97 protein-coding genes, 2 tRNA genes and 1 pseudogene are annotated in these 109,909 nt (G+C 32.2%); 44 read left to right on the top strand and 56 right to left on the bottom strand.

What is annotated here, in order from left to right; translation table 11 throughout:
* Positions 1-70: 70 nt before the first annotated feature.
* The gene (locus HMPREF3265_RS04785) at positions 71-1,216 is read right to left on the bottom strand and encodes a globin domain-containing protein (RefSeq protein WP_070441244.1); all 1,146 of its coding nucleotides are present in this window, start codon (positions 1,214-1,216) and stop codon (positions 71-73) included.
* Positions 1,217-1,478: 262 nt separating this feature from the next.
* On the opposite strand from HMPREF3265_RS04785, the gene HMPREF3265_RS04780 reads away from it, so the two are divergent.
* From HMPREF3265_RS04780 to rihC, 6 genes are all read left to right on the top strand, one after another.
* Positions 1,479-1,796 (top strand): DUF5011 domain-containing protein, encoded by a 318-nt coding sequence (locus tag HMPREF3265_RS04780; protein ID WP_011276172.1) that lies wholly within the window; start codon positions 1,479-1,481, stop codon positions 1,794-1,796.
* A gap of 295 nt (positions 1,797-2,091) precedes the next feature.
* Positions 2,092-3,216, top strand: a complete 1,125-nt coding sequence (qoxA, locus tag HMPREF3265_RS04775) for a cytochrome aa3 quinol oxidase subunit II (RefSeq protein WP_070441247.1) — start codon at positions 2,092-2,094, stop codon at positions 3,214-3,216.
* Positions 3,216-5,204 carry a cytochrome aa3 quinol oxidase subunit I gene (qoxB, locus tag HMPREF3265_RS04770; protein WP_070441250.1) on the top strand — a complete coding sequence of 663 codons (1,989 nt, stop codon included), beginning with the start codon at positions 3,216-3,218 and terminating at the stop codon, positions 5,202-5,204. Before qoxA ends, qoxB begins: the two co-directional genes overlap by 1 nt.
* Positions 5,194-5,799 (top strand): cytochrome aa3 quinol oxidase subunit III, encoded by a 606-nt coding sequence (gene qoxC, locus HMPREF3265_RS04765; RefSeq protein ID WP_037535537.1) that lies wholly within the window; start codon positions 5,194-5,196, stop codon positions 5,797-5,799. Before qoxB ends, qoxC begins: the two co-directional genes overlap by 11 nt.
* Positions 5,796-6,086 (top strand): cytochrome aa3 quinol oxidase subunit IV, encoded by a 291-nt coding sequence (gene qoxD, locus HMPREF3265_RS04760; RefSeq protein ID WP_011276176.1) that lies wholly within the window; start codon positions 5,796-5,798, stop codon positions 6,084-6,086. The genes qoxC and qoxD overlap by 4 nt, the downstream gene beginning before the upstream one ends.
* 142 nt (positions 6,087-6,228) lie before the next feature.
* Entirely contained in the window at positions 6,229-7,128 is a 900-nt protein-coding gene (gene rihC, locus HMPREF3265_RS04755) for a ribonucleoside hydrolase RihC (RefSeq protein WP_070441252.1), read from the top strand.
* A 63-nt stretch (positions 7,129-7,191) separates the two neighbouring features.
* On the opposite strand, the gene HMPREF3265_RS04750 is transcribed toward rihC, so the two are convergent.
* Complete coding sequence (locus HMPREF3265_RS04750) at positions 7,192-8,367, bottom strand: serine hydrolase domain-containing protein (protein WP_070441255.1); 1,176 nt, start codon at positions 8,365-8,367, stop codon at positions 7,192-7,194.
* 452 nt (positions 8,368-8,819) lie between these two features.
* On the opposite strand from HMPREF3265_RS04750, the gene HMPREF3265_RS04745 reads away from it, so the two are divergent.
* The 4 genes from HMPREF3265_RS04745 (at position 8,820) to HMPREF3265_RS04730 (ending at position 15,463) form a co-directional block, all read left to right on the top strand.
* On the top strand, positions 8,820-10,076 hold the full coding sequence (locus HMPREF3265_RS04745; RefSeq protein WP_070441258.1) for an LCP family protein: 1,257 nt from the start codon (positions 8,820-8,822) through the stop codon (positions 10,074-10,076).
* 18 nt (positions 10,077-10,094) lie between these two features.
* Positions 10,095-10,565, top strand: coding sequence for a DUF2538 family protein (locus tag HMPREF3265_RS04740; RefSeq protein ID WP_070441261.1), 471 nt, complete (start codon positions 10,095-10,097; stop codon positions 10,563-10,565).
* Between the two features lie 140 nt (positions 10,566-10,705).
* Positions 10,706-11,128: a GNAT family N-acetyltransferase gene (locus HMPREF3265_RS04735; RefSeq protein ID WP_070441264.1), complete on the top strand. Its 423-nt coding sequence runs from the start codon at positions 10,706-10,708 to the stop codon at positions 11,126-11,128.
* Positions 11,129-11,380: 252 nt separating this feature from the next.
* Positions 11,381-15,463 carry a glucosaminidase domain-containing protein gene (locus tag HMPREF3265_RS04730; protein ID WP_070441267.1) on the top strand — a complete coding sequence of 1,361 codons (4,083 nt, stop codon included), beginning with the start codon at positions 11,381-11,383 and terminating at the stop codon, positions 15,461-15,463.
* 284 nt (positions 15,464-15,747) lie between these two features.
* Here HMPREF3265_RS04730 and HMPREF3265_RS04725 read toward each other — a convergent pair whose 3' ends face one another.
* Both HMPREF3265_RS04725 and HMPREF3265_RS04720 read right to left on the bottom strand, forming a co-directional pair.
* Positions 15,748-16,167 (bottom strand): MarR family transcriptional regulator, encoded by a 420-nt coding sequence (locus HMPREF3265_RS04725; RefSeq protein WP_037535525.1) that lies wholly within the window; start codon positions 16,165-16,167, stop codon positions 15,748-15,750.
* 180 nt (positions 16,168-16,347) lie between these two features.
* Positions 16,348-16,786: pseudogene (locus HMPREF3265_RS04720) on the bottom strand (TspO/MBR family protein).
* A gap of 240 nt (positions 16,787-17,026) precedes the next feature.
* Between HMPREF3265_RS04720 and HMPREF3265_RS04715 the strand changes: the two are divergent.
* Positions 17,027-18,034, top strand: coding sequence for an acyltransferase family protein (locus HMPREF3265_RS04715; protein WP_070441270.1), 1,008 nt, complete (start codon positions 17,027-17,029; stop codon positions 18,032-18,034).
* Between the two features lie 126 nt (positions 18,035-18,160).
* Positions 18,161-19,324: an aminotransferase class I/II-fold pyridoxal phosphate-dependent enzyme gene (locus HMPREF3265_RS04710; RefSeq protein WP_070441273.1), complete on the top strand. Its 1,164-nt coding sequence runs from the start codon at positions 18,161-18,163 to the stop codon at positions 19,322-19,324.
* 102 nt (positions 19,325-19,426) lie between these two features.
* Here the strand turns inward: HMPREF3265_RS04710 and menB are convergent, their stop codons facing one another.
* Genes menB through HMPREF3265_RS04690 form a run of 4 tightly spaced genes read right to left on the bottom strand, consistent with a single transcriptional unit; the run spans position 19,427 to position 24,055 of the window.
* Entirely contained in the window at positions 19,427-20,245 is an 819-nt protein-coding gene (gene menB, locus HMPREF3265_RS04705; RefSeq protein WP_011276187.1) for a 1,4-dihydroxy-2-naphthoyl-CoA synthase, read from the bottom strand.
* Positions 20,238-21,041 carry a 2-succinyl-6-hydroxy-2,4-cyclohexadiene-1-carboxylate synthase gene (gene menH / locus HMPREF3265_RS04700; RefSeq protein ID WP_070441276.1) on the bottom strand — a complete coding sequence of 268 codons (804 nt, stop codon included), beginning with the start codon at positions 21,039-21,041 and terminating at the stop codon, positions 20,238-20,240. Before menH ends, menB begins: the two co-directional genes overlap by 8 nt.
* Positions 21,028-22,698 (bottom strand): 2-succinyl-5-enolpyruvyl-6-hydroxy-3-cyclohexene-1-carboxylic-acid synthase, encoded by a 1,671-nt coding sequence (gene menD / locus HMPREF3265_RS04695; RefSeq protein WP_070441279.1) that lies wholly within the window; start codon positions 22,696-22,698, stop codon positions 21,028-21,030. Before menD ends, menH begins: the two co-directional genes overlap by 14 nt.
* Positions 22,688-24,055: an isochorismate synthase gene (locus HMPREF3265_RS04690; protein WP_070441282.1), complete on the bottom strand. Its 1,368-nt coding sequence runs from the start codon at positions 24,053-24,055 to the stop codon at positions 22,688-22,690. Before HMPREF3265_RS04690 ends, menD begins: the two co-directional genes overlap by 11 nt.
* A 177-nt stretch (positions 24,056-24,232) precedes the next feature.
* On the opposite strand from HMPREF3265_RS04690, the gene HMPREF3265_RS04685 reads away from it, so the two are divergent.
* Entirely contained in the window at positions 24,233-25,171 is a 939-nt protein-coding gene (locus HMPREF3265_RS04685; RefSeq protein WP_070441284.1) for a 1,4-dihydroxy-2-naphthoate polyprenyltransferase, read from the top strand.
* A 99-nt stretch (positions 25,172-25,270) separates the two neighbouring features.
* On the opposite strand, the gene HMPREF3265_RS04680 is transcribed toward HMPREF3265_RS04685, so the two are convergent.
* Complete coding sequence (locus HMPREF3265_RS04680) at positions 25,271-25,825, bottom strand: GNAT family N-acetyltransferase (protein ID WP_070441287.1); 555 nt, start codon at positions 25,823-25,825, stop codon at positions 25,271-25,273.
* Positions 25,826-26,010: 185 nt separating this feature from the next.
* Between HMPREF3265_RS04680 and HMPREF3265_RS04675 the strand changes: the two genes are divergently transcribed.
* Together HMPREF3265_RS04675 and HMPREF3265_RS12845 are read left to right on the top strand one after the other, a co-directional pair.
* The gene (locus HMPREF3265_RS04675) at positions 26,011-26,241 is read left to right on the top strand and encodes an NINE protein (protein WP_070441290.1); all 231 of its coding nucleotides are present in this window, start codon (positions 26,011-26,013) and stop codon (positions 26,239-26,241) included.
* Between the two features lie 79 nt (positions 26,242-26,320).
* A complete protein-coding gene (locus tag HMPREF3265_RS12845; RefSeq protein ID WP_011276194.1) occupies positions 26,321-26,422 on the top strand; it encodes an SAR1012 family small protein in 102 nt (33 codons plus the stop codon).
* A gap of 76 nt (positions 26,423-26,498) precedes the next feature.
* Here HMPREF3265_RS12845 and HMPREF3265_RS04670 read toward each other — a convergent pair whose 3' ends face one another.
* On the bottom strand, positions 26,499-26,717 hold the full coding sequence (locus HMPREF3265_RS04670) for an IDEAL domain-containing protein (protein WP_070441293.1): 219 nt from the start codon (positions 26,715-26,717) through the stop codon (positions 26,499-26,501).
* Positions 26,718-26,931: 214 nt separating this feature from the next.
* Here HMPREF3265_RS04670 and HMPREF3265_RS04665 point away from each other — a divergent pair, with 214 nt between their 5' ends.
* The 4 genes from HMPREF3265_RS04665 (at position 26,932) to HMPREF3265_RS04650 (ending at position 28,646) form a co-directional block, all read left to right on the top strand.
* The gene (locus tag HMPREF3265_RS04665) at positions 26,932-27,516 is read left to right on the top strand and encodes a competence protein ComK (RefSeq protein ID WP_011276196.1); all 585 of its coding nucleotides are present in this window, start codon (positions 26,932-26,934) and stop codon (positions 27,514-27,516) included.
* Between the two features lie 151 nt (positions 27,517-27,667).
* Positions 27,668-27,742, top strand: a tRNA-Asn gene (locus HMPREF3265_RS04660).
* A gap of 3 nt (positions 27,743-27,745) precedes the next feature.
* Positions 27,746-27,834 (top strand) — tRNA-Ser (locus tag HMPREF3265_RS04655).
* A gap of 260 nt (positions 27,835-28,094) precedes the next feature.
* Entirely contained in the window at positions 28,095-28,646 is a 552-nt protein-coding gene (locus HMPREF3265_RS04650; RefSeq protein WP_070441296.1) for an Ltp family lipoprotein, read from the top strand.
* 46 nt (positions 28,647-28,692) lie between these two features.
* Here the strand turns inward: HMPREF3265_RS04650 and HMPREF3265_RS04645 are convergent, their stop codons facing one another.
* Positions 28,693-29,682 (bottom strand): lipoate--protein ligase, encoded by a 990-nt coding sequence (locus HMPREF3265_RS04645; protein WP_070441299.1) that lies wholly within the window; start codon positions 29,680-29,682, stop codon positions 28,693-28,695.
* 200 nt (positions 29,683-29,882) lie between these two features.
* On the opposite strand from HMPREF3265_RS04645, the gene HMPREF3265_RS04640 reads away from it, so the two are divergent.
* Together HMPREF3265_RS04640 and HMPREF3265_RS04635 are read left to right on the top strand one after the other, a co-directional pair.
* Positions 29,883-30,059, top strand: coding sequence for a YkvS family protein (locus HMPREF3265_RS04640; protein ID WP_070441302.1), 177 nt, complete (start codon positions 29,883-29,885; stop codon positions 30,057-30,059).
* 16 nt (positions 30,060-30,075) lie between these two features.
* Entirely contained in the window at positions 30,076-30,678 is a 603-nt protein-coding gene (locus HMPREF3265_RS04635; protein WP_011276203.1) for a CPBP family glutamic-type intramembrane protease, read from the top strand.
* 83 nt (positions 30,679-30,761) lie between these two features.
* Here HMPREF3265_RS04635 and HMPREF3265_RS04630 read toward each other — a convergent pair whose 3' ends face one another.
* From HMPREF3265_RS04630 to HMPREF3265_RS04600, 7 genes are all read right to left on the bottom strand, one after another.
* Entirely contained in the window at positions 30,762-32,273 is a 1,512-nt protein-coding gene (locus HMPREF3265_RS04630; RefSeq protein ID WP_070441306.1) for a bifunctional metallophosphatase/5'-nucleotidase, read from the bottom strand.
* 113 nt (positions 32,274-32,386) lie between these two features.
* Positions 32,387-33,745: a TrkH family potassium uptake protein gene (locus HMPREF3265_RS04625; protein WP_070441309.1), complete on the bottom strand. Its 1,359-nt coding sequence runs from the start codon at positions 33,743-33,745 to the stop codon at positions 32,387-32,389.
* 18 nt (positions 33,746-33,763) lie between these two features.
* A complete protein-coding gene (locus HMPREF3265_RS04620; RefSeq protein WP_070441312.1) occupies positions 33,764-35,680 on the bottom strand; it encodes a S1C family serine protease in 1,917 nt (638 codons plus the stop codon).
* A gap of 249 nt (positions 35,681-35,929) precedes the next feature.
* Positions 35,930-36,727, bottom strand: a complete 798-nt coding sequence (locus tag HMPREF3265_RS04615) for a TerC family protein (RefSeq protein WP_070441315.1) — start codon at positions 36,725-36,727, stop codon at positions 35,930-35,932.
* A gap of 298 nt (positions 36,728-37,025) precedes the next feature.
* Complete coding sequence (locus HMPREF3265_RS04610) at positions 37,026-38,588, bottom strand: peptide chain release factor 3 (RefSeq protein WP_070441318.1); 1,563 nt, start codon at positions 38,586-38,588, stop codon at positions 37,026-37,028.
* 3 nt (positions 38,589-38,591) lie between these two features.
* A complete protein-coding gene (locus HMPREF3265_RS04605; protein ID WP_070441321.1) occupies positions 38,592-38,843 on the bottom strand; it encodes a YueH family protein in 252 nt (83 codons plus the stop codon).
* On the bottom strand, positions 38,833-40,317 hold the full coding sequence (locus HMPREF3265_RS04600; protein WP_070441324.1) for a UDP-N-acetylmuramoyl-L-alanyl-D-glutamate--L-lysine ligase: 1,485 nt from the start codon (positions 40,315-40,317) through the stop codon (positions 38,833-38,835). Before HMPREF3265_RS04600 ends, HMPREF3265_RS04605 begins: the two co-directional genes overlap by 11 nt.
* A 415-nt stretch (positions 40,318-40,732) precedes the next feature.
* On the opposite strand from HMPREF3265_RS04600, the gene HMPREF3265_RS04595 reads away from it, so the two are divergent.
* Positions 40,733-41,908 (top strand): diglucosyl diacylglycerol synthase, encoded by a 1,176-nt coding sequence (locus HMPREF3265_RS04595; protein ID WP_070441428.1) that lies wholly within the window; start codon positions 40,733-40,735, stop codon positions 41,906-41,908.
* On the top strand, positions 41,886-43,082 hold the full coding sequence (ltaA, locus tag HMPREF3265_RS04590) for a lipoteichoic acid biosynthesis MFS flippase LtaA (protein ID WP_070441327.1): 1,197 nt from the start codon (positions 41,886-41,888) through the stop codon (positions 43,080-43,082). Before HMPREF3265_RS04595 ends, ltaA begins: the two co-directional genes overlap by 23 nt.
* Before the next feature lie 88 nt (positions 43,083-43,170).
* Here the strand turns inward: ltaA and HMPREF3265_RS04585 are convergent, their stop codons facing one another.
* Both HMPREF3265_RS04585 and HMPREF3265_RS04580 read right to left on the bottom strand, forming a co-directional pair.
* On the bottom strand, positions 43,171-43,680 hold the full coding sequence (locus HMPREF3265_RS04585; protein ID WP_070485481.1) for a YjcG family protein: 510 nt from the start codon (positions 43,678-43,680) through the stop codon (positions 43,171-43,173).
* 179 nt (positions 43,681-43,859) lie between these two features.
* Complete coding sequence (locus tag HMPREF3265_RS04580) at positions 43,860-44,624, bottom strand: esterase family protein (RefSeq protein WP_070441338.1); 765 nt, start codon at positions 44,622-44,624, stop codon at positions 43,860-43,862.
* Between the two features lie 287 nt (positions 44,625-44,911).
* Here HMPREF3265_RS04580 and cozEa point away from each other — a divergent pair, with 287 nt between their 5' ends.
* The gene (gene cozEa / locus HMPREF3265_RS04575; RefSeq protein WP_070441342.1) at positions 44,912-45,997 is read left to right on the top strand and encodes a lipoteichoic acid biosynthesis protein CozEa; all 1,086 of its coding nucleotides are present in this window, start codon (positions 44,912-44,914) and stop codon (positions 45,995-45,997) included.
* A 121-nt stretch (positions 45,998-46,118) separates the two neighbouring features.
* On the opposite strand, the gene fabI is transcribed toward cozEa, so the two are convergent.
* The 7 genes from fabI to HMPREF3265_RS04540 form a co-directional block, all read right to left on the bottom strand.
* On the bottom strand, positions 46,119-46,889 hold the full coding sequence (gene fabI, locus HMPREF3265_RS04570; protein WP_037535483.1) for an enoyl-ACP reductase FabI: 771 nt from the start codon (positions 46,887-46,889) through the stop codon (positions 46,119-46,121).
* A 366-nt stretch (positions 46,890-47,255) separates the two neighbouring features.
* On the bottom strand, positions 47,256-49,100 hold the full coding sequence (locus HMPREF3265_RS04565) for a monovalent cation:proton antiporter family protein (RefSeq protein ID WP_070441345.1): 1,845 nt from the start codon (positions 49,098-49,100) through the stop codon (positions 47,256-47,258).
* 9 nt (positions 49,101-49,109) lie between these two features.
* Entirely contained in the window at positions 49,110-50,498 is a 1,389-nt protein-coding gene (mgtE, locus tag HMPREF3265_RS04560; RefSeq protein ID WP_370739553.1) for a magnesium transporter, read from the bottom strand.
* Between the two features lie 18 nt (positions 50,499-50,516).
* Complete coding sequence (locus HMPREF3265_RS04555) at positions 50,517-51,380, bottom strand: RluA family pseudouridine synthase (protein ID WP_070441348.1); 864 nt, start codon at positions 51,378-51,380, stop codon at positions 50,517-50,519.
* Complete coding sequence (locus HMPREF3265_RS04550; RefSeq protein WP_070441351.1) at positions 51,377-52,186, bottom strand: NAD kinase; 810 nt, start codon at positions 52,184-52,186, stop codon at positions 51,377-51,379. Before HMPREF3265_RS04550 ends, HMPREF3265_RS04555 begins: the two co-directional genes overlap by 4 nt.
* 12 nt (positions 52,187-52,198) lie before the next feature.
* Entirely contained in the window at positions 52,199-52,828 is a 630-nt protein-coding gene (locus tag HMPREF3265_RS04545) for a GTP diphosphokinase (RefSeq protein ID WP_011276222.1), read from the bottom strand.
* A gap of 16 nt (positions 52,829-52,844) precedes the next feature.
* Complete coding sequence (locus tag HMPREF3265_RS04540) at positions 52,845-53,192, bottom strand: UPF0738 family protein (RefSeq protein ID WP_011276223.1); 348 nt, start codon at positions 53,190-53,192, stop codon at positions 52,845-52,847.
* Between the two features lie 240 nt (positions 53,193-53,432).
* On the opposite strand from HMPREF3265_RS04540, the gene HMPREF3265_RS04535 reads away from it, so the two are divergent.
* The 3 genes from HMPREF3265_RS04535 (at position 53,433) to yjbH (ending at position 55,288) form a co-directional block, all read left to right on the top strand.
* Positions 53,433-54,014: a CYTH domain-containing protein gene (locus HMPREF3265_RS04535; protein ID WP_070441353.1), complete on the top strand. Its 582-nt coding sequence runs from the start codon at positions 53,433-53,435 to the stop codon at positions 54,012-54,014.
* A gap of 87 nt (positions 54,015-54,101) precedes the next feature.
* On the top strand, positions 54,102-54,467 hold the full coding sequence (locus HMPREF3265_RS04530; RefSeq protein ID WP_070441354.1) for a truncated hemoglobin YjbI: 366 nt from the start codon (positions 54,102-54,104) through the stop codon (positions 54,465-54,467).
* Positions 54,468-54,490: 23 nt separating this feature from the next.
* Positions 54,491-55,288, top strand: a complete 798-nt coding sequence (yjbH, locus tag HMPREF3265_RS04525; RefSeq protein ID WP_070485478.1) for a protease adaptor protein YjbH — start codon at positions 54,491-54,493, stop codon at positions 55,286-55,288.
* A 408-nt stretch (positions 55,289-55,696) separates the two neighbouring features.
* On the opposite strand, the gene pepF is transcribed toward yjbH, so the two are convergent.
* From pepF to spxA, 4 genes are all read right to left on the bottom strand, one after another.
* A complete protein-coding gene (pepF, locus tag HMPREF3265_RS04520; protein WP_070441359.1) occupies positions 55,697-57,505 on the bottom strand; it encodes an oligoendopeptidase F in 1,809 nt (602 codons plus the stop codon).
* Between the two features lie 64 nt (positions 57,506-57,569).
* Positions 57,570-58,529 (bottom strand): competence protein CoiA, encoded by a 960-nt coding sequence (locus HMPREF3265_RS04515; RefSeq protein WP_070441362.1) that lies wholly within the window; start codon positions 58,527-58,529, stop codon positions 57,570-57,572.
* Between the two features lie 100 nt (positions 58,530-58,629).
* Complete coding sequence (gene mecA, locus HMPREF3265_RS04510) at positions 58,630-59,352, bottom strand: adaptor protein MecA (protein ID WP_070441365.1); 723 nt, start codon at positions 59,350-59,352, stop codon at positions 58,630-58,632.
* Between the two features lie 199 nt (positions 59,353-59,551).
* Positions 59,552-59,947 carry a transcriptional regulator SpxA gene (gene spxA, locus HMPREF3265_RS04505; protein ID WP_011276230.1) on the bottom strand — a complete coding sequence of 132 codons (396 nt, stop codon included), beginning with the start codon at positions 59,945-59,947 and terminating at the stop codon, positions 59,552-59,554.
* Between the two features lie 288 nt (positions 59,948-60,235).
* On the opposite strand from spxA, the gene trpS reads away from it, so the two are divergent.
* The gene (trpS, locus tag HMPREF3265_RS04500; RefSeq protein WP_070441368.1) at positions 60,236-61,225 is read left to right on the top strand and encodes a tryptophan--tRNA ligase; all 990 of its coding nucleotides are present in this window, start codon (positions 60,236-60,238) and stop codon (positions 61,223-61,225) included.
* Positions 61,226-61,275: 50 nt separating this feature from the next.
* On the opposite strand, the gene HMPREF3265_RS04495 is transcribed toward trpS, so the two are convergent.
* From HMPREF3265_RS04495 to opp3b, 5 genes are read right to left on the bottom strand one after another with little or no spacing between them, the layout of a single operon-like run.
* Positions 61,276-62,934: a peptide ABC transporter substrate-binding protein gene (locus tag HMPREF3265_RS04495; protein WP_070441371.1), complete on the bottom strand. Its 1,659-nt coding sequence runs from the start codon at positions 62,932-62,934 to the stop codon at positions 61,276-61,278.
* A 27-nt stretch (positions 62,935-62,961) separates the two neighbouring features.
* The gene (locus HMPREF3265_RS04490; protein ID WP_070441375.1) at positions 62,962-63,906 is read right to left on the bottom strand and encodes an ABC transporter ATP-binding protein; all 945 of its coding nucleotides are present in this window, start codon (positions 63,904-63,906) and stop codon (positions 62,962-62,964) included.
* The gene (locus tag HMPREF3265_RS04485) at positions 63,899-64,978 is read right to left on the bottom strand and encodes an ABC transporter ATP-binding protein (protein WP_070441378.1); all 1,080 of its coding nucleotides are present in this window, start codon (positions 64,976-64,978) and stop codon (positions 63,899-63,901) included. The genes HMPREF3265_RS04490 and HMPREF3265_RS04485 overlap by 8 nt, the downstream gene beginning before the upstream one ends.
* Before the next feature lie 17 nt (positions 64,979-64,995).
* Positions 64,996-66,063 (bottom strand): oligopeptide ABC transporter permease, encoded by a 1,068-nt coding sequence (opp3C, locus tag HMPREF3265_RS04480; protein WP_070441382.1) that lies wholly within the window; start codon positions 66,061-66,063, stop codon positions 64,996-64,998.
* Positions 66,063-66,989 carry an oligopeptide ABC transporter permease gene (gene opp3b, locus HMPREF3265_RS04475; protein ID WP_037549066.1) on the bottom strand — a complete coding sequence of 309 codons (927 nt, stop codon included), beginning with the start codon at positions 66,987-66,989 and terminating at the stop codon, positions 66,063-66,065. Before opp3b ends, opp3C begins: the two co-directional genes overlap by 1 nt.
* Before the next feature lie 247 nt (positions 66,990-67,236).
* Here opp3b and HMPREF3265_RS04470 point away from each other — a divergent pair, with 247 nt between their 5' ends.
* Positions 67,237-67,614, top strand: coding sequence for a DUF3899 domain-containing protein (locus HMPREF3265_RS04470; protein WP_053024304.1), 378 nt, complete (start codon positions 67,237-67,239; stop codon positions 67,612-67,614).
* 74 nt (positions 67,615-67,688) lie between these two features.
* Here the strand turns inward: HMPREF3265_RS04470 and fabF are convergent, their stop codons facing one another.
* Entirely contained in the window at positions 67,689-68,933 is a 1,245-nt protein-coding gene (gene fabF, locus HMPREF3265_RS04465; protein WP_070441385.1) for a beta-ketoacyl-ACP synthase II, read from the bottom strand.
* Positions 68,934-68,946: 13 nt separating this feature from the next.
* A complete protein-coding gene (locus tag HMPREF3265_RS04460; RefSeq protein WP_037538680.1) occupies positions 68,947-69,888 on the bottom strand; it encodes a beta-ketoacyl-ACP synthase III in 942 nt (313 codons plus the stop codon).
* A 191-nt stretch (positions 69,889-70,079) separates the two neighbouring features.
* On the opposite strand from HMPREF3265_RS04460, the gene HMPREF3265_RS04455 reads away from it, so the two are divergent.
* Positions 70,080-70,274, top strand: coding sequence for a YjzD family protein (locus HMPREF3265_RS04455; RefSeq protein ID WP_037549058.1), 195 nt, complete (start codon positions 70,080-70,082; stop codon positions 70,272-70,274).
* 299 nt (positions 70,275-70,573) lie between these two features.
* On the opposite strand, the gene clpB is transcribed toward HMPREF3265_RS04455, so the two are convergent.
* The 3 genes from clpB to HMPREF3265_RS04440 all read right to left on the bottom strand — a co-directional run bounded on the left by clpB (position 70,574) and on the right by HMPREF3265_RS04440 (position 76,059).
* A complete protein-coding gene (gene clpB, locus HMPREF3265_RS04450; protein ID WP_070441386.1) occupies positions 70,574-73,183 on the bottom strand; it encodes an ATP-dependent chaperone ClpB in 2,610 nt (869 codons plus the stop codon).
* 294 nt (positions 73,184-73,477) lie between these two features.
* On the bottom strand, positions 73,478-75,304 hold the full coding sequence (locus tag HMPREF3265_RS04445) for an acyltransferase family protein (protein ID WP_070441389.1): 1,827 nt from the start codon (positions 75,302-75,304) through the stop codon (positions 73,478-73,480).
* A 446-nt stretch (positions 75,305-75,750) separates the two neighbouring features.
* Positions 75,751-76,059, bottom strand: a complete 309-nt coding sequence (locus HMPREF3265_RS04440; RefSeq protein ID WP_011276244.1) for a metal-sulfur cluster assembly factor — start codon at positions 76,057-76,059, stop codon at positions 75,751-75,753.
* Positions 76,060-76,259: 200 nt separating this feature from the next.
* On the opposite strand from HMPREF3265_RS04440, the gene HMPREF3265_RS04435 reads away from it, so the two are divergent.
* A complete protein-coding gene (locus HMPREF3265_RS04435) occupies positions 76,260-77,084 on the top strand; it encodes a Cof-type HAD-IIB family hydrolase (RefSeq protein WP_070441391.1) in 825 nt (274 codons plus the stop codon).
* 81 nt (positions 77,085-77,165) lie between these two features.
* Complete coding sequence (locus tag HMPREF3265_RS04430) at positions 77,166-78,488, top strand: CoA-disulfide reductase (protein WP_070441394.1); 1,323 nt, start codon at positions 77,166-77,168, stop codon at positions 78,486-78,488.
* 73 nt (positions 78,489-78,561) lie between these two features.
* On the opposite strand, the gene HMPREF3265_RS04425 is transcribed toward HMPREF3265_RS04430, so the two are convergent.
* From HMPREF3265_RS04425 to HMPREF3265_RS04390, 8 genes are all read right to left on the bottom strand, one after another.
* On the bottom strand, positions 78,562-78,963 hold the full coding sequence (locus HMPREF3265_RS04425; RefSeq protein ID WP_070441397.1) for a YisL family protein: 402 nt from the start codon (positions 78,961-78,963) through the stop codon (positions 78,562-78,564).
* 368 nt (positions 78,964-79,331) lie between these two features.
* Positions 79,332-80,234, bottom strand: a complete 903-nt coding sequence (locus HMPREF3265_RS04420) for a fumarylacetoacetate hydrolase family protein (protein ID WP_070441400.1) — start codon at positions 80,232-80,234, stop codon at positions 79,332-79,334.
* Between the two features lie 125 nt (positions 80,235-80,359).
* Positions 80,360-84,037: a helicase-exonuclease AddAB subunit AddA gene (gene addA, locus HMPREF3265_RS04415; protein ID WP_070441403.1), complete on the bottom strand. Its 3,678-nt coding sequence runs from the start codon at positions 84,035-84,037 to the stop codon at positions 80,360-80,362.
* Positions 84,030-87,518 (bottom strand): helicase-exonuclease AddAB subunit AddB, encoded by a 3,489-nt coding sequence (gene addB / locus HMPREF3265_RS04410; RefSeq protein WP_070441406.1) that lies wholly within the window; start codon positions 87,516-87,518, stop codon positions 84,030-84,032. Before addB ends, addA begins: the two co-directional genes overlap by 8 nt.
* A gap of 162 nt (positions 87,519-87,680) precedes the next feature.
* A complete protein-coding gene (gene lepB / locus HMPREF3265_RS04405) occupies positions 87,681-88,253 on the bottom strand; it encodes a signal peptidase I (protein WP_011276252.1) in 573 nt (190 codons plus the stop codon).
* Between the two features lie 30 nt (positions 88,254-88,283).
* On the bottom strand, positions 88,284-88,793 hold the full coding sequence (lepB, locus tag HMPREF3265_RS04400; protein WP_070441409.1) for a signal peptidase I: 510 nt from the start codon (positions 88,791-88,793) through the stop codon (positions 88,284-88,286).
* 4 nt (positions 88,794-88,797) lie between these two features.
* Positions 88,798-89,370 (bottom strand): TVP38/TMEM64 family protein, encoded by a 573-nt coding sequence (locus tag HMPREF3265_RS04395; protein ID WP_016931167.1) that lies wholly within the window; start codon positions 89,368-89,370, stop codon positions 88,798-88,800.
* A gap of 229 nt (positions 89,371-89,599) precedes the next feature.
* Positions 89,600-90,931 (bottom strand): glucose-6-phosphate isomerase, encoded by a 1,332-nt coding sequence (locus HMPREF3265_RS04390; protein WP_011276255.1) that lies wholly within the window; start codon positions 90,929-90,931, stop codon positions 89,600-89,602.
* A 333-nt stretch (positions 90,932-91,264) separates the two neighbouring features.
* Between HMPREF3265_RS04390 and HMPREF3265_RS04385 the strand changes: the two genes are divergently transcribed.
* The 3 genes from HMPREF3265_RS04385 to HMPREF3265_RS04375 all read left to right on the top strand — a co-directional run bounded on the left by HMPREF3265_RS04385 (position 91,265) and on the right by HMPREF3265_RS04375 (position 94,992).
* Complete coding sequence (locus HMPREF3265_RS04385; protein WP_033079774.1) at positions 91,265-92,467, top strand: argininosuccinate synthase; 1,203 nt, start codon at positions 91,265-91,267, stop codon at positions 92,465-92,467.
* Complete coding sequence (argH, locus tag HMPREF3265_RS04380) at positions 92,460-93,842, top strand: argininosuccinate lyase (RefSeq protein WP_011276257.1); 1,383 nt, start codon at positions 92,460-92,462, stop codon at positions 93,840-93,842. The genes HMPREF3265_RS04385 and argH overlap by 8 nt, the downstream gene beginning before the upstream one ends.
* A 187-nt stretch (positions 93,843-94,029) precedes the next feature.
* Complete coding sequence (locus HMPREF3265_RS04375; RefSeq protein ID WP_011276258.1) at positions 94,030-94,992, top strand: glycerophosphodiester phosphodiesterase; 963 nt, start codon at positions 94,030-94,032, stop codon at positions 94,990-94,992.
* A 151-nt stretch (positions 94,993-95,143) separates the two neighbouring features.
* Here the strand turns inward: HMPREF3265_RS04375 and HMPREF3265_RS04370 are convergent, their stop codons facing one another.
* From HMPREF3265_RS04370 to HMPREF3265_RS04350, 5 genes are all read right to left on the bottom strand, one after another.
* Positions 95,144-96,388 carry a Glu/Leu/Phe/Val family dehydrogenase gene (locus HMPREF3265_RS04370; protein ID WP_037570617.1) on the bottom strand — a complete coding sequence of 415 codons (1,245 nt, stop codon included), beginning with the start codon at positions 96,386-96,388 and terminating at the stop codon, positions 95,144-95,146.
* A gap of 107 nt (positions 96,389-96,495) precedes the next feature.
* Positions 96,496-97,686, bottom strand: a complete 1,191-nt coding sequence (locus HMPREF3265_RS04365; RefSeq protein WP_037570620.1) for an ornithine--oxo-acid transaminase — start codon at positions 97,684-97,686, stop codon at positions 96,496-96,498.
* Between the two features lie 411 nt (positions 97,687-98,097).
* Complete coding sequence (locus HMPREF3265_RS04360) at positions 98,098-99,225, bottom strand: NADH-dependent flavin oxidoreductase (RefSeq protein ID WP_011276261.1); 1,128 nt, start codon at positions 99,223-99,225, stop codon at positions 98,098-98,100.
* Between the two features lie 175 nt (positions 99,226-99,400).
* Complete coding sequence (gene ygs, locus HMPREF3265_RS04355; RefSeq protein ID WP_011276262.1) at positions 99,401-99,781, bottom strand: S1 domain-containing post-transcriptional regulator Ygs; 381 nt, start codon at positions 99,779-99,781, stop codon at positions 99,401-99,403.
* A gap of 246 nt (positions 99,782-100,027) precedes the next feature.
* Positions 100,028-100,624: a peptidylprolyl isomerase gene (locus HMPREF3265_RS04350; RefSeq protein ID WP_011276264.1), complete on the bottom strand. Its 597-nt coding sequence runs from the start codon at positions 100,622-100,624 to the stop codon at positions 100,028-100,030.
* A gap of 68 nt (positions 100,625-100,692) precedes the next feature.
* On the opposite strand from HMPREF3265_RS04350, the gene HMPREF3265_RS04345 reads away from it, so the two are divergent.
* From HMPREF3265_RS04345 to HMPREF3265_RS04305, 9 genes are all read left to right on the top strand, one after another.
* On the top strand, positions 100,693-101,073 hold the full coding sequence (locus HMPREF3265_RS04345) for a kinase-associated lipoprotein B (RefSeq protein WP_011276265.1): 381 nt from the start codon (positions 100,693-100,695) through the stop codon (positions 101,071-101,073).
* A 133-nt stretch (positions 101,074-101,206) separates the two neighbouring features.
* Positions 101,207-103,618 carry a Na+/H+ antiporter subunit A gene (locus HMPREF3265_RS04340; RefSeq protein WP_033079934.1) on the top strand — a complete coding sequence of 804 codons (2,412 nt, stop codon included), beginning with the start codon at positions 101,207-101,209 and terminating at the stop codon, positions 103,616-103,618.
* A complete protein-coding gene (locus tag HMPREF3265_RS04335; RefSeq protein WP_016931159.1) occupies positions 103,599-104,027 on the top strand; it encodes a Na(+)/H(+) antiporter subunit B in 429 nt (142 codons plus the stop codon). Before HMPREF3265_RS04340 ends, HMPREF3265_RS04335 begins: the two co-directional genes overlap by 20 nt.
* Positions 104,027-104,368, top strand: coding sequence for a Na+/H+ antiporter Mnh1 subunit C (gene mnhC1, locus HMPREF3265_RS04330; protein WP_011276268.1), 342 nt, complete (start codon positions 104,027-104,029; stop codon positions 104,366-104,368). Before HMPREF3265_RS04335 ends, mnhC1 begins: the two co-directional genes overlap by 1 nt.
* A complete protein-coding gene (locus HMPREF3265_RS04325) occupies positions 104,361-105,860 on the top strand; it encodes a Na+/H+ antiporter subunit D (protein ID WP_016931158.1) in 1,500 nt (499 codons plus the stop codon). The genes mnhC1 and HMPREF3265_RS04325 overlap by 8 nt, the downstream gene beginning before the upstream one ends.
* The gene (locus HMPREF3265_RS04320; protein WP_037559134.1) at positions 105,860-106,339 is read left to right on the top strand and encodes a Na+/H+ antiporter subunit E; all 480 of its coding nucleotides are present in this window, start codon (positions 105,860-105,862) and stop codon (positions 106,337-106,339) included. The genes HMPREF3265_RS04325 and HMPREF3265_RS04320 overlap by 1 nt, the downstream gene beginning before the upstream one ends.
* The gene (locus HMPREF3265_RS04315) at positions 106,339-106,629 is read left to right on the top strand and encodes a Na(+)/H(+) antiporter subunit F1 (protein WP_011276271.1); all 291 of its coding nucleotides are present in this window, start codon (positions 106,339-106,341) and stop codon (positions 106,627-106,629) included. The genes HMPREF3265_RS04320 and HMPREF3265_RS04315 overlap by 1 nt, the downstream gene beginning before the upstream one ends.
* Positions 106,607-106,963, top strand: a complete 357-nt coding sequence (locus HMPREF3265_RS04310) for a Na+/H+ antiporter subunit G1 (RefSeq protein WP_011276272.1) — start codon at positions 106,607-106,609, stop codon at positions 106,961-106,963. The genes HMPREF3265_RS04315 and HMPREF3265_RS04310 overlap by 23 nt, the downstream gene beginning before the upstream one ends.
* Positions 106,964-107,150: 187 nt before the next feature.
* On the top strand, positions 107,151-108,317 hold the full coding sequence (locus HMPREF3265_RS04305; RefSeq protein ID WP_048667951.1) for an NAD(P)-binding domain-containing protein: 1,167 nt from the start codon (positions 107,151-107,153) through the stop codon (positions 108,315-108,317).
* A 203-nt stretch (positions 108,318-108,520) separates the two neighbouring features.
* Here the strand turns inward: HMPREF3265_RS04305 and HMPREF3265_RS04300 are convergent, their stop codons facing one another.
* Positions 108,521-108,898 (bottom strand): PaaI family thioesterase, encoded by a 378-nt coding sequence (locus tag HMPREF3265_RS04300; protein WP_037559148.1) that lies wholly within the window; start codon positions 108,896-108,898, stop codon positions 108,521-108,523.
* 22 nt (positions 108,899-108,920) lie between these two features.
* Positions 108,921-109,909, bottom strand: a 989-nt coding sequence (locus tag HMPREF3265_RS04295; RefSeq protein WP_070834684.1) for a Na+/H+ antiporter NhaC family protein, incomplete at its 5' end; no start/stop codon positions are given.

Here is a 109,909-nt window from a genome sequence, read left to right as displayed (position 1 = left end):
ACTCATCAGTCCGATTTGACGTAGAGCCATAATTTATACAAAATCTTATTAATAAATATCTATTTCAATATTAAACTGCAACACTTAATTTTGGTACAAATGTTTCATAATGAATATGACTTTGATCAACATCTAATGCTTTTAATACTTCAATAACAGATTGAATAAATTTAGCACCACCACAAACGTAAACCTCTGTATTTTCACTTATATATTTTTCTAAGTATTCTTTAGTTAAATACCCATTTTTTTCACGATCATAAAGTTCATATTTTGCTTTGTCTGATTTTTGACTAATATTTTCTAAATATGAAGTGAATGGTGTATCGTTGACATCTCCAGTTACTTGAATAAATTGAGCATTACTATCTTTAACAACCACTTCATTAAACATTGAAACTAATGGTGTAACACCGATACCCGCACCAATAAATAATTGAGGCTTTTCAGGATTTGCAACCGCAAATGGACCTACAGGTGCTGATAAATTAATTTTGTCTCCTTCTTTTAATTCATCATGCAATATAGTTGAAACTTCACCTTCATGGTCAGTTGTCACATCACGTTTAACAGCAAATGTTAAACGCTCGTTTTCTCCAGATACAATTGAATAATGTCTTTTTGCGCGATATGGCATTTTTTCACTACTTACATCCACAGTGATGTATTCACCAGGTGTAAATTGACTTAAATCATAGTCAGTAGATTTAACTGTGAAAGCTTTGATATCTGAAGATAATTGTTCGATTTTTTCAATTTCAAAAGGTTGGAAACCTTCCCAAAGCATACTAGCATAGATATCTTTTTCAACTTGAATAAACACATCTGCGATTTCTTGATAAGCTTTCTTCCAAGTTTGTATGATTGGATGATCATCTTCTAGTCCTACTACTGCCTTTATTGCTTCTATTAAATTTTCTCCAACAATGTCATAACCTGCTGGCGGAACTTCTAATGCACAATGTTTATAAGCGATTTCTTTAACTACAGGCATGATGTTGCCTAAATTATCAATATTAACAGCTGCCGCTAAAACACTTTGCGCTAATGCAGTTGATTGAAATCCTTTTTGTTGGTTCGTTTGGTTAAACATATTTTTTAATTCTGGATGTTGATTGAACATTCTATTGTAAAAATATGAGGTTATTTCAGTGCCTTTCTCTTGTAATACTGGTACCGTTTCTTTGATAATGCCTTTTTCTTTTTCATTTAACATGAAAGTCACTCCCATTTAGTTAAATATTTCAAACCTTTCCAAATTCATTCTATTCCAATTTGCAAAATTTTTAAATCAATTGTAATTAAATTCACAAATTGTTCATTTTACATAATCTTAATATATATTTTTCCTCTTATTATTTAAATTCTTAAAATAATACGATATATTAGGACTATAGTATGATGTTTATTTTCAGAATATATTGTATAGTTTAATTAAATTAGTCAATGACTTTATTTTTTTAACGGAGGTTAACTTAATGAATAAACTAATCCAGTCACTTTCAGCGCTAGGCGTCTCCGCAACTCTAGTTACCCCCAACTTAAGTGCAGAAGCAACAACTAATCACTCCCCTGAGCTTAGAGGTGTGAATGATATCGTAATCGAAAAAGGCCAAAATTATAATCTACTAAATGGAATTAGTGCTTATGATAAAGAAGATGGTGATTTAACACATAAGATCACTGTAGATGGTCATGTTGATACTTCTAAAGTAGGCAAATATAAAGTGAAATATAATGTCATTGATTCAGATGGTGCAGAAGAAACTTCAACTCGATACATAGAAGTTAAATAATATGACAAATTTTTGAGATGAGATGAATAATCTCATCTTTTTTTGTGTCAAAAACACTTGAAAACATTGAAAATGATAACATTTCTCAACTATATGCGTATATCACTTAAATTTGTCATTTTTCACATAATAGACACATAATTTTAACAAATCTTACATTCCCCGTCATTCCTATTGTTTCTAGTTGTTTCCTATATATAATTATAATTTTTTTCGGATAAGTACTTGTAAATATTGCGTAATAAACTAAAATTAATGATAAGCCCTACATTTGTAGTATTAGGAGGTCAAAAAAGTGTCAAAATTTAAGTCTTTACTTCTAATGTTCGGCACGCTAATTTTACTTAGTGGTTGTTCGAATGTTGAAGTATTTAATGCAAAAGGGCCAGTAGCAAGTAGTCAGAAGTTCTTGATTATCTATTCAATCATCTTCATGCTTGTTATTGTTGCTGTTGTACTTACTATGTTCGCTATTTTTATTTTCAAGTATAGCTACAATAAAAACAGCGAAACTGGTAAGATGCACCACAATTCTTTAATTGAAACAATTTGGTTTGTGGTACCTATCATTATCGTAATTGCTTTATCTATTCCAACAGTTAAAACTTTATACGATTATGAGAAACCACCAGAAAGTAAGGAAGATCCAGTGGTTGTATACGCAGTAAGTGCTGGATATAAATGGTTCTTCGCTTATCCAGAACAAAAAGTTGAAACGGTTAATACTTTAACTATTCCTAAAAACCGTCCTGTAGTATTCAAATTACAATCTATGGATACGATGACAAGTTTCTGGATTCCTCAACTAGGTGGTCAAAAATATGCCATGACTGGCATGACAATGGATTGGACTTTACAAGCTGATCAAACAGGTACTTTCAGAGGTCGTAACTCAAACTTCAATGGTGAAGGTTTCTCTCGCCAAACGTTTAAAGTACACTCTGTAGACCAAAGTGAATTCGATTCTTGGGTTAAAGATGCTAAGAGCAAGAAAACACTTAGCCAAGATGAGTTTGATAAACAACTCTTACCAAGTACACCTAATAAAGAATTGACATTCAGTGGTACGCATATGGCATTCGTTGACCCTGCAGCTGATCCAGAGTACATCTTCTACGCTTACAAACGTTACAATTATGTTCAAAAAGATCCTAACTTTGTAGCTGAGAAAGACTTGTACAAAGATGTTACTGATAAACCACAAAAACCAGCTCGTAAGGTTCAAATCACTAACGCTAACTATAAGCGTCATGGTATGAAACCTATGATTCTTGGTAACAATGATCCTTATGATAATGAATTCAAGAAAGAAGAAGATCATAACTCTAAGGAAATGGAAAAAATCAGTAAAAGTGCAAAAGACGAAAATGCGTCTAAATTTGGTAGCAAAGCAGACAATGATCATGGAGGTGGACATTAATGAATTTTCCATGGGATCAATTGCTCGTTAAAGGTAACTGGATGATTACAATGGCACAAATTGGTGCGCCATTCCTAGTTATTGGTTTAATCGCAGTAATTACTTACTTCAAGTTATGGAAATATCTTTACAAAGAATGGTTCACATCCGTAGACCATAAAAAAATCGGTTTAATGTACTTAATTTGTGCCGTACTTATGTTCGTTCGTGGTGGTATTGATGCATTACTATTACGTACTCAATTAACAATTCCAGATAATACTTTCTTGGAATCAAATCACTATAATGAAATCTTCAGTACGCACGGCGTTATCATGATTATCTTTATGGCTATGCCATTCGTATTTGGTTTATGGAACTTAGTCGTTCCACTACAAGTTGGGGCTCGTGATGTGGCGTTCCCAGTTATGAATAACATTAGTTTCTGGTTATTCTTCGTTGGTATGATATTATTCAACCTTTCATTCATTATTGGTGGTTCACCAGCGGCTGGTTGGACAAACTACGCACCATTAGCTGGTGAATTTAGTCCAGGCCCAGGTGTTAACTATTACCTAGTCGCAATTCAAATTTCAGGTATTGGTACTTTAATGACTGGTATTAACTTCTTCGTAACAATACTTAGATGTAAAACACCAACAATGAAATTCATGCAAATGCCTATGTTTACTGTAACAACATTTATTACGACTTTAATCGTAATTCTTGCGTTCCCAGTATTCACAGTTGTACTTGCATTAATGACTACTGACCGTGTATTTGGAACTGCATTCTTTACAGTTGCCGATGGCGGTATGCCAATGTTATGGGCAAACTTCTTCTGGGTATGGGGGCACCCTGAGGTTTATATCGTTATCTTGCCTGCATTTGGTATTTATTCAGAAATTATTCCAACATTTGCTCGTAAACGTTTATTCGGACACCAAAGTATGGTGTGGGCAACTGCTGGTATCGCATTCTTAAGTTTCTTAGTTTGGGTTCACCATTTCTTCACAATGGGTAATGGTGCTTTAATCAACTCATTCTTCTCAATTTCAACAATGTTAATCGGTGTACCAACCGGGGTTAAATTATTTAACTGGTTATTAACATTATATAAAGGACGTATTACGTTCGAGTCACCTATGCTATTCTCATTAGCCTTCATCCCTAACTTCTTATTAGGTGGGGTTACAGGTGTAATGTTAGCGATGGCATCAGCTGACTATCAATACCATAATACTTATTTCTTAGTAGCTCACTTCCACTATACATTGGTTACTGGTGTTGTATTTGCCTGCCTAGCTGGTTTAATCTTCTGGTATCCTAAGATGATGGGTTACAAATTAAACGAAAAACTAAATGCATGGTGTTTCTGGTTATTCATGATTGGATTTAACGTATGTTTCTTACCACAATTCATTCTTGGATTAGACGGAATGCCTCGTCGTTTATACACTTATATGCCTTCTGATGGTTGGTGGTTATTAAACCTAATCTCTACTATTGGTGCATTATTAATGGCTGTTGGTTTCCTATTCTTAGTAGTAAGCATTGTATACAGTCATATCAAAGCTCCACGTGAAGCTACTGGAGATAACTGGGATGGTCTTGGACGTACTTTAGAGTGGTCTACTGCTTCTGCAATTCCACCTAAATACAACTTTGCTATCACTCCAGATTGGAATGACTATGATACATTTGTTGATATGAAAGAACATGGTCGTCATTATTTAGATAACCATAATTATAAAGACATTCATATGCCAAACAATACACATACAGGTGTAATTATGGGTATATTCATGTTATTAGGTGGTTTCTTCTTAATCTTCGAAACTGTAATCCCTGCTGCAATCTGCTTAGTAGGTATTCTTGGTTCATTAGTTTACCAAAGTTTCGTACAAGATCATGGTTATCATATCCCTGCTTCTGAAGTTGCTGAAAATGAAGCTCGTTTAAGAGAAGCTCGTATTAAAGAAAGGGAGGCTGTAGGTCATGAGTCATGATACAAATACTGTTGATTCACGTACGCACGAAGGTCAATTAAATAAACTTGGCTTCTGGATTTTCCTTACAGCCGAATTCTCATTATTCGGTACTTTGTTCGCAACGTTATTAACGTTGCAACATGGTGGCGATTATGCTGGCAAAATGACAACAGAATTATTCGAGTTACCGCTTGTATTAATTATGACGTTTGCCTTATTAATTAGTTCTTACACATGTGGTATTTCAATTTATTACATGCGTAAAGAAAAACAAAACTTAATGATGTTCTGGATGATTCTTACTGTCCTTTTAGGTCTAGTGTTCGTTGGATTCGAAATTTACGAATTTGCTCACTATGTTTCTGAAGGTGTAACACCACAAATTGGATCTTATTGGTCTAGTTTCTTCATCCTATTAGGTACACACGGTGCTCACGTATCATTAGGTATTGGTTGGATCATTTGTTTATTAATTCAAGTGGCTACACGTGGTCTTAATAAATTTAATGCTCCTAAATTATTCATTGTAAGTTTATACTGGCACTTCTTAGATGTTGTTTGGATCTTCATCTTCACTGCCGTATATATGATAGGGATGGTGTATAGCGGATGAATACAATCGTAAAACATACAGTCGGCTTTATTGCCTCAATCGTCTTGACGTTATTAGCAGTTTTCGTAACTCTATACACAAACATGACATTCCATGCTAAAACAACAATCATCTTTGGCTTTGCATTTATTCAAGCTGCAGTTCAATTATTAATGTTCATGCACTTAACTGAAGGTAAAGATGGTCAAGTACAATCGTTCAAAGTTATCTTTGCGATTATCATCACATTAGTGACTGTTATTGGTACGTATTGGGTTATGCAAGGTGGACATTCTCACCACTTATAATTTAATATTTATCTCACACAAAGAACCTGTTATGAAACTCGTCAAAGTTTCAAACAGGTTCTTTCTTTATGCTTTCATTTCATACCTGATTTAAGTTATCTTTAATTTAAATCATTTATTGTGAAGGAGATGCATTTGAATAATGACTTTACCTATAATCATAGATACTGATCCAGGAATTGATGATGCTGCTGCATTGAGTGTTGCCCTATTACATCCATTCTTCGATGTAAAAATGATTTCCACAGTCAATGGAAATGTCAATATAGAAAAAACGACTGCTAATGCTCTGAAATTGAAAGCTTTCTTCAATAGTGACGTACCTGTTCACAGAGGTTCTGCAAAACCGTTAATTAATAAAGCAATAGATGCAAGCCAAGTTCATGGTGAAAGTGGTATGGATGGATACGACTTCCCATCTATATCAAATGACCAATTAGCTTCTACTAACTCAATAACTGCAATGAAGGAGATACTTTTACATTCAAACACCCCTATTACGCTTATAGCGTTAGGTCCACTTACGAATATTGCTCTATTGATAAGTACGTTTCCTGAAGTTAAAGATCATATTAAAGAAATTGTCTTAATGGGAGGAAGTTCAGGACGAGGTAATGTAACGCCACTTGCAGAGTTTAATATCTATAGTGATCCTGAAGCAGCGCATATTGTATTTGAGAGTAACCTTCCCATCACTATGATTGGACTTGATTTAGCACGACAATCGCTGTTAACTCATGACTATTTAGCGTCATTTGAACATATGAGTAGAACAAGTTCAATGCTCTATCAAATCTTTCAACATTATAGAGAGAAAGACTTCGCTAAAGGGTTAAAATTATATGATGTCTTCACAGTATTATATTTACTTGATCCTGAAAGCTATGAAACGATACTAGCTAGTGTACGAATTGAATTACATGGCACATTGACCAAGGGAGCTACAGTTGTTGATTACGACTCCCCCTATCCAAATTGTAAAATTGTTACTTCAAGTCTAAATAAGAACTACTGCTCAATATTTAAAGACACAATTAAATAATTCATTTTAATTAAAAAAAGCTATAACAAAATGCATCTTTATTACATTTCGTTATAGCTCTCTTTATTTGGTTTCATAAATATTTTGACCAAGTAATTGATAATAAATATGAGAAATAATTGACTCATTTGACACTTTAGAATAATCAACTTTATTCGTAGCCAGTACAATAATATAATCTTCATTAAAATATACCGTAAATATTTGACCGAAAAACACACCATTAATTCGATTGACTTGAGGAGTCGAATAGAATCCATATCTATAAGATTCTGGATATTTAGTGCTCCCAATTTCTTGAAGTAATGATGTTGTAACTGCTTGATTGAAAATATTATTTTGCTGTAAATCATTAACTAATCTAGCCATATCATGTGTAGACATAAATAAATTTCCTGCACCATAATATTGACCTAATACATTCGGATTCATCGTTTTTAGTTTATTATTTTTTACTTTGTATCCAGTGGCCATATCCTTTTTATAAGGCTTTTCATTAAAGAAAGCACTATGCTCTAAATGATAGGGTTCTGCTAGTAATTTATAATAATTTTCCACATAAGAATGATGTGTTACTGCTTCTATAACTTGCGCAAGAACTAGATAGTTAGCATCGTTATATAAATGCTTATGATAATATTTACTATTAATCCCTCTTCTTTGAATATCATGAACTGCCCCATCTAAACTCTTTGTATTAGGATTAGCATTAAATTTATATAAACCACTTCTATGTAACATTAAATCTTTCAATGTAATTGTTTTATTTGTCTTAAACCACGGCAAATACTTAGTAACAGGGTCATTAATATTAATTTTGTTTGATAATTCTAAGTGCTTGAGTACTAAGCCAGTAGTGAATTTTTGAGCTGATCCAATTAAATACATCGTATTTGCATTGCTTTTTTTCTTACTGCTAATATTTTGATAACCATACCCTTTATCAAGCATTAATTTTCCATCTTTTAAAACTGTAATTGATCCATTGAAATGAACATTTTTTAAATACGTATTAATTTGTTCAATATTATCATCTTTTGCTTGAACCGTTTTGAGCTTATCAACTGTTTTATAGTTTTTATCACGATGTTCTATATAAGCCTTGTTATCATTAACATTGTTATATTCACTGTCCTTAATACTATAGTTAGTAATTTTAATGACGAATAATATAATGAGAAGTATTAAAACAATTAATACTAAAATAAAAGCTATAATTTTTAATTTGTTATTTTTCATGGAGTCCCTCTTACGTCTAATATAGAAGTATATCTAAATTAAAACCTATTCTATCTAAATCATTTTTTATTCGTTTAATATTTTATATTATATAACACAACACCATTGAATTCATCTTTCTTTAATCATACAGTTATAATTTTTTATTACATCGTACTTTAGTATGATAAAGTATTATCTAATATTGCTTAACCATCTTTTGTAAATTCTATTTTAATAATGTAAATTTTGTATTAAACTTAAAGTTGTAATTCTCTCCAAAAAGTAATACAATTTAAGGCTATGAGAGTATACATTATATATAATTACACCATCCTTACAACTTTGAATACAAGCAAAAAATATAAATTTATTTTTGATTTTATACTTCATGTTAAATAAAAATGTAACAATTTTTATTTTTCAAATCATAAAATCTCTTATAAAAGATAATATGTATAGGAGCAAATGCTATGAACCGATTTTTAAAATATTTTATGATGCTACTTACACTAGTACTAATCGTTGTTCCTGTAATTTTTATCATCAATTTGTATAAAACTTCTGAAAGTGCAATGCAAGCCTCATATGATAAATCTGATTCGAAGCGTCAATCAAACATACGTGAAGGAAAAGTAAACCCTTCTAAAGATGCAGTTTCAATCTTATTTTTAGGAATTGATGATAATGAAGGTCGTCGTAAAAATGGCCAAACTACAGAACATTCAAGAACGGATTCTATGATTCTTTCTACCTTCAGTCCTGAAAAGCGTCAAATACGATTACTTAGTATCCCACGTGATACGATTAGTTATATACCAAAAGTTGGTTATTACGACAAGATAACTCACGCACATGCATACGGAGGACCTGTAGCTGCTATGGATTCTGTCGAGGCGACATTAAACGTTCCTGTTGATTATTATGTACGAGTAAATATGGATGCCTTCGTTGAGGCAGTTGATGAACTTGGTGGTATTTATTATGACGTTCCTTACGACTTAAATGAGCCTAATACAGACGATAGCGGTAGAATTAAAATTAAAAAAGGCTATCAAAAACTTAATGGTGATGAAGCGCTAGCCGTTGCAAGAACACGACATCACGATTCTGATTTAAAACGTGGCGAAAGACAAATGGATTTAATTAAATTATTATTCCAAAAAGCTAAGAGCCTTGATTCATATGATAAATTAGATGATTTAGTACAAATAGTTGGGAAAAATGCGAAACATAATTTAACTTCTTCTGAAATCAAATCTCTAGCATCTATGTACTTATCTGATGACATTGAATTTAAAAAGTCTCAACTCAAGGGTAAAGATGATTACTTACAAAATATTTACTATTATAATCCGAGCGTTAGTAGTATTATGAAATATTCAAATATATTGCGTTCTGATTTAGGACTATCTAAAATAACAAATAAGGATGAATTCTTAGATCAACGCGTTATTAAACATTACGGTACACTTGTACCACTTACACCTCTTGATCAGTCTTTATTGAAAAATAATCAAAAAGATTCATCTTCTTCTGATGATAACATCGATGATTCAACAAATTCAGATAACAATAATAATATACAATCATCTGAAGAAAATAGTTCAAACTCAAATGAAGGTATTGACCAAAGTAGTCAAGGTAGTACTCAAAATGATAACTACAATCAGACAAATAGTTCTGATTCATTCAATAACAATCAAGATCAAATGAATCAAATTTACTAATTGAGAGGAGTACAAACTATGTCACGTAAAACATATGAAAAAGCTGCTAACATTAATGGTATGTTTAATGTTTTAGAGCAACAAATTATTCATAGCAAAGACATGGCATTATTTAGAAGTGAATTCTTTTACGTTAATCATGAACATCGTGAAAATTTTGAAGCATTATTAGTCTACTATGGTGAAAATTCTGTTAATCCAATTGTAAGTGGTGCGTGCTACATTCTTGCTTTACCAGAAATCTTCAATAAAGTAGATGTTTTTGAATCGGATTTACCGTTCTCATGGGTTTATGATGAAAATGGTATTACTGAGACAATGCAAAGTATTAGCGTTCCTCTTCAATATCTTATTGCGGCAGCATTAGAAGTTACTGATGTAACATTATTCAAGCCTTCAGGTTTTACAATGGGCATGAATAATTGGAATATTGCTCAAATGAGAATATTTTGGCAGTACAGTGCGATTGTTCGCCAAGAAGCCTTATAATAAAACAATTTCCACTCCTTTTTACAAATTTGTTGTAAAAAGGAGTTTTTTATATCTTTAAATCATATAGAATAACTTTATACTTTTATAAATTTAATTTTTGTAACTTTTAATAATTACATATATATGGGGGAATTAAGATGTTTGAAATAGTAAAAAACAAAGATATGTTATCAGAATGTTTTTTTATTAGAAGAGAAGTATTTGTGAAAGAACAAGGTGTTCCCTTGGAAAATGAATTAGATTCATTTGAGGAAGAATCTACACATATTATTGGCTACGACAAAAATCATGTACCTTTTGCATGTGCGAGATTTAGACCTTATAACAACGCAGCAAAAGTAGAAAGAGTTGCTATTTTAAAACCTTATAGAAAAGATGGGTATGGCAAAACAATGATGCACGCTATTGAACGTTTTGCAAAAGATAAGGGATACAATCAATTAGTTTTAAATGCTCAAGTACAAGCTCAAGGCTTTTATGAGAAACTAGATTATATTCAAACGGGCCCAGTTTTTATTGAGGAAAATATCGATCATATAAAAATGTATAAGAATATTTAAACTATTTATATTCTAAATTCATAGAGTACTTGTAATTAATTAAATAGACTATCTCATTTTTTTAATAGTAGCTTAAACTAATGTATTTTAAATTATCTGTGCTTCGTAATGTATTCCTTAGTAAAATCATAATTTGTTTACTATATGTAAGAAAGTATTAAAGTTAGTTTACAAATAAGTTAAATCTAATCATAGCCTTAATTTAAATACTATAATGAATTTGTAATATTAATAATAACGAGGAGTAACAAAATGACCAAAAAGTTTAATTTAAAATTTCCTTCGATGATTGCGATCACATTATTTGGTGCTGCATTTACTTCACAACATGCACATGCAGCTGAAGTGAATCAAAATTCGAATAATACAAATAATGTTATTGATGATCAACAGAATATAGAAAATGCTGAGCAAGCTAAAAAAGAAGTAACTAATTCAGCTCAAAGTGTATCAGGGGTACAAACGTATCAAAATCCTTCTGATGTTAAAGCATCTGTTGCTACAGAAAGCAAAACGTATGATGCTAAATTAGATAATTTAACTACAACAAAACAGACTTCACAAGATCAACAAAGTACGCAAAATCAAAGTACTGCTAACACAAACGCTACTAATTCAAATAGTGAGCTAGCTAAGGTTAAAGATAGCAAGCAAGAAGTTTCATCTTCAAATAAATCTGATCAAAATACTAATATCAATAACACACAAAGTAATACTGATGCTAATAAGAAAACATTGCAAGCTTCTAAAAACACTTTACCATCATCTCAAGTTCAGTCAAATGATGATACATCTGTTAATATTAATCAAAACACTACACAATATGTTAATAATCAAATTGATGAAAGTAGTTCTAACTCACAACAAGAGAATAGTTTAACTTCATCAAATAAAAATCAATTGAATTCATCATCTGTTACTCCATCACAATCTAATCAAGTGACTCAGTCTAACAACCAAATAGAGTCTAAGCAAAGCAGTGATAAGAAAGTTAGTACTTATAGTAATAATGATAATAATGCAACTCAAGTAAACGTAGATCAAGCTAAAACATCACAAGAAGCTAATACTAAGAATGCATCAGCATCAAAAACAACTCAAACATCTACATCTAACAGTACTCAATCAGGTTATTCTGAATTTAGATCTGTTGGTGGCAAAGGTGGTCCAGCAACTTCAGTAAAAACAGTTAAACGTTATGCAGCTAAAGCAACTACATCATCTTTACCGAAATATAAACCACAAGTAAGTTCATCAATCAACAATTATATTCGTTCGAATAACTTACAAGCATCTAAAATCGAAGAAAATTATTCATCTTATTTCCCTAAATATGGATATCGTAATGGTGTAGGTAAACCTGAAGGTATTGTAGTTCATGAAACGGCTAATGATAACTCAACTATTGATGGTGAAATTAATTACATGAAAAACAATTACAACTCAGCTTTCGTTCATGCATTTGTAGACGGTAACCGTATTATAGAAACTGCCCCTACTGACTACTTATCATGGGGTGCGGGTCCAAATGCTAATGGTCGTTTTATAAATGTTGAAATTGTTCATACACATGACTATGCTTCATTCGCTAAATCAATGAATAACTATGCAGATTATGCTGCAACACAATTACAATATTATGGATTAACACCTAATAGTGCTGAAAATGATGGTCAAGGTACAGTTTGGACTCACTATGCAATTAGTCGATTCCTAGGTGGTACAGACCATTCTGACCCACACGCTTACCTACAAAGCCATAATTATACTTATAATGAATTATACGATTTAATTAATGAAAAATATTTAATTAAAACAGGCCAAGTAGCACCTTGGGGTACTACTTCAAGTAGTAGCTCATCTAATACCAATAAAGGTGGTTCAAGTAATAATGGTTCCACTACTACATCACCAAAATTAACTGTTAAGTCAAATAGTGGCTTAGCTCAAATTAAAACTGATAATAGTGGTGTTTACACAACAGTTTATGATGATAAAGGTAAAGCTACCAACCAAGTTCATAACACTTTATCTGTAACTAAATCTGCCACACTTGGTAAAGATAAGTATTATCTATTATCTGACTACAATAGTGGTAAAGTGTACGGTTGGGTTAAGCAAGGAGAAACCGTTTATAATACAGTAAAATCTCCTGTAAAAATAAACCAATCATATAATATAAAATCAGGTGCTACGCTATATACAGTGCCATGGGGTAACTATAATCAAGTAGCTGGAACTGTTTTAAAATCTAATACAGCACCATTTAAAGCAACAAAGTCTCAACAAGTTGGCACAGCCACTTATTTATATGGCTCTTTAAATGGTAAAAATGGATGGGTTAGCAAAGCATTTCTATCTAATATAACTAAACCATCTTCTGAAAGTAAAACACCTACTGTAGATAATACTTTAAAAGTATCGAATCTTAAGAATACATTAGGTCAGGTTTCTACTAAGAATAAAGGAACGTATACAACTGTTTATGATAAAAATGTGAAAGCTAACGCAACTATTGGTGGAAAAACGTACAACATAACTAAGAAAGCTACGTTGAACAATAAAGATTATTACTTAATTTCTGATTATAATGGTAATACTTCACGTGGTTGGGTACCTGTTTCAGAAATTTCTGTTAAAACTACAACACCTAACAAAACTAATGCCACTTATTACGATATTAATGGAAATGCAAATATTTACGACACACCTTGGGGAACAGCTAAACAAGTTAAAGCTACAGTACCTTCAAGTGGTAAACAGTTAAAATCAATTGATAACCTTAAAGTTGGTAACGAAACGTACTTACACGGTGTAATCAACAATGTTTGGGGTTGGATTAAATCAACTGATGTTAAACAAACACCTAAAGTAAATGCTAAATTTGCTGTAAACACTAAAGCTACTAAACCATCTACTGCATCAACTCAAACTGTGTCAAAAGTAGCTCAAGTTAATGCGAACAACAGCGGTGCACGTGCAACTGTTTATGATAAAACAGGTAAAAATGCAACTAAGTATGCTAATCGTACTTTCAACGTTTCTAAAGAAAAAACAATTGATGGTAATACTTATGTGTTACTTCAAAATACTACGACAAATACACCTTTAGGTTGGTTCAATGTCAAAGACTTGAAAGTTCAAAACTCTAGTTCTGAACAAAAAACATCAGGTACTTATAAAATTAACAACAAAAATAATGGTCTATACTCAATTGCGTGGGGTACAAACCAACAACGTTTAGATAATAAAGATTTAGCTAATAAATCAATTAAAGTATCTAAATCAGTTGTTATTGGAAACACAACTTATCTATACGGTACTGTTAACGGTAAAACTGGTTGGATTGCTAAGAATGACTTAACTTCATCAAATACTTCATCAGATAATGGTGAAAAATATCAATATGAATTTATTATCAACACAACTAATGGTTATTACTATGATGACCCTAGTACAGCTAAAGCAACTTCATTAAAAGCTTTTAATGAACAAATTTTCCAAGTAACAATTCGTAAAGTCGTTAATGGTAAAACTTGGTATTATGGTAAATTAAGTAATGGCAAATATGTATGGATTAAAGATACTGATTTGAAAAAAGAATTAGTTAAATATTCAAAATCATATAGAACATTAAATCAAGCTGTATCACTTCAACAAAATGCGTACGGGGCTCCACCACAAGTTCAAAGAAATGGTTATGGTTGGTCAAACGCAACTTATAGTGAAATTAAAAACGCTATGAACACAGAAAAATTAGCTAAAGATGATACGCTTAAATACCAATTCTTACGCTTAGATCGCCCGCAAAATCTTTCTGTAGCAAGTTTGAATCAATTACTTAAAGGTAAAGGTGTTCTTGAAAATCAAGGTCAAGCATTCAGTCAAGCTGCTGCTACTTCAGGTATCAATGAAATTTACTTAATTGCACATGCATTAATTGAAACTGGTAATGGTCAATCTCAATTAGCTAAAGGTGCAAACATCGTAAATAACTATGTTACTACTAATAGTGCTACAAAATATCATAATGTATTTGGTATAGCCGCTTTTGATGCTAATCCACTATATAAAGGTATTAATTATGCTAAGCAAGCTGGTTGGAATTCAGTATCTAAAGCGATTATTGGTGGTGCTAAATTTATAGGTAAAGACTATATTAAAGCAGGCCAAAATACGCTATATAAAATGCGTTGGAATCCAGACCACCCTGCTACACACCAATATGCAACTGATATTAATTGGGCTAATTCTAACGCTCAATATTTAAAACAACTTTATAATGAAATTAAAGCTGTTGGTAAATATTTTGATATCTCAAGCTATAGCAAATAAATAACTATATTTACTAATAAAATGAATGAGACATAAAATTCTCATTTGAATAACCAAGATTCTAGGACATTAAGTTCTTGGACAAATTAAAAAGACAATTTCTATTGATACACTATAGAAATTGTCTTTTTATAATTATTTTATTATATATATGTTGCTAGTTCGTACAATTTTAAATATTCAATTAAAAATTATATTCTTGTGCCCATTTAACTGTACTAAAAAAGCCCTATCGCTATAATGATCATTTGGCTAAATTCATTAAGACAATAGGACTCATTTATTTAAATATATATGTGACGACTATTTAGCTTATCTAATAGTTGATTTAAACTTTGTATTTCTTCCTTACTTAGACACTGACAACGCGCTTCTATTAACTCACATCTTGCCGTATTGATTTGTTGAATCAAATTACGAGCTTCTTCTGTTAGGCATAAGTCTTTGCAACGTAAATCTTCATGAGACTGTTGACTAGTTATATATCCTTTTTGCACTAATTTCTTAATCCATCTAGATACAATGGATTGCTCTCTACTAATCTTCATCGTTAAATCATATTGCGACAATCGATCATAACTATATAAAATTCTCAATAGTTCTAATTGATCATTTGTAATATCTGTACGCTGTCCAAAACGTCTATTAACCAAATTAAGGTCATTATTAGTTAGTGTAATAAGTTTTTCTAGTTGATTATACATTGTTGTTCTACTCCACATTTATAATTGATAATACTATTATACTATGATTTTTTTATATGTCATGTACTTTCAATATTTTGTCACAATACAATTCTAAATAATTCAATTTTAATTTCATTAAGTTTTAAAGCATCTCGCTGAATATATATTTAAACTATGAATCATTGATATATTCCATTGCTATTTATAGTTTGGATTGTCCTTATTAAGGTAATAATTACCTGCATTTAAATAACTTGCAAATGCAGACCAAAGTACATATGGAATCTGTAATAATCCAGTCACTCGATGTATTTTAAACATTGATACTGCATTAGCAACTACTGAGATAAACAACATGATACTTTCAATTAATGCAATACCTCTTACTTTCTTTTTAAAATAAAGTATCGACCACAAATAGTTTAAAGTTAACTGCGTATAATGTGTCACTTTAATTCGAGTTGTCTTTTTTTATTTTTAGTAGTGATTAAATAAGAAACGCCCATTAATAAATATAATATTGGCCATACAATCGGAAATGTTTTTGTAGGTGGAGAAAATGGTGGTTTTCTAAAATTTTGTAGTCCTGTTGTGATTCCTTTGCTATGATTCGACCGATGATACTCCCACCTACCATTGGATGTATCAGCTTAATGATGTCTTTTAACGTGTTAATATTAATCCACTCCTTTAATGTGATAACTTGCTCTTCCTATTATGCAAATACTATTCATATTTAAATCTATTTTTTTAAAATCAAATAGAATTTACATACAAATAATAGTTATTACCCAACATTTCATCCTAAATTGTTGCATTTCAATGTTAATATATACTAAATTAAATACAGTTATTAATTAAAAAAGGAGACAATCGTATGTCGATGGATACAAAAAGAGATTACTTTTTCGATAACGCGCGCGCCATCCTTATCTTTTTAGTCGTATTCGGTCATATGATTCAACCTTATACTTCTGAAAGTAAATACTTATCTGCATTATATTTGTTAATTTATAGTTTCCATATGCCATCGTTTTTATTTATCTCTGGATACTTTGCGAAACATTTAGATAAACCACATTACCTAGAGAATGTAGCTAAAAAGTTAATTGCACCTTACGCTATATTTTATGCATTCTTTTCTATCTATTATTTTGTAACTGGTAAAAGTGATGCAATTCAAATGGACCCTTTTAATCCTGTATTTGCTTTGTGGTTCTTACTTACATTATTTTGTTTCCATGTCATCCTTGTCATAGTACGTCGCTATAAAGCATATTATGTATTACCTGTCGCTTTGATTATTTCAATACTTGCAGGTTTTTCTGATGATATCAATGGTTATATGAGTATTTCAAGAACAATCGTATTTTTCCCGATTTTTTATGTTGGTTATTTAACAACGCGAGCTCATACTCAATTATTGAGAAATAAAAAATTAAGGCTAATTTCAATCATTGTACTTATTATATTTTTCATCGTCTACTATATACACCCAATCAATTCAGATTGGCTTTTAGGTAGTAGTCCCTATACTTCACTTGAAAATAATAATGAAAATGTGTACAGCCCATTGAAAAGACTATTGCTATACTTCGTTATCTTTGTAGCTATGTTCTCATTCCTCAATTTAATGAGTAATCATAAACGTGTTTATACTTATATAGGAAATCGCACAATGTACGTCTATTTATTACATGGTTTAGTTATAGGTATAGTTAGAGGATTGGAAATATATCCTTTTAAAGATCATATATCAGTATTCACTTACGGTTATTTAATTCTCATTTCAGTATTAATTGTATATTTACTATCGACGAACCTTGTTTGTAAATGGACGAATCCTTTGATTAATTTAAAGAAACCTTCTTCTTTTAGAGGATAATGAAAAGTTAAATACAAAAGGACTTACCAAATTATGGTGACTAAAAAATATGTTATTATAAGATTATTCTAAAATTTTGTAGTAACATTTAAAGTTACTATAATTTGGTTTTTTGAGGTGTAAAAAATGAAACTATCTTTAAATACGAATTCCAAATTTTTAAGAGCACCAAGTATACGTCAGTTCTCTAATCGTATGAAGCACATTGATGATTGTGTGAATTTAACGATTGGTCAACCCGACTTTCCTATGCCAGATATGGTAAAAGAGGCATACATCAATGCGATTAAAGAAGATAAAACTAGTTACTCACACAATAAGGGATTGCCGGAAACTCGACAGGCAATAAGTAATTATTTCAAAAATAAGTACGGTTTTTATTATAGTGAAGAGGAAATCATTATTACGAATGGTGCGAGTGAAGCACTTGACACGTCATTGCGAAGTATTATCGAACCTGGAGATGAGATATTAATTCCAGGACCTATTTATGCAGGCTACATTCCTTTAGTTGAAACATTAGGTGGTAAGCCTATTTATATAGATACTACAAATACAGAATTTAAAATCACTCCAGAATTAATTGCGCAACATTACACTGATAAAACAAAAGCAATTTTGCTTAATTATCCTACGAATCCAACTGGTGTGATATTAGAACGTGATGAAGTAAAAGACATTGTAAATTATTTGAAACAAAAAGAAATTTTTATTATTAGCGATGAAATTTATGCAGAAAATACTTTCAAAGGTAATCATGTCTCATTTGCAGAATTTGAGAAAATTCGTGATCAACTATTACTTATTGGTGGGTTAAGTAAGTCTCACTCCGCTACCGGTATTCGTATAGGCTTCTTACTAGGTCCTGAGTACCTAATTGAAAAGTTAACATTTATGCATGCATATAATTGTATATGTGCAAATGTACCGTCACAAATCGCATGTATTGCTGCACTTAATGAAGGATTAGATGCGCCTCAATATATGAACCGAGCTTATATAGAGCGTCGTAACTATTTAGTAAGTAAATTAAAAGAATTGGGTTTCGAATTGGATGCTCAACCAGAAGGCGCTTTTTATATATTCCCAAGTATTCGTAACTATACTTCTGATGATTTCGATTTCTGCGTCAAAGTGCTTGAAGAAGCACACGTAGCAATGGTTCCCGGATCATCATTCACCGATATGGGTAAAGGTTATATTCGTATCTCTTATGCATATGACATGGATGTTTTAAAAGAGGGTATGCGTCGATTAGAAAGATTCTTAAAAGCAAATTACAGTATATAACTTTAATTAAAAAAGGACACTTAAAATAGTGGTTAACTGTCAATCAGTTTATCACTATATAAGTGTCCTAAAATTATACTTTTTTATATTACCGTTACTGATTTATGGGAATTTAGGAAATTGATCAAAGTCTGGATCACGTTTTTCTTTAAACGCGTCACGACCTTCTTTAGCTTCATCAGTAGTGTAGTAAAGTAATGTAGCATCTCCAGCCATTTGTTGTAATCCAGCCAAGCCATCAGTATCCGCATTCATAGCAGCTTTTAAGAAACGTAAAGCTGTTGGAGAGTGTTTCATAATTTCTTTACACCATTGAACTGTTTCATCTTCGATTTGATCTAATGGTACCACTGTATTAACTAAGCCCATGTCTAAAGCTTCTTGTGCATTATATTGACGACATAAGTACCAAATTTCACGTGCTTTTTTATGACCAACGATTCTTGCTAAGTAACCAGAACCATAACCAGCATCGAATGAACCTACTTTAGGACCTGTTTGTCCGAAAATAGCATTATCAGCAGCGATTGTTAGGTCACATACTACGTTTAATACGTTACCACCACCGATGGCATAACCTCTAACCATTGCGATAACTGGTTTAGGAATGACACGGATTAAACGTTGTAAATCTAATACATTTAAACGTGGGATTTGGTCTTCGCCTACATAGCCACCATGTCCACGTTTCTTTTGGTCACCGCCAGAACAAAATGCTTTGTCACCTTCACCCGTTAAGATGATTACAGAAATGTTTTGATCATCACGTGCACGACTAAATGCATCAATCATCTCAGCTACTGTTTTAGGTGTAAATGCATTTCTTACCTCAGGTCTATTAATCGTTACTTTAGCAATTCCTTCGTAGAATTCATATTTTATTTCATCATATTCTCTAAGTGTTTCCCACTGTCTAGTCATTTTGCTCCTCCTTTAAAAAACCTAATACTATTGTATCAAATTCCGCTTTATCTTCCACATGAATTGTATGACCTACATTTGAAAAAGTATGGATTTGACTGTATTTCATATCCTTATTCATAGCTTGTCCAGTTTTCACAAATTTTTGGTCTAATTCACCAGTTAAAATAAAGCAAGGTATTTGAATATTACCAATTTGTTCCCATAAATTAGGCATTTGACCAGTGCCATAATCACGCAAAGCTTTTGCTAATTTATGTGGATCTTGGGATAATCGCATTTCTCTTATAGCCGACTTTTTATCTTTATCTAGTTCATATTGCGTATAAAATAATGGTAATTTTTCCCAATCATTAACGAATACCTCTAACCCAGCAATATCTAATACTTTTGCTCTTGCTGCATCTATTTGTTGACGCTCATGTCGATTATTTTCATCTTTAATTCCTGGAGAACTACTTTCAATTATCAATTTTGACAAAGAGCATTTCCCGTACAACGCATAATACAATGCCACTCTGCCACCCATTGAATATCCGAGTAAAGTAATATCATAAGATTTGTATATATCTAATAACTCATCTAATTGTGTCGTAATGTATGGAAAGTCCCAAGTTACATCAATTGGTGATTGATCTTGTCCATGCCCTGGTAAATCGATTGTAAGAACATTAGCCTCTTGTGAAAAATATTGAACATCATCATTAAACGTACGACTATCACTAATAAAGCCATGTAAAAGTACTAATAACTGATTTGAATTATTTTGTGATTGATAGAAGTTATAGTGTAACATTTAGAATACCACTCAATTTCTTATATAGAATTTGATGTTGTGACATATTGTCATCTCGATTTGTTACCATTTCGTAAATATGTGAATTCATATGTGATAGCTTTTCTTGAGTGAAATCTGCCACATTATTAAATCGTTTGAATGTAAAATCATAAAGCAAGGCTGTATACTCAAAATTCAATCCAGTCGGCGTTCCAAACAAACGTTCAAAATATGCTTCAGCAGATGCTTTTTGTGGAAGATATGAGAATATACCGCCACCATCATTATTAAGTAAAACAATATTTAAATTAATATTATTAATTTTAGCCATTAAAAGACCATTCATGTCATGGTAGAATGCTAAATCGCCGATTATCAAAGTGATTTTCTTGTGTACAGCCATTCCAATAGCAGTTGATACAACTCCATCGATACCATTTGCACCGCGATTAGCATATACTTCAACTTCACTATTATAAAGTAGATTATCGACATCACGAACTGGCATACTGTTACTTACAAAAATAGCATCGTCTTTAGTTAATTTATCAATTAATATTTTTACAAATGCCGCTTCATCTGTTGCATTTGTCATATGTTTATCGATTGTATTTCTAGCCTGTGATTCAAGTGTTCGCCACATGTCTATCCAGTCTTTTCGATCGACAGCTGTTTCTTCGATAAGATTTCTAAAGAAATCATTTGCAGATATTTCATATGAAATACTCGGTGGCGTTGGAAATACATCTATCTTGTCATTATTCTGCACTAAAATTTGATATGCATTTGTGCGCTTAAGCCATTGATTTAATTTTTTTGAGATAACAGGTTTACCAACTCTTATTACGAAATCAACATCTAAGTCGAGACCTGCACGATAGTATAAATCATATGTCGTAATCACATTTGGATGATTATACTTACGTAATTGACTTAATGGATCTGCAAGTATAGGTATGTCATGCACGGTCGCATAAGTAAGTATTTGATCGATAGCTTGATGTTGCATATCACCAACTATTATTAACCCTTTTTTCTCTTTTAATATATGTCTGATGTCTTGAACATTAATATTTTTTTGATAATGCGGCAGCTTTTTAGAATAAGATGTTAGCCACTCTTGTCTTTCTAAGTTAGGTGTTAATGGTTCTCTAAATGGTAAATTAAAATGAATAGGACCTCTATGTGGACCATATAGATACTGACTTGCAATTTGCATTTGATAATAAATTGCGTCTAGCACGTAATCAGTACCATCTGCTACAGGCATATCAAATTGAAAATTAACATAATTTGCGAACATATTAACTTGATTAATTGCTTGTGGTGCCCCCACACTTCTTAATTCATGTGGACGATCACTTGTTAATACAATTAAAGGTATACGACTGATTTGGCTCTCTGCAATTGCTGGTGTATAATTTGCCGCCGCAGTGCCAGAGGTACATAAAATAGCTACAGGGCGTTCGCTACCTTTTATTAAGCCTAAAGCAAAAAACGCTGCACTACGTTCATCAGGATGTATCCATGTCTTAATATTAGGATGTGCTTCAAAAGCAATGGCCAATGGCGTTGATCTTGAGCCGGGACTAATTACAACTTCACGTACGCCATAGGCATATAACTCCGAAGCAAATGTATATACTTGTTTTGTTAGTGCGTCATTATGATTCATTCTTATCCACTACTCCTAAAGCATTCATCATCGGTGAAAATTTAACTGCAGTTTCAGCTAACTCACTATCAGGGTCAGAATCTTTTACGATACCACACCCTGCAAATAACGTGGTTTGATTTTGTTTTATTAACATTGAGCGTATTGCTACAATAAATTCACAATCATCATTCATGTCGATATAACCAACTGGTGCGCCATATAAGCCTCGTGTTCCAAATTCATTTTCTTCAATAAATTTAAGTGCTTCATTTTTAGGGTAGCCACCTAAAGCTGGTGTAGGATGCATTTCATCAATTAATCCTATAAAGGAATTGTTTTTTAACTGACCTTGAATTTGAGTATATAAATGATATAGATGGTCGTTTTTTAAAATATTAGGTGAATGATTATATTCAATATTATCAACATAAGGCGTTATGTCATCTAGAATACTTTTAACTACAAAATCATGTTCACCTAAATTCTTTTTATCTTTTAGAAATGCTTGTATATTTCTTTCATCTTCGTCTATGTCGTTAGATCGCTTAATTGTACCAGCTACAGCTTTTGTAGATAGAACACCGTCTTCTACTTTTAAAAGTTGTTCTGGCGTTTGTGAAAAGAATACAGATTGATTGGATTCTAAAATGAATAAATAGCTGTTTCTTTCACTTTGTAATGCTCGATTAAGCACATAAGGTATATTAATTGGTTTATCAAATTTAATCATACGACGTCTTGCAAGAACGATTTTTTTAGTTTCATCAAGCTGAGCAATCGCATCCCTAACGAGTTCTTTCCACTCATCAACATAGATATCTTCCATTCGTAAGATATTCCCCATTGTTTCAACAGGTTCAGCTTTAGCAATTTGAGTTTCTTCAAAGTAATTTACTACTTCTTTAAACTGTTCAATATCAAATTGGGCTCTTTCAACTGTATATGTCAGATAAGTAGTTTGTCCGATATTTGATATTAAAACTTGAGGTATCACAAAATGATTAATGCCAAATTCACGCCATTCATCATCAGATTTATGGCTAGAAAATTGAAATCCACCAATGACTTTCAAATGATGCTTTTCTATATCCGGGTGTACCAATTCAATATCTTTTTTAAATTTTTCCCACTCACGAAAGATCGATTGCTTATTATCAAAGTTATTTTTGAATCTTTGAACAGCATGATAGCCGAAAAATGAAGACGTATTATCATTTAAGCGAAAATAAAAGCGATCTCCTGCCTGAGATTCTGTTAAATTGAATAATTCATCAGGTGTAAGTTCTCTATCAATTTTCACTTCAACAGATACCCAGCTTTTGTTACTTTCATATATTGACTCAATAATGTCATCTTCCTTTATATTCGCAGCCATTCATTTCACTTCTTTCATTATCTATTTTTTCTCATTACAATATTGTATCATTTTTAACTATTTATGGTGGCATAATTGCTTAATCTTCTAGAGAAATATTTTACCTTGATTGACCTTTATTTACTATTCCTTTAAAATACATATGTTAAAAAAATACAATAAGAGGTAGATTAAATTATGGCAAATCAATATCAACAATATTCTACTGTTAGAAAATATTGGCATTTGATGCGACCTCATACTTTAACTGCTGCTGTTGTACCAGTTTTAGTTGGTACTTCAACTGCAAAACTTTTTTTATTAGGTAGTCAAGATAACATCAAATTCATGTTATTTATTGCAATGTTAATCGCTTGTTTACTTATCCAAGCTGCAACAAACATGTTTAATGAATACTATGACTTTAAAAAAGGTTTAGATGATCACACTTCCGTTGGTATCGGTGGTGCTATCGTAAGAAATGGTATGAGTCCAAAACTTGTCATGAATCTAGCAATTGCTTTTTATATCGTTGCTGCATTGCTTGGTATCTTTTTAGCAGCGAATAGTTCATTTTGGATCATTCCAGTAGGAATCGTCTGTATGGCAATTGGCTATTTATATACAGGTGGTCCAATGCCAATTTCTTGGACGCCTTTTGGTGAACTGTTTTCTGGTTTATTCATGGGTATGATTATTATTTTATTAGCGTTCTTCATACAAACTGGCAATATCAATAGCTTTGTGGTTTGGATTAGTATTCCAATAGTAATTACAATTGGTCTAATTAACATGGCTAATAATATACGCGACAGAGTCAAAGACCAAGCGAGTGGACGTAAAACTCTACCTATTTTATTAGGTAAACGCGCCTCAATTACATTTATGACAGTTATGTATATCATTGCATACGTTTTCGTTGTCTATACTGCATTATTTGTAGATGGTGGTTCACTATTTTATCTACTTGTCTTGTTATCATTCCCTATGCCAGTTAAAGCCATTCGTCGTTTCAAAAAGAATGATACACCTGCAAGTATGATGCCTGCTATGGCTGCAACTGGAAAAACAAACACAATTTTTGGTGTATTATACGCTTTAGGTATTTATATTAGTGCCCTATTAGGTGGCATTTAATATATCCTCAGATAAATTTAAAATATTTCATTGTAAGATGATACGGAGTGAGTCAATGAAACTAATTATAGTTTCTGTCTCCTCCGTTTTATTTTTTGCCTATGATGAATAGACCATATGTAAATATTGATGGCCATACAACTCTATATCCTCAGTCCATTTAAAACCTAAACGTTCGTATAATTTCTTAGCTCTTGGATTATCGTAGTCACAACTTAAGCTCCACTTTCTATCCGGGTATGTAGATATTAGATAATTAAATAATTTAGTTGCAATACCCTGTCCTCTATATTCCGAGAATGTTGCAACAGCCTCAATGTACCATTCATCATCTTTAGATTCTTTCAAAGGTAATGGCGTACCTATTGCTTTTATGTCCTCTTCCAACGGCAATTTATTCCATGCTGCTTCTAACTCTAATTCTTTATCACCCTTATATGCTATGATGCATCCTGCAACATGATTGTCTTGCTCATATACCCAAATGTTATTATAATTCGTTCTATAATTAATATTGACTATACTTTCTTCAATTGCATGAATAACACGTTCTTTAGTGATTTCTTGTACAATATCTAGTTCCATATCATGCCAAATGATATAACATAATTCCGCTATTTGCTTACTGTCGCTCGGACGTGCTTTTCTGATCAATTTACCATTCTCCTCTCCATAAATTTGTTAACTTTATTATATAAAATTTACAAATATTAATAAATTAATTGCAGCAAATTAAAACATTTTAATTGTAATTATAATCATTTTTTTCAATCACCTCAGTAATATTTGATTTAATTTTTGAAATGCTTAAAATATGAGATTAAGGAGGTAACATAGTTATGAGAGTTAATAAAACATTATATGTATTATGTTCTTTATTTTTGGGTGGTGTCGGCATTCATAAATTTTACGCAGACAAAGTGTGGCAAGGCGTGCTTCATTTAGTGTTCTTTTGGACTACTATTCCAACCATTATTTCAATTATCCATGGTATTATCATAATCTTTACAACTAAAGCTGATGAAAATGGCTATATATTTATACCAAATAACCGCCATCCAAAAATTTAATCAGTAATTTTAGAAATTATCTTTAATAATGTGTAGAACGGGTAAACTCAAATAAACATAAAAAAAGGAGTAAGCTAGTATGAATATTATCAAACGCGTACTTAGAATTGTTATAACAGGATATTTAGTAAAATGGATTCGTAATAAAATTGAGGGAAAATCAAACGGTGGTCAAAAATAAAATATAAAAAGGTCTATTCGCTAACTTTGATTTAAGTAGTGAATAGACCTTTTATAATGAGTTACAGGATCCTAATTTACTCATTGAGAAATGCCTCCAGATTTTTATATTCATTAGTAAAGTTAATAAAATCTTCCTGGTTCTTATTAATCAACGCATCATCAATCAATTTCATTAACTGTTTCTTTCGTCCTTGACGAAGCGCCTCTTCAATGACTAGCTCAACGCCTAAATCATTAACTGTCGTTACAAAATCTTCTAGTGTCGTATTTTTGACATTCGTTTTGTGATTCATTGTAATCACTGCCTTTCTTTTTTTGTATAAGGATAGTATACAAGCTTATATTTTTTAAATCAATAGAATATTCTGACTTTTCGCAAAAAATAAGTGTAATTTTATATGTAATGATTACCTTGACAACATATAAAAATTTTATATAATAAATTTATATTATTAATCGTTGAGTTTTTAGCGCTTAATAATGATATAAATTTAAGGAGGTTAAGAGATGACAAATATTTCTCAAAGCCAAAATACTGTATATATTATTCGAAAAGGAGATATGATAATCAAACCCGTCATTGATGATTATGAGCAAACAAAAGGATCTGAAATATGGAAATATGATTCTACAATAGTTTCAAGCCCATTCAAAACTCAAAAAATCGTCGAACGCTCATGTAAATTTTATGGTAATAGCTATATTAGTAAGAAATCCGAAACACAACGAATTGCCGGCATTACTAGTAAACCACCTATTTTATTGACTCCTCTCTTCCCCACTTATTTTTTCCCTACGCATTCAGACCGTTTAGAAGAAAACATGTGGATTAATATGCATTATGTACATGAAATTAAGCCTCTTAAAAATCGAAAATGTAAAATTATTTTTGCAAATCATCAAACATTAACACTTAATGTTTCCTACCACAGTATTTGGCACCAATACTCTAACTGCATTTTTTATTATTACATGGTCGATAAACAATCTCGTATGAAGTCAAACAATCCAGAAATGCCAATTGATTATGAAAAAACGACTTTAAATATTTTCGAAGCACTTTCACATTATTCACTATTACAAGATAAATAGTTTTACGTTTAATTTTAAATCATACGGGACTTTTATATTAATATAGTGTAAATGTTCCGTATATTTTTAAATATAATCCCTTGCAAATTTTAAGTTTATTGATATAATAATATTTGTGCTCATAGAGATACATTATATAAATACATATTATTCCGCAGTAGCTCAGTGGTAGAGCTATCGGCTGTTAACCGATCGGTCGTAGGTTCGAATCCTACCTGCGGAGCCATATGGAAACGTACTCAAGTTGGCTGAAGAGGCGCCCCTGCTAAGGGTGTAGGTCGCGAGAGCGGCGCGAGGGTTCGAATCCCTCCGTTTCCGTCATTTTAAACCCTCCATTTATTGGAGGGTTTTTTACATTTCTATTTTCCACTCATAAAATCTAATTTACTCCTTTTGCATTTTCAAATAAATTATCTATTAAATTATTAATTTACTCTTTAGCATTAATTTAATGTTAAAACTTACATTAATTTAAAATATTAAAACTTTAAAATTTAAAAATATTTCGTTCCATATGTCTAATTTATATAATATACTTATTTGTATAAAATATAAATTTTAAAGGAGAATGTTAAATAATGGCTGATCGACATTTTGAGAGCAATGAAGCGCAAAGACAATGGCAACAATTTCAAGATTACCAACAGCATAAGTCCAATAAGAAAAAAGGATGGTTATGGGGATGTGGTGGTTGTGGTGGTTGCCTAGTTTTATTAATCCTTATCATAATAGGAATATCAGCTTGTACTGCTTCTTTTAGTAATTCTAATAATAGTCTTAATTCTAATAATACTGAGCAACAAAGTTCAAATGATTCTGATGCTACTAGAGAACAAAAATCGGCTCTTAATAAAGCTAAGACATATTCTGATGTTATGCACATGTCTAAACAAGGTATTTATGATCAATTAACATCTGATGCAGGAGAAAAATTCCCAGAAGATGCTGCTCAATATGCAATTGATAATCTTAAAGTTGATTATAAGAAAAATGCTTTAGAAAAAGCTAAGGATTATGCAAATCAACAAGATATGTCTAATGATGCAATTTATGATCAACTCACTTCTAGCTACGGTGAAAAGTTCACGCAAGAAGAAGCGCAATATGCTATAGATCATTTAAATAAATAAAAATATAGCGGCTATAGGTTAAATCCTATATAGCCGCTTAGTTATATTAATAAGACATCAATTTTAAAATATCTTCTTTTTCAATAGCGCCGAAATAATGATAGAAATCAAACTCTTCCATTGCTTCTTTAATGTGATTGTAATCATGCAACACACCTACAAGTGCGTTCTCCAACTCTGTTACATCACCTTCACCAAAGAAATCTCCGAATATTCTAGCATGTTCAATTTTGCCTTTTTTAACATCAAATTTGACTTGTACAAATCCTTTTTCAAATTTTTCATCGCGTTCAAAATTATACTTAGGATTTCGACCGTAGTTCCATTCCCAGGTACGGTATTTCTCATTACTTAATGCTTCTATATTCTTCCAATCTTCGTCTGTTAACTTATATTCTTCAACTTCATGTTCACCAAAAATTGTTTTTAGAATGATTTGTTTAAAGTCATCAATTGAAATCGATTCTTCTAAAAATTCATCGATATTTGCTACACGCTTACGCACTGACTTAACACCTTTAGATTGAATTTTTTTAGGATTAACTTTCAATGCATTTTGTACTTCTCCCAAGTCACTATTTAACATTAATGTACCGTGACTAAACATTCTATCTTTAACTTTAACCATGGCATTCCCTGAAATTTTAGCTTGCCCTACTTGAATATCATTACGACCAGTCATTTCAGCATCTACACCCATTGATTGAAGTGCTTGTACAATTGGCTCTGTAAACTTTTTAAAATTATGGAAGCTATTACCGTCATCATCTGTAATAAAACTAAAATTTAGATTTCCTTGGTCATGATATACAGCGCCACCACCTGAAATACGGCGTACAACATGTATGTTATTTTCATCTACATATTGTTTATTAACCTCTTCTATAGTATTTTGATTTTTTCCGACAATGATAGACGGTCCATTTACATAAAATAGAAAGTAACTGTCATCCGAAGGTAAATGTTTTAACACGTACTCTTCCATGGCAAGGTTAATTGTAGGATCAATAATATTATTATTGCTTACAAATTTCATCTATATCTCTCCTTTGACTCTCTCGTATATGCCCTTAGTTTAGTTATGCCTTATATTTAGTTATTTTGCCAATTATTTACTCAAATTTGACATTATTTTCATAATTAAAATATTATTTGCCATTTTTAGCATATATTTGTTTATTATTATGCAAATTTTTAGTACAATATAGCCTAGTTATGAATTTAGGAGGACTCCGTATGACTGTTGCAGAAGTAGGAAATATCGTAGAATTTTATGACGGTTTAAGAGGCCGTGTTGAGAAAATTAATGACAATTCAGTTATTGTAGACTTAACAATTATGGATAACTTCAATGAATTAGACTTACCAGAAAAAACAGTTATTAATCATAGACGATATACTATCGTTGAATAAGAAGGTATACATTAAAATGAAAAATATATCGAAAGCTTTAATTTGGTTTATAGCAAGTTTCATTGTATTCCATTTGATTTTATTTGTTATGTGGGGAGAGCATCAAGAATACTGGTATCTATACACTGGTATTATGTTAATTGCAGGCATTAGTTATGTATTTTACCAAAGGGACATAGAATCTAAAAGACTTTTAACTTCTATCGGAGTTGGTATCGCTACAGGTATCGTCTTGGTTATAATACAATTAATTTTTTCATTACTTTCACCACAAATAACATATGCAGAACTTATTAAAGAATTATCAAGAACAGGTGTTTATTTCAAATGGCAAATGTTAGTGACGTTAATTTTTGTAATTCCTTGTCATGAGTTATACATGAGAACTGTTTTGCAAAAAGAACTGACTCAATTTAAATTGCCTACTTGGTTAATCATCTTGATTACTGCATTATGTTCTAGTTCTTTATTTATTTATTTAGATAAATGGTGGATAGTAGCATTTATTTTTGTAGCTCAATTAGTATTATCATTGAGTTATCAATATACGCGTCGCATCGTAACTACCTCTTTAGGACAAATTGTGGCAATTATACTATTATTAATATTTCATGGATAAAAAACTTTTCTTAGTTTTAACTAAGAAAAGTTTTTTTGAAGTAAGTTACAATTTAAATACGTTTACTTATATGAGTACTATTTTTAATACGTTACTGAAAAATTAGAGTCCAACTTTAAATAATAATTAGGTTGATTTAGCTTTTCAGCGATAAGTGAACTCATCGGTCGATCATATGTGGAATGAAGTATTGATTCATCTTCCAAGTATTGACGATAATTTCTATAACAATAATCTGTCATTGTAACTCTATACTTTTCATCTAACTCAATATTTTTTATATTAACTCTATCAAAACGAGGCGCTAACATATCTACCTCATAATCAAATCCTTGCCACAATGTACATAATGTTTCATCAATAATAGTCATACTTAATTGATCTTGCTCAAATTGAATATAAGAATAAGTATATTCAAGCATCTTTTTAATTTGATGGCCTCTAAGTGTTATATCTATTGCTTTATCAGGATGTGGATAAGCATTATAGACACCCTCATTAGTCACTATACCTTTTAATCCCTTTTCGCCATTTTTAGGCACGTTAATACAAGTAATATTATTCTCATAGGCTAAATGTAGACTATCATGTAATAATTGTATAAATGGGTGTGGACTACTTAGTAAGTCTTCCAAGCCATTAACTTGTAAATCGACTTTATTCTCTGAAACAATATCCTTTGACCAATGTTCTAAGGCTTTACGATCATAATACGTTGTCTCAAGTAATTCCTGATCTTCTGGATACTCACTTAAATTAATTACTGTAGATTCAATATCTTCTTTTTCGAACGAGTTCGTACGTTTTTTAAATTTAATTTTGACGTGTACTAACTCTTGAGCATCTTGTCCTGCTTGAACATACACTGTTTCAAAATCATTACCTATAATCGTTTGATGCTGGTGCGCTGTTATCATTAAATCGATCACACCTATTTCCTTCATTATTTTTTCCGCTTCATGAGAACCTTTTCTATGTCTTGTATTCGTTTGATTTATTTTATATAGTCCTCCATGATAGATTACAATTAAGAAGTCAGGATGTTCACTTTCATGTATATATCTAATCCAGCGTTTAGCAGATAATAGTGCTTTTTCAATACTAACCTCTTTCTCCATTTCAGCGAATTCGTTTTTCATTAATCCATCTGCAGTTAAACCTACAATTGCGATTCGAACATTATCGTATTCTTTAATTATATAAGGTGTTGAGAAGTATGGTTCCTTTGTTAATGCAAATTCTATATTCGCAGATAACCATTGAAACCTTGATAGTGATACTGCTTTAGTCAAAAATGATAATCCAAATTTAAAATCATCCGGACTTATACCACTAGCATCATACTGCATAGCATTCATTAATTTAATCATAGGATGACGTTTATAGGGTGCGACAATAGCATAATAATGCGCAGCCAATGAGCCAGCTACACTTCCCCCACTATCTAATAAAATGACTTTATCATTGTTTTCTCTAATATTTTTAACATAGGTACCAGCACGATATATATTTGATCCAAAATCTCCATTCATAAAATGACTATGCATATCGGATGTTGCCAAGATATCTATATTTATATGTTCATTTTTCTCCAATTTACACACCCCTTATTTAAAGCTAGTTTAACATTTATTAATCTGTAGTTGCTATTTATTTCTAATCAAAAAAGCATTCTCAGAATTAATAATTTCTGTGAATGCTAATCTATTTAACCAATTTGAACACGTTCTTTAGGATAATGGTATTTATCCGGTTCTTTACGTCCAGCTATCATAATAATAAATGAAATTAAACCAACACGACCTATAAACATTAATATCATTAGTATTACTTTAGTAAGTCCACTAATATTGTCTGTAACACCTAAAGATAGACCACATGTTCCAAAGGCTGACATGACTTCAAAGAATACTTGTAGAAATGTTAAATTTGTTTTTTCAGTAGCGAGAATAACAATCATACTTACGAATGTTAGAATTGACGCCATAGTAAATACGGCGAATGAACGTTGAATATCAACTACATGTATTTCTCTATTGAATACTTTTATAGCTGTTTTTTCAGCATTATTATTAAAATTAATTACAAAGAGAATTAGTATCGCAAATGTAGTTGTACGTATACCACCACCAACTGAACTTGGAGATGAACCAATAAACATGAGGATACTCATAATTACATTCGTTGCATCACTAAAGTTTGTTACATCAATGGTTTGTAATCCAGCACTACGTGTTGTTGCAGATTGAAATAATGAATAAAATAAGGATTGATGCCAACTTAATCCTTTAAAAGCATGGTGATGTTCTAATGCTAATATGGCTACAACACCAAAAACAAATAAAAATAGATATGTGCATGTAGTTATTTTGGTAAATAGTGAAAATCTAAAATGACTGACTCTATTCCTTACATATGCTCTGATTTCAAGTAATACAGGAAATCCTATTGATCCTAATACGATTAGAAACATGACAATCGTTTGAACAAAATAATCCTTAGCGTAAGGTATTAATGATTGCCCTGTGATATCTAGTCCACCGTTAGTTGTAGCAGAGACAGACACAAATAAACCTTGCATGAGTGCATTTTTTAAATCTGGATTATCTCTATAGAAATAAAAAGCTAATAACAATGCACCTATAAATTCTATTGTTAATATCGTTTTGATGATTTCTAATATCAGCTTAACGGTTCCACTCATTGTATCTTTATTATTATCTAACATAATTAATTGGCGTTCGCGGATACCTATATGTTTCCCTAACACAACCCATAATACTGTACCAATCGCCATGACGCCAATACCGCCTATATTAAGTATGATTAATATAATAATTTGGCCAAATGTTGAATATGTATCTACTATGTTAACGGGAGATAGTCCAGTAACACTAATTCCTGATACAGCAACGAATAGCGTATCGATTGGGCTAACATCAACACCATGTTTATGCACAAATGGGAGGTTTAATAATAAAAAAGCGACAACTATGGCTATCAAATAATATAAAACTATCCCCTGTTGAGGGCTAGATTTTTTAAATAACTTACTGAAAATAGACACTCATTTGTCACCTCAACATTATTTCAATTTTATTTTTATATCTTGAGATTTTCCTTCTCTATAAATTTCAGCCGACAATGTTTTTAAGTCTTGTCTATGATTAAAAATTATTTGTCTATACTGTAAATTATTTTGAATTGATTTACTATCTAATTCTACAACTACATCACCAATTTTTAAACCTGATTTTTTACCTAAACCATTTTCTTTTAACATTTCTACTACGATTCCGTTTTGAACATCTTCGGGCACTTTTAATAAATTTCTTTCATAAGGTAATAAATCTGAAACATTTTTAATTCCAATACCAGTATTAGGATATTGAATTTCACCATTTTTCTCTAATTCCTCAGCAATTTCTCGTGCATCATCAATTGGAATTGCAAAGCCCATGCCTTCAATATTAGGCATATTTATTTTTAACGATACTAACCCTACTAATTCTCCAACTCTATTGACGACAGCACCTCCTGAATTACCTGGGTTAACTGAAGCATCAATTTGAAATGTATTAACCAATTCATCATTCTTATTATCTTTATCGAAGTCGACAGGTACTGCCCTATTTAATCCAGAAACAATACCTTTCGTCACTGTATTTTTAAAATCATTTCCAAGTGGATTACCAACAACTAGGATGGATTCACCTAGCTTTAAATGTTTTGAATGACCTATTTTAATTGGCTGCACGTTTTTATTTTTTATCGTTGCTTTAAGCACTGCAATATCTGACCACATATCTCTCCCAACAACTGTAGCAGTAGCTGTTTTATCATCATCATATGTAATGTTTACTCTTTTATTACTTCCAACTATATGTGTATTGGTTAAAATAAAAAAAGTATCGTCTACAGCTTTGTAGACGACACCTGAACCAACTTCATTATTTGAGTTTGTATTTGTTTTATCAATTGTTTGTGTTGTTATGTTCTTAGGTGTGTCATTCTCAATTGGTACCACTGATTTAACAGCTGTTTCTGCATTCTTCATTGTTGTTGTGTATTTCGTATCATTGTTACTACTTTGTTCAATACTACTATTTTGATTAATCGTTGAGATAATTGCACTAATTAGTATAACAATTAATATGATTGCAACTACTATGACTATTTTAAGCCAATGCAATTTTAAAAAGTCTTTTACTTTGTCCATCGTATCATTGCTCTTAGGCTTATCTTCTGAGTGTTCATTTTCTTCTGACTTATTAGAATGAGCTAAATTTTGACTAGACGCACTCTTTATGTCTTGATTATCTTCAACTTCATTGCTTTTATCTTTAGTATGTGAATTTAATTCTTGGTTAGAAGTTTCATTAGAACTTGCTTTTTGTTCTTTTTGTTCAATTTTTCGACTTTCATTTATTTCTAAAACGTCTTTCGATGATGCTTTAGTCTCTTTTTGTTTTTTAGTTTGTTCACTTTTATCAAGATGATTAACTTCACTTTTATTAATATTAACTTGTTGTTTTCCTTTATTCTTTTCAACTCTACTATATTTGGGTTCTATTTCAGCATGTTTGGAAGGAGTAAAATTATTGTCTTCTTTCTCTTGTTTTTCCACTTCGTCAGTAGGTTTAGTTACCTTATCATTATTTTCTTTATGTTCATTTTTTAGTTGTTGCTCTTCAGGTAGTGTTAAATGATGCGTGTTAGTATCATTTAATTCTTGATCAGATTCATTATCAGATCGTAATTTAGCTAGATGTTGTTGCTGGTGAATTTCTTCTTGTGTTAATTTCTCAATTCTTGCTTTTCGCATGTTATCTTTAACACGTTCTTCATTAACTTTTGCTTGTTCTTGCTCTTTTTTGGCAAGTCTCTCACGTTGTTCTCTCTCACGTTCTAATCGTTCTTCGCGTTCTTCATTATGGAAATACTCATGTCGTTTTCGACGATACTGTTCACGTGGTATTACGTGTTTTTTATCATTATCCAAAGGTGTCCACTCCTATCGACTAACTCACAATCTATCATGCTAACGTTAAATTATGTTTTGTGGTTGTGGCTTTATTTAATTTATTCATTAACTAAAGTTTAATATCAATATCGCCAATTAGCAATGAATTGAAGGTTCAAAATTGAATTTTTCTTATCAAATCACTAAATTGCACAATTTATAATAATAAAGCCTTTTAAACTTGATGATACACATCAAATCTAAAAGGCTCGAATCAATTATTTAATACTATTTATTGGCTTTCTTCTTGTTGCTACGTACTGACGTTAACCAACCGATTACGACTAAAAGAATCATAACTGTCCAGAAGATAGCTTGCCATAATGTACTATGAGGGAAATGTTCAGGTAAAATACCTATATCTTCATGAGCAAGTACTATAACAACTAATTTAATACCTACCCAACCTACAATTGCGAAGGCAGCTCCTTCTAATCCAGGATATTTATTTAGTAAGTCAACAAACCATGTAGCGGCAAAACGCATTAGAATAACACCGATCATTCCGCCAATAAACATTACTGAGAATTGACCTAGGTCCATGCCACCAAAATGAATGCCAACTTCAGGTAATGTTACAGCAATTGCCATCGCTGCTAACATTGAGTCAATTGCAAAAGCTATATCTGCAAATTCAACTTTTAAAACAGTGCCCCAAAATTGCATAGGTCCGACTTTTTTCTCTACGCCAGACTCGTCAAAATGATGGTCGTCACCCTCAGGTTGATCTTCATGTTTTTTGTGGAAGAATTGCCAGAGATTTCTTATTGACATAAAAATTAAATACGCGGCACCAAGTGCTTGGATAAACCAGAAATTTGCGATAATACTAATTAAGAATAAGGCAAGAAAACGGAATACAAATGCACCTAGCAAACCATAAAATAACGCTTTTTTACGTTGTTCAGGTGGTAAATGTTTTACCATAACAGCCATTACAACCGCATTATCAGCTGCTAATAGCCCTTCTAAAAATACAAGAACGAGAATTACCCATAGGTAAGGTAAAATTAAACTCGGATCCATAGTGGACAGCTCCTTTTTGTTTTAATACAAATAAAGAGACCTATGCTAAATAATAGCAAAGGTCTCACTTAGCAAATAAATGCCCACTTTACCGGAAGATAATACTTCGTAATGACGATAAAACGCTAACCATCAAGTAGTTAATGGTCTTCAAGTTACTCCCCTCTGACAGATTGTCATAGGTATTCATTTGTTAAGTGTATTATACACTATACTTAATATAAATAAACAATTAACGTTTAACAAATTGTCTATTTAAAGAGATATTTTTAAATACCCATTATTTTCAATCATAATCTTATAAAAGACTATACAATTTAATTTCTGAGAATTTTTCTTCGAACCAGCGTGTTGCAAATTCATTTTCGAATAAAAAGACGAAATTATCATATCTATCTTTCACTAATATTGAACGAGACGTGTTCATTTTATCTTGAATATCATCTTCGTTTTCAATCCAACGCGCAATTTTTCTACCAACAGGTTCCATAACAACATCAACGTTATATTCGTTTTTTATTCGATGTTCAAACACTTCAAATTGTAATTGACCAACGGCACCTAAAATAATTTGATTAGTGTGAAGCGTTTTATAATATTGGATTGCTCCCTCTTGAACAAGCTGTTCAATTCCTTTATGGAAATGTTTTTGCTTCATTACGTTTTTAGCTGAAACTTTCATAAATATTTCCGGTGTGAATTGAGGTAAATCTTGGAAACTATATTTTTGCTTGCCACCAACTAAAGTATCTCCAATTTGATAATTACCTGTATCATATAAACCAATGATATCTCCAGCTACTGCATGGTTAACAGTTTCTTTATCGTCAGCCATAAATGATGTTGAACGCGTAATTTTTTGTTTTTTGCTCGTACGTTGTAATGTTACATCCATACCACGTTCGAATGCACCGCTAACAACACGCATAAATGCAATTCTATCACGATGTTTAGGGTCCATATTAGCTTGAATTTTGAAAATAAATCCAGAAAATTCATCATCAAATGGGCTTACTTCAATTTCTTCATTTGTCTGACGTGCATTAGGCATCGGTGCATGATCAACATATGCATTCAAGAAGTTTTGAACACCGAAGTTAGCTAATGCAGAACCAAAGAATACAGGTGTTAATTCACCATTTAATAGCGCATCATTATCAAACTCTTCACCCGCTTCTTCTACAAGCATAAATTCTTCGATAGCTTGAGCAAATGCACTGTCATTACGAATAGCATGCTCTTCTTGTAGTTCATAATCATCATCTAAGTGTAAAACATTTTCTTCATCTCTAAATGGCTCTATAGATTTAGACTCACGATCGATAATACCAAAGAAATTTTGACCCATACCAATTGGCCAGTTCATAGGGTAAGTATCAATGTTTAATGTTTCTTCAATCTCATCTAATAATTCAAATGGCTCTTTACCTACGCGGTCCAATTTATTAATGAATGTAAAAATTGGAATTCCTCTCATTTTACAAACTTTAAATAGCTTTAAAGTTTGAGGTTCAATACCTTTAGCACAGTCAATAACCATCACTGCACTATCTACTGCCATTAAAGTACGATAAGTATCTTCTGAGAAATCTTCGTGTCCTGGTGTATCTAATATATTAATTTTGTAATCATCATAGTCAAATTGCATCACTGAACTCGTTACTGAAATACCACGTTCTTGCTCCACTTTCATCCAGTCACTAGTTGCAAATTTACCTGTTTTTTTACCTTTAACTGTACCCGCTTCTCTAATTGCACCACTAAAATATAATAACTTCTCAGTCAGTGTCGTTTTACCAGCATCCGGGTGAGATATTATGGCAAACGTTTTTCTTGATTCAACTTCTTCTTTTAAACTCATCTATTAATCTCCTTTAAAATCATTCACAATCCAGTTTGTTAAATTCGAAGCAATTTTGTTTGCTTCATTTTCCTCGATAAAAGCAAATAATTGCATTACCAATTCTTCCTTAACCTCATTACTGTCCATATTCAAATCAAGTTCTATTGACCAAAATATATCTGGAATAGCCAACATGATTTGATTTTTATCTTCAATTATATAAAAGTAAACATTAACAATTTCGTCATTTATAGATAATTGTTTAATTTTCACTTGGGCCACCGCCAAATTTTTTGTATGCCGCTTCAAGTCCAATTAAATCATCTCTATGTGGCACTTTAATATGTCCAGGCATGATTTGATATGGTTCTCTTCCTTTAGAAGCTAATACTACTGTATCGCCCGGTACAGCTATATCAATGGCATGTTTGATCCCTTCAGCTCTGTCATCAAATTCAACATAACGATCATGAGTTGCGCCTTTTGCTAGTTCAGCAGTCAACATTTTTGGATCATCATTAGCAGGATTATCTGGCGTAAATATTACGTAATCTGCTCTACAAGCTACTGCGCCCATTTCAGGTGTTTTAGTTAAGTCACGTTCTCCAGCCATTCCAATTAAAAAGATTAATTTTTGTTTCACGAAGGGTTTTACTGCATCTATAAGTTTATTCATTCCGTCAGCAGTATGCGCATAGTCAATAATTAAATCAATTGGTAGCGAAGGATCTAGAACTTCCAAACGCCCTTCAACTGGCTCTAAATTCTCAACTACTCTGACGATATCTTCCATAGATATTCCTTTACTCCAGACGGCAATCATGGCAGCCATAATATTTGAAATATTAAATTTACCTACATATGGTGTTTTAACACTGTATGTACCTATAGGCGTATCGAAATCAAATTGAACACCTTGTAAAGATTCTTGAATATTTTTAGCCATAAATTGAGCGTCATGGTCTATTCCATATGTAAATATTTCATATGGTGTAACTGATGCTAAATATTTGGAGAAATCATCATCATTATTTAAAACAGCATATTTCTCTTTCGATAAGTCTTCTCCCAGTTGACTAAATAACAATGATTTAGCATGTCCATAGGCTTCCATTGTGCCATGAAAATCTAAATGGTCTTGAGTTAAATTTGAGAATATCGCAACATCAAATTCTACACCTCTTAATCGCCCTAGTGATAAACCGTGACTAGATACTTCCATAGTCATAGCTTCCGCATTTTCATCAACCGCTTGCTTAATCTTTTTAGTTAAAGACACTGTTTCTGGTGTTGTATTGGCACCTTTAGTTTTATGTTCATTTATTTGGAAACCATTTGTTCCTAAATATGCGCTTCCTTTACCTAAACCTCTATAAATAAGATGAATCATAGTAGCAATTGAAGTTTTGCCATTAGTGCCTGTTACACCTATTGTAGTTAATTGATGGCTAGGATAATCATATAAAATATGTGCTAACAGGCTAGCAACTCTTAATGTATCTGGTACGATAACCTGCGTCACGTCACCGTTAATGTCTTGTTGATGGTTAACCACAATGACTTTTGCACCTTGATCAACAACATTTTGACAAAATTTATGGCTATCAACTGTATAGCCTTTTGATGCGACGAATATACTCCCTTCACTAGCGGTACGTGAATCTGTAGTGATATCAGTAACATTTATATCTAAAGTACCTATTACTTGTTTAACTCGTATTTTTTCGAACAACTCATTCGCATTCAAAATGTATCGCTCCTTTTTTTACAATAATTTTATTATACACGTTTTGAAGTTGTTGATAAATTTATAATCATTAAAATATTGATTAGATTTAATACGAACTTGATATGTTTTACACCTCAAACTAAAGATTTCATTAATATAATTGAAGGAATTATTAATTAATAGTTAATTATTTTAAAATTTCCTATATATATCACTTTAATTCAATACTTTTAAATCTATTAATGCTAGGATAGTTATATAAAGATGATGTTAAATTCCTTAATATGCTATAATGCACTATAAATGAATTTTATACTTTCAATAAAGGGTATATATATTATGATAACTATGTACGTATGTTTATTGCTACTATAGTTAAATCAGAATGCGTTATTGCGTGTTTTAAATTTAAATTAATGGAGGGTGACTATTAATGGTTACTCAAAATAAAAAGATATTGATTATTACCGGCTCATTTGGAAATGGACATTTACAAGTGACACAAAGTGTTGTTAATCAACTCAATGAAATGAACTTGTCTCATCTATCAGTTATTGAGCATGATTTGTTTATGGAAGCACACCCAATCTTAACTTCTATTTGCAAAAAATGGTATATCAATAGCTTTAAGTATTTTAGAAATATGTATAAAAACTTTTATTATAGTCGCCCTGATGAATTAGATAAATGTTTTTATAAATATTATGGATTAAATAAATTAATCAATCTACTACTTAAAGAAAAACCAGACTTAATCTTATTGACATTCCCTACTCCAGTAATGTCAGTGCTAACAGAGCAATTTAACATAAATATTCCAATCGCAACTGTTATGACAGATTACCGTCTACAAAAAAACTGGATAACGCCTAACTCTCATAGATATTATGTAGCTACTGACGATACCAAACGTGATTTCGTAAATGTTGGTATCCCTGCTTCTGATATAAAAGTGACTGGAATACCTATTTCCGATAAATTTGAATCTGACATCGATAAAGTTGCTTGGTTGAAGAAACATAATTTAAATCCTGATAAACCAACTATTCTGATGTCTGCCGGGGCATTTGGTGTATCAAAAGGATTTGACTATATGATTGATAACATCCTTCAGAAAAGTCCACAATCACAAATCGTAATGGTTTGTGGTCGTAGCAAAGGGTTAAAACGTACTTTAGAAATACAATTTAAATCATATGACAATGTCCTTATTCTAGGATATACAAAACATATGAATGAATGGATGGCATCAAGTCAACTTATGATTACAAAACCAGGTGGCATAACGATTTCCGAAGGTTTAACACGTAGTTTACCAATGATCTTCTTGAATCCGGCTCCAGGTCAAGAGCTTGAAAATGCATTATATTTCCAAGATAAATCATATGGCAAAATCGCGAATACACCTGAAGAAGCTATAGATATTGTTTCTGATTTAACAAATCACGAGTACCGCTTACAAGCTATGACTAATAAAATGACTGAAGAAAAGGTTAACCATTCAACTTATAGACTATGTACCGATTTATTAAATATCTTAGACAGTTCATCACAACAACAAGAAATATATGGAAAGGTTCCTTTATATGCCAGATTCTTCGTTAAGTAATAAAGGAATTAGTAAGAACTTCAAGATAATGCTCGTTATTTTGTTCTTAATGGAGTTTGCACGGGGAATGTATGTATTAAGTTACGTTAATTATTTACCAACCGTTACCTCTATTGCTGTTGCAGTGACTTCAGCGGCATTATCAATTCACTTTATATCCGATGCGGCAACGAATTTTGTCATCGGATTTCTTTTGAAAAAATTTGGTACTAAGCTAGTATTAACCTTAGGTTTTTTATTAGCTTTTATTAGTTTATTCTTAGTCATTTGGTTCCCAACTAATCCAATAGTTATCATTTTGAGTGCTATCATGTTGGGTATTGCTGTTAGTCCTATATGGGTTATCATGTTATCTAATGTAGAGGAAGCACAACGTGGTAAACAAATGGGCTATGTTTACTTTGCTTGGTTATTAGGATTACTCGTAGGATGGGCATTTATGAATGTTCTAGTTAAATTACATCCTACTCGATTTGCATTTATGATGTCACTTGTTGTAGTCATTGCATGGGTATTGTATTATTTTGTTGATATTAAATTAACAAATTACAATACTAAACCTGTTAGTGAACAATTAGGACAAATCGTTAATGTTATGAAACGTCACTTAGTGTTATTCCCTGGTATTTTATTACAAGGTGCTTCTATTTCAGCATTGCTACCTATACTACCTACATATGCTACAAAGGTAGTAGGCGTAAGTACTATTGAGTACACCATTGCCATCGCTATAGGTGGCGCCGGTTGTGCCTTTGCAATGTTATTTTTATCTAAGATTATTGATAAAAATAGTAACGGCTTTATGTATGCAGTTATTTTTACAGGTTTTATACTATTCACAGCGTTTATCTTTGGTTTATCTTTAGTAACAAATATCCTTATCGTTTGGATTGTAGCGATATTTATAGGTTTAATGTATGGGATATTATTGCCTGCATGGAATACATTTATGGCAGGGCAAATTGAACCCGCTGAACAAGAAGAAACTTGGGGCGTATTTAATAGTGTTCAAGGATTTGGTTCTATGATAGGTCCTTTATTTGGAGGCTTAATCGCTCAGTTTTCTAATGGTTTAAATAATACATTTTATTTTTCTGCAACAATCTTTTTAGTATTAGCGATATTCTACGGTGTTTATTTTGTAAAGTATCAAGGCAAAGCAAATCGTTTCTAATAAAAAGTAGATAAAATACTAAAAATCTAGTTAATGTACATCATACATTGTACATTAGCTAGATTTTTATTTTACATATTATTTAATTTTACGCTAACTTGAAAGAATCAATCACTTTCCATTTATCCTCTTCTTCGTCATAGCGTAATAATGATAGTTCTTCAATTTTTTCTTTAAGGTCTACCCCTACTAATTCTACTTGACCAAATATATCCTCGAATTCTTGGCTTGTTAAACCTTGAGCAATCGTAAAGTGTGGCACGAATGGATGCTCAGCTTCACCATGAAAATCTTCAGTATTAAATAAATTGAAAAGTTGTTCTAATTCATCAGTTTTAGCAACTTTAAAATAAATTACATTGTTAGTTGGTTTAAAGCTTGAAGCTTTTGTAGCATGAACATCTACAGATCCAAAACCTTCTAATCTTTTTTTAACTACTTCTTTTACTGAATCTAATTCATCATCATTGATTTCAAAGTGTGATTTGATCGTAATATGAGGCATGATACGTGCATACTCAGTATCATAACGTTTACGATAACCATTCACTTCATCTTGAAATGATTTTGACGGAATTAATGCTAATCCTATATTCATTGAAATTCCTCCTTTGTTTAACATATTACTATTATAGCAAAATTCTATATATTACGTTATTAGTTAGCAGAATTTTTTGAAAATGTTTACATTATCTAAACATTTTATTTCGTAGTATTGTACATTTAATTATCTCAATTAAATCTTAGCATTGATGATACAATTAAAAATACAAGTAATTAAACTTCATTTGACTCTTGTGTAATTACTTCATCGCTTAAATAATATTTAAGTATGTCTGATAATAGCGGTTTCCAAGATTTCCAGTTATGTCCACCCTCAAATTCTAAATAATGATATGTGAGCTCTTTGTCTTTAATGACTGTTGCTAAATCTCTATTTGGTGTTAAAAAGTTTGCACGTTCTCCAGTTGTTGGCAAAGCAAAATCTTCTTCTTCTAAACCAATAGCGTGCCAAATAGACAATTCACTATATTGTATACACTTATTAAATTTATCTATTACAGTTTCATCTGAATGCGGGCTAAGCATTGCTACTTGACTGAAAATAGTTGGGTAAGTCAATGCGGTTAAAAGTGCTATACTACCAGCAAGACTATCTCCTATTAAAATTCTGGCATTACCTACTTTATAAGTTGGAAACGTCTTATCAATAAATGGCAGCAATTCTTTACCAATAGCTTGTACGGTTTTATGACTTCTAGTACCCTGTGGATGAAATTCTTCTCTACGTTTATCAACATCTTCATAATGAAATCCAACTATAATGGCTCGTTGAATTTCATCTTCTCTTCTCAACCGTTCATATTCACGTTGAAATCTTCCAAATCTTAAAAAATCTAGCCCGTCAAAACATATAATGACTTGATACTTAAATAATTCAGAGTAATCTTCAGGCAAATATACTGATAATGTAACATCTCTTTCTAAGATATTACTATGTAATATATATTTATTAATTTTGCCTGATTTGAAATTCGACATAATATTGACGCCCCCTAAATAGAATATACTTATTGTATCAAGATAATGATGACTTTTAAATCTCTGATAAAAATCTAATGTTTCATACTCACGAAATTTGGTAATTTATACATAGTTATAACACTTTTTTCAAAATGTAGCTCTATATTTATTAATTACAATATTAAATATGAACTTCATTAATCTCAGTGTATCTCTCTAGAAGTCAAAATTTCCCTTTTTAACGCGTCTTAATTGATATATACTAATTAAATAATGATCAAATGAAAATAGGAGGACGTAAGCTTATGCTTAACAAAGTTTGGTTCCGAACAGGAATTGCCCTAGTTATCTTGTTCGTGCTAATTAAATTGTTTATGGAAGTACAAAGTGTTTTTGCACCTATTGTAACCATTATCGGTTCTGTATTTCTTCCATTTATGATTAGCGGATTTTTATTCTATATCTGCTTACCTTTCCAAAGTATTCTTGAAAAGTGGGGTTTCCCGCGTTGGGCAAGTATCACTACAATTTTTATTGGTTTAATTGCTATTATTGCTATCGTAGTCGCATTTATAGCACCAATTATTATCTCTAACGTGAATAGTTTAATCAAAGCAACACCATCACTGCAAAAAGAAGCTGAACAAATTGTTAACTTCTCACTTACGCAAATGGATAAACTTCCAAGCGATGTAACAGATAGAATTAATTCTGCTGTAAAATCAATTGGTGATAGTATGACTGGAATTTTGGCTAATTCATTTACATACTTAACGTCATTTATTTCAACTGTCTTCTTACTTATCATGGTACCGTTCTTCTTAATTTACATGTTAAAAGATCATGAAAAATTTATTCCTGCTCTTGCTAAATTTTTCAAGGGAGAACGTAAAGTATTTGTAGTCGACTTAATGAAAGATTTAAACTTCACATTAAAATCATACATTCAAGGACAAGTGACTGTAAGTGTTATTTTAGGTGTCATTTTATATATTGGTTATACCATTATTGGTTTACCATATACACCTTTATTAGTACTATTTGCTGGTGTAGCTAACCTAATACCTTTCTTAGGACCATGGTTATCATTTGCACCTGCAGCTGTGCTCGGTATCATAGATAGTCCTACTACATTTATTTGGGTTTGTGTTGTTACATTAATCGCTCAACAACTTGAGGGTAATGTGATTACACCAAATGTTATGGGTAAATCTTTAAGTATTCACCCACTTACAATAATTGTTGTTATTTTAGCCGCAGGAGATTTAGGTGGTTTCACACTTATTTTAATTGCCGTACCACTCTATGCAGTACTTAAGACTATTGCGAGCAATGTCTTTAAATATCGTCAACGCATTATTGATAAAGCTAATAGCGACGTTAAAGACTAGATTAATATAAATTTAAAAAACGTTTCAGGAGTGAACTTGAATTTACAATGCATTCAAGTTCACTTCTTTTTGTAAACAAAAAAACTTGGTGCTATACACACCAAGTAATTGAATTAATTTATTATTTTATTGCGTGGAAACCACTATCTACATGGATATTCTCACCAGTTACGCCACTTGAGAAATCACTCAATAAGTAAGCAGCTGTTTTACCTACTTCTTCTTGATCCACGTTTCGTCTTAATGGTGCACGTTCTTCAATTTCTTTAAGGATTGTGTTGAAACCACCAACACCTTTAGCACTTAATGTACGAATTGGACCAGCAGAAATAGCATTTACTCGAATGTTGTCCGGGCCTAAATCATAAGCTAAATATTTAACATTAGCTTCTAAACTTGCTTTAGCTACACCCATTACATTATAGTTTTGAACGGCAAATTCACCACCAAGGTATGTTGTTGCAACAATACTACCACCGTTTGGCATTATTTTCTTCGCTTCGTGCGCAACAATTGTTAATGAATATGAACTGATATCTTGCGCAAGTAAGAAACCTTCACGTGATGTTTCAGAGAAACGTCCACGTAAGTCTTCAATATTTGCAAATGCGATAGAGTGATAAACGCCATCAATATTGCCTACTTCTTCGCCAATTTTAGCGAAACCATTTACTACATCTTCATCTTTTTGAACATCGATTTGATATAATTTTGGATCTTCTTGGTTTAATTGTTCTAATAATTTTTCTAATTCTTTGCGGCTACGGTCTTTACGATATGTGAAAACAAGTTTAGCCCCTAATTGATCTAATACCTTTGCAACACCAAATCCGATACTACGTTTATTAGCAATACCCATAATTACGAAGGTTTTATTTTCAAGATTAATCATTCGAAATAACTCCTTAATCATCGTTTTTTATATCTTAATCTCACTGTACAAACAATGTAGACTAATCTAACGTTATCATTTTACCATTTTTGCTTCATAATGATAAAGCAATATTATTACCTGGTCATACATGAGAGCTTGGTCCATAAATAATATAATGATGCTATTTTTCAAATTCGCAGAAGCTGACTGAACTGAGAGAGCCAAAAAATTGCGTATTCTCAGTTATAGTCATCCTTTCGAGCGGTGCCCTAGCAAGAAAGATTTTTATAAAGAAATTCTACAAGATAAACAAGTTGGGGTGGGACCATGAATTTAAAAAGAATTCTGTCCCACCCCTGACGCCTGTTATTGATTTTTTCTAAATCAATAATAAAATTCTAGATCTGATTTTAATTCATCTACGTATTCTTTTGAACCCGTTACGATAAGTCTATCTTTGTATCTAAGTTGTGTATCACCATGAGGCACGATTGATTCATTATTACGAATAATTCGAACGAAGATAATATCTCCACCAAATGGGAAATTACGTAGTTGAATATTTTCATATTGATGATTTAACATTTCAATTTCATACAATGATGTTTCAACATTGCTTAAAATGTTTAACATATTTGGTGTTTCAATTAAGCCTTGTAGGAAGATTTTATTACTAATGAAATTACTGAATACTTCAATACCTTCACCTTTCATTTCTTCATCTTCGTTACTATTTTCAAGTCGACAAATTACGCGTTTAACATCATGTGCTTTGGCTAATTTTGCCACATCACGGTTAAGACTATCATCATTAGCAGAACAAACTACGATGTCTTGATTGAATAGCCCTAATCTTTCTAGGAGTTGTTCTTCATAATTCGCTATTTCTACAACAGTTATATGGTCAGATAAATTACGCTTATCTCCTAAATCTTTGCGATAATATAATGTCACATTATATAAGTGTGGTGACAAGTTTTGCACAATTGGAATCGTCAATTGATTCTTGCCAATTAATGCAATATCAATTTTACGATTAGCCTCATCCGGAATTGGAAACACTTTCTTGAAAATAATCGGTACAAACACACACGTGATGATTGCACTTAAAATCAAAATGCCTGACATTTCAGATGATATTGTATTTAATTGCTCTGCAATTTTAGCAGATGCTATAACTAATGATAATGTTGAAGTAAGTAAAAATGCTGATGCTATCGTTGTCTTATTATCAAACCAACGTCTAATAAAGAAAACTGGAATTAATTTTGAAATAATAAAAGCTAGAATGAGCACTGGAATAATTAATAATAATGATGGTTCTTTAATTAATGACGGAATATTTAAATCAACTCCAACCATAATAAAGAAGATTGGTATAAAGAACCCGTATCCAAATGAATCGAGTGTATGCGCTAATTCTTCATCTGGTTTCAGTAAGGATACAACCACACCAGCTAAGAATGCGCCTAGTATATATTCAGCACCTACACCCTCTGCAAGTGCAACTAATAGAATAATTAATGCAAAGATTGCTCTTATACCTATTTGTGTAGTACCACCAATTAAGCGATGTAAAAATTTCATACGCTTAAATACAACGCCTAGTATATAGAAAATAGCAGTAAATACAAGTAAAATTGCTGAAAGCCAAACTGAACCATTACCACTACCATTGATACCACCGTAAATAGTTAACAGTACCATCGTTACTAGGTCAGCCAATACGGCTACTAATAATATAAATTGACCGATAGTTGTACGCATTATATTCATTTCTTTTAAAGTAGGCACTACGACACCTAGTGATATCGTTGATATGATAATTATCATTAATAACACATCATTTACGAGTCCTAACCATTTGAACGCGTAAGCTAATATTACTGATATAATCATAATAAATGCGAATACGGTTAGCGCTAAATTAAGATGGCTTGGTACATCTTTTTCATGTTTGTTCGTACCTTGTCGATTTCTCTTATCTTTTTTAAAAGTGCTAAAGTCAATCTCTAAACCACTTAAAAACATTAAAAAGATAAAGCCCAACGTTGATAATATATTAAGCATACTATCTTTATGTACTAGATTTAAGAAAGACTGTCCAATAATAATACCCATGATGATTTCGGCTACAACCACTGGTAAAAAATTGATGTTCAGTCTATTTATAATAATTGGTGTAAAAAATGCTGCTAGAACTACAATGACTAGTGAAAAGAACTCCATTTTGTCCCCCTATGTTAAATATGACATGAATGTTGTTGCTAAACCAAAGTAAATTAACATACTTACAATATCATTAATTGTTGTAATAAATGGTCCGCTGGCTACGGCTGGATCAATATTCAGTTTATTCATAAATAACGGAATCATAGAACCAACTAACGTACCAACCGTCATTGCAATAGTAAGACTGCCTCCAACTATTAGTGCTAAAAATGGTTGTCTATATATAACAACGATGATAATAAATAAAACAGTGGCACAAACTAATCCTGAAAGCAAGCCACTTCCCGCTTCTCTCAATGCAACCTTAAATTTACTTTGTTCATCAATTTCCCCAGTAGAGATATTACGTACAGACACCGCAAGTGATTGTGTACCAGAATTTCCGGACATACCACTAATAATAGGTATAAATGCAGCTAATAATGCAACTTGTGATAATGTTGCCTCAAAACCACCTAATATAGTAGCGGTAATCATTCCTAAAAATGTAAGAATGATAAGCCACGGTAATCGTTTAGTAGCAGTCTTCACAACAGAATCATTTGTTGAGTCAATATCAGATACCCCAGCTAAACGAGAGTAGTCTTCACTTGCCTCTTCATCCATAACATCTAGAATATCATCAATTGTAATAATACCAAGTAAATGTTGTTGATAATCTATTACTGGCATTGCAATAAAGTCATAGTCTCTCATCTTTTGAGCTACATCTTCTTGGTCATCTGCTACATTAACGCTAATCACACGCCCACTCATTATATCCTCTATATATGCATCATTTTCAGCTACAATTAAATCTCTTAAAGATAATACTCCAACTAATTGTCCATCGGTATTAATGGCAAAAATAACATAAATCGTTTCGGCATCTGGTGCTTGTTCTTTTACTAACATTAATGCTTCTTTAACTGGAGTATTGGCATCTAATGAGATATATTCCGTCGTCATGATACCGCCAGCTGTATCTTCTTCATAATGTAATAGATGCTTAATTTCATTAGCATCGTCACGGTTCATTAACGTTAGCAAACTAGCTACTTTCGGTTTCGAAAGTTCATTTAATATATCTACAGCATTATCCGAAGACATCTCTTCTAAAACTTTACTAGCATAATGTGCATTCATCGTATCAAAAAGGTCTTCATATGCTTCATCATCTATTTCTAATTGTTCAAAGAATTCCCCTACTTCTTGAGGTGATAAAAATTCAAATATCTTTTGTCTATTTTCATTCGTAGTGTCTTCAAAATATTCACTTTGTTCATATTCGTGCATTGCTAGAAATTCTTCTCTAAAACGATCAATATCGTCTTGTTTTAATAGATCATCTAACAAATTTTGGTTATACACTTCGTCAGTATTATAGTCATTATTTTCTGTTTCTAATGACAACATCAACACCTCCAAATCTTATTATAATTCTGCAAAAATGTTTTGTAGCCATTTATAATCTATTTCTATCTCAATTTCTCTATTATAAATTGGATGTATGAATGTCACTTTATAGCATTGTAAAGATTGCGTATGAATTTCAGGATGACTTCCTTCATATAAATCATCACCAACAAGAGGATGTCCTATATAATTAAAATGAACGCGTATTTGATGCGTTCTTCCAGTATGTAATTTAATTTCACATAAGCTCGCTTCAGGTTTGGCCATTACTGTTTCATATGAAGTCTTTGCGTATTTTCCTGAAGCATCAACTTTCCTAGTAATAATACTCTGGCTATCTCTAGCAATCGGTTCTTCTATAACACCATTCAATAGCATTTGACCATAACATACACACATATACCTTTTATCTATTGCACTCGTCGTCATTAAATGATGGATATGCCCATGCTTAGTAAATATTACAATCCCTCTAGTGTTACGGTCTAAACGTGTAACAATATGCGGTACGATCAATGTATCGATTAACTGACCAACATTTAAATAATAAAGTACACGTTCTATCAAACTATCGTGCGGATGTTCTCTTGACGGAGTGCTATTTAAATAGTTTGGTTTTGACACAATAATTAAATAATCATCTTCATACAATATTTCAATTGGATTACGTGATGGAATCAAATATGAGCTAGGTGTTTCATCAGGTAACGCAATAGTTAACTCATCACCTGGCATCATCATTTTTCTGACAGTTGCATGACTGTTATTAATAATTAAAGCGCCATTATGTTTAATGGCGCTAATTGTCTTTTTAGAATATTGATGACGCTGCAAAAAAGACTTAAGCATTTCATTATGCTGTATCACGTATTCAAATTTCATCGTCCATCTTCACTTTCAATGAATGAATCATGTACTCTTTTCCAAAATGGGAAAGGTCTAAATCTAGCAAAACGCACTTTCTCATTAGCCACTCTAAACTGAATACCATTGACATTTTTATGTTTTAAACTAACATGATCAATTGTTGTTAAAATGGTATCATGATTAACAGGTGTAATTAAACATGTATGATGCTTTGGCAAAACAAGTGGTGAACCCACTGTTCTAAATACTCTATTATTGATAGAGGCTATTTCTGCAATCTGCATAGCTTCAAGTGAGGGATGTATTAGTGCTCCACCTAATGCCTTATTATAAGCAGTTGAACCTGAAGGAGTTGATATACATAAACCGTCACCTCTAAAACGTTCAAATTGCTTACCACGAATGCCCACATCAACTACAAGTGTTGAACCATTTTCCGTTTTCATTGTTGCTTCATTTAAAGCTAAATAACGTGTTTCATAACCATTATCATTGTATCTGACAATAATTTCTAATAATGGATATTCAATGACTTGAAATTCAGAGTTATTAATTTCAATAATTAATTTCTCAACTTCATGAGGTAACCAATCAGCATAAAAACCTAAATGTCCTGTATGTACACCTACAAATGCCACTTGAGAAAGCATGTGGCTGTATTGATGAAAGGCTTGTAATAAAGTTCCATCTCCACCTACAGAAATAACAATTTCTGGATTAACGGAATCTTCTACCATGTGGAAATCTTTCATATGATTTATCATTTTATGCTTTAAAGCATTGGATTTTGAATCACCTTTAGACAAGATAGTATAACGCATCCCCACACCTCATTAGTCATGTTTTTTTGCACGTTTTTGAGAATAATATTTCTGTGCTTCTTGAATTTCATCTTTAATCTCAGACATCTCTTCATCTAGAAGATATGCCGCTTCAGCTGCACGCTCAAGACGATGCTGAATTTCCGCTGGATAATCCCCGTCATATTTATATCTTAATGTATGCTCAATTGTAGCCCAGAAATTCATTGCTAATGTTCGTATTTGTATTTCCGCTAAAATGGCTTTCTGACCGTTTAATGTTTCAATTGGATATTCAATAATCACATGATATGAACGATAACCACTTTGTTTTGTGTTATTGATGTAGTCACGTTCCTCAATCACTTTGAAATCTTGTCGTTGTCTAAGCATATTAACAACCACATCGATATCGTCCACAAATTGACACATCATTCTAAGACCAGCAATGTCGTACATCTCTTCACGTAGTCTATCAAATGGTATCCCCCTTTTATTCGCCTTATCAATAATACTCGTAATTGGTTTTACTCGACCAGTAACGAATTCAATGGGTGAAGCATCTTCTCCAACTTCATATTGCTTACGCAAACCTTTTAATTTTACCTTTAATTCATCAACGGCTTGTTTATATGGTGTTAAAAATTGATCCCATTGATTCATATTGTTTCACTCCGCTTCACTTTAGGTCAAAAGTTTCTTCAACAGCTGAAACAAACTCCTTACCATAGTTATTATTTCCTTCAACATTCTCAAGTATGTAATCTAATTCCTCTTGAAAATGTTCTAAAACCAAGTCATCGTTTACTATTAGTTTCTTGCCTCTATTCTCATGCAACATGGACCATGTTTCTTGAACGAAAATCAAGTAATCATATGATTGTCCGTCATCTAATAAGTAGGCAAATCCGTAATTATCACTATCAACAAGCATTTGTCCTACTTCTACTAATCCATCAGTTGGATCTTCTGAGTAGCAATAAATGCCATCATCTTTAATTTTAATTTCATTTACATAAATACGCATGCTTGTTCCTCCTTATTATTCTTTATTAGTTTAACATAATTTAACTGTATAACACACGTTTGAAATGCACTTCTTACTCGTCTATACACTATTGAACGAAACTCATTATGTTGTGACAAATCAATTTATAAACTATACTTATGTACTCAGATTTACTCTTTTATTCATATATAATTACTTTAAATATTTATATAACTCAGTCATAATGAACTAAAATAAATGGATTTAGAGGTGCAAATTATGGCGACAAATAATGAAATAGAATTCAAACAATTACTAAGTAAAGATGTGTACGATAAATTTAAATATACTTTTTTTGAACATAAAGAACCTTTTATTCAAATAAACTACTATATTGATACTCCTAACTTCATATTGCGAGATCATAAATCTGCATTACGAATCCGAGTTAAAAACGACACATATGAAATGACCTTAAAAGTGCCAGCCGACGTAGGTTTGATGGAATATAATCATATGGTCAAATATATACCTGAAACAGGTGATATAATATCCAATAACTCACTACCAGAAGATATACGAGAAATTGTCGAATCATATGGTATTAATGACAATGAATTAACTATATTAGGCGCATTAAGAACAGCTCGTTTAGAAACGAACTATAAAAATGAATTGTTAGTATTAGATCGAAGTGATTATTTCGACAAAGTTGATTATGAGTTAGAATTTGAAGTTACTGACTATAACAATGGTTTGAAAAAATTTCATAGTTTATTAGAAGAATTTAATCTTAAGCACACCGTACCTAACAATAAAGTTCAACGTTTCTTTGACTATAAGAATCAAATTGACAAGTAGCAGTACGTCGCTGTAAAAAGTCAAATTACTTTTAAATGTAAAAATTCATGTTATATTAGTAATATATTAACGGAAATTGGTGATATTATGTCTAAAACGCCATACGATATTATAGGTGAAACAGCACTTTATAATATGATTGATCATTTCTATGCTCTAGTTGAGAAAGATGACAGAATCAATCATTTGTTCCCTGGGGATTTTGCCGAAACGAGTAGAAAACAAAAGCAATTTCTCACTCAATTTCTAGGTGGACCGAACCTATATACTAAAGAACATGGGCATCCGATGTTAAAAAAAAGACATATGGAATTTAAAATTACAACTTATGAGAGAGATGCATGGTTAGAAAATATGCATACTGCAATAACCGAAGCACAGTTTCCAGCTGGTGTTGGAGACTATTTATATGAACGTTTACGTCTAACCGCAAACCACATGGTAAATTCCTAAATATAATTGAAGGTGAGTAAAACATGGCTGAAGAACTAAAAATTGTAGACAATAGAAGTCGTGAAGATGCTAATCTGTCACCTGTAAATAAAATTGAAATTTATTCATTTTTTGATCCATTTAATACAGATTGCTTTAAATTATCAGCGATTATTTCTAAATTAAGAATTGAATATAATCAATATATACGTATCAGACATATTCTAAACCCTTCATTGAAAGTACTTACTAAGTGCCAAGCACAAAGTACATCTGATTTTGATAATATCGCCTTAGCTTATAAAGCGGCTGAATTACAAGGTCGTTTAAGAGCGGAACGTTTCATCCATTTAATGCAAAATGAAATTATTCCTAAGAAGGATATTATTACGGAAGAAATGATTTGTGACTGCATCATTAATGCAGGTTTAGATTACAATGAATTCAAAGAAGATTTACAAAAAAGCAAATTAACTGAAAGTTTAAAAATAGATTTACACATTGCTCGAGAAATGGAAATTGAGCAAGCACCTTCACTCGTATTTTTCAGTGAAGATGTTCATGAGGAAGGCCTGAAAGTAGAAGGATTATATCCATATCACATTTACACATATATTATTAATGAATTAATGGGTACGCCAATTGAAAAAAATCTTCCACCTAAAATTGCGCATTATATTCAAAAGAAACAACTCGTTACTATGGAAGAACTATTGACCATATATGAGTGGCCTGAAAAGTTAATGACAAAAGAACTTAAGAAATTGGCGTTACAACAAAAAGTAGAAAAACTTCAATATCCTGAAGGAGATTTTTGGCAATCAAAAATGCCTAGAATATAGGGTAACTAACAATAGCCATTCAATGATGATTATATTCATGCATTGGATGGCTTATTTTTGTGTACCCATCAATTTAAGGTTGAACGACTCTGTTTCTATTATTGTTATATAAATCAATTGCAATGTATAGTAATGGCGTCGAAGTACAATGATAAAATTTATCTACAATGGGGAATTAATTGATAGTGGTAGTTATAAAAAAAAGAGCATAAAAAAACGCCGTGTCTGATTACACGACGCTAAACAAAGGGGATGGGAGAAATTTTTCACTTCAAACAAAGGGGTAGTTTGTTATGTGATTAATTTCATGTTCATAATATAACACGCTAATATAGGTATTTCAATATTAAAGATCCCTTATTTCAAAATTGTCACAAACTTGACATATTGTAAACGGATACAGTCATTCTAAGCTTTCATAAGTTTTTCAAAAGCATCTAATTTTTGTTCAAAGACCTCACAAGCTTGCTCAATAGGTTCTGGTGAAGTCATATCCACACCGGCATTTTTCAGAATCTCAATTGGATAATTAGAACTTCCTTTTTTCAAGAATTCATTAATATATCTTTCAACTGCAGGTTTACCCTCAGTTAAAATTTGATGACTTAAACTTTGTGCTGCACTATATCCGGTAGCATATTGATATACATAGTAATTCATATAGAAATGAGGAATTCTTGACCATTCTTTGCTAATATTGTCATCTGTTTCAACAACATCACCAAAGTATTGTTTATTCAATTTAGCATATTCATCATTCATACGTGTTGCAGTTAATGGTTCGCCTGCTTCTTCAATTTGATGAATTTTATGTTCGAATTCTGCGAACATAGTCTGACGGAATAAAGTCGCTCTGAATCTTTCAAGTTCCTGATTTAATAATAATAAACGACGTTCATCGTCTAAATGTTTATCCATATAATCACTTAGTAATGCTTCATTACAAGTTGATGCAACTTCAGCAACAAAGATTGAATAATCACTAGAATTAGATGGTTGATGTTTACGACTGAAATAACTATGTGCTGAATGACCAAATTCGTGAATTAGCGTATATAAATCAGATACAGTATCTGACCAATTTAATAAAATGAATGGGTTAGTTAAATGTGCACCAGATGAGTAACCGCCTGATCGTTTGCCTTTATTTTCATAAACGTCGACCCATCGATTATTCAAACCTTCTTTTACTACATCAAGGTACTCTTCACCCATAGGTTCTAACGCTTTTAACATCCATTCTTTTGCTTCTTCATAAGGTATTTCGAATTTAACGTCCTTAACCATTGGCGTATATAAATCGTACATTTTCAGCTCATCAACGTCTAATAATTCTTTTCTTAGTTTCGTGTATCTGTGCAATAACGGTAAATATTTATGCACAGTTTTTACTAAATTATCATAAACTTCTTCTGGTATATGATTATTACTTAACGCACGCTCACGAGCTGTTTTATAGTTATGTGTTCGAGCATTAAAGACATTCTTCTTAACTTCCCCTGCTAATGTTGAACCTAGAGTATTATTATAAGCACCGTAAGCTTTATATAAATTATTATATGCTGATTGACGTAACTCGCGATCATCAGATTCTAAATATTTGATAAAAGTTCCTTGTGTTAATGGATGTTTTTCACCATCTTTATCTACTGCATCTTCAAATTCTAAATCTGCATTACTAAACATACCGTACACATTACTTGGTGTAGATAGGGCATCTTGAGCCTCAGTAAGTAATTTCTCTTGCTCGGCATCTAAAATGTGTGGTCGTTTTTCATTGATAAGTTTTAAATCAAATTCATAACGTTTTAAGTTGTCGTTAGTTTCGATAAATGATTGAAGTTTATCTTCATCAATTTGAAGAATTTCTGGTACTAAGAAACTCCATGCTGAACTAATTTTAATTATAAGTTGATGTGCGCGTGACTCGAATCCTGTATATTTATCGTTTGAAGTATCTTGGTCTTGTTTTAAATGTGCATAGACATATACTTTCTCTAGTTTAGTACCAATTTCATCTTCTAATGCAAGCGCATCATATAATGTATCAGCACTATCTGCTAAGTGCCCTTTAAATTGCTCTTCTTTACCTAGATAACCTTCAACCTCTTTTAATGCTTCTTCAAAAGCTTCATCACTTTTAAAAATCGTTGTTAAATCCCACGTATCATTTGGATATTTACGTTCTTGCTCTTCTCTTGTTAATTGTTGACTCATATAGTAAACCTCCTATAATAACTAATGTTATAATTTTCTCATTATTCCCTATAAATTGCACGTTTTAACTATATTTAATGTAATGATTAATGAGTTCTGAGACAACACAATCCATAGAAATAGTGTTAAGGTACATCTGTCTAAATTTAAGAAAGGCTTTTAAACGCTGATGTACATCACACTCTTGTTCATTAAATAATTTTAATTGTAATTGCCACTGAACTGGATGATTCTCAATATAGAGTTGATAAGGGAATATGTAGCCGAAGTTATGATAAATAGCCTCATCTGTTAATCTTAACTGGTACATTGCGCTTAACGATGGTTCAAGGACAGAATTTTTCCTTCTACATTGATTCAAGTAATAATGTATTTCAGATTTAGTTAGCTTGAAAATGTGTTGATATGGCGTAGGCATTATACTAATCTGATTCACTAATTCATTGATTTTAATTACTGTTTGTTTTGCGATAAATTGTCTGCCACCAATATGCTGAATTTGACTATATAAAACAACACACTTGTTTTTTTGATTCCATACATATAAACACCTGTTAATTGGATGAATAAAATGTGCTTGAAATGAATTGAGATATAGCCTTCCCATATGATATCGACAATCTTGAATTAACCAAATGACTTCCATATTCAGCTGTTTAAATCCCTTTGTTCGTTCTATGATCTCTTCAATACCTATTCTAGAAAATTGAATTTCAATTACATATTTTGAATTCACTAGTATGTCTGGGTATTGTTGAATAGTTGGACAATAAGGTTCAATTTGAACGTGATAATGTAGTTGTGATAACATCTTCGCAATAAAACACTTTACAAAGTAATGTTGTTCGGATTCTTGTTTTGCACAATAACATACGCTATCAACCTTATGCGCGAAATGCGGGATTTTTTTTGTGCCACATTTGTATAGTAGTTGTGAGCTACAATGCGGACAAAAATAGCTGTTTTGTTTCTTTGCACGATGTGCATATACTTGCTCGCCTTGTTGATTTATAGCAATTAACATAAATTTCACTCACCTCATAAGAATAAACGTATGAAATGGTGATTTTACTTTTCAACAAAAAAAAACGAAGCAATATTCATTGCCTCGGTAAAAACTTTCATTATTCAACTGTGTCTGGGAAATAACGTCTCACTTGAGCAGTTACATTATGACTCATAATAATCTTAGCATAATCATTTAAGTATACTTCAGTTTTATCTGTTGGATATGCAAACTCTAACATCTGACTATAACTATCGTTAATCGTTTCTTGACTGACTGATTCATCAAAGTGAATAGCATAGTAATATTTATTGTCATTCATATATAATAAATCTTCAAATTCATCAGTTGATAAATTATGGTGATATGCATAACTAATAACTTGCTCTAAATCATCAAATTTAACGATAACTGTTCTTATGTTCGGACGTTGTTTCGTTTGTTTTTGTTCAGATTTATGAGAGTGCTTTTGTTGTTGTGCTCTTTGTTCGAATAAATCTTCAATGCTCTCTTCATTTTCTAATGTGTTTGCAAGTAATTCGTTAACTTGTTCTTCAAATTGCTCGTTTGCATCTTCATCAGACATATTCGTAGCTTCTTCATTTTTAGATTTAGAAATCGTAACTTCCACACCTTTTTCAAAGGCATGTACTTGTATCCAAAGAGGTCCTTCAACTACGAAGTCTTCTTCTTCATTGATTTCATCCATCATTGACCAGAAGAATTCTTCGCCTCTCTTACGGTTAGTCCATAAATCTTCTCGACTGAATCCTCTAGCTTCAATATCACTATAAGTTATAAATAATTTGACTGTTGTATCATCAACGCGTTCTATTCTCATATCATCTCACTCCTTACAGTCGATGAATAGTAACCATATTGTATTAGAGCGTGGTGGAAATTACAATTTATTTGTTTGATTAAATTTAACTATTTTACAATCGTTATATATACTAACATATTCCCTTTTTTAGTTACAAAAAAACAGCACTAAAATAGTGCTGTTTCATATTATTATAATCTTCAATTAAATTTTAAAATTAATCAACAAGACGTTGCGCTTCTTGTAATTGGAAAGTACGAACCTTTCTAGGTAAGAAACGTCTGATTTCATCTTCGTTATAGCCAACCTGTAAACGTTTTTCATCTAGAATAATTGGACGACGTAATAGTCCTGGATTATCTTGAATAATCGCATAAAGATCTTGTAGTGGTAAAGAATCAATGTCAACGTTTAATTTTTGGTATGTTTTAGAACGAGTAGAAATAATTTCGTCAGTACCGTCTTCAGTCATTTTTAAAATTTGTTTGATTTCATCAATTGTTAAATGTTCAGAAAAAATGTTACGCTCCGTATATGGAATGTCATGTTCTTGTAACCATGCTTTCGCTTTACGGCAAGATGTGCAACTTGGTGAAGTAAATAATGTTACCATACATCTCACTCTCCTATTGAATGAATATTATTCATTATTTTTGAATTTATTGATTAAGAAATGATAATTTATTTAGTCCTCTTAACCTTACAATATTAGTATAACCAACTAACATTAAAATTAAATGAGAAAACCCTAATTTTTCTGAGAAATCTCAAATTTTCTAAAAACCTAAATTTAAAAGCTTAGAATTAACGTATAACTACATACTAACATAACTTACATTTTAAAGAAATACTGTTATAATTTAAATAATATGAATTAAAACTAAGAAAGTAGGCATCTAATATGGAGACATTATTTTCAGGAATTCAACCTAGTGGAATACCCACAATTGGTAATTATATTGGGGCATTAAAACAATTTGCTGATGTTCAAAATGATTATGATTGTTATTTTTGCATCGTCGACCAACATGCAATTACTGTGCCACAAGATAAAATCAAATTACGTAAACAAATCCGTCAACTTGCGGCTATTTATTTAGCATCTGGCATAAACCCAGAAAAAGCTACCTTATTTATACAATCTGAAGTACCAGCACACGTGCAAGCAGGTTGGATGCTCACAACAATTTCAAGTGTTGGAGAACTTGAACGTATGACTCAATATAAAGATAAAGCTCAAAAACGTACTGATGGTATTCCAGCAGGTTTACTAACTTACCCACCATTAATGGCTGCAGATATTGTGATATACAATACTAATATTGTTCCAGTTGGTGAAGACCAAAAGCAACATATGGAATTAACACGTAACTTAGTCGAACGTTTTAATAGTCGTTATAATGACATTTTGGTTAAACCAGAAATTCGTATGCCTAAAGTAGGTGGTCGCGTCATGAGTTTACAAGACCCAACGAAGAAAATGAGTAAAAGTGATGATAATCATAAAAACTTTATTTCATTACTAGACGAGCCTAATGTGGCAGCAAAGAAAATTAAAAGTGCTGTAACAGATTCAGATGGAATTATTAAATTTGATCGTGATAACAAACCAGGTATTTCAAATTTATTAACAATTTACTCTAGCTTAACAAATGAATCTATTAAAGATTTAGAAGCTAAGTACGAAAATGAAGGATACGGTAAGTTCAAAACAGACTTATCAGAAATCGTCAAAGATTTCTTAATTAACTTCCAAGAAAAATATAATGAATTTTACAATTCAGATAAACTAGATGAAATCCTAGATCATGGTCGCGATAAAGCTCAAAAAGCGTCATTCAAAACATTGAAAAAAATGGAACGTGCCATGGGATTGGGACGTAAAAGATAATACATTAGTAATAGAAATAGCCATGGAAATCATTCCCATGGCTATTTCTATTATTCACTTTTCTTTTTTTTACCTGTTTCACGATCAATAGATTTATCGATATACACGTGCTTAAGTGTAGTATCTGGACCTACTTTGTGATACTGTAACCCTTTAACTTGTGGATTTGTTAAATGTGCTTCTCCTTTTTGATATATAGGTGCAACTGGTGCGTCGTGAAGTAAAATACTTTCAGCTTTTTGTAAAGCTTCATTTCTCTTATCAGATTCACGTAGTAAAGAACCATTAGCTTCTTTGATAAGATTATCGTATTCTTCGTTACCCCAATCAGTATTATTTTGAGCATTACCTTTTGTCATTATTTCCAAGAAAGCCGTTGGGTCTGGATAGTCAGGACTCCATCCTGAATATGACGTTTCATAATTATTTGCTAGCTCTAGAGTTGTTTTTTGTTTAAATGGCATTTGTTTAATTTTTAGAGTAACACCAGGTAAATTTGTTTCAATCTGCGATTTTATATATTCAGCAGCAATCTTCGCTGCTGGGGTGTCTTGAGTATTCATAGTAAAAGTAAATTCTTTTTTACCTAATTCTTTTTGCGCAATTTCCCAATTTTGTTTTGCTTCTTTGGTATCATATTTTAATGGAGATGAAACTGTACTTGCGAAATCTTTGCCGTCTGGTGTTTTAGCAGTTCCAATACCAGTGAAATTATCTGAGGCTAAAGAACCGTCATTTAAAACAGATTTTACATATCCTTTTTTATTAATAGCTTGCGCAATAGCTAATCTTAAGTGTTTATTTTTAAATTCCGGAACAGTTTTTTCGTTCATTTTAATATAGAATGTAGCAGCAGTTAAACGATGGTTCAATGCTTTACTATTTTTATATTTGTTAACCTGCTCAGATGTTACGATTGTATCATCAACCGAATCTGTATCATATAATGATGCACCAGCTTGTTGATCTTTTAGTACTTTATAATTTACTTTATCTAATTTAACATTCTTTTTATCCCAATACTTGTCATTTTTTACAAGTTGAATTTTATCTTCCACTTGCCAATTAATTACTTTAAAAGGTCCATTATATACTGCTCTATCGGCTTTTGTACCATATTTTTCTCCATATTTTTTGGCAATTTTAGAATTTTGAGGATCAAAAGTATTTAAAGCCAATAGTTCATTTATATAAGGCACAGGTTTTTCTAATTCAACTTGAAGTTTATATTTATCTAGTGCTTTAATTCCTAATTCACTCACTGGTTTTTTTCCTGAATTAACTAAATCTGCATTTTTAATATCACTCATTATGTAAGCAAATTCAGATGCTGTTTTGGGGTCCACAACTTTTCTCCATGCATAAACAAAGTCATCCGCAGTTACTGGGTCACCGTTAGACCACTTAGCATTTTTTCTTAAATTAATTGTTAAAGTTTTGCCCCCGTTACTTTTTTTAGGCATTTCTTTAGCTACACCTAAAGTAACCTTATCGCCTTTATCAATTGAATATAGGCCTTCAAATGCTTGGCCAGCTATATCTCCTGATACTGCATCTGTAATTAATGCCGTATCTAAAGTACTTATATCTTGTGTAATAACTTTTCTAAAGACTTGACCATCATCTGAATATAAACTTTTATTATTACTACAAGCTGAAAGTACTAAAACCACTATTAATAAAGTTGCTATATATTTTAAAGATTTCATAGTAAATTCATCCTCCTTCCCCTGCATTTAAACGCTTTGCGTTTGATGTTCTTGTTTTAATTGAGCAGCTTCTTCATCAGTTACAAAAACATAATGATCTGGTCTTATTTCTTGAAGTTTTCGCTCAGAATTTTTAGATTCATCTTCTTGATATGCTACACGTTTACGTGTTCTCTCACTATCTGGGTCAGGTTGAGGAATCGCTGATAACAATGATTTCGTATAATCATGTAATGGGTGATAATAAATTTCGTCAGCTGAACCTAATTCAACAATTTTCCCAAAATGCATTACCGCAATACGGTCAGAAATATATTTAACCATTGATAAATCATGGGCAATAAATAAGAAGGTAATTCCTCTTTCTCGTTGAAGTTTTAACATTAAATTAACTACCTGAGCTTGTATTGATACATCTAGAGCTGAAATAGGCTCATCCGCAATAATAAATTCTGGTTCCACTGCTAGCGCACGCGCGATACCGATACGTTGACGTTGTCCACCAGAAAATTCGTGTGGATATCTATTCGCATGTTCTTTACTTAAACCTACCGTTTCAAGTAAGTCATAAACACGACGTTTACGGTCTTTTTTACTGCTTGCTAATTTATGTATATCAATACCTTCTGCAACGATATCCATGACCTTTAATCTAGGGTTAAGTGATGCATATGGATCTTGGAAAATCATTTGAATCTTTTTATTAAACTTTAATAAATCTTTACGTTTAGAAATTTTTTGAATATCCTGTCCTTCATATAAAATTTCTCCACTTGTAATATCATTTAGCTTTATAATTGCTTTACCTGTAGTCGATTTACCACATCCTGACTCTCCAACTAACCCTAATGTTTCCCCTTTATAGATATCAAAAGATATGTCCTCAATGGCTCTTACTTCATTACGTTTACCTTCATTAAAATATTGTTTTAAATTTTTAATTTCTAATAATACTTCATTATTTTTATCCATCGAACGACACCCTTTCTACTTGACGTGGTTTGTCATAATTATTTGGCATATGACGTTGTTTCTGTTTAACCATCTCAGACGGTTCTACTTTAGGTGCACGTTCGTCTAATAACCATGACTTAACAAAATGAGTCGGCGACACTTTGAACCAAGGTGGCTCTTGTTTAAAGTCAATATCTAAAGCATACTGGCTTCTTCTCGCAAAAGCATCGCCTTTTGGAGGATGTAATAAATCAGGTGGTGTTCCTGGAATCGCAATTAGTTCTGTATCATTACTAGTAGTTAAATCAGGCATTGATGATAATAATCCCCATGTATAAGGATGCTTAGGGTCATAAAATATTTCCTCAACATTCCCTGTTTCAATCATTTGTCCTCCGTACATAACAGCTACTCTATCTGCAATATTAGCTACTACACCTAAATCATGGGTAATAAATATGATTGATGTATCAATCTTTTTCTGCAAATCTTTCATTAAATCTAAAATTTGAGCTTGCATTGTTACGTCCAATGCTGTTGTTGGTTCATCTGCAATCAATACTTTAGGTTCACAAGCTAAAGCTGTTGCGATAACAATTCTTTGTCTTTGTCCACCTGAAAACTGATGTGGAAAAGCTTTAAAACGTTTCTCTGCATTTGGTAAGCCTACTAAATTTAATATTTCTAAAGCACGTTTTTTGGCTTCAGATTTACTATAATTTTTATGTTTAATAAGTGGCTCCATTACCTGTTTACCAATTTGCATCGTTGGATTAAGTGATGTCATAGGATCTTGGAATATCATTGAAATGTCTTTTCCACGTAATTTGATTAATTCACTTTCCGATTTAGTAGCTAAATCTTCTCCCAAAAAATCGATTTTACCTTTTTTTATTCTTCCAACATCCCCTTGGAATAACTTTGTAATTGCTTTAGTGGTTACTGATTTTCCAGAACCAGACTCTCCCACTATTGCTAACGTTTCCCCTTTGTTCAAATAAAAATCTACGCCTCTAACCGCTTGCACTTCCCCAGCAGTAATATCAAAGGAAACATGCAAGTCGTTGACTTCTAATACTCTTTCTGACATAACGTGTGCCTCCTTTATTATTTACGCATTTTAGGGTCAAATGCATCGCGTAATCCATCACTAAATAGATAGAAAAATAAAATTAATAAACTTAAAATTGTTGCTGGAATGAATAACTCGTGTGGATGAATTAATAACATTGCACGACCATCATTAACTAAAGATCCTAGTGATGTTTGTGGTGCTGGGACACCTATACCAATGAAACTTAAGAATGCTTCAAAGAAAATCGCACTTGGGACAGTAAACATAGATGTTACTACTATAGCCCCTAATGTATTAGGGAGAATATGTTTGAAAATCAAGTTGACTTTAGATGCGCCTAAAGTTCTTGATGCCATTACAAATTCTTGGTTTTTTAATTTTAAAAATTCACCACGAACAACCCTACTCATTCCTAACCAACCTGTGATTGACATGGCTAGTATAATCGTCCAAATAGAAGGTTCAAAAATAAGTACGAATAAAATTACTACAATAAGGTTTGGAATTGAAGCAATGATTTCCAAAATACGTTGCATTACATCATCTACTCGCCCACCAAAAAATCCTGAAATAGCGCCATATACTACTCCGATAAAAATATCTAATAAGGCAGCCACTATACCAATAACTAGAGAAATTTGAGTGCCTTTCCATGTACGTGTCCATAAATCTCTACCTAGTTGATCTGTTCCAAACCAATAATTTTCTTTAGCTCCCACTTTTGCATAAGCATCTTTACCGTCAGAACCTGTACCATCAAATGGTAAAAAATGAACTTTGTCTAATACGGGAATTTTTGCTGGAAGATTTCGATAATCGACATTTTGTTCAGCAAAATCATGTTTACTTATTAGTGGACCAACTAAAGCTAAAATTATTATAAGTATAAGGCCAATCATCCCTATTACAGCAAGTTTATTTCGTTTTAGCTGTGCCCATGCATCTTCCCAGAAATTTTTACTTTCTCGTTGCATTTCAGGTTCTTTATTTAAATCTATATCTCTAATAACAAAGTCAGAAGCTGCAATGCCTTCAGAGGTATGTGTCATCGCCGCATTTGAATGATCATCCAACGGCTTTTCAAATTTATCATTTGTCATTATTTTTTACCTCCTTGCACACGAATTCTAGGATCAATAATTCCGTAAAGAATATCTACAATAAAGATTGAAACAATAAATAATGTACTAAATAATATTGTTGTAGCCATGATAACTGGGAAATCATTTGTTGTAATCGATCTAACGAATTGGTCCCCAAGACCTGGTACTCCAAAAATATTTTCAATAGTCAATGTACCAGTTAATATACTTGCTAACATTGGTACAATAATAGTAATAATTGGAATTAATGCATTACGTAATGCATGTCCAAATAGCACTCTTATAGAAGAGTTACCTTTTGCACGTGCTAATAATATGTAATCTGAACTTAATACTTCTATCATTTCTGCTCGAATATACCTTGCTACTGTTGCTAAAACTGTCGCGGACAATGCTAGTGAAGGTAAGACTGCTGTTGAAAATCCTTCCCACCCAGCTACTGGGAACCAACGTAAACGTACCGCAAACACATATTGTAAAAGTACGGCTAATACGAATGATGGTACTGATACTGCGATTACTGAAATTATAGTTGTTGTATAATCTACCCAGGTATTTTGTTTAGTAGCTGCTGCTACGCCAAGGATTAACCCTAAAATAACCCCGATAATCATAGCTGTAATACCCATTTCCATAGAAGGAATCAATCTCGGTTTTATAAGCTCCCATACCGGTTGATTATGATATTGGAATGAATACCCAAAGTCTCCAGTTACGACATTCTTTAAATAATGAAGATATTGAATGGCAACTGGATCATTTAAACCATACTTTTCATTAAGGATTGCCTTTTGCTCAGCACTTAGTTTCGCATCGTTAAATGGTGAACCGGGCATTAATTTCATTAAGAAAAATGTAATTGTAATAATAATGAAAAGCGATAAAAACATGTACCCCAAACGTTTAAAAATATATCGCGTCATTAAATAACCCCCTTATTGAATTTTCAAAATTAACATTCCCTTCAAAATTTTCAGAAATATTTAGTAATATTATATATACAATTTTCATATAATTGCAATATAATTTTAACAATATTTAAAAATTGAGTTGTAAAATAAAAGTTCTTTTTACTGTCATTTGTATTTTAATTACAGGTTTTAGATTTAAGATATTATTATTTATACTAATAAGATAAAATGGTATTAAGTTTCATCTGGGGGTCTCGTAATGAAAAATAAAAAAAGTTGGGTTGTGTGGTCAATGATTACGCCTCTACTCTCTTTAATAATATGGTTAATCATTAGTAACCAAACATTCATTTCATACATTAATATTTTGTTTTATATATCTTTATCCATATTTATATGCATTTTTTTCATTTTATTAGTTCAAGAGGGAATTTTTGATGCAACGAGCTATGGTTTTAGAAGAATAAGATATCAACTATCGTCTCGTTCAAAAAAGAGAACAATGGCAGATGATGAATTTTTAAATCCTCAACAAGTTAAAAAGGAGCATTATTTTATATCTACATGGATTGCTCCAGCTTTAATATGTAATATTGCATACTTTGTGATGACAATAATAATTTCATTTCTACTTTAAATCATTCTACATACAAAAAATAGACCAAGGACATTATCAATTAGTGTCCTTGATCTAATATCATTTTTTCAAAATTAATCTTCAAATTTCTTAAATACTAATACTGCATTATGACCACCAAAGCCTAGACTGTTACTCATTGCATAAGTAATTTCTAAATCTTGCGCTTCATTTGGAACAATGTCTAGATCACATTCAGGATCTGGTGTATTCGCATGAATAGTTGGTGCGACTTTAGAGTCACGAATAGATAATGCTGAGAAGATAGCCTCTAAACCACCAGTTGCACCTAATAAATGACCAGTCATTGATTTAGTAGAGCTAACTTTTAGTTGATTAGCAGAATCTCCAAACGTATTCTTGATCGCTCTAATTTCATACATATCACCTACAGGTGTACTCGTGCCATGTGCATTAAGATATTGAACATCTTTTGCTTCAATACCTGCATCATCAAGTGCTGCTTGCATTGCACGTGAACCACCTTCACCTTCAGGAGCGGGAGCTGTAATATGATATGCATCACCAGTTGAACCATAACCAACTATTTCAGCATAGATTTGAGCACCACGCGCTTGTGCCGATTCTAATGATTCAATCACTAAAATACCAGCACCTTCACCCATAACGAAGCCATCTCGACCTTCTTGGAATGGACGACAAGCTGTTTCTTTATCATCATTTGTAGATAAGGCACGACTAGCACTGAATCCTGCAAGTGCCATGTGTGTAATTGGTGCTTCTGTACCACCTGTTATCATCGCATCTGCATCGCCACGTTGTATAATTTTAAATGCTTCACCAATTGAGTTTGTACCAGTAGCACATGCTGTAACTGTAGAACCATTTGGCCCTTTTGCACCTAAATCAATTGATACTTGGCCAGTTGCCATATCAGGAATTAACATAGGTACGAAGAATGGACTTACTCTTCTTGGTCCCTTATTTTGAAGTGTTGTATGTGCTGTTTCAAACGTTTCCATACCACCAATTCCTGAACCAATCCATACACCTATGCGATTAGCAGTTTCATCATTGATTTCCAATTTAGCATCTTCAACTGCTTGACGTGCTGCAACTACCGCATATTGTGTGAAACGATCCATACGTCGAGCTTCTTTCTTTTCAATATGGTCTTCAATATTAAAATCTTTAAGTTCACCTGCTAAATGAACATTATAATCCTCTGTATCTATTCTAGTAATAGTATCGATTCCATTAACACCTTTCAAGGCATTTTCCCAACTTGTCTGGGCATCATTGCCAATAGGTGATAATGCACCCATACCAGTAATTACAACTCGTTTATTCTTAGTCATACATTATTTCCTCCTATTTACCCCATTTGATAACCATAGCGCCCCATGTTAGGCCACCACCAAAACCTACTAATACTAGTGTGTCATCATCTTTAATTCTTCCATTTTCTAATTCTTGTGAAATACTTAAAGGTATTGAGGCAGCAGATGTGTTACCAAAGCGATTAACAGATACACTCATCTTTTCTCTCTCTATACCTAGTCTTTCTCGAGCTGATTCCATAATTCTAATGTTTGCTTGGTGAGGTATAAACATATCAATATCATCTGATTGTAGACCAGCTTTATCAACCACTCGTGTTGATGCTTCACCCATAATTCTTACCGCAAACTTGAAGACTTCTCGTCCGTTCATTACTAGTTTACCAGTATCTTTGTTTAAGTATAAGTATTTTCCACCGTTACCATCAGATCCCATTTCATAACTAATGATACCTCGTCCTTCTGAAACTTCTCCAATAACTACTGCACCAGCACCATCACCAAAAAGGACTGCTGTTGAACGATCTGTTAAATCAGTAATCTTAGATAATTTGTCTGCACCTACTACAAGGATATTTTTATAATCACCTGATTGAACATATTGTTTTGCTGTAATCATAGAATACATAAATCCAGAACATGCAGCTAATTGATCCATTGTTGGTACTTTACGTGTACCCAATTTTTCTTGCAACATATTGGCAACCGATGGGAATGGCATATCTCCAGTAGCAGTTGCAACAATAATCATATCTATATCAGCAGGTGTGATTCCTGCATCTTCAATCGCTTTTTTACTAGCCTCGAATGCTAAGTCAGATGTATCTTGATCTTCACTTGCCCAGCGTCTCTCTTTAATTCCAGTCATTTTAGAAATCCATTCATCTGAAGTTTCTAAAAAACTTTCGAAATAAGCGTTATCAACGACTTTCTCTGGCGCATATGCACCAAATCCTTTTATACCTACGTTCATGAACGTACACCTTCTTACTTCATTTTTTAATACCAGGTATTAATTTAACACATTTTTTTATCACTACTCAAGTAGTTACCCTTTCACAAACACAGATTTCATTACAAATTTTTATCAGATAACTGCTATCTCTATACAAATAGATTACTTTACTTTAAAATGAATGTATATAAATAATGGAGGTCATCGGTATGAAATACCTCGTAACTTTTATTTGGGCAGTCATCTTATTACAAATGGTTAACTTTGTATTAAATAGTTTAAATGGCGGTGGAACATTAAACTTTATCACCCCAATAGTTCTAGCAGTTATCTTTACAATTGTAATTGCTATTCTAACTGCCATGATTAAACCAGATGATTTTACCCGTTCAGGTAACAGATAGTCTTATTACTACATAATAATACAATACGTTAAAAACGCTTGGAATTTGAATTTATTAATCAAATTTCAAGTGTTTTTCTTTATTAAACTAGATATAGATGAACCCTTACTATTATAGCGATACATTACAACCTTCATGACTTTGAAAAAGGTTTTGAAGTGAGGAATTACTTATTCTTACTAATATTTAGTTTAAGTTATAACTAAGGCAAGTGAATGCAACAATACACTGAACTGCACTTAAAAACAAAAATACCTAGAAAGTGCTCATCACACTCCCTAGGTTTACCTAAACATTCATTATTCATTTTCAAGCTTTTGTACATCAAATGTTAATTCATGATCATCATTTATATCAACTTTTACCACAGTACCTTCAGGCATGCTTTCTTTAATCATCATACGTGCTAATGGTGTTTCAATTTGACGTTGAACAAAACGTTTCAATGGTCTTGCACCAAATTGTGGTTCGTATGCTTCTTCTCCTAACCATTTTTTCGCGTCATCAGACACATCAATTGAAATACGTTGATCCATTAAGCGTATATTTAATTGAGTTAAGATTTTATCAACAATCATACTCATATCATTAATAGATAATGGTTTAAATAATACTATATCATCCATACGGTTTAAGATTTCTGGTTTAAAGAATGCATGTAAGCTATCCATTACAGCTTTTTCAGTGTCTTCAGTAATGTCACCAGTATCTTTAACATTCTCAAGTAATACTTGTGAACCGATGTTACTTGTCATAATAATGATAGTGTTTTTAAAGTCAACACTGCGTCCTTTAGAATCAGTTAAACGACCTTCATCTAATATTTGAAGTAAAACGTTGAATACATCACTATGTGCTTTTTCAACTTCATCTAATAAAATGACTGAATATGGATTACGTCTAACCGCTTCTGTTAATTGTCCGCCTTCATCATGACCTACATAACCTGGAGGGGCACCAATTAATCTAGAAACTGAATGTTTCTCCATATACTCACTCATGTCGATTCGAATCATGTGTTTCTCAGAATCAAACAATGATGCAGCTAATGATTTTGCTAATTCAGTTTTACCTACACCAGTTGGTCCTAAGAATAAGAAACTACCAATCGGTCTATTAGGATCTTTAATACCTGCACGTGCTCTTACAACAGCATCAGATACTAAGTCTACTGCTTTATCTTGACCCACAACACGTTCGTGTAAGATATCACTTAGGTTCAATAATTTTTCTCGTTCAGTTTCAACTAATTTTGATACTGGAATACCAGTCCATTGACTTACGATGTCTCCAATTTCTTCATCAGAAACAACTTCACGAATCATGCGTTCGCTGTCACCTTGTTCATCTTGATAGGCTTCTTCAAATTCTTTTAATTCTTTTTCTAATTGAGGTATTGTACCATATTGTAATTCTGCTGCTTTTTCTAGATTGCCCTCAGTTTGTGCATCTTCTAGAACTTGACGACTACGATCTAATTCAGCACGTTTTTCTTGTACTTTCGCAATTTTTTCTTTCTCTTGTTCAACACGAGATTGTAAGGAAGCTTGTTTTTCTTTTTCATTTGAAAGTTCTTCTTGTAATTCTTCTAAACGATGTTTACTTGCGTTGTCAAATTCATTTTTCAAAGCACTTTCTTCAATTTCTAATTGCATAACACGACGATTAACTTGGTCTAATTCAGTTGGATTTGAACCCATTTCTGTTCGAATTGTTGCACATGCTTGGTCAACTAAATCGATTGCTTTGTCAGGTAAGAATCTATCAGTAATATATCGATCTGATAATTCAGCTGCTGCAACTAAAGCACGGTCTTGAATACGTACACCATGATAAACTTCATAGCGTTCTTTTAATCCACGTAAAATTGAAATTGTATCTTCTACATCTGGTTCACTTACACTTACTTTTTGGAAACGACGTTCTAATGCAGAATCTTTCTCAATATATTCTCTATATTCATTTAAAGTAGTTGCACCAATACAATGCAATTCGCCACGTGCTAACATCGGTTTCAACATGTTACCAGCATCCATTGCACCATCTGTTTTACCTGCACCAACTAGCATATGAATTTCATCAATGAATAAAACAATGCGTCCATCTGACTCTTTTACTTCTTTAAGTACTGCTTTAAGTCGCTCTTCAAATTCACCTCTAAATTTTGCACCAGCAACCAATGCGCTTAAATCTAATTCAAAAATTGTTTTATCGAGTAATGATTCAGGCACATCTTTTCGTACAATTCGTTGCGCTAAACCTTCAACAATTGCAGTTTTACCTACACCAGGTTCCCCGATTAATACTGGATTATTTTTAGTTTTACGACTTAAGATTCGAATTGTGTTACGAATTTCTTCATCCCTGCCAATAACAGGGTCCATTTTACCTTGACGTACTTCTTCTACTAAGTCACGACCATATTTTTCTAAAGCTTCATAATTTACTTCTGGATTTTGTGAAGTCACATGATTTCCCCCTCTTACTTTAGTTATTATTTCTTTCACAACTTCTTCTTTATTTCCAACAAATTGTTTAGTAGTATCATCAATATCCATCGCAGCACGAAGGACGTGTTCCATTGAAATATATTCATCTTCATATTCTTTCATATATGATTCAGCTTTATTTAATAATTCATTTGCTTTAGATCCTATATATTGTCCATATTGAATATTATCTCCTTGTACAGAAGGATAATTTTTCAATTTATTTGTATACGCTTGATTTAATTCATCTGTATCTATATTTGCTCGTTCTAATATGCTTTTAAATAAACTATCAGTTTCTTCTAAAGTTCCCTTTAATATAGCTTCAATTTCAATATTTTGTAATTCATTTTCTTTACTCAATTCAACCGCTTTTTGTAATGCACCTTGAATTGCATATGTCATTTGATTAATATCCAAATTTATTCACCCCTATATATTTGATAAGAGTAAGGTCAATTAGTTCGTTTTGACTTTGACTTTCTTTGACCTTAATTACATTATAGACTCTCTTATATGATTACGCAACACTTATACTCAACTTTTAAAAATTTCTCAAACTGCCTATTCAAGCTAGTTTGAAGCGATTAGTGAGTCTCTTTTATTACTTGTTTTATCACACTTTTTTCTGTTATAAACATCAAATATACGTTAAAACTGCAAATAAAAAAACCAGTTCAATGATTTAAAATCACTAAACTGGTTTAGAATGAATTATTTGTTTTTTGGATTTTTCTTTATAGCTTTGATTATTTCATCGGATAAAGCTTTTACACCACTATTTTCAAGATGCACACCATCTGGTGCAAAATATTCAGAATGTCCTGCAGAACGTTGGTACCAATCCACTACAGTTACATTCTTATGCTTTTTAGCAGCATTAGCTAGTTGTTTATTAACATTATCTTGCCAATCTCGAGGAACACGTGTATTAACAAGGTAAATTTGTGCTTTACCAAACTTATTAATTAATTGATTTAATTCTTCCTCTGTAAAATCACCATTTGTACCTAGTTCTAAAACGATTTTATCTGATGGTTTATTATAATTTGAATAATTGCCTGCTATTGACAACGCTTCTTGTAGGTGACGACCAACTTTACCATCAATGGTTGCTTTAGGTACTTGAGATTTAAATTCTTCACCAATATCTACCATCACTGAGTCTCCAATAAGTAATGGACTAATATTAGTATAAACTTGTTTTTTACTTTTACTATTACTACTTGAGCCATCGATTTTTATATTTTCTCCAGGCATCATTCTTACTAAATATTTATCTTGATCACTCGTGTTGAATGAATTTGCTTTGTTTTCAATTTCATCTTTTCCAAAACGATCGAAGACACCTAAGAATAACAGTACTATTGGTATCACAGCAATAATTGACACTATTGTCCGAATAAATTTAGGTCGTTTTAAATAATTGAATGAAAATGCCTTTAAACCTTCACGTCTAAATGGTGTTTCAATATAACGATATGATAACTCAGCAAATAAAACTGTAAGTATGATATCAACAAAGTACACATAAATAGGAAGTTGTCCATCAACAAAATGAATGTGTATAAAACTTATGACAGGAAAATGCCATAAATATAAACTATAAGAGCGTTTACCTATATAAACAAATATACGATGACCTAAGACCTTTGCTAGGATACTAGAAGGATGTACGACACTAGCAATAATAAATAATGTCATACCTGAGATGAGATAAAATCCACCATTATAAATCCATGCACTAGTATCTTTCACTGTAAAGAATAAGAAGATAAGTGTTATTAGACCTAAGACACCTATACAATCAATAGAACGTTGCAATACTTTTGGTGGATTGGCTTTTAATTTAAACGGTGGCCATACAAATGCTAATATCACACCCAATAATAACGTTTGCAAGCGAGTATCTGTCCCAAAATAAACTCTTGAATACCCAACATTGGGTTGTGAAATAATGACCATCGCTAATAAAGACACTAGAGAAATAATCCATAATATCAAAGTAACATTGCGATATTTTTTAATCGTTAAGAGTAAAATGACCAACACAAATGGGAAGAACAAATAGAACTGTTCTTCTATTGCAAGTGACCACAGGTGTTTTAATGGCATAAATGAAAATTGTTCGAAGTAGTTAACATCCTTGGCAATATACCACCAATTCGACACATAGAATAATGCAGCGATAATATCATGTTTAACTCGAACGATTTGTTGTGGTTCAAATATTAATGTAGCAATCCCAACGACAATTAATAGCGCAACAACTGCTGGAAGTAACCTTTTAACTCGTCGAATCCAGAATTGTTTAAGGCTAATAATACCTCGCTCCTCGTATTCCTTTAAAAGTAAACTTGTGATTAAATATCCAGAAATAACGAAGAAGGTATCTACACCTATGAAACCACCTGTAAGCCATTTCCTGTTTAAATGGTAAATGATAATACCTAAGACAGCAATTGCTCTTAGTCCATCTAAACCAGGCATGTAACGCATTTTAGTCTTACGTTGTTTCCCTTTTTCAAAATCTTGTTTCATTGTTCACATTCTTTCCCTATTAAATAATAAATTTTAATAAATTCATTAATTACTAAAGCACTGAAAATCAGGATAAAACGAAAGCCGATGATCAACAACATGAAAAAATATGATTTAAGTTAATATACTTTTATATTTTAATGTATATGATTGAATCGAGTTTTATACTTAGATGTCTGAGCTTGAACTATAATAATATTTTATAAAATTTGACGCATTTATTATTATTTTTCATAAATGCAAGTACAATTTAAATTATTTTATATTGTAATTCTTATGTATTGTAGTATAACGCTTAAACAAATTCAATTTATATTACAATTATGTCATTTATTAACTTAACTTTGTCACTAAAAGCATTGAAAATGAACATTTAAATTGTTTCTATTATAAATAAAAAAACAATAGTACATCCTAATCGTGTACTATTGTTCAAAAGCGATTAATTAGCCAACGCCTAATGCAATTTTAGCGTATCTTGACATCATATCTTTGTTCCAAGGTGGATTCCAAACAATATTAACTTCTGTGTCTTGTATTTCTGGAATCTCAGCTAATACTGTTTTAATTTGTTCGATAATTTGTGGCCCAAGTGGGCAACCCATTGATGTTAAAGTCATTTCAACTGTACACAAACCATCATCATCAACATTCACTTTATATACTAAACCTAAATTAACGATATCAATACCTAATTCAGGGTCAATAACCATTTCAAGTGCACCTAGGATACTGTCTTTTAATGCCTCTTCCATTAGTATCACCTCTCATTATTTATCTTTACACTAATATATCAAATATCCGACAAAACGCCAATAAAATGCTATGATACAACTAAGCGAATAAAGACGTTATAATAACATTATAAAGTTGATTTATGTATCAATTTTAAAAACATTTAATATGAAATGTTAATGTATTTTATTCTATAGATATGTAGCTTAAGGAGAAATATATGAAACCTTATTTAATTTGTTTAGACTTAGATGGGACATTATTAAATGATAATAAAGAAATTAGCGACTATACTAAGCAAGTACTTACAACATTAAAAAAGCAAGGTCATCGCATTATGATTGCGACTGGAAGACCATACCGTGCAAGCCAAATTTATTATCATGAATTAAACATGGATACACCTATTGTAAACTTCAATGGGGCTTATGTTCATCATCCTAAATCAGATGATTTTAAAACGACACACGAGGTACTAGATGTGGACCTCGCTAGAAACATGATCGAAACACTTCAAAAAGCAAAAGTTACAAATATTATTGCTGAGGTTCGCGATCACGTGTTTATTAATAATCATGATCCTAGATTATTTGAGGGTTTTTCAATGGGTAATCCTAAAATTGAAACAGGTAATTTATTAGAAGAATTAGATGAAGCACCAACGTCGTTATTAGTAGAAGCAGAAGAGATTTACATACCTAGAATCAAGCAAATGTTGACGCGTTTCTATGCAGAGAATATTGAGCACAGACGTTGGGGAGCGCCTTTCCCAGTAATCGAAATCGTTAAACGCGGGATTAGTAAAGCGCGTGGGATTGATCAAGTCAAAGACTATTTAGGAATTGAACCTTCACATATTATAGCCTTCGGAGACGAGGATAATGATATTGAAATGATTAAATATGCTAAATATGGTATTGCAATGGACAATGGTCTAGATGAATTAAAACATATTGCAAACCATATTACTTATTCAAATAATGATGATGGTATCGGCCGTTATTTAAATGATTTCTTTAAATTAAATTTACCTTATAAAGGTTAAACAACAATTCTTAAAGTGAGACAAATGTATACTTTTATAATGTCTCACTTTTTTAATATAATTTTTCTGGAGGAATGTATGATGCGTAAAATAATTGTAGTCGGTGCTGTCGCCGGTGGTGCTACCTGTGCTAGCCAAATACGACGTTTAGATAAAGACAGTGAAATTACTATTTTTGAAAAAGACCGCGACATGAGTTTCGCAAATTGTGGATTACCCTACTTTATAGGTAACATTGTTAATGAACGTAAAGATGTTTTACCGATTACGCCAGACGTGTTTAAAGAAAAGAAAAATATTACAGTTAAAACGTATCATGAAGTAATTGCTATTAATGACAAAGATCAAACAGTGACGGTAGTAAATCGTCAAACGAATGAAAAATTTGAAGCGAGTTATGACGAATTAATATTGAGTCCTGGTGCAGGTGCTAATTCTTTAGGCTTTGATAGTGATTACATATTCACTTTACGCAATATGGAGGATACTGATGCCATCGATCGATTTATAGATCAACATCAGGCTAAGAAAGCATTAGTAGTAGGAGCAGGTTATATTTCATTAGAAGTCTTGGAGAATTTATATGCTAGAGGATTAGATGTTACTCTAATTCACCGCTCTGATAAAATTAACAAGTTGATGGACCAAGATATGAATCAAGTTATCTTTGACGAGCTAGATTCGCGACACATATCTTATCGATTAAATGAGGAAATTGTAAGTGTTAATGATCATATGGTTACTTTTAAATCAGGCATTCAAGAAGACTACGATATAATTATTGAAGGCGTTGGTACACATCCAAATTCGAAATTTATCGAGTCATCTAACGTAGAATTAGATGATAAAGGCTTCGTTAAAGTTAACGATAAGTTTGAAACAAACATCCCAAATATTTATGCTTTGGGTGATGTGATTACCTCTTCGTACCGTCATGTAAATCTACCCGCACAAGTTCCATTAGCTTGGGGAGCACATCGTGGCGCAAGCGTCATTGCAGAACAACTAGCTGGTAATAAAAATATCATTTTCAAAGGGTTTTTAGGTACCAATATCGTTAAATTTTTCGATTATACATTAGCAAGCGTCGGCATCAAAGTCGAAGAATTAACGCATTTTGATTATCAAATGGTTGAATTAAATTCTGGCACTCATGCTGGTTATTACCCTGGAAATACTAATGTCCACTTACGCGTTTACTTTGACACAAATAATCGTCGTCTTTTACGTGCTGCCGCAGTAGGTAAAACAGGTGTTGATAAGCGTATTGACGTATTATCAATGGCAATGATGAGCGAATTAACCATTGATGAATTAACTGAATTTGAAGTGGCATACGCACCACCTTACAGTCATCCAAAAGATTTAGTTAATATGATTGGTTACAAAGCTAGAGATTTATAAAAAATAGCCCTTAAATGATTACTGCAAATTCAATCATTTAAGGGCTATCCCTATATCATTAATAATTTAAATTTTAACTAATTCCAAAAAGGCTACTAATTGGACCCCATGGTAGGATAATACCTAACGCCATAGTAATAATTATTAAAATAATTGTTGCCCAGAATAAACCATGACTTGCTTCGTGTTTCTTGCGTTTGGCAATAGATACTTCCATTAGTACAACTACCGCTATACCACAAAGCATCTTCAGTGTTAACAACATATGGTTGCCCCCACCACCATGGCTAGCAGCCATGAATTCTTGAATTAACAACCAGAACCCTGAGAATAAAGTGAGTAACATAAAGACTCTTAATGCCATTTGTAAAGGTTTAAACATAGGTGTAGGACCTTGTGATTTTGAAATATGTAAAAATGCAATTACATATAAAATAATTGTCAACGCCCAACTTGCAATATGCATATGTAACAAGACCGAATTCCCCCAATACTATTTATTACCTTTTTACTTACCTATCATATCACATAAACACTTGAACGTATTGTTAAACGCTATATGAGATGGATGTGAAACTAAAATAATGGTTTTGTAGAATTTCCATGTGAAATTCTCTCTGCTGGGGCCCCTGAATTAAAACGCTTGTAACAAGTGCGTTTTTATTTCTGACAACTTCTGGCAATCTATAATTAGAGCCCGGGACATTGATTTATGTCCCAGGCTCACCTGCATTAACTGATTACAATTAAGAAATACTTATAATAAAAGATGTCTCAATTCAATCATTTATTATGAACTAATTATGATAGACAATCCTTATAACATTTTTGAACTATTAATTATTATTTAGCAATATAAGTAGTTAATGTACCAATATTATCAATAGTAACTTTGACTTCATCACCTGGTTGTAAGAATTGAGGCGGTTGTAAACCTGCACCTACACCAGCTGGTGTGCCAGTAGCAATGATATCTCCTGGATGTAATGCTACATATTTAGAAATTTCTTCAATTAAATCATCAATTTTATTAATCATTTGACTTGTATTACCATCTTGGCGAATATCATTATTAACTTTGGTTACGATATTAACATTTTCAGGTGTTGGTAACTCATCCTTAGTTACAATATAAGGTCCCATTGGGCAACCACCTGTCAAACTTTTAGATAGAAATGCCTGATCTTGTTCATTTTGCGCCTTACGATCAGTAATATCATTAATAATTGTATATCCGTAGATGTAGTCTAATGCTAATGCTTTCGGAATTTTTTCTCCAGATTTACCGATTACGATACCTAATTCACCTTCGTAATCTAATTGATCAGTGATATCTTTATGATTTGGAATTGTTGATTCATCACCAGTTAATGATGATGCTGCTTTAGTAAATACGTATAATCGTTGTACCTCATGATTTAATTCACTTGCGTGATCTTGGTAATTACGACCAAATGCAATAACATTATTTGGTGGTGTAACTGGTGGTAAGAATTCAATGTCATTAAAAGCGATTTTGAATTCATCTGCTTTACCACTATCTTCAGCCGCTACAACTGCTTTACGTACTTGTTCTTGGAAATCTAATGTTTGGTTTTGTTGTAATCCCTCTAATAATGTTTGAGGGTGGAAGTCACCTTCTCCAAATTCCGCAAATACCTTTTTAAGATCCCAAACTGCGTCTTCACGCTTAACTTTTACGCCGTAAGATTCAGCGTCTTTATAATTGAATGATAGAAATTTCATTCAGTATCAACTCCTCATCTATATCTTAATACATATTATAACTTTAATCTTTGCTAAACCACAAATATATATGTCTGAAATTTTAGAAATTTAATACACACTTCATTCATTGGATTAAAAACCTATTAAACATCTTCTTCAATACTCATTTGACCAAATTGGAAGAAATAAAGGTAACCGTATACTTTAGAATTTAAAATCGTTTCTAATGTATTTTTATAATATTTCATTTGAATTTTGTACTTATCATGAAGTTGTATACCTACCTCTTCATCTGTCATACCTCTACGCTTATTAAATGCATCTGTTTTATAATCTACAAAGTAATATTGACCGTCCTTTAAAAATATTAAATCAATCATACCTTGAATAATTGACACATCTTCATCTAATTCAGGCATTTCGTCTACACGCGCTTGATTTACGACAAATGGTAACTCTCTATAAACTTTGTCAGCTTTTGTAATAGTCATATACAAGTCACTTCTAATAAAATTCATAACTGCTTCAAATTGAATATCTTTTTTTGCATCTTCTTCAATAATATGCTTTTCAATTAATTCATTAATATAGTCATTCAATTCTGTTTCAGTCATAAGAGTTTCTTTAAATGGTAGATGTTGCATAACTGTATGCATTAAAGTACCAATTTCATTTGCTTTACGTTTTTTATTTTCACGTAAAAACTTAGGTCTCTCATAAGTTGATACACCTATACGGTATTGTCTTACCCTTTCGTAACTTGTACCACTTTCTTCTGTTTCTAATTGACGCTTTAATTCTGAAACAGACTGTTTAGATGGTTTCTCCGTATTTTTTAAAAAAGGATATTTAAATGATAATTGATCATTAATTTGTTGCTTTAATGTATCATCATGCGAGCCTTCTACTTCTAAATCTGAAACATCGCGACTTTCTTGTTCTGATTCACTGTTCTCAATCGAAAGTTCTTCAAATTGTGCAATTTTAATATCTACAGTAGGACGCAGACTCTCATCTAAATTATCAATGGATTTCTCAAACTGATACTTTGGTAATAAAGATGTAGATTGGTATTTAGCCAAAATACTATATATTAAATCAAAAGGTCGATCTGCTGATAACCGTTTATGCAATTCAATTTGATTACCTGAAATTGGCAATCGCTCAAGTTTTTCTAATGTTTCTTCCTTATCAATAGTACCAATAAGAATGAGTTGCTCTTTCGCTCGTGTTAAAGCTACATACATTAATCGCATTTCTTCAGAAACAAGTTCTTTTTCAGTAATTGATTTAATGACAACTGACGATAATGACGGATAAGTTACATTTCGCTCTAAATCAAAATAATCAATACCTAGACCATATTTTTGATTTAAGATGAGTGGTTTACGTAAGTCGCCTTTATTAAAATTCTTTGAAAGTCCCGAATAAATAACATATGGGAACTCTAGACCTTTACTACTGTGAACTGTCATCATACGTACCACATTATCATTAGGACCTATAACATTCTCTTCACCAAAGTCTTTGTTGCGTTCTATTAGTTCGTCAATAAATCTAATAAATTGATACAGCCCTCTAAAACTTGAATTTTCAAATTCTACTGCTTTATTAAACAATCCATATAGATTTGCGCGTCTACCTTTACCACCAATAAGACCACTAAAATATTGAATAACGTAATGATCATTATAGAACTTATCAATTAATTGATACACAGGATGAGATTGACTATATTCTTGATACATGTTTATATCATCCATAAAATGTTCTAATTTCTCAACTAACGTTGAGTTCGCTTCTTGATCTTTCATATAATGCAATATGGATTGATAGAAATAATCATCGTTCATACTTTGAACTCGAATGGTTGCTAATTCATCTTCCGTAAATTGGTATATAACCGATCTCATCAATCCTACTAAATATATATCTTGTAAAGGATTATCAACGGTTCTTAAAAATGATAAGACGAGACGTACTTCAGTTTGTTCAAAGTACCCTTCCTTACTATTTACATGGAACGGAATATTATAGTCTTTAAATACTTGTTGTAAATTGCGCGCATTTTTCAACCCTCTTTCAAGTATGACGATATCTTTGAAAGTAGCTTGTCTATAAGTTTCTGACTTCATATCATAAACTTGTTTATGTTCAATAATATATTTAACTTGCTCAGCAATATAGCGAGCTTCTTGTTCTGACTTTTCTAAATCATTATCGCTACTTTTATCTTGAATTAATGCATGTAGTTCGAGAGGCATAGATTTATCAGAATATTTAGTAGCACCAAAATAAAGTCTCGCATCAGCATCGTACTCAATTTCACCTACTTCTTCATCCATCATATGGTCAAATAAGTAATTTGTTGTGGCGAGTATTTCATTACGTGAACGGAAATTCTTAGATAAATCGATACGTAACCCTGATTGATTGCCATCTTTTGTGAAACGATGATATTTATCCATAAATAGCGTTGGATCAGCTTGTCTAAATTTATAGATAGATTGTTTAACGTCCCCTACCATGAATAAATTTCCACTAGATTCGTCACCACGTTTAATTTTAGATATGATTGCTTCTTGTACTTGGTTAGTATCTTGATATTCATCTACTAAAATCTCTTCAAATTGTGATCGATATTCTTTCGCAATTGACGAAGCATTGCCCTCTTGGTCAGTTAATATTTGTAGAGCGAAGTGTTCATAATCAGAAAAATCCAGTACATTGCGACTACGTTTTTTTTCAGCAAAGTCATTAATAATATTCTTAACGATTTGTACAAGGTATTGAATTCTAGGAGCCAAACGTTTCATATCTACTTTTAAATCTTCATAAGAACGCATTAGATACTTATTTTTTACTTCAGATAATAGTTTTTTATAATCATCATAAAAATCTTTAGCGTTTGTTAAAAACTGAGAACTTATACCTTCATCTTCATTCGTATCTTTTAATTTTTTAGTTATTGTAGGCAATTTTTCAGAGGTATAATTGATGATTTCTTCAAAATTTATCACATTACCCTCAATCATTTTTTCGCATTTATATTTTTCTAGTTTGATAACATCTAAATGCTTTTCCGCTTCTATACAATTCAGAAAGTTATTTTCCGCTTCTAACAAAGTATGATATGCAGCTTTGATATAAATTTTCGATAATCTTTCTAATTCGTCTAGATATAATTTATGTTTATTATCGTCCGTGTAAATTTCAACTAAAGAATCCAACCACTCGAACGGTGAAGGATTGGCTATACTGAAATTATAGAAACGTTTTAACAAATCTCTAAAATTATCATCATTGCGATCACTTGATAATTGTTCTACTAAAGTAAGAAATTCAATATCCGGTGTATCATAATGTTTTTCTAAAACTTCATCAATAGACTGTTCAAGTAACAGCACATTCTCTACATCACTAATTGTGCGGAAATTAGGATCCAAATCAATGACATCATAATGCTGTTGAATAATCTTTAAACAGAAGCTATGTAATGTCGAAATTTGTGCTTGATGAATTTTAATGCGTTGATTCTTTAAATGTTCATTTCTAGGATCTTCTATTGACGCTTGTTGAATGCGCTGATCAACACGATGCTTCATTTCTCTCGCACTTAAATTAGTAAATGTAACAACGAGTAACTTATCAACATCTATTTCATCTCTAATAATTTTTTGAATAATTCTTTCTACTAATACAGCAGTTTTACCAGACCCTGCTGCTGCTGCTACTAATACATCTTGACCATTAGCGTATATACTCTTCCACTGTGCATCTGTCCATTGAGCATCTTTAGGTTTGATGGGGATGTTATTCATTATGATCACCGCTTTCTAACTCGACATCTTGTATTGCTTTGATAGGATCTATAGTTTCATCTACATGGCGATAATGTTTACTATCAATAATAGTATCCACATGGCACACTGATTTAAAATTACAAAATTGGCATGGTAATTGGTCATCGAATTTAAGTGGTGCAACTTCGGTATGACCTTCCATAATATTTGTAGCAGTCTTTATAAAGTTATCTTTATTATGTTTGATAAATTTATGAATTGTTGTTTCATCAGCAACACTGCTCCCCCTACTTCCAATACTTCCATCTTTCTTCAGGCTAACTGGAACAATGTCGGATTTACCAATTTCTTCTAAACGAATATCCAATGCGTCTACTACATCCATATCGCTATTAACTAAGCCACGTAATTTATATTCTTTTAAAAATGCTTGTTCAAGTTTGTCCTGTGTTAAAGCATCATCTTCCAATTCTCCCCAATCTTTAAAACTGAGACGTTCATCATGTACATGGAAATACAATAGGCCACCTGGTTTAATTTCGTTAGATAATCCCAGACGTTGGGCATTTTGCAAAGCAATATCCATATAAGTCATCATTTGCATTTGTTTACCATAATAAACCTTCTTTAAATCTAATTTCGCACTGGGATTAGATGACTTATAATCAATAATATTAATGTAGCTCTTATCATCTTTAGTGTAAGCATCTATACGATCAATTTGTCCTCGTATATTAACTGGAATGCCTTGTTTTGTAATTAATGGTTGTGCAATAAGTTCTTCACTGTTGTTCGGTGTCTTTCTAAACCCTGCTTCGAAACGTTGTGGTTTGAACTTTGTATTTTTATTTTGATAGCGTAATGCTTTCAAAGTACTTTCGACAATGACACCAATTCGTTTTGACACATACCGATAGTATGCATTTGAATCCATGAGATTAAATTGGACTTGAGGTAAAACATTCTCTAAAGCTTCAACAGTTAAAGCATGTATCTTCTTATTATCAAGATTTTTAAAGTCTCCATCTACCTTATCCGAAATATACTTCAATGCTGTATGGAAAATATTTCCTAAATCAAAATTTTCAAGCTTATATTTCGTACGCTCATTTAACCTTAAACCATGATTCGCATAATGTTTAAACGGACAATCATTATACCCTTCAAATCTAGATACACTTGCGTTAATTGTTGAACCATATAAAGATGCAGCCAATGGTTCATCTAATTTCACTGTTTCGTTGTCATATGTCAACGCAGTTAATAGGTACTCTAAACCGTTATTCAATTTGTCATTATCACGCATGACTTGATAAGCATCAACCCATACATCAGCGACCATCTCTGCCTCTAGCCAAGCTTTTAAAGATTCGAATAAGACGACTTTAGTTTGATGTGGATGCTCCATTAACGATAAAGGTTGTGCATTATGTTGATAATGAATATTCATTACTTCTAACCCATTGAACAACCCTTGTATTTGGTCTATAAATGGACTTTTTTCTTTATCCTCACCTTGTGCACCCATTAAACTATATGAAAATGTAACTTGTTCACTGCCTCGTGTCATTGCAATATAACAAACAAACGCTTCATCCATTTGTAAGATATCTGATGTAGGACTTAATTCAACTTGTGCTTGTTGTTCAAACACTTTCTTTTCTTCATCTGTTATTAGACTAGAAGAAGAAACCGGTTGCGGCATAGCACCATCGTTCATTCCAACCATATAAATATGTTTTTTATTGTCTACTTTCGCTAAGTCCATTGTCCCTATACTCACTTGATCGAGGGTTTGAGGAATCATTACAAATTCTAATTGTTCTAAACCAATATCAAATACCTCTAAAAAGCGTTTAAGAGTCATTTCTTCATTATCAAATACAGTGACTAAATCATCTAAAATTTGAATAAGTCCATTCCAAATTTGATCTATTTCTTCAGCTTCTTCATGACGACCATCGACGTCCAATTGGTCACGGTGAGTCATTAAATATTTAGGTAAATCAAATGCCTCCATTGTCTCATAGAAAGCTGTCGCAAAACCTCTCACATTTTCTGCTTCGTTCATTGCTTTTTCAAAAGTTAATATTTTATCAATAATATCATTTTTTAAATGAACTACTTGCTCGAAATCTTCTCGCTCTTCAGTAGTTAATTTATGTTCTTTACGTCCCATTTTCGTAAAGTTATCAATACTAAACAGTTTTTCATCAAGCCAACGTTTGCCATAAACACCACGTTCAACGACAAAGTTCTCTAATAAATCAATTAAATATGCACTATCCTTAAAGTGATTAGTTAGAATATTGGTTTTAATTAAACGCATCATAGGACTAATATTCCAGTTTGTTTGAATAACTTCCAAAAGTGAGCGTACCATTTCCATGATCGGATGATGTGTCATTGATCTTTTAGTGTCAATATTAAATGGAATATCGTACTGTGGAAGAACAGAGTCAAATAAATATGCATAAGCTTCATCACGATACAAGATAGCAATGTCTTGATATCTATATTGCTTATCACGTGTATCTTTAATAATTTGGCGAGCTACTTCATTAACTTCTTCACGTATACTTGAGGATTCTAAAATATTAATACTGCCATCGTAAGCGATAGGATTAATTTGCAATGCGTCAAATTGTTGTTCCAGTTGTATTAAATCTTTATTGTTAAAACGATATTGTTGTTTAAAGAATTGTTGTTGTAATTCTATGTTTAAATCTTTAGCAATTTCCTTTAAATGTGTTAATACCTCTGAGGGTTTTCTGAATAAACTAAATGGATCTTCATTACCATCAGTTGTTAAAAGAACAGTAACTTTTTTGGCGCTTTGAACGAGTGCTTTAATAATTTGATATTCCAATGTAGAGAAGTTGTGGAATCCATCTATGTATACCTCTGCTCTTTTAATCCATTCTGATTGACTTAAAATATCAATAAAATGATTTAAACTATCCTCTGAAGTAATAAATTCGCCATTTATGCGTTCCTCAAAATACTGATAAATAAGCGATATATCTTCTAATTTATGTCTAGTTCTCGTCTTCAAGTCATTATCTTGCAAAAATGTATGTAAATGTTCTGGCGTAACAGAATATTTCTTAAAATCTTGAATTTGTTCACTTAACTTCTCACTAAAACCATAATAATTTACTTGTGATTGATATAGTTTTAATTCCGATTTATGTTGTTGAACTAAATCATAAATCATCATCTCGGTAGCCGCTTGCGTTAGTCGTTCTTCAGTTAATCCTCCAACCTCTTGAAAAACTCTATAACTTAAGCGTTCAAAGTGAAGCACTTCAGTTCTTAGACTTCCATTCAATTCTTTATCATTAACAAATGCTTGTTCTAATTGAAAAGTACTCTGTGTTGGTGCTATTAAAACAATTGGATCGCCTAGAGGATCCTCTTTCATTTGTTGCTTAATATTATCAATCATATGATGAGATTTGCCTGTCCCTGCTCTGCCAATGTATGCGTTCAACTCCATTATGCCCACACTCCTTTGAACTTATTTTAACACAGAACATACGTTCTTAAAAATGTTTTGTTAGGTCGAAATATTGAACAAAAAAAGACTGGCGGAACCTCTATGAACATTCCATTACCAGTCTTGCTATGTTAAAAATTAATTCATTAATACTAATTTTCCTTATTTTTCATTATCTGGATTAAAATTAAACTTAAATTCACTGAATGGCCAAAATCTAAATGATACTTTACCAACAATTTGATCTCTATCAATTAAACCAAACGCCCTACTATCCTTACTGACTTCTCTGTTATCACCTAAAACTAAGTATTTACCTTTTGGTATGATATTTGATTTAGGATTTGCATTTAGTAAATCTTTAGTTTCAAATGAACCCGTAATATATTCACCTTGTTTACGTTTTTCATTGTAATCAAGATAAGGTTCATTTATCTTTTTACCATTAACATATAGTTTATCATTTTTATAAATAACGTTATCGCCAGGTACACCAATGACACGTTTAACATAATCGTCTTGTTGATTCGCATGAAATACGATTACATTACCTTTTTTTATGTCTCCAACTTTATATCCTAGAATGTTAACCATGACGTGTTCGCCATCTTTTAGTGTTGGATCCATTGAATCGCCTTTTATAGTATATGATTTAGCTACGAAGTTAACCATTACCCATACAAGTAATAAACCTACCGCTATGGCAACAATCCATTCAACTATTTCTTTCTTCAATTTTAACACCTCCTCTACTTATTAAACTGACTAGGTAAATTCTTTAAACGGATAATACTTTAAACTAACATCTCCTACGATATCGTCCTTATCTATTAATCCATATGTTCTTGAATCACTTTGTTTATCACCATTATCATTTAAAATAAAATATGAATTTGGCAGAATAATATCACCATCAGAATCATGTAAATCTCTTATTGCAAAATTATTAATATCTCTATTTTTAGCATAAAATTTATTAACTTGTCTATCATCTCTATACAATTTACCGTTTCTAACTTCAATTGATTCACCTGGCTTGCCGACCAATCTACCAAAGTGTAATTGATTATTATGTCGATACATGATAATATCTCCATCCTTCAACATGTTAAAGGTAACTTTAATTTTATTAATAATGACACGGTCACCTTTATTCAAAGTTGGTGACATATCATCAGTTTGAACTACAGCACTTTTAACTAAGAACATTTGTATAAACATGACAAACAGACAAGCAAATAGGAATGCTACAATCCAACTTGTCACTCTACGCACTTTGTCACTCCTTGTCTGAACCCATGAAATAGCCCTCGACTTTCTTACCAACAAACCATAACGCTATAGTAACTATTAATACCATTATTGCTCTAACAGGATGTGTGAAAAATGAGGTTACACTTTTTCCCATAATCGCCAAAAATGTAATAGAAATTAACTTAGATATAAGTAAAATTATAAAATAATATTTGCCTCTAATATGAGAGAAACTTGCCACAAAATTAACTAGTGTATTAGGTGTAAACGGAAAACACATTAATATAAATATTGGTACTAAGCCCTGTCTATCAATAAAATGAATAAGGCGTTCAATTGATCGTCTTGATTTAATCCGCTTCATAAAGTTAGCATTAACAAATTTTCTACAGAAAAAGAACACTGTATAAGTACCTGCTACAACACCTAACCAACTAATAATCGTACCTGCTATAAAGCCATACGCATGAACACATAAAATAACATACAATGTTAAAGGAAGTACTGGCACAATGGCTCTAAAAAATAAAATAATAAATCCAGCCAGATAACCAAAACCTTGTAATAAATCAAACCATTGTTCAATTTGATGAAACATAGTTACATCAAATCCTTCCTATTGGATTAACAGTTATTATTTCATAGAAATATTGTACACTGTTTCATTTATAAATCTACCTATATAATAATAAATCAGTCACAGGTAGTAGTTAGAACTCATTCCTTAGCTTTAATATAAAGATATATATTAGAAAAGTCGATACGGAATTTAATCCATATCGACTTTGTAAGACATATTTAATTGACGCTATTGAATGACTAGAGAATTATAAACGCTCTTCTAATTCTTTCTTCTTATCTTCAAATCCAGGTTTACCTAATAATGCAAACATGTTTTGTTTGTATGCTTCTACTCCAGGTTGGTTAAATGGATTAACACCTAATTGATATCCACTCATTGCACACGCTAATTCAAAGAAGTATACAACATAACCAAATGTTTCTTCGTCTAAGCGTGGAATATTCACAACAACATTAGGAACGCCACCATCAGTGTGAGCTAATAGTGTACCTTCAAATGCTTTAGTATTAACTTCATCAATTGTTTTACCTGCTAAGTAATTTAATCCATCTAAATCATCACTATCTTCTTCAATTGTAATATCGTGTTTAGGGTTGTTTACTTTTACAACTGTTTCAAATAAGAAACGACGTCCTTCTTGGACATATTGACCTAATGAATGTAAGTCAGTTGTATAGTTTGCACTAGATGGATATATACCTTTAAAGTCTTTACCTTCAGACTCACCATATAATTGTTTCCACCACTCATTGAAATATTGCATTGACGGTTCATAATTAATCAACATTTCAGTAGTGTATCCTTTGCTATATAAAATATTACGGATTGTCGCATATTGATAAGCAATATTTTCATCTAATTTATCTGATGATAATTCTTTACGCGCTTTGTTTGCACCAATCATAATTGATTCAATATTTATGCCAGCTGTTGCAATCGGTAATAGACCCACAGCAGTTAATACAGAATAACGACCACCAACATCATCTGGTACTACAAACGTTTCATAACCTTCATTATCTGCTAATTGTTTTAATGCACCTTTTGCTTTATCTGTAGTAGCAAAGATACGTTTTTTAGCTTCTGCTTTACCATACTTATCTTCAACTAATTGTTTAAATAATCTAAATGCTACTGCTGGTTCTGTAGTTGTACCAGATTTAGAAATAACATTTACTGAAAAATCTTTATCTGATAAGTAGTCTACTAATTCTTTAGTGTACGTTGATGATAAATGATTACCCACGAATACAATTTCAGGGTATTCATTTGAATTGCGGAATGATGAAGTTAACATTTCAATAGCAGCACGCGCACCTAAATATGAACCTCCGATACCAATTACTACTAATACATCTGAATTAGATTTTATACGTTTTGATGCTTCCACAATTCTTGAAAATTCTTTCTTATCATAGTCTTCCGGAAGATTCACCCAACCTAAGAAATCACTACCTGCACCAGTACCTTCGTGAATCGTTTTATGAATTGTTTTAACGATATCTTGTTGTTGATCAATTTCATGTTGACCAAAGAATTCCAATGCTTTTCCATAATCTAATTGAATATGAGTCATTTTATAAAAGCCTCCTGTATGTCCTTGTTGATTTAATTTTACTAACTTTAAGCCTTCTATTCAATTGACATGACTGACTATTCGAATATTTTCAAATTAATTCAACAATTTTAAGACATTTTTTAATAATTTTAAAATGAATAATTTCTAAATAAAATAATACTTATATTTCCATATCAATATGTAACATATCCTTTTATACAATTGATATGTTGATGATAAGAGTATTTTCAAATTTTTGTATATTTATGTAAAAAAATGGTTTTATTTTCATTTAATATCTGTTAGTATAAATTTATATCAATTTTCAGAAAAATTATGAGGTGAATTTTAATGAAAGAGAAAATCGTATTAGCATATTCAGGTGGATTAGATACAAGTGTAGCCGTTAAATGGCTTATAGATAAAGGCTATGATGTCGTAGCTGTATGTTTAGATGTTGGTGAAGGTAAAGATTTAGATGTTGTATATTCTAAAGCACTAGATATGGGTGCAGTTGAGTGTCATATTATTGATGCTACTAAAGAATTTAGTGATGACTTTGTAAGTTATGCAATCAAAGGTAACTTAATGTATGAAAATAGTTATCCACTCGTATCAGCTTTATCTCGTCCACTTATCGCTAAGAAATTAGTTGAGATTGCTGAACAAACTAATTCTGTCGGTATCGCGCATGGTTGTACTGGTAAAGGTAATGACCAAGTTCGTTTCGAAGTTGCTATTAAAGCATTAAACCCTAACCTAAAAGCATTTGCGCCAGTAAGAGAATGGGGTTGGAGTCGTGAAGAAGAAATTGATTATGCCATTAAACACAATATCCCTGTTGGCATCAATCACGATTCTCCTTATTCAATTGATCAAAACTTATGGGGTAGAGCAAATGAGTGTGGTATTTTAGAAGATCCGTATGCTGCCCCTCCAAAAGACGCTTATGATTTAACAGCAGAGTTAGAAGATACACCAGATACACCTGATGAAATTATCCTTTCATTTAAAAACGGTGTTCCAGTTCAATTAAATCATCAAGATTATGACTTAGATCAATTAATATTAACTTTAAATGAATTAGCTGGAAAACACGGAATTGGACGTATCGACCATGTAGAAAATCGTCTTGTTGGTATTAAATCTCGTGAAATATATGAAACTCCAGGTGCAGAAGTAATATTAAAAGCACATAAAGCACTTGAAACATTAACGTTAACTAAAGATGTAGCTCATTTTAAACCAGTGATTGAAAAACAATTTGCTGAACAAACTTATAATGGTTTATGGTTCTCACCATTAACTGATAGCTTAAAATTATTCATTGATAGCACGCAACAATATGTTGAAGGTGATGTTAGAATTAAATTATTTAAAGGTAATGCCATTGTTAATGGAAGAAAATCTCTATACACGCTATATGATGAAAAATTAGCAACATACACTAAAGAAGATGCATTTAATCAATCGGCAGCGGTAGGTTTCATCGATATTTATGGTTTACCTACTCAAGTAAATGCATATCTTCATGGAGGTTATAGTAATGAGTAGTAAAGCATGGGGTGGCCGTTTTCAACAACAGCCGGAAGATTGGGTAGATGAATTTAATGCTTCCATAGATTTCGACCAAACATTGTTGGATGAAGATGTCCAAGGTAGTATTGCACATGCTACCATGTTAGCTAATCAAAATATCATTTCACAAGATGATAAAGACGCAATCATTAATGGCTTAAAAGAGATTCAACAAGACTTTCATAATGGGAAGCTTGCGTTTAAAAAATCGCTTGAAGATATTCATTTAAACATTGAACATGAACTCATTCAACGTGTCGGTGACGCTGGAGGTAAGTTGCATACAGGTCGTAGTAGAAATGACCAAGTGGCTACTGACTTGCATCTATACGTAAAAAAAGAAGTACTTGAAATTCAAGACCTTATTCGATCATTCCAAACATCCATTCTTAAACTAGCTCAATCACATGTGGATACAATCATGCCAGGATATACACACTTACAACGTGCTCAACCGATTTCTTTTGCACACCATGTTATGACATATTTCTGGATGCTAGAAAGAGACTATTCACGTTTCGTTGATAGTATGAAACGTATTGATATTTCACCATTAGGTGCAGCTGCATTAAGTGGTACAACACACCCTATCGATAGACACGAAACGCAACAATTATTAGAATTTAGTTCAGTTTATGAGAATAGTTTAGATGCAGTGAGTGATCGTGATTACATTATTGAAACTTTGCATAATATTTCATTAACTATGATTCATTTATCACGTTTTGCTGAAGAAATTATCTTTTGGTCTACGGATGAAGCGAAATTCATTACCCTATCTGATGCTTTCTCTACAGGTTCATCTATTATGCCTCAGAAGAAGAATCCAGATATGGCAGAACTTATTCGTGGTAAAGTAGGACGTGCTACAGGACATTTAATGAGCATGCTTGTAACATTAAAAGGGTTACCACTTGCATATAATAAAGACTTACAAGAAGATAAAGAAGGTTTATTTGACTCAGTACGTACTATAAAAGGTTCACTACGAATTTTTGAAGGTATGTTAGATACAATGACCGTTAATACAGACCGTTTAAACGAAACTGTGCATCAAGACTTTTCAAATGCAACGGAATTAGCTGATTATTTAGTAGCTAAAGATGTACCATTTAGAAAGGCGCACGAAATTGTTGGTAAAATTGTCTTTGAGTGCATTCAACAAGGTATCTATTTATTAGATGTACCTCTCGAACGTTACAAAGAATTAAATTCAAATATAGATCAAGATGTTTATGATTATCTTAAACCGGAAAACTGTCTTAGCCGAAGAAAAAGTTATGGTTCAACAGGCCAAGACGCAGTACGTCATCAACTGAAAGTTGCTGAAAAATTATTAAATAACGATTAATTTTAGAGGTTGGGTATGGGCCAACGAATTCTGAATGAATTCTATCCATTCCCAACCTTTTTGTTAAATATATTGAGTGAACATTAATTATATAATAGTTATTTAAAGCTTCTGCAAATTCACTTTCTTACACAAAATATCACTGATAGATTTTAATTATACATTTAACTATGAAAGGATGAGTTTGTTGAAAGCAAGTAATAAAGGTATCATTTCATGTTTAACAGTAGCCAGTTTGAGTCTAGCGATTATACATACGCCCGTTGAAGCAAGTGGTGGTGAATCATCAAACACTACAACTACGAACCTAACTAATGCATCTAAAACTCAAAACAATCATACTAATTGGTCAAGAAATTTAACAGGAGAGCGCCATACTACTATTGCACATCGTGGTGCTAGTGGCTATGCACCAGAGCATACTTTTGCAGCGTACGATAAAAGTTATAATGAATTAGGTGCCTCATATATTGAAATAGATTTACAACGCACTAAAGATGGTCATTTAGTTGCAATGCATGACGAAACAGTTGATCGTACAACAAACGGCTCAGGACGTGTCGAGGATTATACATTAGCTGAATTAAAGAAATTAGATGCAGGTTCATCATTTAATGAACAAAATCCTCAATTAGCCAAAGATAGTTATAAAGGTGCTACAGTTCCAACATTAGATGAAATTTTGACACGTTATGGTACAGATGCCAATTATTATATTGAAACAAAGCAGCCTGATGTTTATCCTGGCATGGAACAACAACTGCTAGACACACTAAACCGACATAACATGCTTACTTCAAATTCTCTAGAAAATGGACATGTCCTGGTACAATCATTTTCAGAAGCTAGCTTATTAAAAATGCATCAATTAAATTCAAATGTGCCATTAATACGCCTATTGGATAAAGGTGAATTAGCTCAACAAAGTGAAGCAGATTTACAACGTATTCGTTCTTATGCAATTGGTGTCGGTCCTGAATATAGCGATTTAAATGCACAAAATACAGCTCATTTAAAAGACTTAGGTTTTCTCGTACATCCATTTACGGTGAATGAAACTGCCGATATGCAGCGCTTGAACCAATACGGTGTTGATGGTGTCTTTACAAACTATGCTGATCAATATAAAGCAATAAGTTCACAAAAGTAAGTAAAAGTTTTAATACAGTCCGCTACTGCGAATTTGCAAAATAGCATCATTATATAATGTAAGTCTCAGGCTCTTGAATCAAAACAAAAACGCTATAACTTGTTTCATTCCCATAACAAGCTATAGCGTTTATTTATGTTTATATATCGGTTTATGCCCAACCACGGTAGCGAGCTGCTTCTGCAGTACGTTTAATACCTACAATATAAGCTGCTAGTCTCATGTCAATTTTTCTATTTTGTGCTAATTCGTAGATTGTATCAAACGCATCTACTAATTTTTCACGTAATTTATCGTTAACTTCCTCTTCAGACCAATAATAACCTTGGTTATTTTGCACCCATTCGAAGTATGAAACTGTTACACCACCAGCACTTGCTAGTACGTCTGGTACCAATAAGATACCACGTTCAGTTAAAATTCGTGTAGCTTCAGGTGTAGTAGGTCCGTTAGCCGCTTCAACAATAATATCGGCTTTAATATCATTCGCATTATCTTCAGTGATTTGGTTAGAAATCGCAGCTGGTACTAGAATGTCACAATCTAACTCGAACAATTCTTTGTTAGAAATTGTGTTATCGAATAAGTTTGTAACTGTACCGAAACTATCACGACGATCTAATAAATAATTGATATCTAAACCTTCTGGATCATGTAATGCACCATAAGCATCAGAAATTCCTACGACTTTTGCACCCATGTCATATAAGAATTTAGCTAGGAAACTACCTGCATTACCAAATCCTTGGATAACTACGCGAGAACCTTTGATTTCCTTACCACGACGTTTAGCTGCTTGTTCAATAGCAATCACTACGCCCAATGCAGTTGAACGATCGCGTCCTTGTGAACCACCTAATACGATAGGTTTACCTGTGATAAACCCAGGTGAGTTGAATTTATCTAAAGCACTATATTCATCCATCATCCAAGCCATAATTTGAGAGTTAGTAAATACGTCTGGTGCTGGAATATCTTTTGTAGGACCAACGAATTGAGAAATTGCACGTACATATCCACGAGATAAACGTTCAACTTCATGAATACTCATTTGACGTGGGTCACATACGATACCACCTTTACCACCACCGTATGGTAAATTAACAATACCGCATTTTAAAGTCATCCACATAGATAATGCTTTAACTTCTTCTTCATCTACTTCAGGATGGAAACGAACCCCACCTTTAGTTGGACCAACAGCATCGTTATGTTGAGCACGATAACCTGTAAATGTTTTAACAGTACCATCATCCATGCGTACTGGGATACGAACTTGTAAAAATCTTAATGGTTCTTTGATTAAATCATACATACCATCGTCAAATCCCAATTTGTGTAAAGCTTCTTTAATGATACTTTGTGTAGAAGTCACTAAATTATTATTCTCAGTCATGATCACTTTCGCCTCTTTTTAACAAATGATTTCGCTTTCATACATATTGTAACACATGTCTTTGCTTTTTAAAGGGTTTTCAAAATGAATGTTACAACTTTTTGAACTTAATTAAATACGCTTCTGATTCTATCTAATGCATCATCTAATTCTTCTTTAGAAATAACTAAAGGTGGAGCAAATCGAATCACCGTATCATGAGTTTCTTTACATAATAGTCCTTTTTCTTTTAATGCTTCACAGAAAGGTCTAGCATTTTCATGTAATTCAACACCAATAAATAGACCACGACCACGTACTTCTTTAATAGCTGGGTGATTAATTTTTTGTAATTCAGATTTAAAGTATTCCCCTAATTCATGTGAACGGCCAGGTAAATCTTCATCTAATATGACATCTAACGCAGCGATTGAAACGGCACAAGCTAATGGATTACCACCAAACGTAGAACCGTGTGAACCAGGTGTAAATACATCCAGTACTTCGTTATCAGCTAAGACTACAGAAATAGGTAGTACGCCGCCACCAAGCGCTTTTCCTAAAATATAAACATCAGGTTTAACATTATCCCAATCAGTAGCAAATAATTTACCAGAACGTCCTAAACCAGCTTGAATTTCATCGGCAATAAATAGAATATTATGTTCATCACATAATTCTCTGATAGCTTTTAAATAACCTTCAGGTGGGATATTAATACCTGCTTCACCTTGAATCGGTTCAACTAAAATAGCAGCTGTATTCTCATTAATAGCTTCTTTTAATTTATCAACATCACCGAAATCTACTTTGCGGAAACCATCTAATAACGGACCATAACCACGTTGGTACTCAGCTTCTGATGATAAAGATACTGGCGCCATAGTACGACCATGGAAGTTACCATTAAATGCGATAATTTCAGCTTTATCTGGTTCAAGACCTTTTACATCATATGCCCAACGACGTGCAGCTTTCAATGCAGTTTCAACTGCTTCCGCACCAGTATTCATTGGTAGTGCTTTATCTTTACCTGATAATTTACAAACTTTTTCATACCATTCACCTAAATTATCACTATGAAAAGCACGAGAAACCAAAGTTACTTTGTCAGCTTGATCTTTAAGTGCTTGAATAATTTTAGGATGACGGTGTCCTTGGTTAACAGCTGAATAAGCTGAAAGCATATCCATATATTTATTACCTTCTGGATCAGTTACCCAAATACCTTCCGCTTCTGCAACAACGATTGGTAGTGGTACGTAGTTTTGAGCTCCATAATGGTTTGTTAATTCAATGATTTGTTCTGACTTAGTCATAATATCTCCCCTTTGCTTAATTTATATTAAAACTAATTGCCATACGATTACGGCTTTCGATGTCATATACAAAGAAGTATATTCGCAAAATTAATAAGAGCACTAAATGACTCATTGTTACATCAAATATGCCCTTCGTTTCTAAATGAAAGCCCTTACAGATATAATGACATACCTATCAATATTTTTACAAGCAAAATATTAAAAATTTTCCGATAAATAAAATGAATTAAGATTCCTTTGGTATTTACATAAAAAAAAAGATTATGACAAGAATGATTGCCATAATCTATTATAAACTCTAAGTTCATCTACATTTATCAAATTAAATTTATAAAGATATTTTGAACATCTTCTTTTTAACTAGATTAAAACTAACCGCAAAGTTTAACATTTATTCACTCATTAATACTATTTATCTTTACGAGGTAACGGATAAAAACCTTGGTTAAATTGTTTCCACAAATTAGGTGTTAATTCATGCTTATCTTCACGATGAGGGTCAAATTCTGATAAAATTTCATCTTCTTTTCCTTCTTGAATTTTGCTGATGAAATTATAGTCTAATAATATTTCACGACCAAGTGCTACGAGTTCAACACCTGTTGATTCAATAGCGTCTAATGCATCATCAGCTGTAAATACAGATCCTACACCAATAACTGGGATACGACCATCCACCCATTGGTGAATTAATTTCAATCGCTCTTGTCCTGCATACTTACCTTCTCTTGTAGTTGAATGAATATCTCCAAGAGATATATGAACATAATCAATTGATTTTTCAGTAATTGTATTAATTAATTGTTCGGTAATTTCCATTGAAATACCTGGTGATTCAGCTTCTTCAGGAGAAAGTCGATACCCTACTATGAAATCATCGCTCGCATATTCTGATTTGGCCTTTAATACTTCATCTATAACAGCAGTTGGAAACTTCATGTGATCAGACCATTCATCATTTCTTCTATTATAATATGGAGATACAAATTGGTGAATTAAATAGTGATTAGCACCATGAATCTCTACGCCATCAAACCCAGCTTCGATTACTCGACGCGTTGCTTCACCGAAATCTTTAATTGTTTGTTCAATTTCTTTAGGGGTAATTTCTCTAGCATCATGTTCATGTTGTTGTCCGAAGCTTTTTAAAGTGATAGGACTTGGTGCAACAACATCTCCATTCGGTGTTAAATTAGCTAATGCTTGTGCGCCACCATGATGAATTTGAACTAAAGCTTTAGCACCATTCTTCTTCATAGCTTGTGCTAAACGCTTGAGTCCTTCTATATCTGAATCATGCGCAACAGAAGGTTGTCCTGGAAAAGCTTTACCAATATCGTTAACATTACTTGCAGCATTGATAGCTAAGCCAACATCTTTAGAGCGCTTTTCAATATACGGTATTTCCACGTCAGAAATTGTACCATCATCATTAGATGAAATATGCGTTAATGGCGCCAATACAAAACGATTTTTTAATTCAACCCCATTTGGCAAAGTTACGGTTTCAAATAATTTTTCATATTTTTTATTCATAGGTAAGTCCTTTCCTTTTTAATTATGACTAGACTATAGCACGCAGAATTAAAGCTCCTCCAATATTCTGCTTGACTGTACATGCATATATTTGTGTCGCTTTTTTATAATCAAACGCATAAAAAAGCTAACGTTATATTAAAATATAACGTTAGCTTAGCGTGTTAACAGTCAATCAATTATTACGAATCGCACGTTTAGACTGTTTAATCCAGACCGGTAGGCGTTCTTCAAGTGTTTGAAACCCATACTTTTCTGTTTCTTTAATTTCATCTAATACTGACTGCTTTTCTTTTTTTCGTTCATAATTCTTAAAGTAATCATTATCTTTAAGAGACAAATTTAGTTTTCCTTCATCATCAATTGATAAAATTTTTGCTTTAACGATTTGTCCTTCTGATAGAAATTTTTTTAAGTTGTGGACGTAATCATCCATAATTTCAGAAATATGGATAAGTCCTTCAGTATGGTCAGGGGTCTCAACAAAAGCGCCATACGGTTGAATTCCAGTCACACGCACTTTAATATGCTGACCTTCTTTATAGTGATTATTCAACTTGATAACCCCTTACTTCGATTTACTTAACATAATTATAATAGCATAAATCACAAACTTGGACTAACTATAAACCAATAAAAATCCACATTTTTTCAAAAATATAATAACCCTTTCGACAAATACTAAATTAACGTTCGCATTTAAGGTTATCGTTTTAAAAATTGCAATTGAATTGAAAGTTAAACCATAAAAAAACGAATCGACATCAACCGTCGATTCGAAAGATTTGTTCATAATCAATTATTATTTATCTTCTACATCAATAGATTCAATAACTACATCATGTACAGGTTTATCTTGTGCACCTACTTTAGTATTTGCAATATCTTCTAAAGTTGCTTCGCCTTCAATTAGTTGTCCGAACACAGTGTGTTTTTGATCTAACCAAGGCGTGCCACCATTATCCGCATATGCTTTGGCAATCGGTTCAGGCCAGCCACCATCTACTAATTGGTTAACCATAGATTCTGGAACTTCTTTCATTTGAACAACAAAGAATTGAGAACCATTTGTGTTTGGTCCTGCATTTGCCATTGAAAGCGCGCCATATAAGTTAAAAGCCTCTAAAGAGAATTCATCTTCAAAAGAACCTCCATAAATACTTTCACCACCCATACCAGTTGCTGTAGGGTCTCCTCCTTGAATCATGAAGTCATTAATAACACGGTGGAAAGTAATACCGTCATAATAACCATTTTTAGCGTGTGTCACAAAATTTTCAACAGTTTTCGGCGCGATATCTGGGAACAACTTAAATGTCATATCGCCTTTATTTGTATGCATAGCAACTTTAATTTCATTGTCTTGTATTTCTTTGTTTAGTTGTGGATAGTTAGTCATTTCAATTCTCCATTCATGTTATGATGATATAGATACATCTTAACACATTTGAAAGGAAGTAATATAGCATGTTATACCGATTCTCACATAAGACTGGCGCTTACGGCGTTACTATTAAAGAAGAGAATGACGACCAAGTTCTAGTTCAAGTTGAACAAGTGATTAAACATCCAAAACAAGGTGATTTACATAATCCAGGACAAACTGAAGGTGTCTTTTTCCATGAAAGACGTGCTCTAAGTCACTTTGAAAAACGTTATGCAACGCGTTCACAATTGCGTGAGTTTAATGTTGAAGAAATGACTTATGAAGCGTCACTTCAACAAGCTATTACAAAAATGGAAAATGATTTAAAACAACAAAATACTGAATTTGCAAAACAAGCCTTAAACAATCTTGAAAATTTAAAAAATGACTATTCAATTCAATATAAACAAAAATTTTTATAGGTCATTTGAACGTGTTTCTTCTTATTTAACAAGTTCTGAAAAATCACTACTCATATGAGTTTTCGGCGTTTTTCAGAACAATATGATTCATGTATAATATATTGCATAAATATTTTTTAAGGAGGATAACATAGTGAGTTTGTTACATATTGCGGTCATTTTACCGTTAATATTTGCACTCATTATTCCAATTCTATATCGATTCTTTAAAAAGATTCATTTAGGTTGGTTTGTATTACCTATTCCTGTTGTCTTATTTATCTATTTCTTATCTCTTATTTCGACTACTCAGTCAGGTAATACAGTAATAAAAACATTAAACTGGATGCCACATATAGGTATGAATTTTGATTTATATCTTGATGGCTTAAGCATTTTATTTAGTTTACTTATAACAGGTATAGGATCGTTAGTGGTTTTATATTCCATTGGTTACTTAAGTAAATCTGAACAACTTGGTAATTTTTATTGTTATTTATTACTATTTATGGGTGCAATGTTAGGCGTTGTCCTTTCAGACAATTTAATTATTTTATATCTATTTTGGGAATTGACTTCGTTTTCAAGTTTTTTACTTATCTCTTTCTGGAGAGAAAAAAAGGCATCTATTTATGGTGCACAAAAGTCATTAATCATTACCGTATTTGGTGGATTAAGTTTATTAGGGGGATTCATTTTAATTTCTCTAGCAGGTGATTCACTTAGCTTACACGAGCTAATTGCTAATGCATCTGAAATTCAACATAGTCCATTATTTATCTTCGCAATGGTACTTATTATGTTGGGTGCATTCACTAAATCTGCACAAGTTCCATTTTATATTTGGTTGCCTGACGCTATGGAAGCACCTACCCCAGTCAGTGCATATCTACACTCGGCAACAATGGTGAAAGCAGGATTATATTTAGTTGCTCGTGTTACACCGCTTTTTGCGATATCACAAGGATGGATTTGGACAATTACTTTAGTTGGTCTAATCACGCTTTTCTGGGCATCTTTAAATGCCACAAAACAACAAGATTTGAAAGGTATACTTGCCTTCTCAACAGTATCTCAACTTGGCATGATTATGTCGATGTTAGGTATTGGTGCCGTAAGTTATCATTTCGAGGGAAGTCAAAGCCAATTGTACATTGCTGGATTTACTGCAGCAGTGTTTCATCTAGTGAATCACGCCACATTTAAAGGTGCGTTATTCATGATTACAGGTGCTGTAGATCATGTTACAGGCACAAGAGATGTTAAAAAACTTGGTGGTTTACTAACGATTATGCCTATTTCATTTACAATTACTGTTATTACAGCATTAAGTATGGCAGGCATTCCACCGTTTAATGGCTTCCTTTCTAAAGAAAAATTTCTTGAAGCCATGATTGAGATTTCTCACGCTAATGTTTTCAGTTTAGATACATTAGGTATTGTTTTTCCTATTTTAGCTATTGTGGGTAGTATATTTACATTTGTTTATTCAATTAAATTTATTATGTATATTTTCTTTGGTAAACATCAACCGAATGCTTTACCTAAAAAAGCACATGAAGCTTCAATATTAATGTTATTATCTCCAATCATTTTAGCAGTACTCGTTGTTGTCTTTGGGTTATTCCCTGGATTATTAACGCAATCTATTGTAGAACCAGCGACAACTGCAATTAGTGGTATGAGTAATGTTAATGCGGAATTCCACTTATTCCATGGTATTACGCCTGCATTTATTTCAACATTAATTATTTGGATATTAGGTATTCTTTTATTACTAACATTTAGTTATTGGATCCGACTCTTACACGCTCAGCCAACACGTTTAACGTTAAATCATTGGTATGATTCTACTGGAAAATACTTGCCTAATTATTCAGCGAATATGACGAATAGTTATGTAAATGGTTATGTTAGAGATAGCTTAGTCATTATATTCGGTATGCTTATTGTCGTTACGATTGTGACGCTACTAAGCGTTCCTTTTGACTTTAATTTTAAAGATATAAATAATATTCATATTTATGAAATAGCGATTTTAATATTATTAATTATCGCAGCATTTATGGTTGTTATTGCTAAATCACGTTTATTTAGCGTTATCATGCTAGGTGTGGTCGGTTATTCAGTATCTGTGTTATTTGTATTTTTCAAAGCACCAGACCTTGCCTTAACACAGTTCGTAGTAGAATCGATTTCTACAGCGTTATTCTTATTATGTTTCTATCATTTACCTAATTTAAATCGTTATAATGAAACACGATCATTTAAATTAACGAACGCACTTATTTCAATTGGTGTCGGACTTGTTGTCATTATCTTAGGTTTAATTGCGTACGGAAACAGACATTTTACATCTATTGGAGAATACTATAAAGCACATGTTTATGATTTAGCTCACGGTAAGAACATGGTAAATGTCATACTTGTTGACTTCCGTGGTATGGATACTTTATTTGAATCATCTGTATTAGGTATTGCAGGTTTAGGTGTGTATACAATGATTAAGTTGCGTCGTAAACATCAATCAAGTGAGGTGAAAAGTGATGAACAGACAGAACAATAATTTAATGTTTCAATATGCCGCTGTTATTATCGCCTTTCTAATCGCCTTATTTGGGGTCACTTTATTCTTTGCAGGACATTATACACCTGGTGGTGGCTTCGTAGGTGGCCTACTATTATCATGTGCACTAACTATCATCGCAATTGCGTTTGATATTAAAACGATGGAAAAGGTATTCCCGTGGGATTTTAAAATTTTAATTGGAATTGGCTTATTATTCTGTGTTGGTACTCCATTAGCGAGTTGGTTCTATGGTGAAAACTTTTTCACACACACGGAATTTAATATACCGTTGCCCCTACTTCAACCTGTTCATATGAACACACCGATGTTCTTTGATTTCGGAGTTCTTTGCGCAGTAGTTGGAACGATTATGACAATTATTATAACGATTGGAGAGAGCGAATAGTGGAAATAATCATGATATTTGTATGTGGCATCCTCGCTTCAATTAGTGTCTATCTCGTTTTATCTAAAAGTTTGATACGAATTGTTATGGGGACAACTTTAATTACACATGCATCAAATTTATTTTTAATTACTATGGGTGGATTGAAACATGGCGAAATGCCAATCTATGAAAAAAATATTAGTCAATATGTCGATCCTATCCCCCATGCATTAATACTAACGGCAATCGTTATCGCGTTTGCGACAACTGCCTTTTTCTTAGTCTTAGCATTTAGAACATATAAAGAATTAGGTACTGACAACGTAGAAAGAATGAAAGGAGTGTTAGATGATGATTGAAAATAACTTAGTCGTCCTTTCATTAGTCGTACCTATCTTTACAGCAATTATATTGGTCTTTTTAGGACAACGTTATCGTGCGAAACGATATGTCACTTTAACTGGTCTAGTCCTGACACTAATTGTGGCAATAATCAATTTAAGAAATGTATATGTCGATGGTCCGCTTAAAGTAGAATTGGGTTCTTGGCCTGCACCTTATGGCATTATCTTTTTACTAGATAGTTTTAGTGCAATGTTGATTGTGACTAGTATCATTATCACCATTTTAATTACTGCATTTTCAAGTACCACAGCAGGAATAGATAGAGAACGTTATTATTATCACTTCTCTATCACATTTATGTTAGTAGGAATTATAGGTGCATTTACAACTGGAGATATATTTAACTTATTTGTATTTTTCGAAGTCTTCCTAATGTCATCTTACGCACTACTTGTACTAGGTGGCACTCAAATTCAATTACGTGAAACTGTCAAATACTTATTAGTTAATATAGTTACCTCAACATTCTTTGTAATTGCAGTAGCGATTTTATATTCCATCGTTGGTACGTTAAACATGGCAGATATTAGTGAAAAATTATCTACATTGTCTAACACACATGGCGGACTCTTAAGTATAGTCTTTATTTTATTTATCTTCGTGTTCGCAACTAAAGCTGGTGTTTTCCCTATGTACGTATGGTTGCCAGGTTCATATTATGCACCACCATTTGCAATCATTGCATTTTTTGGTGCCCTACTAACAAAAGTAGGCGTATATGCGATTTTAAGAACTTTGAGCTTGTTCTTCCACAACACAATGAGTTTCTCGCACTATACAATTTTATTCTTAGCGTTATTAACGATCATTTTTGGTTCAGTAGGTGCGATTGCATACGATGACACTAAAAAGATTATTATTTATAATATCATGATTGCTGTCGGAGTTATCTTAGTTGGCGTAGCAATGATGAATGAAGCAGGTATTATAGGTGCGATTTACTACACAATTCATGACATGTTAGTCAAAACTGCCCTATTTTTACTTATAGGTGTGATGTATCAAATTACGAAATCTACAAGTCTTAAAGACTTTGGCGGTTTAATTAAACACTACCCTGTACTAGGATGGACTTTCTTCATCGCAGCACTAAGTCTCGCTGGTATACCGCCTCTAAGTGGTTTTTATGGTAAATATTACATTGTACAAGCAACCTTTGAAAAAGGGTTTTATGTAAGTGGTATTATCGTTTTACTTTCAAGTTTAGTTGTACTATATTCAGTCATTCATATTTTCTTAAAAGGCTTTTTCGGGAAACCTAAAGGTTATGAGCCTACTCAAAGTGTTAACGTTAAACACGCAACTACTATTTCAATAATTGCTGTCGTCATCACAGTCGTATTTGGATTATCTGCTGATTTATTATATCCATTAATTTCTGAGGCGGCTCAATCGTTTTACGATCCTAGCATCTATATTGAGAGTGTCTTAGGAGGTAGATCATAATGGCTATTCAAATTATTTTAAACTTTATCTTAGCTTTTATTTGGATTTTCTTAAGTGGTAGCTATACATTAAATAACCTCTTACTCGGTTTCATACTAGGACTCGGATTTGTATATTTATTTAGTAGAATATTACCAGGAAGATTTTATTTCATAAAAATTTATAAGATATTAAAATTAGCGGTTGTATTTTTTGTAGAATTATTAAAAGCTAATATCGACGTCTTAAAAATTGTTCTACAACCTAAACTTAAGAATGAACCAGGATTCTTCGTATATCACACTGACTTAAAAACTGATTGGCAAATCGTTTTATTATCTAATTTAATAACATTGACGCCTGGAACAGTCGTATTAGGTATAAGTGATGATAGAAAAAAAATATATATTCACTCTATAGATTTTAGTACTAAAGAAGAAGAAGTTGAAGGTATAAAATCTTCATTAGAGAGAGTAGTTAGAGAGGTGGGCGAAGACTAATGTTAAAAATCATCATGATTATTGCTTTAATTGTTGTTGCAATATCAATGTTAGCGATGTTTGTTCGTATCATCAAAGGTCCCACATTAGCCGATAGAATTTTAGCACTTGATGCAATCGGTTTACAACTAATGGCGTGTATCGCCTTATATAGTATATTCATAGGTTCAGAATATTTACTCGTAGCTATTTTATTAATTGGTATTTTAGCCTTTTTAGGAACAGCCGTCTTCTCAAAATATATGGATAAAGGTAAGGTGATTGAACGTGATAACGAACATCATCATTAGTTTAGCTGTTATCTTTGTCATTTTAGGAGCTATTATAAGTGCCGTTACTGCTATTGGTATTATAAGATTAAAAGATATTTATTCGCGTGGTCATGCTGCAGGCAAATCAGCAACTTTAGGTGCTATTTTCCTATTGTTTGGCACATTCTTATACTTTATCGCTACAGATGGATATATTAATATGCAGTTAATCTTTGGTATTCTTTTTATTCTTATAACTGGCCCACTTTCAAGTCATTTAATAATGAGAGCAGCTTATAATAATAAAACACCTTATACTAAAGATACGAAGATCGATGAATTAAAAAATGAATTTAAAGATAAGATGATTTAACTAATACAGCAACTTACTAAATTGAAAAAGTTCTTATAGCAAACTTTATATAGCTCAAGTCACAATTGCGGGTGGAGACAGAATTCAAAATGATTTCTGTCCCCGCCCTTTTTTTATTGTCTAGTCTACATATTTATGATAATATAAATCGTAATTATTACGTTTTAAAAAAGAAAGAAGTGTTATTATGCATTGGACAATTATCGGTGGCGGTTTACAAGGTACAACAATTGCGATTCAACTAAGAGAATTAGGGCTATCTAGAGATAAATTAACAATTATAGACCCTTATGCCACACTATGTGAACAATTCAATGATTTTTCTCATCGTATCAGCATGCCCTATTTGCGTTCACCAATTGTACATCACATCCACCCTAACCCATTCCATTTAAAACAATTCGCTAAAGTTCAACAATATGCGCACGGTACATATGGTCAATACCAACGTCCACAAACAGATATGTTTATGCATCATGTTCACGAACAAGTTCATCATTATGATTTAAACGAAAATCATATTCAAGGCTATGTAGAAGCATTAGCGAAGAAAGATGGTCAATGGCAAATACAATTAAATGATAATCAAGTCATACACACGGATTGCGTTATATTAGCAAATGGATGTACGCATAAACCCTATATTCCTAATGTTTATAAAGATGCTGATGATGTGTGCCACATTTTCGATAAATCATTTAATACAACTATGTATGGACATAGTTCTCACGTTATAGGAAGTGGTATTTCTGCTGCCCATTTAACTTTAAAACTTATAAATCAATCTCATGATAAAGTTATTCATTTATGGATGAATAAAGACATTGATATCCAACATTTCGATGCAGATCCAGGTTGGTTAGGTCCTAAAAATATGAATCACTTTTTAAATATTGAATCTTCTTTAGAACGGCAGTCTATCATTCAACACGAAAGACATAAAGGTTCAATGCCTAGAGAGTTATATTTACGACTTAAGAAACATATTCAATCTGGACGACTTATAATTCATAAAGAGAATATTTTATCAGTTGACCAACATCAAATTCATACAGAACAAGCGGCTATCCCTTATGATTTCATTTTATTAGCAACCGGTTTTGAACCAACACTATTAAAACAGCCTATGATTCAATCATTAATTAAAAATGAAGATGCTCCATTAACACGCTGTGGATTACCTTCCATTAGTTCTGAATTAGAGTGGTTACCTCAATTGTTTGTGTCAGGTGGTTTAGCAGATTTAGAACTGGGTCCTTTTGCTAGAAATATCATGGGTGGAAGAGAAGCCGCTCAAAGAATTAAACAGGCTTATAAACGTTTATCGGCTCAACCTATCCAAAAACATGCTTAATTTCATTAGAAGTAATTGTCAACGTAACAACTATAAACTATTTTTAAATACGATCTCTTGTATATTTCTTATAAAAAAGCAGGCGTAGGATAGAATTCTTTATGAATTCACCGTCCCACGTCTGCGTTTTTTCTTAAACAAATACTTTTATAAGTAGGATATTTAAAACAATGCTTAATCGAACTAAAGCAGCGTTTGGTATTTTATTGCTTTAAAAGTTTAATTCCAATTGTTCCTCTCATAACACTTATCAATTGGCCTTGTTCACTTTTTATTTCTATATTCCAAACTTGAGTTGTGCTTCCTTTATGAATAATCGTTGCTGTAGCAATAACACGACCTTCTTTAACCGAATGAATATGGTTAGCATTCATTTCTAAACCTAGTGGTATGAACGATTTCGTATCGATTAGATTAGCAGCGCCTAATGAACACGCTGTTTCACCTAAAGCAATTGTTGCACCACCATGCAAATAACCGAATGGTTGTTTAACTTTATCAGTAACAGGCATTGAAATTACTACTTTACCCTCTGATGTTTCTTCAATCTGCATTTCGAAAGTTTCCAATAAGTTAGTCATTTAATTGTTCACCTCATTACACCTATAATATCATAGCTGCAATCGTACCAAATACCATTAAAGGTATATTATAGAATAAGAAATTCGGGATACATGTATCGCGAATATGATCATGCTGTCCATCCACATCTAACCCAGCTGTTGGCCCTAGCGTAGAATCACTTGCAGGAGATCCTGAATCACCTAAAGCACTCGCAGTTCCTACTAAAGCGATTAGAGCCATAGTACTTAAGCCGAGTGAAGCACCAAGTGGAATAAATAATGTTGCAATTATAGGAATCGTTGCAAATGATGAACCAATTCCTAAAGTTACAATTAAACCAATAATGTACATGATGACAATACTTAATAACTTGTGACCATTTGAAATGTCAGTCAAACTTGATACTAATTTTTCGATATCTCCTGTTGCATTCATGACACCTGCGAAACCATTAGCTGAAAGAATAACAACACCTATAAATGACATGATTTTAATACCTTCAACAAATTGACTATCCAATTCTCTCCATTTGTAAACACCCGAAATAAAGAATACGAGTACACCTGCTAATGCACCAAAAATCATTGAATCAGTAAAAGTTTGAACTAAGAATGTAGCTAATATAGCGACTATTGTAACTACGAGTACATACGGTTTAATTTCATTAATTGTATTCTCATCTTCTACATAAGTTTCTGTTTTATATTCTCGTGGTTTACGATAATAAAACATACCCAAGATTAAACCAACTATATAACCAAGTGAAGGAATCAACATGCCTTTCCAAATCATATTAAATTCGATAGGGTGATGTGCTTTTTGGAAACCGCTTTGAATAATTTGGTGGAAAATCTGTCCAAAGCCATATGGTAATAAGACATAAGGCCAACACAAACCAAAGCCGATGACTAGAGAAATAAGTCTTCTATCAATTTTTAAATCATTAAACAGACTTAATAGTGGCGGTATAACTATTGGAATGAAAGCAATGTGAACCGGTATAAGGTTCTGACTCATTATACTCATCG

The sequence above is a fragment of the Staphylococcus sp. HMSC62B09 genome, assembly GCF_001839115.1.
GTDB lineage: Bacteria > Bacillota > Bacilli > Staphylococcales > Staphylococcaceae > Staphylococcus > Staphylococcus haemolyticus.
Note: the sequence above shows the minus strand (reverse complement) of the source record. Positions and strands in the feature narration are given on the sequence as shown.

Excerpts from the sequence above, each read along its gene's own strand:
- HMPREF3265_RS04390 (WP_011276255.1), bottom strand. The coding sequence starts at position 90,931 with ATGACTCATATTCAATTAGATTATGGAAAAGCATTGGAATTCTTTGGT.
- HMPREF3265_RS04530 (WP_070441354.1), top strand. The coding sequence starts at position 54,102 with ATGTCTAAAACGCCATACGATATTATAGGTGAAACAGCACTTTATAAT.
- trpS (WP_070441368.1), top strand. The coding sequence starts at position 60,236 with ATGGAGACATTATTTTCAGGAATTCAACCTAGTGGAATACCCACAATT.
- HMPREF3265_RS04610 (WP_070441318.1), bottom strand. The coding sequence starts at position 38,588 with ATGAGTTTAAAAGAAGAAGTTGAATCAAGAAAAACGTTTGCCATAATA.
- HMPREF3265_RS04515 (WP_070441362.1), bottom strand. The coding sequence starts at position 58,529 with ATGTTAATTGCTATAAATCAACAAGGCGAGCAAGTATATGCACATCGT.
- HMPREF3265_RS04650 (WP_070441296.1), top strand. The coding sequence starts at position 28,095 with ATGGCTGATCGACATTTTGAGAGCAATGAAGCGCAAAGACAATGGCAA.
- mgtE (WP_370739553.1), bottom strand. The coding sequence starts at position 50,498 with ATGTTGTCATTAGAAACAGAAAATAATGACTATAATACTGACGAAGTG.
- rihC (WP_070441252.1), top strand. The coding sequence starts at position 6,229 with ATGACTTTACCTATAATCATAGATACTGATCCAGGAATTGATGATGCT.
- HMPREF3265_RS04305 (WP_048667951.1), top strand. The coding sequence starts at position 107,151 with ATGCATTGGACAATTATCGGTGGCGGTTTACAAGGTACAACAATTGCG.
- cozEa (WP_070441342.1), top strand. The coding sequence starts at position 44,912 with ATGCTTAACAAAGTTTGGTTCCGAACAGGAATTGCCCTAGTTATCTTG.
- HMPREF3265_RS04470 (WP_053024304.1), top strand. The coding sequence starts at position 67,237 with ATGAAAAATAAAAAAAGTTGGGTTGTGTGGTCAATGATTACGCCTCTA.
- HMPREF3265_RS04360 (WP_011276261.1), bottom strand. The coding sequence starts at position 99,225 with ATGAATAAAAAATATGAAAAATTATTTGAAACCGTAACTTTGCCAAAT.
- HMPREF3265_RS04430 (WP_070441394.1), top strand. The coding sequence starts at position 77,166 with ATGCGTAAAATAATTGTAGTCGGTGCTGTCGCCGGTGGTGCTACCTGT.
- ltaA (WP_070441327.1), top strand. The coding sequence starts at position 41,886 with ATGCCAGATTCTTCGTTAAGTAATAAAGGAATTAGTAAGAACTTCAAG.
- pepF (WP_070441359.1), bottom strand. The coding sequence starts at position 57,505 with ATGAGTCAACAATTAACAAGAGAAGAGCAAGAACGTAAATATCCAAAT.
- HMPREF3265_RS04320 (WP_037559134.1), top strand. The coding sequence starts at position 105,860 with ATGGCTATTCAAATTATTTTAAACTTTATCTTAGCTTTTATTTGGATT.
- mecA (WP_070441365.1), bottom strand. The coding sequence starts at position 59,352 with ATGAGAATAGAACGCGTTGATGATACAACAGTCAAATTATTTATAACT.
- HMPREF3265_RS04735 (WP_070441264.1), top strand. The coding sequence starts at position 10,706 with ATGTTTGAAATAGTAAAAAACAAAGATATGTTATCAGAATGTTTTTTT.
- HMPREF3265_RS04710 (WP_070441273.1), top strand. The coding sequence starts at position 18,161 with ATGAAACTATCTTTAAATACGAATTCCAAATTTTTAAGAGCACCAAGT.
- HMPREF3265_RS04455 (WP_037549058.1), top strand. The coding sequence starts at position 70,080 with ATGAAATACCTCGTAACTTTTATTTGGGCAGTCATCTTATTACAAATG.
- HMPREF3265_RS04540 (WP_011276223.1), bottom strand. The coding sequence starts at position 53,192 with ATGCGTATTTATGTAAATGAAATTAAAATTAAAGATGATGGCATTTAT.
- menB (WP_011276187.1), bottom strand. The coding sequence starts at position 20,245 with ATGACTAGACAGTGGGAAACACTTAGAGAATATGATGAAATAAAATAT.
- HMPREF3265_RS04325 (WP_016931158.1), top strand. The coding sequence starts at position 104,361 with ATGATTGAAAATAACTTAGTCGTCCTTTCATTAGTCGTACCTATCTTT.
- fabF (WP_070441385.1), bottom strand. The coding sequence starts at position 68,933 with ATGACTAAGAATAAACGAGTTGTAATTACTGGTATGGGTGCATTATCA.
- HMPREF3265_RS04580 (WP_070441338.1), bottom strand. The coding sequence starts at position 44,624 with ATGTCGAATTTCAAATCAGGCAAAATTAATAAATATATATTACATAGT.
- HMPREF3265_RS04420 (WP_070441400.1), bottom strand. The coding sequence starts at position 80,234 with ATGAAATTTCTATCATTCAATTATAAAGACGCTGAATCTTACGGCGTA.
- HMPREF3265_RS04555 (WP_070441348.1), bottom strand. The coding sequence starts at position 51,380 with ATGAAATTTGAATACGTGATACAGCATAATGAAATGCTTAAGTCTTTT.
- HMPREF3265_RS04725 (WP_037535525.1), bottom strand. The coding sequence starts at position 16,167 with ATGTATAATCAACTAGAAAAACTTATTACACTAACTAATAATGACCTT.
- HMPREF3265_RS04685 (WP_070441284.1), top strand. The coding sequence starts at position 24,233 with ATGGCAAATCAATATCAACAATATTCTACTGTTAGAAAATATTGGCAT.
- HMPREF3265_RS04640 (WP_070441302.1), top strand. The coding sequence starts at position 29,883 with ATGACTGTTGCAGAAGTAGGAAATATCGTAGAATTTTATGACGGTTTA.
- HMPREF3265_RS04370 (WP_037570617.1), bottom strand. The coding sequence starts at position 96,388 with ATGACTGAGAATAATAATTTAGTGACTTCTACACAAAGTATCATTAAA.
- menH (WP_070441276.1), bottom strand. The coding sequence starts at position 21,041 with ATGTTACACTATAACTTCTATCAATCACAAAATAATTCAAATCAGTTA.
- HMPREF3265_RS04485 (WP_070441378.1), bottom strand. The coding sequence starts at position 64,978 with ATGTCAGAAAGAGTATTAGAAGTCAACGACTTGCATGTTTCCTTTGAT.
- yjbH (WP_070485478.1), top strand. The coding sequence starts at position 54,491 with ATGGCTGAAGAACTAAAAATTGTAGACAATAGAAGTCGTGAAGATGCT.
- HMPREF3265_RS04435 (WP_070441391.1), top strand. The coding sequence starts at position 76,260 with ATGAAACCTTATTTAATTTGTTTAGACTTAGATGGGACATTATTAAAT.
- HMPREF3265_RS04615 (WP_070441315.1), bottom strand. The coding sequence starts at position 36,727 with ATGGATCCGAGTTTAATTTTACCTTACCTATGGGTAATTCTCGTTCTT.
- HMPREF3265_RS04750 (WP_070441255.1), bottom strand. The coding sequence starts at position 8,367 with ATGAAAAATAACAAATTAAAAATTATAGCTTTTATTTTAGTATTAATT.
- argH (WP_011276257.1), top strand. The coding sequence starts at position 92,460 with ATGAGTAGTAAAGCATGGGGTGGCCGTTTTCAACAACAGCCGGAAGAT.
- fabI (WP_037535483.1), bottom strand. The coding sequence starts at position 46,889 with ATGATTAATCTTGAAAATAAAACCTTCGTAATTATGGGTATTGCTAAT.
- HMPREF3265_RS04645 (WP_070441299.1), bottom strand. The coding sequence starts at position 29,682 with ATGAAATTTGTAAGCAATAATAATATTATTGATCCTACAATTAACCTT.
- HMPREF3265_RS04300 (WP_037559148.1), bottom strand. The coding sequence starts at position 108,898 with ATGACTAACTTATTGGAAACTTTCGAAATGCAGATTGAAGAAACATCA.
- HMPREF3265_RS04345 (WP_011276265.1), top strand. The coding sequence starts at position 100,693 with ATGTTATACCGATTCTCACATAAGACTGGCGCTTACGGCGTTACTATT.
- HMPREF3265_RS04490 (WP_070441375.1), bottom strand. The coding sequence starts at position 63,906 with ATGGATAAAAATAATGAAGTATTATTAGAAATTAAAAATTTAAAACAA.
- HMPREF3265_RS04675 (WP_070441290.1), top strand. The coding sequence starts at position 26,011 with ATGAGAGTTAATAAAACATTATATGTATTATGTTCTTTATTTTTGGGT.
- spxA (WP_011276230.1), bottom strand. The coding sequence starts at position 59,947 with ATGGTAACATTATTTACTTCACCAAGTTGCACATCTTGCCGTAAAGCG.
- HMPREF3265_RS04535 (WP_070441353.1), top strand. The coding sequence starts at position 53,433 with ATGGCGACAAATAATGAAATAGAATTCAAACAATTACTAAGTAAAGAT.
- qoxC (WP_037535537.1), top strand. The coding sequence starts at position 5,194 with ATGAGTCATGATACAAATACTGTTGATTCACGTACGCACGAAGGTCAA.
- HMPREF3265_RS04395 (WP_016931167.1), bottom strand. The coding sequence starts at position 89,370 with ATGTTTCATCAAATTGAACAATGGTTTGATTTATTACAAGGTTTTGGT.
- HMPREF3265_RS04585 (WP_070485481.1), bottom strand. The coding sequence starts at position 43,680 with ATGAATATAGGATTAGCATTAATTCCGTCAAAATCATTTCAAGATGAA.
- HMPREF3265_RS04670 (WP_070441293.1), bottom strand. The coding sequence starts at position 26,717 with ATGAATCACAAAACGAATGTCAAAAATACGACACTAGAAGATTTTGTA.
- HMPREF3265_RS04715 (WP_070441270.1), top strand. The coding sequence starts at position 17,027 with ATGTCGATGGATACAAAAAGAGATTACTTTTTCGATAACGCGCGCGCC.
- HMPREF3265_RS04545 (WP_011276222.1), bottom strand. The coding sequence starts at position 52,828 with ATGAATCAATGGGATCAATTTTTAACACCATATAAACAAGCCGTTGAT.
- HMPREF3265_RS04315 (WP_011276271.1), top strand. The coding sequence starts at position 106,339 with ATGTTAAAAATCATCATGATTATTGCTTTAATTGTTGTTGCAATATCA.
- HMPREF3265_RS04350 (WP_011276264.1), bottom strand. The coding sequence starts at position 100,624 with ATGACTAACTATCCACAACTAAACAAAGAAATACAAGACAATGAAATT.
- HMPREF3265_RS04740 (WP_070441261.1), top strand. The coding sequence starts at position 10,095 with ATGTCACGTAAAACATATGAAAAAGCTGCTAACATTAATGGTATGTTT.
- HMPREF3265_RS04460 (WP_037538680.1), bottom strand. The coding sequence starts at position 69,888 with ATGAACGTAGGTATAAAAGGATTTGGTGCATATGCGCCAGAGAAAGTC.
- HMPREF3265_RS04780 (WP_011276172.1), top strand. The coding sequence starts at position 1,479 with ATGAATAAACTAATCCAGTCACTTTCAGCGCTAGGCGTCTCCGCAACT.
- addA (WP_070441403.1), bottom strand. The coding sequence starts at position 84,037 with ATGAATAACATCCCCATCAAACCTAAAGATGCTCAATGGACAGATGCA.
- opp3C (WP_070441382.1), bottom strand. The coding sequence starts at position 66,063 with ATGACAAATGATAAATTTGAAAAGCCGTTGGATGATCATTCAAATGCG.
- HMPREF3265_RS04665 (WP_011276196.1), top strand. The coding sequence starts at position 26,932 with ATGACAAATATTTCTCAAAGCCAAAATACTGTATATATTATTCGAAAA.
- HMPREF3265_RS04335 (WP_016931159.1), top strand. The coding sequence starts at position 103,599 with ATGAACAGACAGAACAATAATTTAATGTTTCAATATGCCGCTGTTATT.
- opp3b (WP_037549066.1), bottom strand. The coding sequence starts at position 66,989 with ATGACGCGATATATTTTTAAACGTTTGGGGTACATGTTTTTATCGCTT.
- addB (WP_070441406.1), bottom strand. The coding sequence starts at position 87,518 with ATGGAGTTGAACGCATACATTGGCAGAGCAGGGACAGGCAAATCTCAT.
- HMPREF3265_RS04730 (WP_070441267.1), top strand. The coding sequence starts at position 11,381 with ATGACCAAAAAGTTTAATTTAAAATTTCCTTCGATGATTGCGATCACA.
- HMPREF3265_RS04595 (WP_070441428.1), top strand. The coding sequence starts at position 40,733 with ATGGTTACTCAAAATAAAAAGATATTGATTATTACCGGCTCATTTGGA.
- HMPREF3265_RS04445 (WP_070441389.1), bottom strand. The coding sequence starts at position 75,304 with ATGAAACAAGATTTTGAAAAAGGGAAACAACGTAAGACTAAAATGCGT.
- HMPREF3265_RS04745 (WP_070441258.1), top strand. The coding sequence starts at position 8,820 with ATGAACCGATTTTTAAAATATTTTATGATGCTACTTACACTAGTACTA.
- HMPREF3265_RS04550 (WP_070441351.1), bottom strand. The coding sequence starts at position 52,186 with ATGCGTTATACTATCTTGTCTAAAGGTGATTCAAAATCCAATGCTTTA.
- HMPREF3265_RS04385 (WP_033079774.1), top strand. The coding sequence starts at position 91,265 with ATGAAAGAGAAAATCGTATTAGCATATTCAGGTGGATTAGATACAAGT.
- qoxB (WP_070441250.1), top strand. The coding sequence starts at position 3,216 with ATGAATTTTCCATGGGATCAATTGCTCGTTAAAGGTAACTGGATGATT.
- HMPREF3265_RS04440 (WP_011276244.1), bottom strand. The coding sequence starts at position 76,059 with ATGGAAGAGGCATTAAAAGACAGTATCCTAGGTGCACTTGAAATGGTT.
- menD (WP_070441279.1), bottom strand. The coding sequence starts at position 22,698 with ATGAATCATAATGACGCACTAACAAAACAAGTATATACATTTGCTTCG.
- HMPREF3265_RS12845 (WP_011276194.1), top strand. The coding sequence starts at position 26,321 with ATGAATATTATCAAACGCGTACTTAGAATTGTTATAACAGGATATTTA.
- HMPREF3265_RS04365 (WP_037570620.1), bottom strand. The coding sequence starts at position 97,686 with ATGACTAAGTCAGAACAAATCATTGAATTAACAAACCATTATGGAGCT.
- HMPREF3265_RS04495 (WP_070441371.1), bottom strand. The coding sequence starts at position 62,934 with ATGAAATCTTTAAAATATATAGCAACTTTATTAATAGTGGTTTTAGTA.
- HMPREF3265_RS04690 (WP_070441282.1), bottom strand. The coding sequence starts at position 24,055 with ATGGCTGCGAATATAAAGGAAGATGACATTATTGAGTCAATATATGAA.
- qoxD (WP_011276176.1), top strand. The coding sequence starts at position 5,796 with ATGAATACAATCGTAAAACATACAGTCGGCTTTATTGCCTCAATCGTC.
- HMPREF3265_RS04635 (WP_011276203.1), top strand. The coding sequence starts at position 30,076 with ATGAAAAATATATCGAAAGCTTTAATTTGGTTTATAGCAAGTTTCATT.
- HMPREF3265_RS04565 (WP_070441345.1), bottom strand. The coding sequence starts at position 49,100 with ATGGAGTTCTTTTCACTAGTCATTGTAGTTCTAGCAGCATTTTTTACA.
- HMPREF3265_RS04785 (WP_070441244.1), bottom strand. The coding sequence starts at position 1,216 with ATGTTAAATGAAAAAGAAAAAGGCATTATCAAAGAAACGGTACCAGTA.